The sequence below is a fragment of the Pseudomonas koreensis genome, assembly GCF_025447595.1.
GTDB lineage: Bacteria > Pseudomonadota > Gammaproteobacteria > Pseudomonadales > Pseudomonadaceae > Aquipseudomonas > Aquipseudomonas koreensis_H.
In genome coordinates, this window is sequence record NZ_JAOEJU010000009.1 from 111,047 (window position 1) to 205,633 (window position 94,587).

Below are 94,587 nucleotides of genomic sequence, written 5' to 3' on the forward strand. Positions count from 1 at the left end.
ACGTGACCCGGGCCGCCGAGAAACTGTTTCTCGGCCAGCCGACCATCAGTTCGGCGCTCAACCGTCTGCGCACCATGCTTAACGATCCGTTGTTCATCCGCGTCGGCCATCGCATGGAGCCGACCGCCCGCGCCGAAGACATTTATCGCCATCTCAAACCCGCGCTCGACTCGCTGTCGGTGGCGCTGAGCCTGACCCGGGATTTCGATCCTGCCGTCAGCACCATGACCTTTCGCATCGGTCTGTCGGACGACGTCGAATTCGGCCTGCTGCCGCCATTGTTGCGCGCCTTGCGCCAGGAGGCGCCGAGCGTGGTGTTCGTGGTGCAACACGTCGATTACTGGCGGATTCCCGATCTGTTGGCGGCGGGCGATATCACCGTCGGCATCAGCCAGACCCGCGGCCTGCCGGCCAATGCCAAGCGCAAACTGCTGCGGCACATTCAGCCGAGCATCCTGCGCGCCGACAAGTCCGACACGCCGCTGACCCTTGATGAATATTGCGCCCGCCCGCACGTGCTGGTTTCCCACACCGCCAATGTCAGTGGCTACGCCGATGAGTGGCTGGCGGACATTGGTCGTACCCGCCAGGTGGTGCTGTCGGTGCCGCAGTACAGTTCGTTGCCGGCGCTGCTGGCCGGCACCGATCTGATCGCCAGCCTGCCGGACTACACCGCCGAAGCCATGGCTGCTTCCGGGTTCCTGTTCAAGGAGCCGTTCCCGTTCAAGACCCCGACCCTCGACCTGTCGATGGTCTGGCTCAGCCACGTCGACAGCGATCCGGCCGAGCGCTGGCTGCGTTCGCGGCTGGAGCAGTTCATGAGTGAGCGGCCGGTGATGTCGTCGCTGGCGTGAGTCAGTCGTTGCTGTGTTATATGTACGACCTTTCCGCCGAACCACTGGAGCACCGAGATGCCACACCTGCACCTGGAATACACCGCCAATCTGCCGCAACTGAACGCCGATGTGGCGTTGATCCGGCTCAACAACACGCTGGTGGGTTCCGGTCAGTTCGGGGCGGAGTTCGATATCAAGAGCCGTGCGCTCAAGGTTGAAACCTTCAAGGTTGGCACCGCCATGAACGAGCGCGCCTTTGTGGCGGTGAGGCTGGCGCTGCTCAGCGGCCGTTCCCCGGAGGTCAAGAAGCAACTGTCGCAGAGCCTGTTGGCAGTGTTGCAGGACCTGTGCGAATGGCCGGCCGGGGTCGAGGTGCAGTTGAGTGTGGAACTGCTCGACATCGACCGTGAGTCCTACAACAAGACCGCCATCGGCGTGTAAGACTCAGGCCGCTTCCAGCTCCGCGCAGGTCTTGATGACCTGCTCGCGCAGCCAGAGGTTGGCGCTGTCCTGATCGACGTTGTGGCTCCATTGCATGTCGAGGGTGAACCCCGGCAGGCCGTTCGGCGCCTCGCAGTGATTGAACACGGCGTCGTTGGTCAGCAAGCGCTGAATGCGCCGGGGCAGGGTCAGGATGAAATCGGTGCCGGTGATCATCTTCAACGCCGCGCTGTAACTGTTGGAGCGGGCGACGATCTGGCGCTTCTGCGCCTGCCGCGCCAGCCAGCCATCGACCATGTTGGTGGTCGATGTCCACGGCGTCGGGAACACATGCCGGCGTTCGGTGAAGGCTTGCAGGCTCAGGCGCGGCTCCAGCGGCGTAGCGCGTTTGTCGAAGACGCAGACCAGATCATCTTCCAGCAGCATCCTTGATTTCAGGTCGGCGTGGCTGCGATGGAAGTGCGGTCCGAAACAGATCACCAGATCGAGGCTGCCGTCGCGCAACTCTTCGACCGGCACGTCGGTTTCGAACTTGTGCATGTTGACCATTACCGGCAAGTCATCGAAGTCGAAGCGCTTCAACATTCGCGGCAGAATCAGTTGCTCGAAGTATTCCGGGGCGCAGATGTTGAAGGTCACCGGTTGCGCCATCGGGTCGAAGGTCGGGGCGCCGGCGTGGCAGAGGTTGATGCTTTCGAGGATTTTCTGCACATGGCCATACATGCTGCTGGCCTTGTAGGTCGGACGCATGCCCGTGCGGGTGTTGACGAACAAATCGTCTTCGAAGCTGGTGCGCAGTTTTTTCAGGCAGTAACTGACGGTGGACTGGCTGACGAACAGCGCCTCTGACACATCGGTGACGCTGCTTTGCTCATACACGGCGACAAACACCATGAGATCCTGCATGTCGAGCTTTCTAAGCAAGTTACTGTTCAGCATCCGTTCTGTCTCGCTGTGCTCCTTGCGCCGAATCCGCGCAAACGTGTGCGCATGATCGTAACGGAACGATGGTGCCAGGAGAAAGCCCTGTAGGATTTTTCACGGTCAGTTGTGGGACAGAAAGTTTTAGTAACACGACGTACACAATCAAACCCGGAAAAGGTGGCCAGAAGCCTTTATCCAGACGGGTCGGGCATTGGCGCGAACGTTTTCCCTCTTCAGACCTTGGAACCGGGGCGGTCGATACGGCGACCTCGTCGCCAGCGACTGAACCACAGCTGAATCATTCTCAAATACTCTGCAGATTTCATGGTTATTTCATGGGGCAACTAATCGTTGGCTTCTTTTTCACAAAAAATTGATGGTTGCCTGCTTAAAGTTTGTGTTGTCTGAGTCAATGAAATTTTCACAATTGACGACGGCACTTCTTTCAAGGAAATAGCACCTCGCCATGTTCAAGTTAAAAGCCGTGCGCCCGGAATGGGTGACGTTGTTTGCCAGCGCCTTTCTTTTGACCGGATTCAATTTCGTTCTCTGGCAACATCTGTTCGACATCACCACTGCGGACGGCAAGGGCATTGCCATGCGCATTGCGTTCGGAGTGATGATCTTCGCGGCGTATAACATCGTCTTGACGTTGCTGGCGTTTCGACCTGTTTTGAAACCTGTGTTGACGTTGTTGTTCATGGTCAGTGCCGGCGTGGCTTATTTCATGAGCCAATACGGTGTAATGATCGATGCCGGCATGTTTCGCAACTTTGCCGAAACCAACGCCACCGAAGTTCGCGATCTGCTGTCTTTGAAGTTGCTGGCTTATATCTTGTTTTTGGGTGTCTTGCCGTCCTGGTTGTTGTGGAAAGTTCCAGTCAATTATCGTCGTTGGCATCGCGAGTTATTAAGTAAAGTTGTTGTGAGTGTCGCGTCGGTCGCAGTCATTGGCGGCGTTGCGCTGGCCAATTACCAAGGGTTGTCGTCGCTGTTTCGCAATCACCACGAAATTCGCTTGATGCTGGTGCCGAGCAACTACATCGGCGCCTCGGCCGGGTATCTGCGGGAGCAGGTCGCTTCGGCGCAGCAACCGTTCGTCAAGATTGGCGAGGATGCCCAGCGTAACGCCGCCGTGCAGAACCATCCGCGCAAATCACTGACAGTGCTGGTGGTGGGGGAAAGTGCCCGGGCGGAGAACTTCGGCATCCTCGGCTATGACCGCGACACCACACCAAAACTGAATAAGGAAGCCGGCCTGATCGCCTTCACCGATGTACATTCTTGCGGCACGGAAACGGCCGTGTCGGTGCCTTGCATGTTTTCCAACATGGGTCGCAAGGATTACGACGCCAGCAAGGCGAAGAATGAGGAAGGGCTGCTGGACGTGCTCAAACGTGCCGGGATCGACGTGATCTGGCGCGACAACCAGTCCGGCTGCAAGGGCACCTGCGATCGCGTCACCTTGCAGGATGTCAGCAATCTGAAAGACCCGGCGCTGTGCGCCAACAGCGAATGTCGCGACGAAATTCTGTTGCAAGGTCTCCAGAGCTTCATCGATCACCTGGACAAGGACACCGTGCTGGTACTGCATCAGATGGGCAGCCACGGCCCGGAGTACTTCAAGCGCTATCCGAAGGAGTACGAGCATTTCACTCCGGTGTGTGAGAGCAACGCGCTGAACAATTGCAGTCGCGAGAGCATCGTCAATGGTTACGACAACACCCTTGTCTACACCGATCATGTGTTGTCGAGCCTGATCGATGTGCTGCGCAGCAATCAGGAAAAAGTTGATACCGCCATGTTGTACCTGTCCGACCACGGCGAATCCCTCGGCGAATACAACCTGTTCCTCCACGGCACGCCCTACATGCTGGCGCCGGAACAACAGAAACACGTGGCGATGCTGGCGTGGTTCTCCGACAGCTATCAAAAGTCCTACTCGGTCGACACTCATTGCCTGCAAATGAGCCGCGACAAGCCGCTGAGCCAGGACAATCTGTTCCACTCGATGCTCGGTCTGCTGGAAGTGCAGAGCAAGGTCTACCAGCCGGATCTGGACATGTTTGCCGGTTGCCGGGGTGCGGTGATCGACGGGGTGTTGGCCAAGGACTGAGCCGGCAGACTCACTCTGTAAGACTATTCTTTCCCTCAGGCAGGAGATTTCATCAAGCTCTTGCCCTGTAGAGGCGCGGAAAGCGCCGGTGGCGATATATACTGCGCGCCATTCTTGAAGGGAGAGCCGTGTGGCCATCGATATTCACTGGATTCGCGACAACGATAGCCTCGCGCAGTTTTGCGCCGAGTGGCAGCAGCTGCCGTTCGTTGCCCTCGACACCGAATTCATGCGGGTCGACACCTTCTACCCGATTGCCGGCCTGTTGCAGGTCGGCGACGGCAAACGCGCCTACCTGATCGACCCGCTGACCATCAACGCCTGGCAACCCCTGGCCGCGTTGCTGGAAAACCCGGCGGTGCTCAAAGTCCTGCACGCCTGCAGCGAAGACCTCGAAGTCCTGCTGCGCCTGACCGGCAGCCTGCCGGCGCCGCTGTTCGACACCCAACTGGCCGCGGCCTACCTGAACCTCGGGTTCTCGATGGGCTATTCGCGTCTGGTACAGGAAGTGCTCGGCATCGAACTGCCGAAGGGCGAAACCCGTTCTGACTGGTTGCAGCGTCCGCTGTCCGACACGCAAATCAGCTATGCCGCCGAAGACGCGGTGCATCTGGCGGAGGTTTTTGTCGAGCTGCGACCCAAACTGTCCGACGACAAATTCGCCTGGGTGCTGGAGGACGGCGCCGAGCTAGTCGCCAACCTGCGCCGCGAGACCGATCCGTACGAGGTGTACCGCGAGGCCAAACTGGCGTGGAAACTGTCCCGCGCCCAACTCGCCGTACTGCGCGAACTGTGCGCCTGGCGTGAGCGCGAGGCCCGCGCCCGCGACCTGCCGCGCAACCGTATCGTCCGCGAGCATTCGTTGTGGCCCCTGGCCCGCACGCAACCGGACAACCTCAGCGCGCTGGGCAAGATCGAAGACATGCACCCGCGTACCGTGCGTCAGGACGGCGAGTTTCTGCTTGATCTGATCAAGCGCTCTGGCAGTGTGGGGCCTGATCAATGGCCGCCAGCCGTGCCGGAGCCGCTGCCGATCGAAGCCGCCGCGCTGATCAAACAGCTGCGGGCGCTCGGTCAGGCCGAAGCTGAACGTCTGGGCATCGCGCCGGAACTGATGCTGCGCAAGAAAACCCTCGAAGCGCTGGTCAAAAGCGGCTTCCCCGAGGGCCCTTACCAATTGCCTGATTCGCTGCGTGGCTGGCGCCGCGAGTTGATGGGCCAGAAGCTGCTCGACAGCCTGGCCACCGCCGGAGAACAGCCTTGAAACGTATTTGTTCCATTTATCAAAGTTCGAAGAAAAGCGGCATGTACCTGTACGTGCTCAAGAGCGACGCGCTGGAGCGCGTGCCGGAAGCTCTGATGGCGGCGTTCGGCAAGGCGAAGCATTCCTTCGATCTGGTGCTGACTCCCGAGCGCAAGCTGGCCAGCGAAGATATCGCCGTGGTCCTGGAAAACCTCGACAAGCAGGGCTACCACCTGCAAATGCCGCCGGCCGAGGAAGAGTACATCGAGCACTTGCCCGAAGAGTTGCTGCGACGCAACGACCCGGTCTGATCCGCGAGGCCCTGTCCTGGGCCTCTTGTAACCCCTGGAACGGTTTTTACGGCGACGGCTGCCACGAAGTGGACGGCCGCCTGCACGGTTTGCGAAAGGTTTGAAGATGCGCGTTCTGATTGCTGAACACGACCACGCGATATACGCCCGACTGCTGCGTCAGACGGCCCCGGAGCTTGAAGTGCTGACCAGCGGCGACTCCGCCGAACTGGCCCGCCAGGCCGTCGATTGCCCGGTGTGGCTGGGCCAGCCGGATCTGCTGGCGACCCTGTTGCGTCAGGGCCACCAGCCCCAATGGCTGCAATCGACCTGGGCTGGCATCACGCCGCTGCTGGCCGACGGTCTGCGCCGGGATTACCGCCTGACCCGGGCGGTCGGCATTTTCGGCCAGGTCATGGCTGAATACGTGCTGACCTACATGCTCGGCCACGAGCGTGAAGTGCTGGCACGACTGGTCAGCCAGGTCGAGCGCAAGTGGGACAACCGCACCGGCCAGAGTCTGGTCGGGCGCAAGGTGCTGATCGTCGGCACCGGTGATATCGGCCAGAGCGTGGCGCAGTTCCTGCTGCCGTTCGGCGTCGAGTTGTACGGCATCGCCAGCAGCGCCCGCGAGCAGGCGCCGTTTGCCGAAGTCGGTTCGATGGCGGACTTGCCGCGTCTGGTCGGCGAAGCGGATTACGTGGTCAACCTGCTGCCCAACACCGAGCACACCCACGACATCTACGACGCGGCGCTGTTCAAGCAATTCAAGCCGACTGGTTTGTTCATCAACGCCGGGCGCGGTGTCGCGGTGGTCGATGCGGATCTGGTGGAAGCGTTGAAAGAAGGCCATCTGGCCGGCGCGGTGATCGACGTTTGCCGTCAGGAACCGCTGCCGCAACGGCATCCGTTCTGGACCGCGTGGGGCTTGCTGCTGACCGGGCACAGCTCGGCGCCGACCTCGCCGCCGATGATGGTGCAGTTGTTTCTGGATAACTTGCGGGCGTATCAGGCGGGTGAGGCGCTGCGTGGGGAAGTGGATTTCGCACGCGGTTACTGATTCGCCGCGATAAAAACGGTGGGAGCGAGCTTGCTCGCGAAGAGGTCAGCACATTCAACGAAGATGTTGAATCAACCGACGCCTTCGCGAGCAAGCTCGCTCCCACTTTTCGTTTGCAGTGTGGCTTAGAGGGTGAAATCGCCTTCAGCCGCCAGTTCGCTCAGCGGACGACGCGGGCTCGGCACTTCCCGTGCCTGCAGGTATTCCGCCAGGGTTGCCTTGTCACCCAGCTTGCCCACCGCAACGGCGGCGTGCAGCGCATAACCTTCTGGAATGTTCAGCTCCTTGCGTGTCAGCTCCTGATCGAAGCCGGCCATGCCGTGGGTGTGCCATCCACTCAGGCTCGCTTGCAGCGCCAGATGGCCCCACGCCGAACCAGTGTCGAAGGTGTGCCACAGCGCTGGCGTCTCTTCGCTGGCGCCCGGTGCGGTGAAGGTGGTTTTCGAAATCACGATCACCAGCGCCGACGCGTGTTGCGCCCAGGCACGGTTGAATTCATTGAGCAGGCCCAGGTAACGCTCCCAGTTTGGCGTATCGCGACGGGCGTAGAGAAAACGCCATGGCTGCGAGTTGTATGCCGACGGCGCCCAGCGTGCAGCTTCGAAGAAGCTCAGCAGGGTTTCTTCGGAAATCGCTTCGCCGGTAAAGGCGCGGGGCGACCAGCGATCGGTGAACTGCGGGTGAATGGCGTATTCGGCAACGCGAGGGTTGACACTCATCGAGAGATTCCTTGCTACGTTTGAGGACAGGTTGGAAGCGAAACCCGGCGGGATCAGTTGGGCTGAACGATGGGGTTATGTCGCAAGCCTGCAGTTCACCGGAGGCAACGCGGTCGAGCGTTAATGGCATCCGGCAAAGGCTTGGTGAGACCGGCAAAGCTACTTGGCCGCGCAAAAACTGACAAGCCCCGCACAACCGGCAGTCGCCAGCGCTTGGATCACGGGGCCTTGGGCACTAGACTGGCGGCCTTTTCACCACCTGATGTTGATGCTTGAGCCATGGCCGCCAAAGTCGAACCGTTCTGGATACGCAAAACCCTCGATCAACTGGATCACGAGGAATGGGAATCGCTGTGCGACGGTTGCGGCCTGTGCTGCCTGCAAAAGCTCGAGGATGAAGAAGACAACAGCGTCTATTACACGCGCATCGCCTGCAAACTGCTGGATCTGAAAACCTGCCAGTGCAGCGATTACCCGAACCGCATGAAGTTTGTCCCGGACTGCATCCAGCTCACCCCGGGCCAGGCCAAAGAGTTCAAATGGCTGCCGCCGACCTGCGGTTATCGGCTGGTCAGCGAAGGCAAGGATCTGCCGCTGTGGCATCACCTGGTCTGCGGTGATCGCGACGCGGTGCACCACGAACGGATTTCCCAGTCCGGGCGCATGCTCGCCGAAGGCAGCGTGCCGGAAGATGACTGGGAAGATCACCTGATTTTCCGCGCAGGTTAACGATTGACCAAGGAGCAGGTATGGCGACGGGATTGCGCCGGGCGCTGATCGTCACGTTGCTGGCGCTGAGTGCGCCGGTGTGGGCGGCGAAGAAAGTCGATCTGGATTATCAGGTCCGTCTGCTGCCGCAGAGCGATCAGGCCGAAGTACGCCTGACCCTCGCCAAGGGCGAAGCGGTGCGCAGCCTGGATTTCGATCTCGGCGATGGCAGCCACTACAGCGACTTCAAGGCCGACGGCCAATGGCAGCTGACGCCGGGCAAACCGGCGCGCGGGGTCTGGCGACCGACGGCGGACAAGGCCAGCCTGACCTATCGCGTACGTATCAGCCACGGCCGCAAGAACGGCAGCTTCGACACGCGCATGACCCCGACCTGGGCGCTGATGCGCGGCGATGAACTGGTGCCGTCAGCCAGGCTCGATCAACAGGACGGCATCGAACTGGTCGCGCGCCTGCACTTCGAATTGCCCGATGGCTGGAAAAGCGTCGAAACCGCCTGGCCGCGCATCGGCAAGAACAAATTCCGCATCGATAATCCGTCCCGCCTGTTCGACCGGCCCACTGGCTGGATGCTCGCCGGCCACCTCGGCAGCCGCCGCACCCGGCTGGGGGAAACCGAAGTCACCGTGGCCTCGCCGCAGGGGCAGGGCATGCGCCGGATGGACGTGCTGACGCTGCTGACGTTCGTCTGGCCGCAGGTGCAGGCAGTGTTTCCCCGCCATCCGAGCAAACTGTTGATTGTCGGTGCCAACGACCCGATGTGGCGCGGCAGCCTGGCGGCACGGGAGTCGATCTACCTCAACACGCGGTTGCCGCTGGTCAGCGAAAGCGGCAGCAGTGCACTGGTGCGCGAGCTGGCGCAGGTGTTCGGACGGATCAACGACGAGCAGCGCAGCGACTGGATCAGCGAGGGTTTTGCCGAGTATTACGCCATCGAACTGGTGCGCCGCGCTGGTGGCATGAGCGATGAGCGTTATCAGGCGTTGCAGGCGAAGCTGGCCAAGGACACCCATAAAGTCACGACGCTGCGCGGCGATCAGCTCAGCCCGGCGCAGCTGTCGAAAGCGGTGCTGTTGTTACAGGAGCTGGACGGCGAGATTCGCCTGAAGACCCGCAACAAGCGGTCACTGGATGATGTGCTGCGCGGGGCGATGCATCTGGGGACGGTGGACACCAAAGAGTTCGTGCAACTCGCCGAAAGCATTCTCGGCGAGTCGTCCAAAGTCCTCGATACCGCGTTGCTTCGGTAGCGGTCAGACCCCGGCTTTCGGCGATTTCACCGAATCATTGCCGGTCACCGTGGCGGTTTTGGTGGCTGCTTCGGCATTGGCCTTGAGCTTGCTCAGCTCTTCACCGGCCCGTTCGATCTTCGCCCGCACGTTGTTCATGTCCTGACGGCTTTTCTCCAGCAGGCTTTTCACCGAGCTGTGGCCGGTGATGCCGCGGGCCATGGCCACGCCGCCAATCGCCACCTGAATCAGCCCGAAAACACCGCCACGGCGCAGGCCCTTGCCGACCATGATCACGCCGCCGGCCAGCGAGCCGACGCGCTCCCAGCCTTCGACGTTCTGCTCGGAACGGCTCTGGAACGGGGTGGATTCGATACGCTCGACGCGCTTGAGCTCGGTCATGATCTTTCTCCAGGCAATGAGTAATCGATAAACAAGCTGACTGCGCAGACGGTCAGCTCGTTCCATCGGATGTGCGGCGTTTCAGCGGAATTTCGGCCCGGAGCGGGTGTTCAGGCCTTTGGCCATGCGGTCGTAAAGCACGACGTTGACCGTGGCGGCGAGGTTCATGCAACCGGTGGTCGGGATGTACACGACGTCTTCGCACCAGTCGCGGATCTCTTGATCCAGCGAACCGTCTTCGGGGCCGAAGATGTACAGGGCGCGATCCGGGTGGGTGTACTCCGGCAGCGGGCGGGCGCCGTCGACCAGTTCCACGGCGACCGGGACGCAGTTGAGCGGCAGGATCTTTTTCAGGTCGTCAATGCCGATCAGCGGGATGTCATAGTGCACGCGCTTGGTGTCGGTGACGAAGTCGGCAGCACGCTCATAGCGCTTGCCGGTGTAGAACACGGTCGACACGCCGTAGCAGCCTGCGGCGCGCATCACCGAACCGACGTTTTCCGGTGATTTGGGGTTATACAAACCAATGCAGCTGTACCGTTTGTCTGCCACGAGCGGGGTGCCTTCGGGAAAAAGAGGGCGATTATACGGGGATTGGGGGAGGGGTGTTCAGTTTGAGATTGGCGGTGTCCGAGACACCGCCATCGCTAGCAAGCTAGCTCCCACAGTGATCTCGGTCGCTCACAAATTCTAAGTACACCAGAGAAACCTGTGGGAGCGGGCTTGCCCGCGAAGAGGCCGGTACAGGCGCTGAAGATCTTCAGTCTTCTTTCTTCATCAGTCCGGCCAGCGCAGCAAACGGGTTATGCGTGGCCTTGGCGATTTTCGGCGTGCTCAGCGAGCCTTCGCCGAAATACTGCTGGTCGGTGTAACGCGAGTGTTCGTTGTCGTGGCAGTACAGGCACAGCAGCTCCCAGTTGGAACCGTCCTGCGGGTTGTTGTCGTGGTTGTGGTCGCGGTGGTGCACGGTCAGCTCGCTCAGGCGCTTGCCGGAAAACTCACGGGCGCAGCGGCCGCACACGTGCGGGTACATCTTCAGGGCCTTGTCGCGGTAGCCCATTTCCTTGTCGCGCTGGTTGTCGGCGAGGATGCGATCCAGCTTCGAAGTGTTGGTCGGGGTGGACGAACTCATGGGTTCACCTTTGTAGAAAGACTAATGACGGTTATGAGGCAAGTTTAGCTCAGCCCTTGAGCTTCTCGGCAATCCAGATCGTATGGCGCGTGCCCTTGTTGCCGTGGGCGAAGACCTGGACTTCCTCGGCCTTGAAACCGGCCTTCTTCAATTTGTCGGAAAACTGCCGGTCGGCGCTGGCCGACCACACCGCCAGCACGCCTTTGGGTCGCATCGCCTTGGCGCACGCAGCCAGACCTGCGGCGGAATACAGCCAGCTGTTGGCCTTCTGGGTCAGGCCTTCGGGGCCGTTGTCGACGTCGAGCATGATCGCGTCGAAGCCGTTCGGCTCGCTTTGCAGCACCTTGGCCACGTCTTCCTGACGGATCACCGTGCGCGGATCGAGCAGCGGGCGCCCGGACTTTTCACCGAGCGGGCCGCGGTTCCACTCCACCACACCGGGCACCAGCTCGGCGACCACCACTTCGGCGCTCTTGCCCAGATGCTTGAGCGCGGAGGCGAGAGTGAAGCCCATGCCCAGACCGCCGATCAGCACGCGCGAGTTCGGCCGGCCGGCGACCTTGCGGCACGGGATCTCGGCCAGCGCGTCTTCGGAACCGTGCATTCGGGTGTTCATCAGTTGGCCGCCGTCGCCGCCCTGGATCTTGATGACGAAGTCTTCGCCATACTCGAACAGGCACAGGGCGCCACCGTTGTCAGGGATCGGCGTGGTGTCGAGCAGAACGAAACGTTTCATGGAAATCTCTACAGGGGGGGAAGGCAAGCCGGCGCGTTGGGAGTAGCCTGAAGGCAGACTTCAGGCCAACGGAGCCCTTGATGAAGCGCACCATTCTAACGGTCATTGCCCTGACCGCGCTCTCGATAACTGCCGTGCAGGCGCAACAGACGATTCCCGTCAACCCGATGCCGCCAGCCGGGTCGCCCGGTTCGCCCGGCACCGCGACGCCGACGCCGTATCCGCAGATCAGCCCTGCACCCATTCCCAGGACCGGCCCCGGCAGCGGTGGCCCGCCGTTGGTGCCGATCGAAATGCCCAGTCCGCCGACCAAGGATCAGCCATTGCCGGGCCTGGAACAGAACGACAGCAAACCCAAATCCCCGGGAGGCTAGATCTGCTGGGCGGCGAGTTGGCCGTCAGCCATGCGCAGGCGTTTGGAGAGGGAAACGGCGAGGGCACGGATGATCTTGGCGGCGATCTTCGGCGCGTCGTTAAGCATTTTTTCCAGCGAATCCTTGCCGAGGTTGAGCAACTGACAGTTGCTCGCCGCCACGCAAGTCGCTGAACGGCGTTCGCCGTCGAGCACGGCCATTTCGCCGAACGCCCGGCCGCTGCGCAGGGTAGCCATCGTCACTACCTGGCCGTCAGCGCCGGTTTTCTGCACGGCCACCTGGCCGGTGTGGATGATGCACATGAAACTGCCGGCATCGCCTTCGCGAAAGATCGCTTCGCCTTCAGCCACGGTACTGATGCTGAAGTAGCCCGAAGCGGCGGCAAAATCCGCCAGTTGCAATTGATCGAACAGGCCGCAGTCCATCAGCCAGTCGCGGATTTCGTTGTTCAGTAGAGTGGGTTCTGACATGTCGTCACAGTCTTTTTGTTTTCACAGGTTGCAGGCACTACACGGATCGTTGTGGGAGCGAGCTTGCTCGCAAATGCGGTGGATCAGCCAATATCAGTCTCGACTGACCTGACGCCTTCGTCGGATCGCCGCCCGGAGCGAGCTCGCTCCCACAATGGGATCTGAGGTGTATCGACCGCCGGGGTCTGGAATTAAGACCCAAGTGACCGGCGGAGTTCCTCAGGCGATGCCCAGAACCTTGAAAACAAATGCATATTCGAGCGCTACGTCACGTAATCCCTGATAACGCCCGCTCATCCCGCCGTGGCCAGCGCCCAGTTCGGTCTTGAGCAGCAATGGATTGTCGTCGGTCTTGGTCGCGCGCAATTTCGCCACCCACTTGGCCGCTTCCCAATACTGCACGCGGCTGTCGTTGTAGCCGGCGATCACCAGCGTCGCAGGATACGCCTGCGCAGTGACGTTTTCGTACGGCGCATAGGCCTTGATCCGCTCGTAGACGTCGGGCTCCTCGGGATTGCCCCACTCGTCGTATTCGGTGACGGTCAGCGGCAGATCCGGATCGAGCATAGTGTTGAGCACGTCGACGAACGGCACTTCTGCAATCGCCACGCCGAACAGATCCGGACGCTGGTTGAGCACCGCGCCGATCAGTAAGCCACCGGCGCTGCCACCGCTGATCGCCAGTTGTGGCGCGGTGGTGATGCCGTTGAGGATCAGGAATTCAGCGCAGGCAATGAAGTCGCTGAAGGTGTTGTGCTTGTGTTCCTGCTTGCCGGCGCGGTACCAGGCTTCGCCCAGTTCACCGCCGCCACGCACGTGGGCGATGGCGAACGCCATGCCGCGATCCAGCAGGCTCAGGCGAGCGTGGGAGAACCACGGATCAAGGCTCGAACCGTAGGCACCGTAACCATACAGATACAGCGGCACCGCTTTGCCGACCATTTCCCGTTTCATCACCAGACTGATCGGCACCTGGGTGCCGTCCGGCGCGGTCGCCCACAGGCGCTGGCTGACGTAGGCGTCGGCGTCGAACGGGCCGAGCACCGGGGTTTCCTTGAGGACAGTCTGTTCGCCGGTGGCGAGGATCAGTTGCCGAACCTGGGCTGGACGATTCAGCGCTTCATAGCGCAGGCGAATGCGGTCGCTTTCGAATTCCAGGCTGTTTTGCACGTAGAGGCTGTAGGCCGCGTCCGGCAATTGCACGCGATAAGGCGCCAGACCGTGTGGGCGAACTTCAATGATCGGCAGACCACCTTCGCGCAGGCTCAGGGTCAGGGCTTCGGCGTTGAGGGTCACGCCATCGAGCATCACCGAATCACTGTGCGGAATCAGGTTCTGCCAGTCGGCTTCGCTCGGTGGGATGCCGGTGTCCGGCGCCTGATACAGGGCGAAGTTGATGCCGTCGCGGTTGGTGCGGATGAACCAGGTCCATTCGCCATCGAGCTTGCCGTGGTCGACGTCGTACTCATGATCCTCGACCCGTGGCGCCAGACAAGTGAACGGCTGCTGCGGCTGATTGGCGTCCAGCGCCCAGACTTCGCTGGTGGTCTTGCTGCCCAGCGACAACAGCAATTGCTGCTCGGAGCTGGCGCGGTAGCAATGCAGGAAGAAACGCCCGTCCGGTTCGTGGAACACCTCTTCGGCGGCAGTGCCGTCGAGGCGGTAGCGGAACAGTTTGTGCGGGCGATGAGTGTCGTCGAGCACGCCGAAGAACAGCGTGAGGCTGTCATTGGCCCAGGTCATGCTGCCGTCGCAGTCCTGGAATTCCAGTTCGCTGACACGCTCGCTGGATAATTCCTTCACGAACAGCGTGTAAATCTCGTCGCCCGAGGCATCGACGCTGTAGGCCAGACGCTGGTGATCCGGGCTGATGCTGAACGCGCCGAGGGAGAAAAATCCGCCGTTGGCCAGGGCGTTCGGGTCGAGCAGCAATTGTTCGCGGCTTTCGTCGAGGGTCAGGCTGTCGTCGGCCGGACGCGGGCAGCGGTAGTGACGGGCGTATTCGTCACCGGCTGTGGTGCGGGTGTAATACAGGTACGGGCCCCATGGCGATGGCAGGGACAGGTCGGTTTCGAGGATCCGGCCCTTGATCTCCTCGAACAGGGTTTCGCGCAGTTCGGCCTGATCGGCGGTTTGTGCCTGCTGATAGTCGTTTTCAGCCTTGAGGTAGTCGAGCACCGCGTCGGTGTCGCGTTCCTGCAGCCAGGCGTACGGGTCGTGACCGGCGGCCTTGTGGGCAATCGGGGCGCTGCTGACGTTGGCGGATACGGGCATGGAAAGCTCTCGAAAATATAACGGAATAGGGTTTCGCAACCTGTGGGAGCGAGCTTGCTCGCGAAAGCGCAGGCTCAGTCAATAATAGTGTTGAATCTGACGGCCTCTTCGTCGGATCGCCGCCCGGACCAAACTCGCTCCCACAATGTCCGGGGCTGACCGACTGGCATTGGGACAAGCCTGACGTGCGAAAAGTCGTTACTATAAGCGCCTCTTTGCCTGCCTTGCCATGGACACCATGACCGAGAACGACTATCTGATCGCCTGGGGCCTTTACGCCTTTGCCGCCGTGGGCTGCCTGCTGGTGTGGATGCGCATGACCCGCTGGATGTGGCGCTGGCTGCGCGAGCCGCTGCGTGTATTGATGGCGGTGTTGCTGTTCAGCCCGACCATCATTGACCCGGTGAAGGAAAAATTCGCCCCGGCCATCGCCATCACCGCGCTGGATCTGGCGTTCAAGGTCGGCAACAACGCCTGGCGCGCGATTTCCGAACTGCTCATGTACGCCATGATCGCCTTCGGCCTTTACCTGATTTTCGTGCTGATCCGCTTCCCGATCGAGCGCGCTTCGAACGCTCGCAAGGAGCAGGCGGAAGCTGCTCGCGCAGCCGCCCGTGCCGAAGACGAGCGTGAAAGCGATCAACCGTTCGGCGGCGCCGGCGATGATCGTTATGGTCGTCCACCGCTGCCGAGCAATCCGCAGCGTCGGCGCGTCGAGCCGCGTCTGTAATCACGAGAGTCCGCACATGTGTGAATTACTGGGCATGAGTGCCAACGTGCCGACCGACATCGTGTTCAGCTTCACCGGGCTGATGCAACGCGGCGGTCGCACTGGCCCGCACCGCGACGGCTGGGGCATTGCCTTCTACGAAGGTCGTGGGCTGCGCCTGTTCCAGGACCCGGCGGCCAGCAGCGAGTCGGAAGTGGCCAATCTGGTGCAGCGCTATCCGATCAAGAGCGAAGTGGTCATCGGTCATATCCGCCAGGCCAACGTCGGCAAGGTCTGCCTGTCCAACACCCACCCGTTCGTCCGCGAGCTGTGGGGGCGTAACTGGTGCTTCGCGCACAACGGCCAGCTCGCCGACTTCACCCCGATCAAAAGTTTCTACCGCCCGGTCGGCGATACCGACAGCGAAGCGGCGTTCTGCGATTTGCTCAATCGCGTACGTGCAGCGTTTCCGGAACCGGTCGATATAGAAGTGCTGCTGCCGGATCTGGTCGCGGCCTGCGCCGAATATCGCAGCAAAGGCGTTTTCAACTGCCTGCTCAGCGACGGCGACTGGCTGTTCTGCTATTGCTCGACCAAACTGGCGCAGATCACCCGACGCGCCCCGTTTGGCCCGGCGCGGCTCAAGGACGTCGATGTTATCGTCGACTTCCAGGCCGAAACCACGCCCAACGACGTGGTCACGGTGATTGCCACCGAACCCTTGACCGAAAACGAAACCTGGACCCGCTACGAACCGGGCCAATGGAGCCTGTGGCGACGCGGCGAATGCGTCAGCCAAGGCACGACCGAATAAGGATTGCACCCCCATGTTGCTCAGTTATCTACGGCTGGTGTTGTTTGCGGCGGGCCTGTTGATCGGTGTCCAGGTGCCAGGCTTCATCAACGATTACGCCAAGCGGGTCGAAGCGCACCTGATCGAGGCGCAGACCGGTCTGCGCGGCTTCCAGGGCACCGCCGAGCAGTTCTTCAAGGGTGATATCCAGGCGCTGGTCGCCCACTATCGCGCGAGCGAAGACCCGGTGTTTCGCAGCGATGCCGACAGCCTGAGCACCTTGCTCAACCGTCAGCTGGCGTTGGACAAGCAATTCCAGGCGATGCAGGGCCCGTGGTACATCCGCTTCCTGCAGGTGGTGCTGGCCGCCGACCCGGACATCCGCAAGGAAACCTGGAACGGCTACAGCTACCAGATCCTGCTGACGCCGGAAGCGATGATCTGGGGCATGAGCGGCGCGCTGCTGCTGTCGTTCGGTCTTGAATGCCTGTTCCGTCTGATCGACTGGGTGGTGTTGGGCGGCAAGCGCCTGCGCCAGAGCAGGCCGATCGAAGACCGGGATGTGCGCGGGCTCTGAGCCTTATGAAGATCGCTCCCACGCTCTGCGTGGGAATGCAGCCCGGGACGCTCCGCGTCCCTTCCAAAGCCGAACGCGGAGCGTCCGTTTAGGCATTCCCACGCGGACGGTTCGACGCCTCGACGTGGGAACGATCAAGACAGGACGACGTAGTTCTCGCCCACTTTCTGCGCATACCCCTCCAGCACCTGCTGACACAGCGTCACGATCTCCTCGACCCATTCCACACCGACCCGCCACGACACCACCACCTGCAGATTCGGCGGGCGCTGTTCGATGTCGAGCAGGGTCAGTTCGCCCCGCGCCAGTTCCTCGGCCACCAGTACCGGCGGCAACGCGCCAATGCCGAACCCGTCGCGCAACAGCCGGGTGATCGCCGACACCGAATTCACACAGTTCAACCGTGGTGCCAGCACGCCCTGGGCCTGCATCAGCGCCAGGATGTCCTGATGTGGCCGGGAGTTTTTCGAGTAGGTGATGATCCGCTCCTGCGCAAGGTCGGCGAGGTTTGCGTAGTCGCGGTTGTAGATCGAGTTGCTGGCGACGATCCAGCCGATAGGGTGGCTGGCGAGTTCCAGGCTGCGCACACTTTCCTGGCGCACCAGATCGGTTTGCAGAATCAGATCGAGAAAGCCTTTTTGCAGCTGATCGCAGAGGTTCAGCGAGGTATCCGCCACCAGCTCGATTTCCACCCGAGGGTACAGGTCGGTCATCTGCGCCACCAGCGGGCTGAGCCAGGTGTGGATCACCGTGTCCATCACCCCGATGCGCACCCGGCCAACCTTGCTCGATCGAGTCTCGATCGACTGCTTCAGCGCCTGCATCGTGTCGAGCATCTGCTCGGCATAGTCCAGCACTTTCAAACCTTCGGGCGTCAGGCTGACGCCGCGTGAATCACGCAGGAACAGCTTCACCCCGAGCTCGCCTTCGAGCACCGCGATCCGGCTGGAGATCGAGGCCTGGGTGGTGAACAGCTTGTCGGCGGTCAGGCGAAAACTTTTCAGCCGGGCGACCCAGACGAAGGTTTCGAGAAACTTCAGGTTCATGGCAACAAATTTTTCTTATGTCTTGGGCGGGTTTTTATTCGTTGGACGCGACCGGGTGACGCACCCAAGAATCGACGCATCCGGTTCCCACGATAGGCGTCGTCGGAGCTTCGAACAAGACCAATAAAAGCCTGCGGAGACATGCCATGAGTGCGCCCGACACCCTCGACCTCCCCAAGACTGCGGTCCGTCCCGGCCCGTTCGACTGGTATCGCAACATCAATCAGCAGGAGCGCCGGACCTTCTGGAGCTGCAAGATCGGCTACGGTCTGGACGGCATGGACACCCAGATGCTCAGCTTCGTGGTGCCGACCCTGATCGCGATGTGGGGCATCACCACCGGCGAAGCCGGCCTGATCCACACCAGCACCCTGATCGCTTCGGCCATTGGTGGTTGGGTGGCGGGGATTCTCTCCGACCGCATCGGCCGCGTGCGCACTTTGCAACTGACGGTGCTGTGGTTCGCCTTCTTCACTTTCCTTTGCGGTTTCGCCCAGAACTACGAACAGCTGCTGATCGCCCGCACCCTGATGGGCTTCGGTTTCGGCGGTGAATGGACGGCGGGTGCAGTGCTGATCGGCGAAGTGATCCGCGCCAAGGATCGCGGCAAGGCGGTGGGCATGGTGCAATCGGGCTGGGCCTTGGGTTGGGGCCTGACAGCGATTCTGTACGCGTTGCTGTTCTCGGTGCTGCCACCGGAAGACGCCTGGCGCGCACTGTTCATCCTCGGCATCGTGCCGGCGGTGTTCGTGATTTTCGTCCGTCGTCTGGTGAAAGATCCGGAGATCTACCGCGAAGCCAAAGCCAAGCAAACCCCGGAAAGCCCTTCAAAGTTCTACGAGATCTTCGCCCCCGGCATGCTATTCACCACGATTCGCGCTTCGCTGCTGACCACCGGCGCCCTCGGCGGTTACTACGCGATCACCTCCTGGCTGCCGACTTTTCTGAAGAACGAACGCGGCTTGAGCGTACTCGGCACCGGCGGTTATCTGGCGATGGTGATCATCGGTTCCTACGTCGGTTATGTGATCAGCGCCTATTTGACCGATCTGTTGGGCCGCAAGAAGAACTTCATCCTGTTCGCGGTCGGCTCGTTCACCATCGTTCTGCTCTACACCCAATTGCCGGTCAGCAACGGCGTGATGCTGTGGCTGGGCTTCCCGCTGGGATTCTTCGCTTCGGGGATTTTCAGTGGCATGGGCGCGTTTCTCACCGAGCTGTTTCCAACCCGGATTCGCGGCTCGGGGCAGGGCTTCTGCTACAACATCGGCCGGGCGCTGGCGGCATTGTTCCCGCTGCTGATCGGCCTGCTCAGCCAGAAAGTGCCGCTGAGTGTCGGCATCGGTGCCTTTGCGGCGGTGTCCTACGGCGTGGTAATTCTCGCGGCGCTGAGCCTGCCGGAAACCCGTGGCAAGCAACTGGACGCGCAGTAACTGATAACCTGCGACAACTGTCCTACAGCATAAAAAGATAACAGCTACAGGAGTGTTCACCGTGAGCCGCCTGCTATTGAACTGTGACATCGGCGAGAGCTTCGGCAGCTGGACCATGGGTCTGGACGCGGAAGTCATGCCCTTCATCGATTGCGCCAACATTGCCTGCGGTTTCCATGCCGGCGACCCGAGCATCATGCGCAAGACCGTCAGCCTGGCCCTGAGCCACGGTGTGCAGATCGGCGCGCATCCGGCCTATCAGGATCTGGTGGGCTTCGGCCGGCGTTCCATGGCCTACACCGCCCAGGAACTGCAAGACATCCTGCATTACCAGATCGGCGCCCTCGACGGTATTTGCCGTGCCCAGGGTGGAAAAGTCAGCTACGTCAAACCCCACGGCGCGATGTACAACGACATGATGGCCAACCCGGCGCAACTGCGGGCCGTGATTCAGGCCGTCGCGGCTTACGATCGCAGCTTGCCACTGATGCTGATGGCCACCCGTGACAACACGGCAGCCCAGCAACTCGGTGACGAATACGGCGTGACCCTGTGGTTCGAAGCCTTCGCCGACCGCGCCTACGACAGCGCCGGCCGACTGGTCTCGCGACAACTGCCCGGCGCGGTGCACCACGATTCCGAAACCATCATCGGGCAAGCGCTGACCATCGCACGTGGCGACAATCTCACCGCTTGCGACGGCAGCGCGCTGCACCTGCAAGCCAACACGCTGTGCGTGCACGGTGACAACGCCAGTTCAGTGGCGGCCGTGCAACGCATTCGTCAGGCCCTGAACGAGCAGAGCGCGCCATGAATCCGCGGGTGGAAGTGGTGGCGCTGGATTGCCTGATGCTGCGCCTGTTCGATGAAATCGCCGAAGCCAACATGCCGTGGATGCTTGCTGCCAGTGAGCGGCTGCGCGCGGTGTTCGGCGCACATCTGATCGATCTGGTGCCGTCGTACACCACGTTGATGGTGCATTACGACCTGACCGAATTGAGCCCGAATCAGGCCCGGGAATTGATTGCCGAAGCGCTGATCGACCTGTCACCGAATGCGCGTACCGGCGGCCAGTGTCATGTGCTGCCGGTGTGGTACGACCTTAGCGTCGGACCGGAATTGATCCTGCTGTCGCAACGCAGCGGTTTGGCGGTGGAAGAAGTGATCCGCCGTCACAGCGCTCGGGAATATCAGGTGTTCGCGCTCGGATTCGCACCGGGGTTTGCCTTCATGGGGCTGGTGGAAGAAGTCCTGGCAGCACCGCGTCTGAATACCCCACGCAAGAAAGTCGCCGCCGGCAGCGTCGGCATCGCCGAGCGGCAAACGGCGGCGTATCCGGTGGTGTCTCCCGGCGGCTGGAACCTGATCGGTCGCACGCCGGCAAAACTGTTCGACCGTGAACGCGATGGCTACAGCCTCATGCAGCCCGGCGATACCGTGCGTTTCGAAGCGGTGAGCCATGCCGAATTCATCCGCCTCGGCGGTGACGACGCGCCTCTGGAGGCCCTCGCATGAGCCGACTGATGATTGGAGCGAGCACGCCGCTGTGCCTGTTGCAGGACGCCGGGCGGTTTGGCGTACGGCATCTGGGCGTGACCCAGGGCGGTGCGGCGGACTGGCGGTCGATGGCCTGGGCCAACTGGCTGCTGGGCAATGGCCTGGACTTGTCGGTGATCGAAATCACCCTCGGCGGGTTTACGGTGGTGGCTGAAGAAGATTGCGTGCTGGCATTGGCGGGTGCCGATCTTGGCGCGCAGATCGACGGTGAAGCGCTGGCGCCGTGGCGCAGTTTCAAACTGCGCAAAGGGCAGACCTTGAAGTTCACCCAGCCGTTGCTCGGGGCGCGGGCCTATCTGGCAGCGCCCGGTGGTTTCAGTGCGCCGAAAGTGCTGGGCAGCAGTGCCACGGTGGTACGTGAGGAACTCGGTGGCCTCGATGGTTTTGGCTTGCCATTGGCCAAGGGCGCTTCGCTGAGTTATCAGGGCGAAACCCTGTTGGTGCGTGAGGTCCCGGCGGAGTATCGACCGGACCTGCGCCTCGACGCGCCGCTTGATCTGGTGCTCGGCGCGCAGATCGGTCAGTTCAGCGGGCAGAGCCTGTTCGATGCATTCAACAGTGCCTGGACGCTGGACAGTCGTGCCGATCGCATGGGCATTCGCCTGTTGGGCACGGCGTTGCAGTATCAGGGCAAACCGATGATTTCCGAGGGCATCCCGCTGGGCGCGGTGCAGGTGCCGCCGGACGGGCAGCCGATCGTTTTGCTCAATGATCGGCAGACGATTGGCGGCTATCCGCGATTGGGAGCGTTGACGCCGTTGGCGCTGGCTCGACTGGCACAGTGTCTGCCGGGAGCGAAGGTCAGATTGCGCCCGGTGGTGCAGGACGTCGCGCACCGGGAGCATATCGAATATCTACAGCGGTTTTAGATGTGGCGAGGGAGCTTGCTCCCGCTGGGGCGCGAAGCGGCCCCCTCTAATCTGAAAAAAGTATGGGACTGCTACGCAGTCCAGCGGGAGCAAGCTCCCTCGCCACGCACTCATTGGATTACTTGGACAGAAACCGCATCCCTTCTTCCAGCCCGCGCAACGTCAACGGATACATCTGATCCTCGATCAAATCCCGCACGATATTGGTCGACGAGGTGTAGCCCCAGGTGTCCTTCGGGTACGGATTGATCCAGATGAGCTTCTTGTACTTCTCCATGAAGCGCTGCATCCACACATAACCCGGCTCTTCGTTCCAGTGCTCGACGCTGCCGCCGGCCTGGGTGATTTCATAGGGCGCCATCGCCGCGTCACCGATGAAGATCACTTTGTAGTCGGCGCCATACTTGTGCAGCAGATCCTGGGTCGATGTGCGCTCGGAAGTGCGGCGCATGTTGTTCTTCCACACCGACTCATAAATGAAGTTGTGGAAGTAGAAGTACTCCAGATGCTTGAACTCGGTCTTGCAGGCCGAGAACAGTTCCTCGCAGATCTTCACGTGGGCGTCCATCGAGCCGCCGATGTCGAACAGCAGCAACAGCTTCACCGTGTTGCGCCGTTCCGGGCGCATCTGGATATTCAGCAGACCGGCATCCTTGGCGGTGTGGTCGATGGTGCCGTCGATGTCCAGCTCTTCCGCCGCGCCCTGGCGGGCGAATTTGCGCAGGCGGCGCAGGGCGACCTTGATGTTGCGGGTGCCCAGTTCCACGGAGTCGTCGAGGTTCTTGTACTCGCGCTGATCCCAGACTTTCACCGCTTTGCCCTGGCGCTTGCCGGCATCGCCGACCCGGATGCCTTCCGGGTTGAAGCCGCCGGAGCCGAACGGGCTGGTGCCGCCGGTGCCGATCCACTTGTTGCCGCCGGCGTGGCGTTCCTTCTGTTCTTCCAGACGTTTCTTGAACTCTTCGATCAGCTTGTCCAGACCGCCGAGGGACTGGATCTGCGCGCGTTCCTCGTCGCTCAGCGAGCGCTCGAATTCCTTACGCAGCCAGTCTTCGGGAATCAGCGCCTGCAAGTGATCGTCGAGCTTTTCCAGGCCATTGAAGTAGGCGCCGAACGCACGATCGAACTTGTCGAAATGCCGTTCGTCCTTCACCAGAATCGCCCGAGACAAGTAGTAAAACTCGTCCATGTCGGCGAAGGTCACGCGCTGTTTCAGCGCGTTGATCAGGTCGAGCAGCTCGCGCACCGACACCGGCACCTTGGCTGCGCGCATTTCATTGAACAGGTTGAGCAACATGGCGTCAGCCTCTTAGCGGGTGCCGCGACGGCTCATGAACGCCAGGCGCTCAAGCAGTTGCACGTCCTGTTCGTTCTTCACCAGCGCACCGGCCAGCGGCGGGATGGCTTTGGTCGGATCGCGCTCGCGCAGCACGGCTTCGCCGATGTTGTCGGCCATCAGCAGTTTCAGCCAGTCGACCAGCTCGGAGGTCGAAGGCTTCTTCTTCAGGCCCGGCACCTTGCGCACGTCGAAGAACACGTCCAGCGCTTCGCTGACCAGATCCTTCTTGATGTCCGGGTAGTGGACATCGACAATTTTCTGCAGGGTGGTGCGGTCGGGGAAGGCGATGTAGTGGAAGAAGCAGCGGCGCAGGAAGGCGTCCGGCAGCTCTTTCTCGTTGTTGGAGGTAATGATGATGATCGGACGCTTCTTGGCCTTGATGGTCTCGTCGATCTCGTAAACGTAGAACTCCATCTTGTCGAGTTCTTGCAGCAAGTCGTTGGGGAACTCGATGTCGGCCTTGTCGATTTCGTCGATCAGCAGAATGACGCGCTCTTCGGACTCGAACGCTTCCCAGAGCTTGCCCTTCTTCAGGTAGTTGCGCACGTCGTGGACTTTTTCATTGCCCAGTTGCGAGTCGCGCAGACGGCTGACCGCATCGTACTCGTACAGACCCTGGTGGGCCTTGGTGGTGGACTTGATGTGCCAGGTGATCAGCTTGGCGCCGAACGATTCGGCCAGTTGCTCGGCGAGCATGGTCTTGCCGGTGCCCGGTTCGCCCTTGACCAGCAGCGGCCGCTCCAGGGTGATGGCGGCGTTGACCGCCAGCTTCAGGTCATCGGTGGCGACGTAGGCCTGGGTGCCTTCGAACTTCATCTGCTAATCCTCGAACGGTAACGCCGACCTGAACGGGCAGGGCGGGGGCGAAATAATCGGATGCCCGACTATAACGCGCAGCCCGGTCGACTGTGAACGCAGACGGCTTATTCAGTCTCTGAATGGGGCGTCACATGTTGACTCGGTTTCGGCACGAGGCCAGTATTCAGGTATCGCCGATTTGGCGATAGTCTTCGGGCATGACTACCAAATACCGATTTCGCGAAAAATACCGCATTCAGTTGCGCGAGAAGGATCACCCGCCACCCCATGTTCACCTGACCGGTGGTGGAGTGGATGTGATGCTGAGCCTGGAAACCGTCGAGGTCATGATGGGCAAGGCACCGCCACTGATCGTCAAGGAAGCGTTGGCGTGGGTTTCGGCTCATCAGACGCAATTGCTGGAGGACTGGAAACGATGTTACCCATGAAGCGGCCACGGTTGGCCGCAGTGCAGGCTGTTGGCGATGCTTGCCTGTCGCTGACCTTTATTGATGGCCAACGGCTGAACCTGGATTTGAGCCGCGATCTGCAAACCTATCCGGGGCTGGCTCCGCTACTGGACGCTGAAGTGTTCGCAACCGCTGAATTGGGTGACGACGGCTGGAGCGTGGAATGGCTGGAACCGGATATCCAGATTGGTGCCGATACCTTGTACCGGGACGGGCTCGCGCAAAATGCGCCCGACGAAAACACACGGATTTTCATGGATTGGCGCGCTCGCACCGGTTTACCGTTGAATGAGGCGGCCGAAGCGTTGGGTGTCAGCGCCCGCAGCATCAGTCGCTACAGTAATGGTCGGGAAGCGGTGCCGCGATCATTGGCCCTGGCCTGTCTGGGTTGGGATTCGTTGCAGGAGAAGCCTGCACTGATCGCGGCAGAAGATACCGGGCGCTACATCGTCAACCGTAAAACTTAGCCCGCATCCGGCTTCGGCCGTTCATACCGGGCATTGAAGGCCTGGATGAATCCATTGCGCAAAATCTGCAAAAACGCTTCGAACGCGCTGATATCTTTCTGGTGCACGCTGCCGCTGAGTTCGACCCGGGTGGCGAACTGGTTCTTGCCCTGGTTTTTCAGCATGGTTTCGGTGCCGCCGACGAGTGCTTCCCAGATCGAGCGGAAGATGCCCTTGTTCTTGTTCTCGACATCCTGCTGCCAGTTGAACACGTCGACGTCGCGCAGCAGCGGTTTGATGTAGCCCTTGAGCTGGCCCTTGGTCGCGGCGGCTTCGATGACCACGTCGCCGTGGCCGGCGTTGAAGTCGAACTTGCCATAGGCCGAGGCGAAGTCGTTCATGCGCTTGAGTTCGATGTCCCGAGCCCGCAGGCGAAATTCGAAGTCTTCGAAGTTGCTCAGCGGGTCGAAGGTGGCGCTGGTTTCCAGCGGCGCATGGCCTAGCAGCAGGGCCTTGCCTTCGAAACGGGCGTCGCGTTTGCCCTTGGTGTCGACCACGTTGGTCAGGTTGTAGATGCTGGCGTCGACGTTGGTCGCATTCATGTTCACCGGTGGTTTTGAGTTGAAGTTGCGAAAGCTGATGCGACCATCGTTGATCTGAACCTCATCAAGGGTGATCGGCAGCAGCTTGCCCAGTTGAGTGCGCCAGTCGGTGCCCTGGCCGGTCTGGGAATTCTGCTTGTTGGCTCCCCCATCGACGAAGTTCACCTGCGGTTTGAAGAACTTCACCTGCGCCACCACTGCATGGTCGTACCACAGCGAATGCCAGCTGACGGACAGGTCGATCAGCGGCGCATCGACGAACGGCACCGGCACCTTGCCGTCGACCTTGACGATTTTCAGGCCGTTGATCTTGTAGGCCCCGCGCCAGAGCGCCAGATCCACGTCGGTGATCTGGCCGCGGTAGTCGCCCATGTTGGCCAGTTTGTCATTCAGATAGTCACGCACGAGGTAGGGCAGGGCGATGTGCAGGGCGACCAGCAACACCACAACAGTGGCGAGAATCCACAACGGCCAGCGGTAGCGACGCTTCATGGCAGCAAATTCCGAACGGTGTAAAGCGATTGACTGCCGCCTGCCGCAGACGTTCGACCCGACTGGACTGACAGGGGCAACAGGCTTACCTTGGAGAGCTGAATTCAACGCTGTACAAGGACCCAGCCATGAGCCGCATTTTTGCTGACAACGCCCACTCCATCGGTAACACACCGCTGGTTCAGATCAACCGCATCGCGCCACGCGGCGTAACCATTCTGGCCAAGATCGAAGGTCGCAATCCGGGCTATTCGGTCAAGTGTCGCATCGGCGCGAACATGATCTGGGATGCCGAAAGCAGCGGCAAACTCAAGCCGGGCATGACCATCGTCGAGCCGACCTCCGGCAATACCGGCATCGGTCTGGCATTTGTCGCTGCCGCTCGCGGTTACAAATTGCTGCTGACCATGCCGGCCTCGATGAGCATCGAGCGACGCAAGGTGCTCAAGGCGCTGGGCGCCGAACTGGTGCTGACCGAGCCGGCCAAGGGCATGAAGGGCGCGATCGAAAAGGCCGCGGAGATCGTCGCCAGCGATGCGGGCAAATATTTCATGCCGGCCCAGTTCGATAACCCGGCCAACCCGGCCATCCACGAAAAAACCACCGGCCCGGAAATCTGGAACGATACCGATGGCGCCATCGATGTGCTGGTGGCTGGCGTCGGCACCGGCGGAACCATTACCGGTGTGTCGCGGTATATCAAGAATACGGCGGGCAAACCGATTCTGTCGGTGGCGGTGGAGCCGGTGTCCTCGCCGGTGATTACCCAGGCGCTGGCAGGCGAAGAGATCAAGCCGAGCCCGCACAAGATTCAGGGCATCGGCGCCGGTTTTGTGCCGAAGAACCTGGATCTGTCGATGGTTGACCGGGTCGAGCTGGTGACGGATGACGAGTCCAAGGCCATGGCCCTGCGACTGATGCAGGAAGAAGGGATTCTGTGCGGGATTTCCTGTGGCGCGGCCATGTCGGTGGCGGTGCGCCTGGCGGAAACCCCGGAAATGCAGGGCAAGACCATTGTCGTGGTGCTGCCGGACTCCGGTGAGCGTTACCTGTCGAGCATGCTGTTCAGCGATCTGTTCACCGATCAGGAGAACCAGCAGTAAGTGGCGCGTTGATTCAGGTCAGCCAAGGTTCAGGATTGTTATGTTAAGAAGTGCTTTGTTGCGCAATTCTTAACACTGAATCTTGGGTCGGGCGGGTTTTTCCCGGAGCCGGTAGTGTTTATCATGGCCGGCCGCCATGTCGGGTAAATGACATTGCGCAGTGTTGTCTTTTTTCAAGGAGTTGTTGATGACCTTTCCGTTAGCCGCCAAGGTGTCGGTGTTGCTGCTGTTCGTGGGCAGCATCCTCTACGTGCATTTGCGCGGCAAGGCGCGTTTGCCGGTGCTGCGTCAGTTCGTCAACCATTCGGCGCTGTTCGCGCCCTACAACGCTTTGATGTACCTGTTCTCCGGTGTGCCATCCAAACCCTATCTGGATCGCAGCAAATTCCCGGAGCTGGACGTGCTCCGCGATAACTGGGAAACCATCCGCGACGAAGCCATGCACCTGTTCGACGAGGGCTACATCCGCGCCGCCGAGAAGAACAACGACGCCGGTTTCGGCTCGTTCTTCAAGAAGGGCTGGAAGCGTTTCTACCTCAAGTGGTACGACAAACCGCTGCCATCGGCCGAAGCCCTGTGCCCGAAAACCGTGGCGCTGGTCAGTGCCATCCCCAATGTCAAAGGCGCGATGTTCGCGTTGTTGCCGGGCGGTAGTCATTTGAACCCGCACCGTGATCCGTTCGCCGGTTCCCTGCGTTATCACCTTGGTCTGTCGACGCCGAACTCCGACGATTGCCGGATTTTCGTCGACGGTCAGGTCTACGCCTGGCGCGACGGTGAAGACGTGATGTTCGACGAAACCTACGTGCACTGGGTCAAGAACGAAACCGACAAGACCCGCGTCATCCTGTTCTGCGACATCGAGCGCCCGCTGAGCAATCGTCTGATGACCCGCATCAACCGCTTCATCAGCGCCTGGCTGGGTCGCGCCACTGCACCGCAGAACCTCGACGACGAACGTGTTGGCGGGATCAACCAGGCTTATGCCTGGACCAAGAATTTCAGCGACAAGTTCAGCGGTGTGGTCAAACAGTGGAAACGCCGCAATCCGAAGGCCTACCGTGTGATGCGGCCCGTGCTGGCGGTGGCGGTGTTGACGTTGCTGGGGTATTGGCTGTTTGGTTGAGGCTGGATGCAGAAACAAAAAACCGCTCCTTGTGAGCGGTTTTTTTATGCGGGGAAGGTAAAGGATGCGCCGGCGAGAACACCTCCCGGCTCTTCCGCTGCTGGATTAGCCAATGCCTCTCTGATTCGGAATAACTCCTTTTCAGATAATTCTCCAGCAGAGCGCTTTCCTTTGGCTCTGGTCAATTTGGCGCCTGGCGCTTTGTTCTCAGCGACAGCTTTCATGGCGTCTCCGGCGTTGATCATTTAATGAACAGTGATCCGATACTAGACTTAGTCGATGGGCTTCACAAGACGACCTTCCGAGTCGAACTCAAACCCCAGTTGCCGATAAAGCGGTATTACTGCGGGAACAGGCTCCTGAATTTCGATTTGCTTGCTGCCTACGATTCGCGCGAAGTGCGTCACAGCGGTCAAGGCAAATGTTGCGATTCGGCTCTTGAGTGGGTGATCGTTTCCCGGCCTTCCTTCCAGGCGCACGATTTTTACTCTCAATCGGCTCTGGTTCGGGTTAGCAAAGCAGAGTCCGCATAACTCATGATCAAACCAGATTGCTAAATCGAATCCCAGTGGTTCTCTCGCCTTCCACCTGACAACTTCCTGCCAGGAAAAATGAGGGTCCATCCATTGCTCATAGGCATTCAGTGCCAAAGTGTCGATGGCTTCGAAACGAACTCTGGAGTGGTCGACGTCTACGATTCCTTTTTGCTCCAGGTCTTCCTGCAGTTTTGCGAAAGTGATGCCCGCGTACTTCCTGGCTTGCGATTTATACAACTGATACCGCAGATTATTCCGTTCCCTTGGCATATGAACTCGCGCATTCCATGTCCCCCATCAATGGTCGTTGCAATTGCCAACGAGCCTATGCGCCTGCCACCAGCCTGTCGCTACTGGCCCTTTGTCCAAGTCGTTGCAATCCATGTCGCGGGCTGGTTATAGTCGGCGCTCGTGAGTCGCATGACTCACCTTTCAACCCTTCAAAAAAAGATCAGCCCAGATGCCTGCATCCCCCATCAACGCGGTAGTCGATTCAGCGGTCAACGCTGGCGTTGTGCCGTGCGGGAATCAGCAGCCTGTGCAGATCAGTCATTACCCTCCACCTGTCAGTAGCACGCCGGTGTGCGCAGTCGTATCACCGCCGGGCGTTGGTGTTTCGGGCTGATCAGCGTTTTCTGCTGACCCCTGTGCCCGCCTGAAAAAACCTACTGAATTTCAGCTTCGGCTGAGTTGGCTATTTGCCTGACTACAGGTGGTATTCATGTTTGTCCTTTCGAAAAAGTCCGCGCTCGCGGCGGCGTCCACGAGCCTGTTCGTTCTGCTGTGGAGCAGCGGGGCGATCTTCTCCAAGTGGGGGCTGGCCCACGCTTCGCCCTTTGCCTTTCTGCTGATCCGTTTTGTGATTGCCCTGTGCGGGCTGGTGCTGCTGGTGCCGTTGCTCAAGTTGAGGTTGCCCAAGGGCGGCAGGCCGATGCTGTACGCAATGGTCACCGGCGTGGTGCTGTTGGGGGCTTATCAGATCTTCTATCTGCTGGCGCTGGACTTGAAGGTCACGCCCGGCGTGATGGCGACCATCATGGGTGTGCAGCCGATTCTCACGGTGGTCATCATGGAGCGGCAGCGCTCGGCGAGCCGGATGTTTGGTCTGGCGCTGGGACTGGCCGGTCTGATCATGGTGGTTTACCAGGGCATCGGTCTGGCCGGAATGTCGCTGGCAGGGATGCTGTTCGGTTTGCTGGCGCTGGCGAGCATGACGTTCGGCTCGATCATGCAGAAGCGCATTACCGATAATCCCCTCGGCACGCTGCCGGTGCAGTACTTAGCCGGACTGCTGCTGTGCGGAATTTTCGTGCCGTTCCAGCCGTTTCACTTCGAGCACAGCGCCGGTTTCATTGTGCCGGTGTTGTGGATGGGGCTGGTGGTTTCCGTGCTGGCGACGTTGCTGCTGTATCGACTGATCGCCCGGGGCAATCTGGTGAATGTCACCAGTCTGTTCTATCTGGTGCCGGCTGTGACGGCGGTGATGGACTACCTGATCTTCGGCAATCGCCTCGCGGCGTTAAGCGTGCTGGGGATGCTGCTGATCATCGTCGGTCTGGTGTTCGTGTTCCGTAAATCGGCATAACCGCCGCGCATGAAAAAGGCCCGGGAGGAAACTCCCGGGCCTTTGTGCATCTGTGAATCAGCGAGTGGCGATTTCTGCCGGTTTCACCACAGCGGGTTTCAGCACCAGCCACAGCGCAATCGCGATCAAGACCCCGCCATACACGTGCGCCATCGACAGCGGCTCATCGAGAAACAGCGCCCCCCACAACACGCCGAACGGCGGAATCATGAAGGTCACGGTCATCGACTTCACTGGCCCGATGGAACTCAGCAGGCGGAAGTAAATGATGTAGGCAAACGCGGTGCAGCCCAGGCCCAGGCCCAGCAGCGACAGCCAGACATTCCAGCCACCCCAGCTCACCGGCGGCTGAGTGATGACGCTGTAACCGAACAGCGGCAACAGGAACAGGGTTGCACCGAGCATGCTGCCCAGCGCCGACAGACGACTGTCGAGCCCGCCGGCCTGATCCAGCCAGCGTCGGGCGAGGAACCCGGCGAAGCCATAGCAGGTGGTTGCGAGCAGGCAGGCAACGGCGCCCATCAGCAGGTGCAGATCGAACGCGACCGGGCCGGCGCGGGTCAGCACGCCCACCCCGAGCAGGCCGAGGAACACCCCGGCGAGTTTGGCCAGCGTCAGTTTTTCACTGAAGAACAAACCGCCGATCAACACGCCCATCAACGGCGTGGTGGCATTGAAGATTGCGGAGTACCCGGCCGGCAGCACTTGGGCGGCGACTGAATACAAGGTGGCCGGAACGCCGGAGTTGATCACGCCGAGCATCATCACGGTCTTGAGTTTGCCTTTGAAATCCCAGCTGATGCGCATCAACCCGAGGATCACCAGCAGGCCGACGGCGGCAATCGATACGCGGAAGAATCCGGTCGGAACCGTACCGATCGCGGGGGCGATGATGCGCATGAACAGGAAGCTCGCGCCCCAGATGGCGGCCAGCGACAACATGCGGAAAATATCGACAGGGCTCACAGGCCACTCCTTCCTTGATCGGGACGAGAGTGTTGCCGAGCGCCCTGGCGATGGCAACCGCTAATCGGGCATTTAATTTACCCGTCAGAGCACGAAACGCGTCACGAGGCCGTTGAGGTCGACGGCCAGCCGCGACAGTTCCTGACTGGCGGCAGACGTCTGGGTGGCGCCCGCAGCGGTCTGGGTTGACAGATCGCGGATGGTCACCAGGTTTTCGTCGACTTCCCGTGCCACCAGCGCCTGTTGCTCGGCGGCGCTGGCGATCACCAGGTTGCGCTGGTTGATCTGTGAAATCGACGCGGTAATTTTCTCCAGTGCATGGCCGGCGCTGTTGGCCCGGCGCAGGGTGTGGCTGGCCTGCTCGGCGCTGTTTTGCAATGCGTCGACGGTGGCGCCGGTGCCTTGCTGGATGCTGGTGATCATCAGCTCGATTTCTTCGGTGGAGTTCTGCGTGCGCTGGGCCAGCGAACGGACTTCATCGGCGACGACTGCGAAGCCACGCCCGGCCTCGCCGGCCCGCGCGGCCTCAATCGCGGCGTTCAGGGCCAGGAGGTTGGTCTGCCCGGCGATACCGCGAATCACCTCCAGAACCTTGCTGATGTCCTGGGCCTGGGTCGCAAGGCCTTCGGCCTGTTCGGACGCGCCAAGCACCGCGTTGACCAGTTCCTGAATCGAACTGATGGTCTCGCTGACCTGCACATGCCCGTGCTTGCTGTCCTCGTTCGAGGCTTCGGAGGCTTCGGCACTGGACACCGCATTGGCGGCCACTTCATCAACCGCTGTGCTCATCTCGGTGACCGCCGTGGCAGCCTGTTCGATCTGGTCGTTCTGCTGTTGCAGGCCGCGGGTGCTCTGTTCCATCACCGAGCTCATTTCCTCGGCGGCGGAGGCCAGTTGCTGGGCCGACTCGCTGATGCCGCGAATGGTCGAGCGCAGATTGCCCTGCATCTCGGCCAGCGCCGTGAGCAACTGCGCCGCTTCGTCCCGGCCCTCGCTGTCGATGCGTCCGCTGAGGTCTCCGGAGGCAATCCGTCGTGCCACGTTCAGTGCCTGATTGATTGGCGCAGTGATGCTGCGGGTCAGCAGCCATGCCAGCAGCAAGGTGGCGATCAAGGCGATGACGATAATCACAGAAACGATCCAGAGCGCTCGCTGGTACATCGTGGCAGCAGCTTTGGCAGCGGCGTCTGCGCCTTGCTGATTGAGGGTGATCATCTGCTCCAGCGTCTTGTCGAGCACCGCGCCCTGAGGCGCCAGATCGGTGTTCAGGCGGGTGTAGGCCTGTTCGTTTTGTCCGGCGTCGATATGGCCGATGATCTGATCGAGAATGCTCAGGTATTTGGCAGTGTCCGCGCCCAGACCTTCGAGCATTGCCCGCTCCTGGTCGTTGGCGATCAGGGCTTTGTGATCATCGAGGCGTTTAAGCAATTCCTGGCGCTGAGCCTTGAGGATGCCTTTGCTTTTGTCTCGAACCGCTGCCTGGGTGCTGGTGATCAGACGCAGGGACTCGAGGCGGATGCTCGCGATGTTCGCTGCACTGTCGTGGATGCTTTCGATACTGGGCATCCATGACTCCTCGATCACCGCTGCGCTTTCACGCAGGGTTTTCATCTGACCCAGGCCGAACAGGCCGACCACCATCAGCAGGCTGGCCAGAACGGCAAAACTCAAACTGGCGCGCAAACCTATGCGCAGATTCCGGATAGACATCAATGTGCTCCTTGGGAGTCGAGGGGGAGGTCGTCCTCGTGGCCCGAGGATCTTGTTGTGAGGCGGGTGATGGCGGGCTATATATCAAAGTGCCACTATCTTGGTAAGGCCAATCGCTGCATGGAATGGACAGGCATGAACAAGTCGGGCAGAAGCGCAGGCTAGAGATGTCGCTGCTGAATTGGATCCGAAACCCAGAGAAATCGCGGGCTGGCGTCCAGTGGTGGGGAGAACCTGAGGGAACGTTTATTGACCGAACGGTCGATTTAAAAAACTTTGATAAAAACTGTGTCGTTGTACAACCCGCAAGAGGATTTGGCAGAAATTGCGCTTCTCCTGCGCCCGCTTCCGTGGCTAAGCTCAGGCCTTCGAGCACAGATTCTCCAATTCCCGCAGAGGTCTCATCTATGCCGCAGCAATGGCCAGCCACCGACATCGCCCGCCTGATCCTCGATGGCTTTGACGATTACCGCGAGCATTTCCGGCGGATCACCGACGGCGCCCGTGAACGCTTCGAGCAGGCCCGCTGGCAGGACACGCAAACGGCGTCAGCGGCGCGCATCAACCTCTACGAAGAAAAGGTCGGTGAAACCGTCGCCCGCCTGCGCGAGCACTTCGAGCCGGACACCTTGATGGACGTCACCTGCTGGCCGCTGGTGAAAAGTGCCTACATCAGCATCATCGACCTGCGCTTCGACGATGAACTGTCCGAGACCTGGTACAACTCGATTTTCTGCGGCCTGTTCAGCCACGACCTGATCAGCGACGGCTGCATGTTCATCCACACCACCCGGCCAAGCCTGCGCCGGGCCCGCGCCGCGCAGACCCGTACCTATAAACCGCAAGGGCAGATCTCGGGCATGCTCGCGAGCATCTTTTCCGATTACCGGTTCAACGAGGCCTACGCCGATCTGCCCGGTGACTTGCAACGTCTGGAAGCGCAACTGCGCGAGAATCTTCCGGACTGGGTGTGCAAGGATCCTGAGCTGAGCGTCGAGCTGTTTTCCTCGGTGCTGTACCGCAACAAGGGCGCGTACCTGGTCGGGCGCATCTACACCAACGATGATCAGTGGCCGCTGGTGATTCCGTTGCTGCACCGCGAAGGGCGCGGGATTCAGATCGATGCGCTGATCACCGATGAAGCCGATGTGTCGATCATCTTCTCGTTCACCCGTTCGTATTTCATGGTGGATGTGCCGGTGCCGGCGGAGTTTATCGGCTTCCTCAAGCGCATCCTGCCGGGCAAGCACATCGCCGAGCTGTACACCTCGATCGGTTTCTACAAGCACGGTAAATCCGAGTTCTACCGCGCCCTGATCAATCACCTGGCCAACACCGACGACCAGTTCATCATGGCCCCGGGCGTGCGCGGCATGGTTATGAGTGTGTTCACGCTGCCGGGCTTCAACACCGTGTTCAAGATCATCAAGGATCGATTCTCGCCGTCGAAAAACGTCGACCGCGCCACGGTGATCGAGAAGTATCGACTGGTAAAAAGCGTCGACCGCGTCGGGCGCATGGCCGATACCCAGGAATTCGCCGACTTCCGTTTTCCCCTGAGCAAGTTCGAGCCGGCGTGCCTGGCGGAACTGCTGGAAGTCGCGCCGTCCACGGTGTCGCTGGAAGGCGAAACCGTGCTGATCCGCCACTGCTGGACCGAGCGCCGAATGACGCCGCTCAACCTCTATCTGGACAATGCCAACGAAGCCCAGGTGCGCGAGGCGCTGGAGGATTACGGGCTGGCGATCAAGCAACTGGCGGCGGCCAACATCTTCCCCGGCGACATGCTGCTGAAGAACTTTGGCGTCACCCGTCATGGCCGGGTGGTGTTCTACGACTACGACGAGATCTGCTTTCTCACCGAAGCCAACTTCCGCCACATCCCGGCGCCGCGCACGCCCGAGGACGAAATGGCCTCCGAGCCTTGGTATTCGATCGGGCCGCTGGATGTTTTCCCCGAGGAGTTTCCGCCGTTTCTGTTTGCCGATTCGGCGCAGCGCAAACTGTTCGATCAGTTGCATGGCGAGCTGTACAACGCCGATTACTGGAAGGGTTTGCAGGAGGCGATTCGGGCGGGGAAAGTGATTGACGTCTTTCCGTACCGTCGAAAAGGCCTCGATAACGAGTGACTTTCTGGAATTGATGCGCAATTCATCGCGAGCAGGCTCGCTCCTACATTTGATCGCGCTGTGCAGCGGTTTTATGGCCGCTGGAGATCCAGGGTGGGAGCGAGCCTGCTCGTGATCGGCCGCGCAGCGGTCGTAAAATCTGCGACAATCGCGTCCTTGCGCCACTAGACGACCGAATTGCGTACCCGATGACCGACGAATCGCCCTCCATCGACAAACTGCTGAAAAACCTCGATCACGCCATGCTCGCCGACCGCCACCGGCTGCGGCGGCAGTTGCTTGAGCTGCGCAAGAAACCCGACGAGGCCAAACTGGCCCAGTGGGTGGCGCGGATGCAGGCGTCCTGCGATCAGGTGCTGGCGCGCAAGGCCAGCCTGCCGGTGATCCGTTACGACGACAGCCTGCCGATTGCGGCCAAGCGTGACGAAATCAAGAAGGCCCTGGAAAAGCACCAGGTGCTGATCATCGCCGGCGAAACCGGTTCGGGTAAAACCACCCAGTTGCCGAAAATCTGCTTGGAAATCGGTCGCGGCCAGCATGGCCTGATCGGTCACACCCAGCCACGTCGGATCGCGGCGCGCAGCGTGGCCAGCCGGGTTGCCGAAGAGCTCGGTACGCCGCTGGGCGCGCTGGTCGGTTATCAGGTGCGCTTCGAAGACCAAAGCGATTCGAACACCCTGATCAAACTGATGACCGACGGTATCCTGCTGGCGGAAACCCAGAACGACCGCTACCTCGAACGCTACGACACGATCATCGTCGACGAAGCCCACGAACGCAGTCTCAACATCGACTTCCTGCTCGGTTACCTGAAAACCCTGCTGCCGCGTCGCCCGGATCTGAAAGTCATCATCACCTCGGCGACCATCGATCTGGAGCGTTTCTCCAAGCATTTCGACGATGCGCCGATTGTCGAAGTGTCCGGGCGTACCTTCCCGGTGGAAACCTGGTATCGCCCGCTGACGCTTGAGCAGGATGAAGAGGGCAACCGCGTCGAGGACGACCTGACCGTGGATCAGGCGATCCTCGCTACCCTCGATGAAATCGCCGCGTACGAGCGCAGCGAACGCCGCAGTCCCGGCGACGTGCTGGTGTTCCTGCCCGGCGAGCGCGAGATTCGCGACGCCGCCGACATGCTGCGCAAGGCCCAGCTCAAACACACCGAAATCCTGCCGTTGTACGCGCGCCTGTCGCCGGCCGAACAGCAGCGGATTTTCCAGTCGCATCCGGGGCGTCGCGTGGTGCTGGCGACCAACGTCGCCGAAACCTCTCTGACCGTGCCGGGCATCCGTTACGTGATCGACAGCGGCACCGCACGCATCAGCCGCTACAGCTACCGCGCCAAGGTCCAGCGACTGCCGATCGAAGCCATTTCCCAGGCCAGCGCCAACCAGCGTAAAGGTCGCTGCGGCCGGGTAGAGCCGGGTATCTGCGTGCGGCTGTACAGCGAAGAGGATTTCCTCGGTCGCCCGGAATTTACCGATCCGGAAATCCTGCGCACCAACCTTGCGGCAGTTATTTTGCAGATGCTGCATCTGCGCCTCGGCGAGATCACCGCGTTCCCGTTCATCGAACCGCCGGACGGCAAGGCGATAAGCGACGGTTTCAACCTGCTGCAAGAACTGTCGGCGGTCGATCGCAACAGTCAGCTGACCCCGCTCGGCCGCCAGTTGGCGCGTCTGCCGGTAGACCCGCGCATGGGCCGTATGCTGCTTGAAGCGGCGAAGCTCGGCAGCCTGCAGGAAGTGCTGATTGTTGCCAGCGCCATGTCGATTCAGGACCCGCGCGAGCGTCCTCCGGAGCGTCAGCAAGCCGCCGATCAGGCCCACGCTCAGTGGAAAGATGTCGATTCGGACTTCGCCGGGCTGGTCAATCTGTGGCGCGGTTTTGAAGAGCAGCGCCAGGCGCTCACCGCCAGCCCGCTGCGCAACTGGTGCCGCAAGAATTTCCTGAACTACCTGCGGTTGCGCGAGTGGCGCGATTCCCATCGGCAGTTGAGCCTGATCTGCCGCGACTTGCAGCTGAGCCTCAATAAAGAGCCGGCGGACTATCCGAAGCTGCACAAAGCGGTACTGGTTGGCCTGCTCAGCCAGATCGGCCAGAAAACCGAAGACGGCGATTACCTTGGCGCCCGTCAGCGGCGGTTCTGGATTCACCCGTCATCGGGCATCGGCAAAAAACGCCCGCAGTGGGTGATGACCGCCGAACTGGTGGAAACCACCAAGCTCTACGCGCGGATGGTGGCGAAGATCGACGCCGATTGGATCGAACCGCTGGCCGGGCACCTGATCAAGAAGAACCACTTCGAACCGCACTGGGAGAAGAAGCGCGGCCAGGTCGTCGCGTTCGAACAGATCACCCTGTTCGGTCTGATCGTGGTCGGTCGTCGGCCGGTGCATTACGGGCCGGTGGATCCGGTGGTTTCGCGCGAGCTGTTCATCCGCGAAGGCCTGGTGCGCGGCGAAATTCAGTCCCGGGCCAAATGTCTGACCGCTAACAAGCAATTGCTCGAACAGCTCGACGAACTGGAAGCCAAGGCCCGTCGCCGGGACATTCTGGCCGACGAGGAAACCCTCTACGCGTTTTACGACGCGCGACTGCCGGCGGAGATCCACCAGACCGCGACGTTCGATAGTTGGTATCGGGTCAACAGCCAGAAAGATCCGCGACTGCTGATCATGCGCGAGGAAGATGTGCTGGCCCGTGAGGCTAGCGAAGTCACCGCCCAGCATTACCCGGACACGCTGCACATCGGCGATCTGGAACTGGCTCTGAGTTACCACTTCGAACCGAATCACCCGCGCGACGGCGTGACCCTGCGCGTGCCGGCGCCGTTGTTGCCGATGCTGCCGCCGGAACGTCTGGAATGGCTGGTACCGGGGCTGATCGAAGCCAAGTGCATTGCGCTGGTGCGCAACCTGCCCAAGGCCTTGCGCAAGAACTTCGTGCCGGTGCCGGACTTCATCAAGGCCGCGCTGCAACGTATGACCTTTGCCGAAGGTTCGTTGCCGCAAGCGCTGGGCCGCGAACTGCTGCGCATGACCGGTGCGCGAGTCAGCGACGAGGCCTGGGCCGAAGCGGCGCAGCAAGTCGAAAGCCATCTGCGGATGAACCTGGAAATCGTCGACGGCCAGGGCAAGTTCCTCGGCGAAGGACGGGATCTGGCGGAACTGACCGCACGTTTCGCCGAAGCCAGCCAGGCTGCCTTGGCCGTGCCGCAGAGCGCGAAGAGTCAGCAGCCGGTGGAGGCCAAGGTCTTCGCGCCGGTGGCGGAAAAAACTCAGCAGAAGATCGCCGGGCTGTCGATGACGGTCTACCCGGCGCTGGTGGAAGAGGGTGGCACAGTCAAGGAAGGTCGATTCTCGACCCCGGCCGAAGCCGAGTTCCAGCATCGCCGCGCCTTGCAGCGACTGCTGATGCAGCAACTGGCCGAGCCGGCGAAGTTCCTGCGCGGCAAGTTGCCGGGCCTGACCGAACTGGGGTTGCTGTATCGCGAACTGGGTCGGGTCGATGCGCTGGTCGAAGACATTCTGCTGGCCAGTCTCGACAGCTGCATTCTCGACGGCGAAGACCCGTTGCCCCGCGACGGTGCCGGGCTGGCGGCACTGGCCGAGCGCAAGCGCGGCAGCTGGACCGAGCATGCCGAGCGCGTGGCACGCCTGACTCTGGAGATCCTCAAGCTGTGGCACGGTCTACAAAAGCGCTTCAAAGGCAAGATCGACCTGGCTCAGGCCGTGGCGCTTAACGACATCAAGCAGCAGCTCAGCCATCTGGTGTATCCGGGCTTCGTGCGGGAAACGCCAATGCTCTGGCTCAAGGAGTTACCGCGTTACCTGAAAGCCGTCGAACAACGTTTCGAGAAGCTGGGCGCGCAGGTGCAGAAGGATCGGGTCTGGAGCGGCGAACTCGCCGGCCTCTGGACGCAATACCAGACCCGCGCCGCCAAGCACGCGCAGGAAGGCAAACGCGATCCGCAACTCGAGCTGTATCGCTGGTGGCTGGAGGAGTATCGGGTTTCGCTGTTCGCCCAGCAGTTGGGGACGAAAGTGCCGATCTCCGACAAGCGGCTGAACAAGCAGTGGACGCAGGTCGAGGCCTGATTCCGAGGCTGTACAGATACCCTGTGGGAGCGAGCTTGCTCGCGAATGCGGCGGGTCAGGCAATCAAGATGTTGACTGATGTACCGCCTTCGCGAGCAAGCTCGCTCCCACAAGGAATTTTTCGTTGCTCCCGGGAATGGGGCCAAAACCTTGGGTTTATGGCAAACTTCGCCACCATAAATGCCGTTTTCGCGTCCCAGAGCCTTTGCCGGGCCGCGCAACGGAATAAAGCGATGCCAGGTTTTTGCGTCCCTTATACGGGAATGGACCCTTTGCGTGTTGGCACGTCGGTGCCAGCACTTTCTGCCTGAACAGATTAGAGAAACGACCATGCATAACGTCGTCATCAGCGGCACCGGCCTGTACACCCCGGCCAACAGCATCTCCAACGAAGAGCTGGTGCAGTCTTTCAATACCTACGTCGCCCAGTTCAACGCGGACAACGCCGAAGCCATCGCCAGCGGCGAAGTCCAGGCCCTGACCGAGTCCAGCGCCGCGTTCATCGAAAAAGCTTCCGGCATCAAGAGCCGCTTTGTCATGGACAAGGACGGCATCCTCGACCCTGCACGCATGGCGCCACGCCTGCCGGAGCGCTCCAACGACGAATGGTCGGTGCTTTGCCAGATGGCCATCGGCGCTGCCGAACAAGCCCTGCAGCGTGCCGGCAAGACTGCCGCCGACATCGACGGCGTGATCGTCGCCTGCTCCAACCTGCAACGCGCCTACCCGGCCATCGCCATCGAAGTCCAGGAAGCGCTGGGCATCCAGGGTTTCGGTTTCGACATGAACGTTGCCTGCTCGTCGGCCACCTTCGGCATCCAGCAAGCCGCCAATACCGTGCAACTGGGCCAGGCCCGGGCAATCCTGATGGTTAACCCGGAAGTCTGCACCGGGCACCTGAACTTCCGTGATCGCGACAGCCACTTCATCTTCGGTGATGCCGCTACTGCCGTCGTCATCGAGCGTGCCGATACGGCGACGTCGCAACACCAGTTCGACGTGGTCAGCACCAAACTGCTGACCAAGTTCTCCAACAACATCCGCAACAACTTCGGCTTCCTCAACCGCGCAGCGGAAGAGGGCATCGGCGCCCGTGACAAACTGTTCGTGCAGGAAGGCCGCAAGGTGTTCAAGGATGTCTGCCCGATGGTGGCCGAGCTGATCGGCGAACATCTGGAAGAGAACAAGCTCAACGTCGGTGACGTGAAACGTTTCTGGCTGCACCAGGCTAACCTCAGCATGAACCACCTGATCGTGCGCAAGCTGTTGGGCCGCGAAGCCACCGAAGAAGAGGCCCCGGTGATTCTCGACACCTACGCCAACACCAGCTCCGCCGGTTCCGTGATCGCGTTCCACAAGTATCAGGATGATCTGGCGGCCGGTTCGCTGGCGGTGTTGAGTTCGTTCGGTGCCGGGTACTCGATCGGTAGCGTGATTCTACGTAAACGCTAAGAACGGGTTCATTTCCTCTTAATCGCGCTGATATTTCCTACATCTGAATCGGCGCGAACGCTGTAGTTTTCGAAAGTGGCGGCAGGCGAAGTCCTGCCGCTATCATTTTTGAAGTCAGGAAAAGGGGATTGATGGATGGCGGTTGACGACACACAACTGCTTGAGCGGTTGTTGGCAGGCGAACAGAAAGCCTTCAAGGAACTGGTCAGTACCTATCAAAGCCCCATGCGCGCGGTGGCCTACGCGATTGTCGGCCAGCGCCATGTCGAAGAAGTGGTGCAGGATGCCTGGTTGTCGGTGGTGCGCCACCTCGGCAGCTTCGAGGGACGTTCCAGTCTCAAGACCTGGCTGCTGACCATCACGGCCAACTCGGCCAAGAGCCGATACAAACTCAACCGTCGCGAAGTGTTGCTGGATGATCTGCCGTCACCCCATGGCACCATCGACGACAATCGCTTTTCTCCCGGCGACGGCCACTGGCTGGTCGCACCGTTTGCCTGGCACCAGGACACGCCCGAAGCGTTGCTGACGGAAGGCGAGCTGCGTGAATGCCTTGAGCACACGTTGTTGAGCCTGTCGGAACTGCAAAGCAGCGTACTGTTGCTGCGCGAGCGTCAGGGGCTGGAGCTGGAGGAGATCTGTAATCTTCTGGAGATCTCGCTCTCCAATGTCCGCGTGCTGCTGCATCGGGCACGCTTGAAGGTCTTCGCGACCGTGGAGCATTTTGAGGAGACCGGCGAATGTTGACGTGCAAGGAGCAAGTAGCGCGATCCAGCGATTACCTTGATGGCCAGTTGAGCTTTCGCGAGAAACTGATGGTGCGACATCACCTGATGTTCTGCCGCAATTGTCGGCGGTTCATTCGCCAGATGCGTTTGATGCAGTTGACGTTGCGGGCGATGCCGCAAAAACCGGAAGAGGGTGTGGACGCGTTGGCCGAACAGCTGGCACAGCTGCGACGCAAGGATCGATCCTGAAAACACAGACTGGCGCGGCCGCAGCGAACGGATGATGGGGATCGCTGCGGCCGCGCCAGTCTGTTGAAGCCTCTTCAAACGATGGAACCGGATGTAAAACCCATCGTTTGAAGTCTGTTGCCGGGTTGCTTAGAACTTCGCTTCCGCGTCCAGCTGCAGGGTGTTGGTGTCTGCATCACGCTGGGTACGGCTGGAGAAGTCGGCCTTGGTCAGGAAGTAAGTCGCACCGATGGCGAAGTTCTTGTCGATGTCGTAGCCGACCTTGAACTTGTGGCCACGGGAACCGGTGGTGCCGTTGGCGAAGTCCGAATCGGTGAAGGCGCCGACCACAGCATTGCGCTGCACGTCACGATAGTTGTAATCGAGGTTCAGGCCGAAGACTTTCGACTTGGCACCTACCAGCCACGCGGTGTCCTGATCGGTCACTGCGTCGTTGTTCTTCACGTACTGACCGTAGAACGACAGCGGCATCGGCAGACCGCCGATGTCGACCTGGCTGAAGCCTTCGTACAGACGGAATTCGTTGTCTGCCGAGTTGCCGTTGACGGCCAGGGCGCACGGAGTCGAGGTGCCGGTGCAACGGCTGTCTTCGTCGTTCTGATAGGCGTAGACGCTGCCGCCCAGAGTCAGTTTCAGGTTGTCGGTGATCGCGAAGCGGCTGCCCAGCTGGCCGGCGGTCAGGCGCAGGTCGTGACGGAATTGCACACCGTCGCCGTCGACGTTGTCCTTGAGGTTGTAGTTACCCAGGCTGCCGAACAGTTCGACGCTGCTGCCCAATGGATACTTGTAGGTAACGGCCAGACCTTCCGGGTTGATGTCGCTGTCCCAGATCACGTCGCCCATGCTCACCCACGGTTGCAGCATCTTGCCGCCGATGATGTGCAGGTTCTTGATCTGGTCCGGGTGGTAGTCGATGTAGCCCAGGTCGAGCCAGATCTGCTTCTTGTCGAAGTAGTTGTCCTGGTCCTGGTTGGTCGAACGGGCGTCATCGCCGCCGCCGGTGGCGATACGGATGCCGGTGTCGACTTGCGGGTTGATCTCGGTGTAGGCACCCAGACGGGCACGGATACGCTGGCGATCCTTGTCGCGGCCGCCGTTGTTCGGCTCGCCGTCGATCTTGATGGTTTCCTGACGGATACGTACGTCGCCCTTGAACTGGGTCTTGGCGGCCCAGGCCAGTTTCTGGTCGAAACTGCTGAGCTCGTTGGTTTTCTTCGCGGTCGCCGCGATTTGCTCGTTGGTCTCTTGCTGCGCCTGCTGCGCGATTTGCTGGGCCTTCTGATCCTTGGCCAGTTCAGTTTGCAGTTCAACGTACTGCGCCTGGGAAATCGAACCGTTAGCCTTGAGCATGTCGAGCAGTTTGGCGTCGACTGCGGCACTGGCCGGAACACTCATGGCCAGCAACAGGCCACCGCACAGGGCCGCCGCAGTTTTCGTGGAAGCAAGACGCATAGCAATCTCCGAAGATGAGAGGGATGGCTGAACCATCCTGGGCACAACCGACGGTTTGACGGTCGGAAAACAGTGTCCGGGTAGAACCCGGCGCTCTAAAAACAGGCGCCAGTATCGCGATGGTTTATGACAGAGCAGTGGCACGATGATGGCAGGTTCATGACGATACAAAACTGCCGTGAACTATTGATCTAGAGCGCTGTCGCGCATTCGGGCATGGGCAACGCCCGGCCGATCAGCGATACTCGCCGGGCGTTCACGCCCGAAAGTGGAGAGGAAAATGCCGCTGCAACGTCTGCATAAACTGTCGGAAATTCCAGCGTCCGACTGGGATGTTCTGGTGCCGGTAAACCAGCCGTTTCTGCGCCATGCCTTTCTGGCTTCGCTGGAGGACAGCGGCAGCGTCGGCCCGCATACAGGCTGGCAACCGGAGCATTTGCTGCACGTTGAAGCGGGCCGTGTGATCGCGGCGCTGCCCGGTTATCGCAAGTGGCATTCCTATGGCGAATACGTGTTCGATCACGGCTGGGCCGATGCCTGCGCCCGGGCCGGCATCGATTACTACCCCAAGTTTTTGAGCGCGGTGCCGTTCAGCCCGGTCAGCGGCCCACGGTTGCTGGCGGCGAACGTCGAAGACGGATTCGAACTGCTCAAGAGCCTGCCGGGGTATCTGGAAATCGAAGAACTCTCCAGCGCCCACATCAATTTCACCGACGCGTTTACCGATGCCGCCATGGCCGAGCAGCCGGGCTGGCTGCAACGCATCGGCTGTCAGTACCACTGGCAGAATCGCGGCTATCGCGACTTTCAGGATTTCCTCGACGTGCTGGCCTCGCGCAAGCGCAAACAGATGCGCAAGGAGCGCGAGCAAGTGGCGGGGCAGGGCTTCGAGTTCGAATGGCTGGAAGGCCGCGAACTGGACGAGGCGCAGTGGGATTTCGTCTATGCCTGTTACGCCAATACCTACGCGGTGCGCCGGCAGGCGCCGTACCTGACCCGGGAGTTCTTCAGCCTGCTGGCCGAGCGTATGCCGGAATCGATTCGCGTGGTCCTGGCCCGGCAGGGCTCACGGCCGGTGGCGATGGCGTTCAGTCTGGTGGGCGGCGACAGCTTTTACGGGCGCTACTGGGGATGCCTGGCCGAGTTTGACCGGCTGCATTTCGAGACCTGTTTCTATCAGGGCATGGACTATGCGATTGCCCATGGCTTTCAGCGTTTCGATGCCGGTGCCCAGGGCGAGCACAAACTGATTCGTGGCTTTGAACCGGTGATCACCCATTCCTGGCATTACCTGCGTCACCCTGGCCTGAAGGCTGCTGTCAAAGATTTCCTGCACCAGGAGCGCGCCGGTGTTCTGGCCTATGTCGAAGAGGCAAGAGCAGCCTTACCCTACCGCCAGACCTAGATTCCAATGTGGGAGCGAGCTTGCTCGCGAAAGGTTGGTGTCAGTCAATATTTGCCTCATTGACACACCGCTGTTCGCGAGCAAGCTCGCTCCCACAGGAAATCAGTTGTCTTCCTTGCCCAGCCAGCGATAGATCACGCCGCCAACCACCGCACCGAGCAGCGGCGCGACCCAGAACATCCACAACTGTGCGATGGCCCAGCCACCGACCATCAACGCCGGGCCGGTGCTGCGGGCCGGGTTGACCGAGGTGTTGGTGACCGGGATCGAGATCAGGTGGATCAACGTCAGGGCGAGGCCGATGGCAATCGGTGCGAGTCCTGCCGGGGCGCGTTTGTCAGTGGCACCGAGGATGATCACCACGAACATGGCGGTCATCACCAGCTCTGTGACGAAGCCTGCGGCCATTGAATATTTGCCCGGAGAGTGCTCGCCGTAACCGTTGGAGGCCAGGCCGTTGGCGACGTCGAAGCCTTCCTTGCCACTGCCGATGTAGGCGATCAGCGCGGCGGCGAGGATTGCCCCGAGCACCTGAGCGATGATGTAAGCGGGCAATTCTTTGGCCGGGAATCGACCGCCAACGGACAGACCGACCGATACGGCCGGATTGAGGTGACATCCGCTGATATGGCCGATGGCAAACGCCATGGTCAGCACCGTCAGACCAAATGCCAGGGCGACCCCCAGCACGCCGATTCCCAACGGTGAGGACGCGGCGATCACCGCACTGCCGCAACCGCCCAACACTAACCAGAACGTACCCAACAACTCAGTGACTGAACGTTTGAACAGAGACATGAGAGTGTCCTTGATAGACGTGCTATCGAGACTGGATCGAGTGGTGCTTCCTTGCAGATTTACGACAGGTTCCGTTCCGGAGCCTTCGCTGATTACAGCAAAGTTTGTGCAGATTTCCAGCAGGCGATAAAAAACCGCCAGAGCCCGTGGGTAAAGGGCTGTGGCGGTTTTTTGTGCTTTGACGCAGGATCAATCGATGCCGACAAACCCTCCTGTCTGGTGCGCCCACAGCCGCGCATATAGGCCGCGATGGGCCAGCAGTTCGGCATGGGTGCCGCTTTCGGCGATCTTGCCGTTTTCCAGCACCACCAGCCGGTCCATCCGGGCAATGGTCGAGAGCCGGTGGGCGATGGCGATCACGGTCTTGCCCTGCATCAGGGTTTCCAGACTTTCCTGGATCGCCGCTTCGACTTCCGAGTCCAGCGCCGAGGTCGCTTCGTCCATGATCAGGATCGGCGCGTCCTTGAGCAGCACCCGCGCAATGGCGATCCGCTGACGCTGACCACCGGACAGTTTCACCCCACGCTCGCCGACATGCGCATCGAATCCGGTGCGTCCTTCGGCGTCCGACAGCAGCGGGATGAACTCGTCGGCGCGGGCCTTGTGTACGGCATCCCAGAGTTCTGCGTCGGTGGCGTCGGGCTTGCCGTACAGCAAGTTGTCGCGGATCGAACGGTGCAGCAGCGAAGTGTCCTGGGTGATCATGCCGATCCGCGCGCGCAGGCTTTCCTGTCCGACTTCGGCGATGTTCTGGCCGTCGATAATGATCCGTCCGCCCTCGACGTCGTACAGGCGCAGCAGCAGGTTCACCAAGGTCGACTTGCCGGCGCCGGACGGGCCGATCAGACCGATTTTCTCACCGGGTTTGATGGTCAGGTTGAGGTCGCCGATGATGCCTTTCTTCTTGCCGTAGTGAAAATCCACGTGCTCGAAACGTACTTCGCCACGGGCCACGGCCAGCGGTTTGGCCTGCTCTTTGTCGGTGACACTGACGGGTTGCGCGATGGTCTGCAGACCGTCCTGGACCATGCCGATGTTTTCGAAGATGCCGGTGACCACCCACATGATCCAGCCGGACATGTTGACGATACGGATCACCAGGCCGGTGGCCAGAGCGATCGCGCCGACGCTGATCAGCGATTGCGTCCACAGCCACAGCGCCAGCGCCGTGGTACCGACGATCAGCAGACCGTTCATGGTGGTAATGGCCACGTCCATGCTGGTGACCACGCGGCCGGCCATTTGGGCTTTTTCGGTCTGTTCCTGGATCGCTTCGCGGGCGTAGTGCTGTTCGAAATTGGTGTGGGCGAACAGCTTCAGGGTGGCGATGTTGGTGTAGCCATCGACGATTCGGCCCATCAGTTTCGAGCGCGCGTCGGAGGCTTCCACCGAGCGGTTCTTGACCCGTGGCACGAAGTAATAAAGCGCGCCGATGTAGGCCGCGATCCACGTCAGCAGCGGGATCATCAGGCGCCAGTCGGCTTCGGCGAACAGCACCAGCGAACTGATCGCGTAGATCAGCACATGCCACAACGCATCCACCGCCTGCACGGCGGAATCGCGCAGCGAGTTGCCGGTCTGCATGATGCGTTGGGCAATGCGCCCGGCGAAGTCGTTCTGGAAAAAATTCAGGCTCTGCTTGAGCACGTAGCTGTGGTTCTGCCAGCGAATCATGCTGGTCATGCTCGGGCTCAGGGTCTGGTGCACCAGCATGTCGTGCAGTGCCAGGAACAGAGGACGCAGCAGCAATGCCACCACGGCCATCCACGCCAGCTCGGCACCATGCACCTTGAAGAAGTCGACGTTCGGAGTGCCCTGGGCAAGGTCGATGATGCGGCTCAGGTAACTGAACAGCGCCACTTCGATCAAGGCACCGAACAGGCCGACGATCAGCAAGGCGGCGAAACTCGGCCAGACCTGCTTCAGGTAATAGGTATAGAAGGGCAGAACACGATCCGGCGGGGATGCCGTAGGAGCGTCACGGAATATGTCGATCAGTTGTTCGAAACGGCGATAGAGCATCAGATAACCGCCCGGAGTACGGGCTCTCCTTTTATCAGTGTGAGCGGTGCAGGGGTAATCCGCACCGCTCGATATGCCCTGTAAAGCTTAGTCGATGCGCTTGGCCGACTTGATGATCACAGGGTCGACAGGCACGTTTTGCATGCCCTGTTTGGTAGTGGTTTGCGAGTTGACGATGATGTCGACCACGTCCATGCCCTTGACCACTTTGGCGAACACCGCGTAACCGGCGTCGCGGCCCGGATCAAGGAATGCGTTGTCGGCCACATTGATGAAGAACTGGCTGGTGGCCGAATCCGGGTTGGAAGTACGGGCCATCGACAGGGTGCCACGAACGTTATGCAGGCCGTTGCTGGCCTCGTTCTTGATTGGGGCCTTGGTGTCCTTTTGTTGCATCTGCTGGGTGAAGCCGCCGCCCTGAGCCATGAAGCCCGGGATCACGCGGTGGAAAATCGTGTTGGTGTAGAAACCGCTGTCGACGTACTCGAGGAAGTTCTTGGTACTGATCGGCGCCTTGACCGGGTCCAGTTCGATTTCGATGGTGCCGTTGGTGGTCACCAGTTCGACGTGTGGCGCCTTGGCCGGCGTGGCAGCCATCAGGTTGGCAGCAAACAGCACGGTGCCGGCGGCGAGGGCGAGTTTTTTCAGCATGGGTCAGTGATCCTGAGGGTGATTATCGGCTGTGGCGAGAAACTCCAGCAGCGTTTGATTGAAGCGTTCGGGCTGATCGAGCGGGGTGGCGTGGCGCGAATCGGCGATCACCACCAGCCGCGCATCGGGCAGCAGTCTGACATAGGTTTCTTTCAGCGAAACGGGGGTGTAGTCCCGGTCGGCGCTGACGACGAGGGTTGGACAGGTGACCCGGGAAAGTCGTTCCTGAACCCCCCAGCCAACAATCGCATCGAAGCTGGCGAGATAAGCACGTTTGTCATTTTTTGCCCAGCGCTCCGCCATTTTCTGACGCAAATCAGCTTGCTCCGGTTTGGGGAACAGCTTGGCACCCAGTGCCTTGCCGATGGTGGCGAGGCTGAGCAGGCGCATCAGGCTCCAGCGCTTGAACCACTGCCAGTAATCGTCGCGACTGCGTACCTTGACCTCGGGCGCGCTGTTGACGATGGTCAGGCTCTTGAGCATTCGCGGCTCATCGACGGCCAACTGAAAACCGATCATGCCGCCCATGGACAGCCCGGCGTAGTGCACCGGGCCGAGTTTCAAATGTTCGATCAGGGCAACGATGTCGGCGCTGAATCCGGCAATACTGTAGCGCTCGCGGGGTTTGTCGGAGCGGCCGTGACCTCGCACGTCCGGCACGATTACCCGGTAATGCGCGGCCAGCGCCGGAATCTGCATTTCCCAGTCCAGGGTGCTGGAGCCGAGCCCGTGAACCAGCAGCAACGGATCGCCGTGGCCATATTCCTCGTAGTGCAGGTTGCAACCTTCATGCTCGAAATACGCCATCGGTGAACTCCGTGTCAGGCTTGTTCGGGGGCGGCAAACGGTGCGTCCAGCGGCAGGGTGTCGAATGTGCGCAGCAGTTCGACGAGGATCTGCGAAGCCGGGCCCAAGGGTTTGTCCTTGTTCGAATACAGATAAAAGCTGGAATTGCGGTTACCGCCACGGTCCAACGGTAGCAGTTTGAGCGAACCTTCCTTCAGTTCCCGCTCGATCATGTGCCGAGGCAACCAGGCGAAGCCCAGGCCATTGCTGACAAATGTTGCAGCAGTGGCCAGACTGCCGACGGTCCAGCGCTGTTCGGCGCCGAGCCAGCCGACATCCCGTGGCTGCTGGCGACCGGAGTCGCGGATTACCACCTGCATGTGGGTTTCCAGATCCTGGAAGCTCAATTCGCGGCCCAGGCGATGCAGGGGGTGGTCGGGGTTGGCAACGGCGACAAACTCCACGTCACTCAGCTCGGCACCCAGATACCCGGGAATGCTCAGCCCGGTGATCGCCAGGTCGGCCACACCTTCGAGCAGCACTTCCTCGACGCCCGACAGCACCTCTTCACGCAGACGTACACGGCAGCCTCGACTCTGAGGCATGAAGGCGGTCAAGGCCCGGACGATGCGAGCGCTCGGGTAGGCGGCGTCCACGACCAATCGCACTTCGGCTTCCCAACCTTGCTCCATGTGATGGGCGAGGTCTTCCAGCTGGCTGGCCTGTTTCACCAGTTGTCGCGAGCGGCGCAGCAGCACTCCGCCGGCTTCGGTCAGCACAGCCTTGCGACCGTCGATGCGCAACAGCGGCACGCCGAGCTGATCCTGCATACGGGCGACGGTGTAGCTCACCGACGATTGCGAGCGGTGCAGGGCCTCGGCGGCCTGGGCGAATCCGCCGTGGTCGACCACGGCCTGCAACGTTCGCCATTGATCAAGGGTCACGCGGGGCGCTTTCATCAATAGCTCCTCTTGTCCTAAGCTGGCGGTCCCTCATGGAGACTGCCGAATGAAAAAATTCTGTTGTGTGTTGCTGGCGCTGCTTCCGCTGACTGCGTTCGCGTACCCGATCGATGTGGAGAAAGACCTCAACGGCCTGAAGATCGACTACAACGCGTTCGACACCGATAACGACATCGGCTCCATTCAGGTCAACAACTACGGCGACGTCGACGCAACCTGCAAGGTGGTGTTCACCAACGGCCCAGAGGCTCCACGCACTCGCAATATCGACGTCGCGGCAGGCAAGCATAAAAACGCTACCGCCAAGTTCACCCGGACCATCATCAAGCTGCGCATCAAGCTGAGCTGCACGCCGAAGTAACGACATGTCCCTGTGGGGGCGGGCTCCCACAGGGTATGGCTCGCATATAAACGAATTTTTCGATGCTTTGCAGCAATTATTTGCGCTTTTTCATCGATACGACTCTGTTTAACCTTCACTCCATCGACTTACAACATTCTCGGATGGAGGCTACACAACATGTCCCGCGTTCTGATCATCGAAAGCAGTGCCCGCCAGCAAGACTCGGTTTCCCGTCAACTGACCCAGACCTTCATCAGTCAGTGGAAAGCGGCGCATCCGGAAGATCAGATCACCGTTCGTGACCTCGCCGTGAACCCGGTGCCTCACCTGGACATCAACCTGCTGGGTGGCTGGATGAAGCCCGCTGACCAGCGCAACGCCAATGAACAATCCTCGCTGGATCGTTCCAACGAACTGACAGATGAATTGCTGGCCGCCGACGTGCTGGTAATGGCAGCACCGATGTACAACTTCGCCATCCCGAGCACCCTGAAAGCATGGCTCGACCATGTGCTGCGTGCCGGCGTGACTTTCAAGTACACCGAAACCGGCCCGCAAGGCCTGCTCAGCGGCAAGCGTGCCTACGTGCTGACCGCTCGCGGCGGCATCTACGCCGGTGGCCCTGCAGATCACCAGGAACCGTACCTGCGTCAGGTGATGGGTTTCATCGGTATCCACGACGTGACCTTCATCCACGCTGAAGGCATGAACCTGGGCGGCGACTTCCAGGAGAAGGGCCTCAACCAGGCCAACGCCAAACTGTCCCAGGTCGCTTGATATGTTAATCGCCAGATAATCGCCGATTGTTGTAGTGACCTGGCGCAACCCCTTCAAGGCTCTACGCGCATCGAACCTCCCTTTGCACTTGTTGCTCCTGAGTGCTGTAGCCCGATTGAACGCTTTAGCGAGATCGGGCTTTTTTTTGCCCGGGATTTAGCGATGGCCGGCAAAAACCGCTATCGTCGCCGCCATTCGAAATCGAGGCGAGCATGGGCTATCTACTTTTTGTCACGCTGATCCAGGCGTTTTCCTTCAGTCTGATCGGCGAATACCTGGCCGGTCATGTCGACAGCTACTTCGCGGTGCTGGTGCGTGTAGTGCTGGCCGGGCTGGTGTTCATCCCGCTGACCCGCTGGCGTTCGGTGGAACCGGCGTTCATGCGCGGCATGCTGCTGATCGGCGCGTTGCAGTTCGGCGTGACCTATGTCTGCCTGTATTTGAGCTTCCGCGTACTGACGGTGCCGGAAGTGCTGCTGTTCACCATCCTTACGCCTCTGCATGTGACGCTGATCGAAGATGCGCTCAACCGACGCTTCAACCCGTGGGCGTTGATCGCCGCACTGGTGGCGGTCGTCGGCGCGGCGGTGATTCGCTACGATCGGATCAACCCGGACTTCTTCATGGGCTTTTTGCTGCTGCAACTGGCCAACTTCACCTACGCCGCCGGGCAGGTGCTGTACAAGCATCTGGTGGCGAAACACCCGAGCGATCTGCCGCACTACCGGCGCTTCGGCTTCTTCTATCTCGGCGCACTGGCGGTGGCGTTGCCGGCGTTCCTGCTGTTCGGCAAATCCAACTTCCTGCCCGAAGCTCCGCTGCAATGGGGCGTGCTGGTGTTCCTTGGCCTGGTCTCGACCGCGCTCGGTTTGTATTGGTGGAACAAGGGCGCCTGCCTGGTCAACGGCGGCACCCTGGCGGTGATGAACAACCTGCACGTGCCGGTGGGGTTGCTGCTGAATCTGCTGATCTGGAATCAGCATGAAGAACTCGGGCGGTTGTTCCTTGGTGGCAGCGTGATCCTGGCGGCGGTTTGGATCAGCCGGTTGGGGATTCGCAAGCCGGGGTCAGTTGCTCCACCAGAAACTCGATAAACGCCCGGGTCTTCTGCGGCACCCGCCGCGCTGACGAATACACCGCGTTTATGGTAATTGCCGGGGCTTGCCATTCGCACAGCACCGGCACCAGTCGTCCGGCTGCCAATGCTTCTTCGACGATGAAGTCCGGCAGCAGCGCAATGCCCATGCCGGACTCGGCCGCTTGCGCCAGCAGGTCACCATTGTTGGCGTGCAACGGCCCGGTCACGTTGACCCGTTGCGTCTCCTTGCCGTTGCACAGTTGCAGGCTGACGCCGCTTTGCAGATAGCCGTAGTTCAAGCATTGATGTGAGCGCAGATCCTGCGGGGTCAGCGGCGTGCCCGCGCGTTCGAGGTAAGCGGGCGAGGCGACCATGATTCGCGGCGCCGGCGCCAGTTGCCGGGCGATCATGGTTGAGTCAGGCAGGCTGGCGATACGGATGGTCACGTCGAACCCGCCGCGCACCGGATCGACCTGCTGGTCGCTGAGCACCAGTTGCAACTCGATGTTCGGGTGCTGCTCGTGGAACAGCGGAATCAGTTTGCCCAAGCGCCGCAGGCCGAACGACATCGGTGCGTTGACCCGCAACACCCCACGCAATTCGCCCACCCCGTCCCGCGCCCGCTGTTCGGCCTCATCCAGCGCCGCAATCACTTCCCGCGCCGCTTCGAAATACTCGGCTCCAGCCTCGGTCAGGTGCAGGCTGCGGGTGGTGCGTTGCAGCAGTTGCACGCCGATGGCTTCTTCCAGTGCCTGAATCTGTTTGCTGACTTTCGAGCGGGGCACGTCCATGGCTCGGGCGGCGGCTGCGAAGCCGTTTTCGCCGACCGTTACCACGAAGGCGCGCATGCATTCGATGCGATCCATGATTGTCCCTTTTTTAGAATCAATGATTCTCGATTTTATGGAATTGTCCCTTTATCGGCTAGCCCCTAAAGTGACATCCAAGCCGAGACAACAACGCCGAAGACGGCAAGCCACTCGACTCACCCATTACCCAATCGAAACTCTGAAACGACATCAAAAGGAACGCGCCATGTCTATCCGTGAACTGCTGAACCCAACCAACTCCGCCCTGATCCTGATCGACCACCAGCCACAAATGGCGTTCGGCGTGCAGTCGATCGACCGTCAGACCCTGAAGAACAACACCGTCGGCCTGGCCAAGGCAGCGAAGATCTTCAATGTGCCGACCATCTACACCTCGGTCGAAACCGAAAGCTTCAGCGGCTACATCTGGCCGGAACTGCTGGCAGTTCACCCGGAGCAGAAGCCGATCGAGCGCACCTCGATGAACTCCTGGGAAGACAAGGCGCTGGTTGACGCCGTGAAGGCCACCGGCCGCAAGAAACTGATCATCGCTGCGTTGTGGACCGAGGTCTGCCTGACCTTCCCGGCACTGGAAGCCCTGGCCGAAGGCTACGAGGTGTACATCGTCACCGACGCGTCCGGCGGCACCACCAAAGAAGCTCACGACATGTCGGTACAGCGGATGATTCAGGCCGGTGCGGTACCGGTGACCTGGCAGCAAGTGTTGCTCGAGTACCAGCGTGACTGGGCGCACAAAGACACTTATCAGGCGGTGATGGACCTGGTGCTGGAACACAGCGGCGCGTACGGCATGGGCGTCGATTACGCCTACACCATGGTGCACAAGGCACCGCAGCGGCAGGCCAAATAAGGCGATATTTCGAAATAGATGCAGTACCTGTGGGAGCGAGCTTGCTCGCGAAGGCGTCATGTCAGTCGACATTTATGTTGAATGACCTGCTGCATTCGCGAGCAAGCTCGCTCCCACATTTGATCGGTGGTTTTACATCAGATGCTTTCCAGCCTCGGGTATATGCGCCGAGCCCAACACCGCCGGCAACAAACCGGAGCGCAAATCCCCGCCACTCGGCTGCTGATACAGGCTCAACCCGAACTCCGGCAGCACCGCCAGCAGGTAATCGAAAATATCCCCCTGAATCCGCTCGTAATCGGCCCACACCGTGGTGGTGGTGAAGCAATAGATTTCCAGCGGAATGCCCTGGGCCGTGGTCTGCATCTGGCGGACCATGCAGGTCATGTTCGGCTGGATCTCCGGGTGGCTTTTCAGATAGGCCAGCGCATACGCCCGGAAGGTGCCGATGTTGGTCATGCGCCGGCGGTTGGCCGACATCGCAGCGACATTGCCCTGCGCCTCGTTCCAGGCTTTGAGCTCGGCTTTCTTGCGGCCCATGTAGGCGGTCAGCAGGTGCACCTGGGAGAGTTTTTCCTCTTCATCGTCGCGGATGAAACGCACACCGCTGGCGTCGATGAACAGACTGCGCTTGATCCGCCGCCCGCCTGACTGCTGCATGCCGCGCCAGTTTCTGAACGACTCGGACATCAGGCGCCAGGTCGGGATCGAGACGATGGTCTTGTCGAAATTCTGCACCTTGACTGTGTGCAGGGTGATATCCACCACATCGCCATCGGCGCCGACCTGCGGCATTTCGATCCAGTCGCCTACCCGCAGCATGTCGTTGCTGGTCAGTTGCACGCTGGCGACGAACGACAGCAGGGTGTCCTTGTAGACCAACAGGATCACCGCCGACATCGCACCCAGACCGGACAGCAGCAACAGCGGCGAACGGTCGATCAGGGTGGCGACGATGATGATCGCGCCGAACACGTACAGGACCATTTTTGCCAGTTGCACATAACCCTTGATCGAGCGGGTGCGGGCGTGTTCGGTGCGGGCGTAGATGTCCAGCAGCGCATTGAGCAGGGCGCTGACCGACAGCAGCAGGAACAGAATGGTGAACGCCAGCGCCACGTTGCCGAGGAACACCGTGGCGGTCTTGCTCAGCTCCGGCACCAGGTGCAGGCCGAACTGGATCACCAGCGACGGCGTCATCTGCGCCAGACGCTGAAACACCTTGTTATGCCGAAAGTCGTTGATCCAGTGCAGTGCGGGCTGGCGACCGAGCATGCGGCTGGCATGCAGGATCAGGTAACGCGCCACTCGTCCGAGGACCAGTGCGATTACCAGCAACAGGATCAGAGCCAGGCCGGCGTGCAGGAACGGGTGCTGATCGAGGGCACCCCAGAGGTCTTGGGCGTTGAGCCAGAGCTGTTTGAAATCCATGAGAGAGACGATTCTTCTGTAAGACGCGACGGGCGATTAGAGCATTTAAGACGCTGTGTATTACCGTTGGAGACAAATCGAGCAACAAAAAAGCCACTGATTACGGCGGATTTCACAAAGAAACTCGGCCTGAGCGCTCGAAACCGGTAACCTATGCAGCTGATTTTTTGCATATCTTCGAGGTAGCACCCGTGTTTTCCCAATTCGCCCTGCACGAACGCCTGCTCAAAGCCGTGGCCGAGCTGAAATTTGTCGAGCCAACGCCTGTGCAAGCCGCGGCCATTCCGCTGGCGCTTCAGGGGCGTGACCTGCGGGTGACGGCGCAAACCGGTAGCGGCAAGACCGCCGCTTTTGTCCTGCCGATCCTCAATCGCCTGATCGGCCCGGCCAAGGTCCGCGTCAGCATCAAGACCCTGATCCTGTTGCCGACCCGCGAACTGGCCCAGCAGACCCTGAAGGAAGTCGAGCGCTTTTCGCAGTTCACTTTCATCAAGACCGGCCTGATCACCGGCGGTGAAGACTTCAAGGTCCAGGCTGCCATGCTGCGCAAGGTACCGGACATCCTGATCGGCACCCCGGGCCGGATGATCGAGCAGCTGAACGCCGGCAACCTCGATTTGAAAGAAGTCGAAGTGCTGGTGCTCGACGAAGCCGACCGCATGCTCGACATGGGTTTCGCCGAAGACGTGCAGCGTCTGGTCGACGAATGTCCGAACCGTCAGCAGACCATGCTGTTCTCCGCCACCACCGGCGGGTCCGGCCTGCGCGAGATGATCGCCAAGGTGCTGAACAACCCTGAGCACTTGCAGCTCAACGCGGTCAGCCAGCTGAACGACACCACCCGTCAGCAGATCATCACCGCCGACCACAACCAGCACAAAGAACAGATCGTCAACTGGCTGCTGGCCAACGAGACCTATCAGAAGGCCATTGTCTTCACCAACACCCGGGCCATGGCCGACCGCATCTACGGTCGCCTCGTCGCCCAGGAATACAAGGCGTTCGTGCTGCACGGCGAGAAAGACCAGAAGGACCGCAAACTGGCGATCGACCGTCTGAAGCAGGGCGGCGTGAAGATCCTGGTGGCCACCGATGTGGCGGCCCGTGGTCTGGACGTTGATGGCCTGGATCTGGTGATCAACTTCGACATGCCACGCAGCGGCGACGAATACGTACACCGGATCGGTCGTACCGGCCGTGCCGGCAATGACGGTCTGGCGATCTCGCTGATCTGCCACGGCGACTGGAACCTGATGTCGAGCATCGAGCGCTACCTAAAGCAGCGGTTCGAGCGTCGCACCATCAAGGAAGTCAAAGGCACCTACGGCGGGCCGAAAAAGGTCAAGGCTTCGGGCAAGGCCGTCGGCGTGAAAAAGAAAAAGACCGACGCCAAGGGCGACAAGAAGAAAACCGCCGCCAAGACCCCGACCAAGCGCAAGAGCGCTAACCGTCCGAAGCCGGACGCACTGGTGAGCAGCGACGGCATGGCCCCGCTGAAACGCCGCAAACCGGCAGCGCCAGCGGCTGAATAAGTCGTTTCAGGCAGGCAAAGAAAAACCCGGACATGGTCCGGGTTTTTCTTTGCCTCCGTTTATCAACTGCCCAGCAAGCCAGTGGTGTCGGCGTCAAAACGCCGCTTGGCTTGATCGGCTGCCGTTTTGAGCAGGGCGAGCAGGGCGGCCTCGCTGTACAGCCCGGACAGTGCCAGCTCTTTTGGCGTTGGCTCGATCGGGATCAGTACATCTTCACCCGCCGAATGCAGCCAGATCGCTACAAGGTGCAGCGCCGACACAAACAGCATTCGCAGTTCAACGGTTTTGCCCTTCAGTTGTGGCGATTGCTCCGCCAGTTTCAGCGCATCGACCGTGGCGCTCGCCAGGTTGCCGTGGTTCAACGAGGCGAACTCGACGTGACCGCGTACTTCGGCCAATTGCGCATCGGCAATCGAAACACCGCCGGAGAACACCAGGTAATGCCAGTCGCCCACGCGGGCGTTTTTCAGGCCTTTGCCCTGGCTCAGGTCGTCCAGACTGAGCGAGTAGCCGCGATAGGCCTCGCTGAGGCTGATCCCGGCGGGCGCAGCACTGGCGAATTGGCGATTGACGCCGAAGCCCTGTGTCTGCAAAGCCGCCTGTAAGGCCGGACGCAAAGTCTGCACGCCGTTGGAAGGCGCCTTTGGATAAGTCAGTTGCATGATGTCGCCCTCCTAATTTTTTGCCGTGAAGTAAGTGTGGGTCCAGTTGCCGCCGCCGTTGTAGGAACCGGGGAAGGAGCTCAGTGCGCGAGTCGAATAGCCGTAGATCGAATCCGCGACCAGCACGTAATTGCCGTTGGTGCCGTAGATCGCCAGAAAGTGCGCACCGCCGCCGTACCAGGCACAGCGCAGGCCGACCGGGCGGCCCATGTTGATCTGGTTCTGGATGGCCGACATCTGCAGCGAGCCCGAATTCATGCCGTTGAAGCTGCGGGTGATCTTCAGCGCAACGTCCAGATAGCCGTACACGTTGCACGGCCCCGGTTGATTGCAGCAGTTGCGGTCCAGCGCGGCGCTGGCAACGGCGCATTGGGTCCAGGACCCGGTGCCGTAATAATTGCCGATCGAGGCGGAAGCCGCGGCCCAGCACCAGTTGGTCTGAGTCTGTTGCTGCATCGTGAAGTTCAGGCTGGCGGCCGCCAGGGCGCGTTGTTGTACAGCCGCCTCGACTTCGACCAGTTGCGGGTCGAGCAGATGGCCAATCAGACATTCGGGCAGGGTGTTGCCGGTGAATGCCGTTGTTTCAGTGGTTAACATTTTTCAATCCTCCATGAATGAAAACAAACGTTCCGCGTTTGCGGGATAACGGTATTGCCGAGCGATCGGTCTTCAAGGGTTGCCATCTCCAATGGCCGGTTCCGATCAGGCTCGGGGTAACCCTAGGTCTGAATATGCATTTGTGCAAATAACAAAATGCACTAATGCAAATTTCCGGACAAAAGAAAGCAGACTTTGGTATCGATCCAGCCTGATCGGTGCCAAAGCCTGCCGTTGTCTGAGCGGGTGTTATCCCTCGGTTTTCTTCTCGGCCGAACCCAGCTCTTTCAAACGCTGATCGATCAACTGGCATTTGTCCGGTAGATCGGCGGAGGCGGTGCCCAGATCCATTCTCTGCAACTCGGCGTTGATCTCCTTGGCCTTGGTCGGGTTTTGCTCGGTGAGCTTCGCGACTTCCTTGGCCAGTTGCTCGCGTTTGGCGGTGGCTTCCTCCGGCGTACAGGCCCACACGGGCAGGGCGCAGGCGAGCGTAGCGGCGAGGGTGAACTTGAGCAGGGTTTTCATGTAGGCAGGCCTCGGTTCCGGTTAAGGCGGGTTAATCGGTTGAGGGTTTTGGTCTGGGGAAAGTTCAGTTCCGTTGCTGCGCGTGCGCGGCGCATTGACCGCTTGTGGGTGCTCCAATAGGATGCCGCCACTATATTGATATCATTTGCTGCTGAAGGATCGAACATGCTGTCCAGAGTTGTCACGATAGGCTTTTTGCTGGCGCTGGCCGGTTGCACCAACGTCAGGGTCGAGCCAGTGGCTCCTCAATACAAGATCTCAAGACTGTGCATTGAGGAAAATCCGAAGGTGGTCGTGGGAGACTTCGTTGCCGGAGTTCAAACCTTGCTGCGTCGCCATGGCATCGACAGTCAGGTGTATGCCGCTCCGGTGCCCGCCAACTGTGAATACCGCATGACCTACACGGCCGTTCGCTCCTGGGATCTCTCCATGTACTTGTCCGATGCCACTGTTCAACTTTACAAGGGCGAGGAGCCAATCGGTTCTGCCCACTACAACCTGACCAACGAAGGCGGTTTGGATTTATCCAAACTGGCTTCGGTCGAGGAAAAAATGGCGCCGGTGTTCAATCAGATGTTGGGGCAAAAACAATGAGCCCGTTTATCAAGCGTCTCTCGGCTCTATTGTTCCTGCTGATGCTCAGCGGGTGTAGCCACCATCAACCTGCTCAGCCTTACTTCGAGCCACCTCAGCCACCGCAAGGCAAGGCGCTGGTCTACATGATGCGCACTCAGGTGATTCAGGGCAGCTTCTACGACAGCATTTTCAGCATCAATAACAGTGCTGTCGTCGCGCTCGGCAACAAAAACTATTCGTGGGTGTATGCCAGCCCTGGTTTGCACAAGATTTCCGCAGGGCAACGCCCGAGCCCCGGTAACGTAGTCCTGAACCTGCCTGTCGAGGCGGGCAAAGAGTATTTCGTCGAATACACGCAAGAAAACATGATTGAACTGATTCGGCTGCGCAAACCGCAAGAAGGAAAGTCTATGGTTCGCGGTTACGAATACCTGCCGGTCGAGTGACGTTTTATCGATATGGTCGATTGACTGACTGAAAGCATGTTGCCTGGCGGCGTTCCAGGTCGAGACAGATTCGCCATTGCGGTCAATCTGTCTCGATGCATCATTACGAAACGGCAATCAGGTTGAGTGGCAGCAACTGGATTTCTTCTCTCCCTCATACCGATCGTGGTGCCGTACCCACTCCATGATCTCGTCCTCGTTCCGGCCCTTGGGTGTGAGGTCGAGGTAGTTGTAGGCGCCGACCAGCAGGTCGAGGCCGCGGGCATAGGTTGAGTAGGTGTGGAAAATGTCGCCGTTATCGGCGCGATAAAACACACTGAGCCCGGGCATTTCTTCCTCGGCGCTGTCGGTCTTTTCGTAGTTGTAGGTCGCGTTGCCAGCTTCGACATCTTCAGCACGGGCGCACACGCCAAAGTCGTAGTTGAAATCGCAGCCGTCCGACGATACCCAGTCGAATGTCCAGCCCATCCGCCGCTTGAAGGCCTGGAACTCGGCGAACGGTGCGTGGGACACCGCCACCAGCGCAATGTCGTGGTGGGCCAGATGTTGATTCGCGCCATCGATGTGATCGCTGAGGAACGAGCAGCCTGGACAGCCTTCCTCCCAGCCTTTGGCGAACATGAAGTGGTAAACGACGAGTTGGCTGTGGCTGCCGAACAGGTCGGCAAGTTTCAATTCGCCGTTCGGGCCCATGAAGCGGTAATCCTTGTCGACCTTTACCCAGGGCAGGGCGCGGCGTTTGGCGCTGAGGCGGTCGCGTTCCTTGGTAAAGGCCTTTTCATCGGCCAGATGCTGCCTGCGGGCGGCGAGCCATTCTTCGCGCGACACCACCGGATGATTCTCAACGTTCATGATGATTTCTCCTGCGGGGGTTGAAACCGTCTGTCTCAGACTAGTCGTTCAACCACCCGGGAAATCGACAGACCGCCGGTCGGTCGGGGCGCCGAATAATCCTGAACGGTGGCGCAGCGCTCCGGTCACAACCAGTGAACGCGCCAAAAAATCACGCGCACCGGAGGTTGAATCAGGATGACGACTTATAACTGGGATTTGATTGAACGCCTGCTGCATGAAGTGCAGAACGGCGCGGGCCAAAGCTTTGCGCCACGGTCGGTTGCTGAAGTTTATGCGGCGGAAAAAGCGGCGGCGGGCGAGCCGATTGAAAATCTGGATCACCTGAAAACGCTTGCCTGCGACTATGAACAATTGCTGCTGTTGCGCGGTTATATCCAGCCCCGTGGCGAAGACGAAGGCAGCACCGGCAACAATTTCAGCCTGACCCCTCGCGGGTCGAGCCTGTTGAGCCTGATCGACAGCAGCATTCCCGGCAATGATCATCCGCGTGAAGTGCTGGATGATCAGGAAGACGCGTTGGATGAGGCGACATTCGACGAAGTGGCCTCAAAAGCCCAAATCGCTTGAGGCTTTGCACAAAAAATGTGGGAGCGAGCCTGCTCGCGATAGCGGCCTGGCAGCCAAAAACAGGTTGGCTGACAAAACGCTATCGCGAGCAGGCTCGCTCCCACATTGGTTTTTTCATTGATCTCAGCTTTTTTGTGCGGCCTTCAGGCACTTCAAATCAGTGAAGTCATTGCGCACCCCTTCGATCTTTTTCAACAGGCGCTGGCGCTGCTGCGGCGTGCTGTCAGCCATCAGGTCGACGAACAGCGAACGGGCCTGCGCCTCGGTATTGGCGTAGGCCTTCTGGTAATCCGCTGTCCATAAACGCTCGCGATCGACCAGAAGTGTCTCGATCCGTTGTGGGAATTCAGGACTTTTGCGTTGCGCCACCGCCGCGCTGAATTGCTTCTGCCAGTGGGCGCGGTTGGCGATCCACTGGGTGTTCTGATCGCCCAAGGCCGTCGACCAGGCCATCACCTGTTGTTCCTGAGCAGCGCTCAATGGGCCGAGCCAATCATTGAGGCGCTTGTCCATGCGCGCGCCACGTTCGGCAATCTGTTGTGACAGCGGTGGCTTGAGGTACTCCTGCTGGCGTTTACGCAGATCTTTGGCAAACGCCCCATTCATTTCGGCGACCTGCTGGTCATCCAGCCCTTGCAGCAATTCAATCGCAGACGGGGTGATTTCCCGGGCGGTTTCGGCGATCGCCTGCTTGGCTTCGGTGGTGCGAGCCTGAAGTGCTGCGTCGGTCACTTGATTGGTTTCGACCATGCTTTGCAGGCGATCGAGCCAGTCGAGATAACCCGGTAACTGTGTGGTGCAATGCCAACTCAAATGTTCCTGCAGGCGCTCGTTGAACCAGCCCTTCTGTTCACCGTTCATGTCAAGGTAGTCGCTGAGCGTCCACGGAATGATCACGTCAAGATTGCGATACGCCAGGCCAACGCGGCTGCAGGCACCAAGGGCAAAGAGGATGAGCAGAAGGGTGGTGATCTGTGTGAACCAGCGAGACATGGGCGAATCCTTGCGTGAGCCTGGCTTCGAGGGTCTGATTCCTATGTGAACGCAGGATGGCCCCGGCAGTTCAGCCGATCAATAGAACGCGCGTTCGGCCTTGAGCGTGACCAGCCCGTCGCACTGGCTGTTGTGCCCGGAATAGGCCGAGCAATCGCTGCCGCTCAGACTTGAGTTGCTGTAGATCAGGTCGAGGTCGATGCCCATCACCGGCCGCGAAAACTTCACCGACCAATCGGTAAAACTGCTGACGTAACCCCCGTCTACCGAGACCGGCGTGTTGAGCTGGTGGGTGGTGTATTTCATGCTGATTCCGATGCCGAACGGCTGATTGCCGCCGAGGTCGGCAAACAGGGTGTTGTTCTGTTTATCCGGATCGTTGCTCAGTGCGATGCCGAAACGGCTGCCGAGCAGAGTCAGGCCACCGAACAGTTCCTGACTGTCGAGGGTGTCGACCTTGGGATAGCTGTAGTGGATCATTCCAACTTCGTAACCGAGGGTTTGATCGAAAGGTTGTTTAAAACCGACGTAGGAATCGATTTCGAGATTCTTGCCTGGCGTGATGCCCATGCTCGGAGCGTACTGGCCGACATAGAGGCCGCTGTCGTGACTCAGATCCAGGCCGCCATGGAACGAGCCGGCAGCAGACGGTTTGACCAGTCCCTGGGCCATGCAGCGGCTCGGCGTGGTGCCGAGCTTGAGGTCGAAGTCGCCGAGTTCACGCTGAAAAATCTGTGCGTGCGCCGCCTGGCAGGCTAATAAGCCTACAAGCAATAAACAGGTGGGTTTGAGCATGCGTCACTCCTTGAACCGCGAGCGCAGGTGGACAGAACCTGCTGAAACGCTTGATCCAGACGCGTGCAAGGATACCGGCGAATGATCGGCTCCGAGGGCCGTTCGTCGATTTCTGTTGTTTTCAATGTTTGTTTAAACGCGAGAGAGGTCTTGCGAGGGATCCGGTCCAGACGCTTCGAAGCTCAAAGCGCCTTTGGACAGGTGTACTGCGGGGTTACTTCTTGCCCAGGCTGATCTGCTTGGACGGGCCGAACGTCTGGCCGCTGACGCCCTTGGCAATTTGCTGAATCTCGCCGCCGGACTTGAGGAACGCTGCGATCTGATCGTTGATCGATTCGCTGGTTTCAACGGCTGGAGCTGGCTTTGCTTTGCTGGTGGATGCTTTTACACGCATGGCGGCCATTAACCTGTAGAAAAGTAACTCGGCCAGGCATCGTACAGGAATAACTTGACAATTGCTTGGTAAATATCCCCCGGAATAACCCAGCGTGCAGGTGGATCATTCTTGATTAATTATTCGAAATATCCCGCTAACCTGCTGTTTTAAATAACAACATTTATTCGATTTCAGAATGACAGGCCACGTTGGGATCACACGAAATCCGTCCCACTGGTCTGACGAGTGGCGCGCGCCAGACGCGAAAATCAACAAAATCAAGGCCTCGCGCACATTTTCAGCCGCCCCGTCGATCCGACGGGCAACGAACCCGGCAAACGGGTAGAATGCCGCCCACGCAATGAGGGTACTGGAAATGGCTTTAGTCGGGCGTTACAACAGTTTGCAAGTGGTTAAACACACTAACTTCGGTTTATATCTGGACGGCGGTGCCGACGGCGAAATTCTTTTGCCCAACCGTTATATCCCTAAAGATATTCCCAGCGAAGATGAAGACTGGCTTAATGTTTTCATTTATCTGGACAGTGACGACAAACTTATTGCCACCACTGAAAAACCGAAAGTTCAGGTCGGTGAATTTGCCAGTTTGAAAGTTGTTGAAGTCAACAGCATCGGTGTGTTCCTGGACTGGGGCCTGCCGAAGGATCTGCTGCTGCCTTACTCCGAAGAAAAACGCCAGATGACCGCCGGCGAATACTGCGTGGTGCATGTTTACCTCGACAAACACACCCGTCGCATCACCGCCACCGCACGCCTGGATCGCTACCTGGACAAAACCTCGGCCAGCTACAGCGCCGGGCAGGAAGTCGATCTGCTGGTGGCCGAAGCTACCGACATGGGCTTCAAGGCGATCATCAACAACAAGCACTGGGGCTTGATTCACAAGAATGAAATCTTCAAGTTCATGCGTGCCGGCATGCGCGAGAAGGGCTTCATCAAGGAAGTGCGCGCCGACGGTAAAATCAGCCTGAGCCTGCAACCGGTGGGGCAAGAAGCGGCCAGCAGCCTGAACTCGAAGATCCTCGCCAAGTTGCGCGAAAGCAACGGCACCCTGGCCGTCAGCGACAAGAGTGATCCGGCGCTGATCAGCAGCCTGTTCGGTGTCAGCAAGGGCAACTTCAAGAAGGCCATCGGTGCGTTGTACAAGAACGGCCAGATTGTCATTCACGCCGATCGCATTGAACTAACCTGAGCCTTGCGTGGCCCATCTTGCATGGGCTCATTTGAGGTCGGGCGAATGAAAAAAGCACTGATTGCCTACGTTGCCACACTGGTGACGTTTCTTCTGCTCGACGGGCTCTGGCTCGGCGTCCTGATGGCGCAGACCTATCGCGACCGGCTCGGTGCGCTGATGCTTGAAAAACCGTTGCTGGTGCCGGCAACGGTTTTTTATTGCCTGTATGTGGTCGGTTGTGTGGCCTTTGTCGTATTGCCTGCGATGAGCTGGCAGCGGGCTGCGCTATTGGGCGGGCTGCTCGGGCTGGTGGCATACGGCACTTATGACCTGACCAATTGGGCGACGCTGCGAGGCTGGCCGGCTCAGTTGTCTCTGATTGACTGGGCGTGGGGTACGTTTGCGACGGCGATCGCCTGTACGGTGGGATGGATGGTGGCCACAAGATTCGGTCAATCCGCCGGATAATGTTTGTTGCCTGAACTGACGTCATCGCGAGCAGGCTCGGTCTCACATGGAATCGCGTTTCCCTGTGGGAGCGAGCCTGCTCGCGATTGACGGCGCAGCCGTCAGCCAACCACCACTGACGCTTCAGGAGAATCTAGTGTCTTTTCCAGACGGCTTTTTCTGGCCAACTGGTTAATAATCCCCGAGACCATTTTTCGCCCCGGACAAAGAGCCGGGGCTGTGTTTTGACCTTTGGAAAACTGCCATGTCGTGTGTGTTCGAGGTATTACGGTGAGCGCCGATCGGCGCAGCGCCGACGGTTTTGCCCTGCAAGTGATGATCGGCCTGTGCCTTATCTGGGGCGTGCAGCAGGTGATGATCAAGTGGGCGGCGACCGACATCGCGCCGGTCATGCAGGCGGCGGGGCGGTCGGGGATTTCCGCGCTGCTTGTCGGATTGCTCATCTGCTGGAAGGGCGGTTGGGATCAGGTCGGCGCTACCTGGCGCGGTGGTTTGCTGGCCGGCGCCTTGTTCGGGCTCGAGTTCCTGTTCATCTCCGAAGGCTTGCAGTTGACCACCGCGGCGCACATGTCGGTGTTCCTCTACACCGCGCCGATCTTCACCGCACTGGGTGTGCATTTTCTGTTGCCCAGCGAGCGTCTGCGGCCGGTGCAATGGCTGGGGATTTTCCTCGCATTCGTCGGCATTGCCATCGCGTTTGCCGGCGGCGTGTCATGGGACAACCTCGACCGCCGCATGTTGATGGGCGATGCCCTCGGCGTGCTGGCCGGTGCCAGTTGGGGCGCGACCACCGTCGTGGTGCGCGCCTCGCGCCTGTCGGAAGCGCCGGTGACCCTGACTCTTTTTTACCAACTGATCGTCGGTTTCATCGGCCTGCTGTTGATTGCGCTGCTGAGCGGCCAGATCACCCATGTCAGCCTGACCGTCGTGGCGGTGGGCAGCGTGCTGTTCCAGGGGCTGGTGGTGTCGTTCTTCAGCTACCTGACCTGGTTCTGGCTGCTGCGCCGTTATCTGGCGGCCAACCTCGCGGTGTTTTCCTTCATGACGCCGTTGTTCGGCGTCACGTTCGGCGTGGTGTTGCTCGGCGAAGAACTGAGCCTGAACTTCATCATCGGCGCCGTGCTGGTGTTGCTCGGCATCACCTTCGTCAGCGCGGAACAGTGGGTGCGTCGGCGTTTGCGCAAGGCGCTCGGCCAGCCGTAACGGATTTGTACGCCAGACCGCCGGCGATCAGCAGGCCGCTGCCGGCGATTACCAGCGCCGGTTGCAGGCCGCCGCTGAAGTGGCTGCTGACCGCCGCCAGCAACGGCCCGCTGAGTTGACCGACGGCGAAGCACGCGGTGAGCAGGCCGGCGTTGCGCTGGGTGGCGTGGGGCGCCAGTTCCCGGGAGCGTTGCATCACCAGTTGCATGCAGGCCAGGAACGGCGTGCCGCACAGGATCACGCCGAGTGCCAGGCCGAGGCCGCTGCCCAACAGGCAAGCAAAGACACCGGCAGCCTGCAGCCACAACGTCGCCATCAACCAGTGCCGGGTGGTCTGCGGATCGTGCCGACGCAAACTCACCAGCAATACGCCAATCGCAGCGCCGAGGCCGAAGCACGGCCAGAACAGATCGGCCTGCCATTGGCCGTGAAACTGCGCGTTGGCCATCTGCGACAGGAACGTGGCCGGGATGATGTAGCCCACGCCGTACAGCGCATACACCACCGCCAGCCGCCCAATGCCGTGATTCGACGAATTCACGACAGTTGGTGCGGCCGGTACACCGACGCCCGGTTGCGGCAGGATTCTTACGATGCCCAATAACATCACCAGCGCCACGCCGGCATAGATCAGCCACAGGGTGGCGGAAGTCTGCTGCGCCAGATGTGAGAACAGCGCCAGCAAACCTGTCAGAAAAATCCCCAGTCCAGGCCCGGCAAACACCAGCGCGCCTAACCGTGGACGACCCGCCGCCGCAGCCAGTGGCTGGCTCAGCGCAGTAATCATCACCAGCACCCAGGCGCTCGCCACACCGGTGCCGAAGCGCAGCAACAAATGCGACCAGAAACCATTGGCCCAGAACGACGCCAGCGTCAGCAGCACACACAGCCACAAACCACCATGCAGGCGCCGTTGCACCTGATCGGGCCGACGGGAAAACATCGCGTCCACGGCGCCGAGCAGATAGCCGAGGTAGTTGGCGGCCGCAATCAGACCGGCGGCGGTCAGGTCGATCTGCCCTTCGCTGATCAGGTGGGGAAGTTGCGGTGTAAGGGCGAAACGCCCGATGCCCATGGCCATCATCAGGGCAATGAAACAGGCGGATAAGCGAATCAGCGGTGACATGGTCTGAATTCCGTTGGAGGTTCAATGACCGTCAGGCTAGGACTGATTGACTTTCTTTAAAATTGAATAATAGTGAGTAACTTGTTCTGTTAAGGAGAAAGGTTGTGGAGTTCAGCCAATTGCGGATCTTCCAGGCCGTGGCGGAGGAGGGCTCGATCACCCGCGCCGCCGAACGGTTGCACCGCGTGCCGTCGAACCTGTCGACCCGGCTTAAACAGCTGGAGGAGCAACTGGGTGTCGAACTGTTCGTCCGTGAGCGCCAGCGTTTGCTGTTGTCGCCTGCGGGAAAAGTCCTGTTGGACTACACCGGTAAACTGTTCGCCCTGCGCGATCAGGCCAGTGCAGCGGTGATGGGCGGGCAACCGGCGGGGGATTTTGTGCTCGGCACGCTGTACAGCACGGCGGCGATTCATTTGCCGGCGTTGCTGGCGCGGTATCACAAGCAGTATCCGGCGGTGAATCTTCAAGTGCAGTCCGGGCCCAGTGGTGAATTGCTGGAAGGGTTGCTCACCGGGCGTCTCGACGCCGCGCTGGTGGACGGCCCGCCGCAACTGGCCGGGATCGACGGGGTGCCGTTGTGCAATGAACGGCTGGTGCTGATCAGCGAGGCCGATCACCCGCCGATACGCAGCGCCAGGGATGTCGAAGGTCGGGCGGTGTTCACCTTCCGTCATGGCTGCGCCTATCGCGCGCGGCTGGAAGCGTGGTTCGCCCACTATCAGGCGGCGATGGGCCGGGCGATGGAGATCGAGTCCTATCAGGGCATGCTCGCCTGTGTGATTGCCGGCAGCGGCGTCGCGCTGATGTCGGAGTCGATGCTCGCCAGCCTGCCGGGACGTGAAAGTGTCGCGGTGCACCCGTTGGCCGAACCTTTTGCCAGTGCGACAACATGGCTCATGTGGCGCCGGGGCATGATCGGCGCCAACCTCAATGCGTGGATTGAACAGCAGCAGGCGCTCTATCCCGTGGCTGGCGAAGACGTGCGAGAAACAGCTTGAACGATCGGTCAGGGATTCTGATCAATCCAGTAACAGATCATTGCGGATTTGGCCGAGCATTGCGTAGGACTTCGGACTATTATCAGTGCGAAGCGGCCTCAGAATTCCGGCCGCTCAGCACCACCCTGAAGGGGGCATGACGATGAAAGAGAAAATTCAAAACTGGCTGCACGATTTGGGTGTTGCCCTCGGCTTGATCGAACCGCCTCTGCAACCGGTCCCGATTCGCACCGATGACGAACAGCGTCGGCGTCAGCCACGTCGGCGGTAATGCCCCGGATCTGAAGGATCAAAGGATTCAACCAGCAAAAGACCGCAACCTGTCGCCGCTTGATCGAGCGGCGCCAGGTTGCGGTCTTTTGTCTTTCAAGCGTGCCGGTGTAACCATTGGTCAATTATCAACCGCAAATGCTCTCCGGAGAAACTGCCGAAGTGTCCGCCATGCACCGTGCGGATCTTCAGCCCCTGCAAGCGGCGCAGGCTGGCAGCATAGTCGTTGAGGTTGGAATGGTAGGCGTCCTCGATCAACGGCCCGTCGTAGATGATGTCGCCACTGAACAGGGTTTCGGTGTCCGCTTCGTAGAGACTGATCCCGCCCGGTGAATGCCCCGGCGTGTGCAGCACCTGCAACGTGCGATTGCCGAGGTCCAGCACATCGCCGTCTTCGACAAACCCGGTGGCCGGCGCAGCTTTGACCCGATATTCGGCGTAGCACAACGGGCAATCCGGGTGCGCTTCGAACATGTCGTCGCCGACGAAGGCTCGGCTCAAATCGTTCTCGCCATCCGGCGCCGCCAGAATGTCCGCTTCGGCGGGATGCACCAGCCGTTCGGCAAATTCGTGATGCCCGGCGATGTGGTCGAAGTGGCAATGACTGGCCACCGCCACCAGCGGCCGCTCGGTCAGCCACGGCAGTTGCTCGCGCAGGCTCACCAGGCCGGAACCGCTGTCGAGCAGCAGATCCTTGTCCCGCCCCTGAACGTGCCACAGGTTGCAGCGGTAGAAGGGGCGGATGAACGGCTCGTGAATCAGCCGAATGCCGTCGCTCAGGTGCTGCACTTCGAACCACTGGTCGCGAGAAACAATCTTCATCAAATCTTTTCTCCAGACGAAAAAAACGGGTGTGGCAACCGACGCCACACCCGCCGAAGAAAGCATCAAGTTGTCGTGTTCAGCTTAGATCGCGCTGGCCACCACGTTTGGGCGACGGGACATCAGGCTGACCACCACAAAACTCACCAGACCCACAGCCAGGCTGTAGTAGATCGGGGTGTTGGCGTCCAGGCCGTCCTTGACCATGAACAGCAGGGCGGTGGCAAAGCCCATACCCATACTGGCGATGGCGCCGGCGGTGGTCGCGCGTTTCCAGAAGATCGCACCGATCAGCGGGATCAGCATGCCACCCACCAACAGGTTGTAAGCGAGGGTCAGGGCGCTGATTACGTCGTTGACCACCAGCGCGATGCCCAGCACCACGATGCCGGTCAGCAGGGTGAAGAGACGGTTCACACCCAGGCTCGACTGTTTGCCGCCACGCAGTTTCGGCAGCAGGTCTTCGGTCAGGGTGGTGGCAGCGGCGAGCAGGCCGGCGCTGGCGGTGGACATCATCGCGGCCAAAGCAGCGGCGATCACCAGACCACGGATACCGTCCGGCAGCGACAGTTTTACGATGGCGGCGAAGGCGTTGTTGACGTTGTCCAGATCCGGGATCAGAACGTGCGCAGCCATGCCGATCAGAGCGCAGGCCAGACCGTAGAGGATGCAGTAGATACCCGCAAAGCTACCGGCGTACTGAGCCACTTTCTCGTTCTTGACGGTGAACACCCGTTGCCAGATGTCCTGACCGATCAGGATGCCGAAGAAGTAGATCATGAAGTAGGTGATGATCGTGTCCCAGCCGATGGTGGTGAAGCTGAAGGCGGTGGCCGGCAGTTTCAGCACCAGCTCGTCCCAGCCGCCGACGCGGTACAGGCAGATTGGCAACAGGATGAACATCAGGCCGACGGTCTTGATGATGAACTGGACGATGTCGGTCAGGGTCAGCGACCACATGCCGCCGATGGCCGAGTACACCACCACCACGCCACCGCCGAGCAGTACCGAGATCCAGAACGGCAGGCCGAACAGAACCTGAAGAACGGTGCCGATGGCGAGGATCGAGGTCACGCCGATCATCAGCGCATAGGCCAGCATGATCGCCGCGCTCGCCGAGCGGGCCATCGGGTTGTAGCGTTTTTCAAGCACCTGGGTAACGGTGTAGATCTTCAGTTTCAGCAGCGGCTTGGCCAGGAACAGGTTCAGCGCAACGATGCCGCAACCCAGTGCCGCGCACAGCCAGAAACCGGAGATGCCGTGCACGTAGCCCAGGCGGACGGTGCCGACGGTGGACGCGCCACCGAGGACGGTCGCGGCCATGGTGCCCATGTACAGGCTCGGACCAAGGTTACGCCCGGCGACCAGGAAGTCCTCGTTGGTCTTGGCCTTGCGCATGCCGAAGTAGCCGAGCAAGAGCATGCCGGCGGCGTAGATGAGGACGACGAATAAATCCAAAGCCATGATGGCGTGTCTCCGATTGTCTTTTTTATGGTGAAACAAGTTTGGTTTCTTGTGGGAGCGAGCTTGCTCGCGAAGGCGTCGGCACATTCAAAAGTGATGTGACTGACAGATCGCTTTCGCGAGCAAGCTCGCTCCCACAGGGGTATGTGCTTTTGCTCAGGCGGCTTGGCGCATTTCCGCTTCAGCCGGCGCATGCGCGCCTTTGCTCCGGGGATCCTTCGGGCCATAGACCAGCGCCGGTTCCGGGAACAGGCTCAGCAACATCAGGTACATCACCGAGGCCAGACCAAGGGTCACCAGCAGGCTGATGTCGATGCCACCGGCCAGTTCACCCAGCGGACCGACGAACTGCCCCGGCAGGTTGACGAAGCACAGGCCGACCGCCGCGCTCGGGATCCATGCACCCAGGCCGCGCCAGTTCCAGCCGTGGCTGAACCAGTAGCGTCCGCCTTGCTCGCCGCGAGTGAACACTTGCAGGTCGTCCGGGCAGTAGAAGCCGCGACGCACCACCAGGCCGATGATCATGATCACCATCCATGGGGTGGTGCAGGTGATGATCAGCACGGCGAAGGTCGACACGCTCTGCACCAGGTTCGCCGCGAAGCGCCCGATGAAAATGAAGGCAATCGACAGCACGCCGATCAGCAACGTCGCCTTCACTCGCGACAGCAGGCGAGGGAACACGCTGGACATGTCCAGCCCGGTGCCATAAAGCGAGGTGGTGCCGGTGGACATGCCGCCGATCACCGCAATCAGGCACACCGGCAGGAAGAACCAGCTCGGCGACACCGCCAGCAGACCGCCGACGTAGTTGTTGGCCGCGATGTAGTCCGGTGCCTGGATCGCCACGATGGTCGCGGTGGTCAGGCCGAACAGGAACGGGATGAAGGTGGCGATCTGCGAGAGCACCACCGCCGCCATGATCCGCTGACGCGAGGTTTCACGCGGGATATAGCGGGCCCAGTCGCCGAGGAACGCGCCGAAGGAAATCGGGTTGCTCATCGCTACGAGCGCAGCGCCGATGAACGCGGCCCAGAAGCCTGGCTGACCGAGGCTGACGGTGCCGGCGTAGTGCGAATCGAAAGGACCGGCGAAAGCGAAGATGCCCAGCAGGAACAGCAGGCTCGCACTCCACACCGCGACCTTGTTCACCCACAACAGGAAGCGGAAGCCGTAGATGCACACGGTCAGCACCAGAATCGCGAACAGACCGTAGGCCAGGCCCAGGGTCAGGTCGGTTTCCGGCAGGCCGATCAGGCGTTTCGCACCACCGATCAGCGCATCTCCCGAACTCCACACCGAGAGCGAGAAGAAGGCGATGGCGGTCAGCAGCGACAGGAACGAACCGACGATCCGCCCGTGCACGCCGAAGTGCGCACCGGACGACACGGCATTGTTGGTGCCGTTGAGCGGGCCGAACAGGCCCATCGGTGCGAGGATCAGCGAGCCGAGCAGCACGCCCGAGACAATCGCCCAGACGCCCGCCTGAAAGGACAGGCCGAACAGCACCGGGAAACTGCCGAGCACGGCGGTGGCAAAGGTATTCGCGCCGCCAAAGATCATGCGGAACAAGTCCACGGGACCGGCGGTGCGTTCGTTGTCCGGGATCTGTTCGACCCCGTGGGTTTCAATCTGCGTAAGGCTTTGGTCTTTGTTGTTGTTATTCATGATCTGCTCCGATCATAAAGGCGCGCTCATCGTGCGTGAGCGTCACCTGTCTTGGCTAAGGGGATGGCAGCCCTTCCGGCATTGCGGACAAATGTTCGTGGCAGGCCAGCCAATGGCCTTGTTGTTCTAGGCTCGACGCTTGTTTTCTGAAAACAATCGTCTCGCGCTCCTGGCTGAAGTGTTGCTCCCCTTGCATGCGCAGCTCGGTGGCCACGTCATGGATGAAAATCGCCACGTCACCCTGCAGGCTGACGAAGGCGTTGCTCGAGGTGCAGGACAGCACCTCGAAGCCATCCTCGGCGCGCCAGCTGTCCCACAAGGCCTGGTAGGCATCGCGCGACAGCAGGGGCTGTTCGAGGGTGTAGAACACGAAGCTCGCATCGGCGCTGAACGCGCCGAAGTAGGCTTCGCGATCGTTGCGGGCGAAGGCGGACACCAGATCGGCGGCCGCTTTCAGAACCTGATCACGTTCGTTCATGACCCGACCCTCAGCGGTGGACCACGCCCGGCAGTACGCAGAGCATTTCGTACAGCAGGTTGGCGGCCAGCAGCGAGGTGTTGCCGGTGGTGTCATAAGCGGGCGAGACTTCTACCAGATCGCAGCCGATCAGGTCGAGGCCCTGGCAGCCGCGAACGATTTCAATCGCCTGAATGGTCGTCAGACCACCGATTTCCGGGGTGCCGGTGCCAGGCGCCCAGGCCGGGTCGATGCCGTCGATGTCGAAGCTCAGGTAGACCGGGCCGCCACCGACTTTCTCGCGCACTTCGGCCATCAGTGGTTCCAGCGACTTGTGCCAGCACTCTTCGGCCTGCACCACGCGGAAGCCCTGATCGCGGCTCCAGTTGAAGTCGTCAGCGGTGTAACCCTGCGCGCGCAGACCAATCTGCACCACACGGTCGCAGTCCAGAAGACCTTCTTCGACGGCGCGACGGAAGGTCGTGCCGTGGGCGATCTTCTCGCCGAACATGTGATCGTTGACGTCAGCGTGAGCGTCGATGTGTACCAGACCGACCTTGCCGTGCTTTTTGTGGATCGCACGCAGGATCGGCAGGGTGATGGTGTGGTCGCCACCCAGGGTCATCGGGATCACGTTGTGCTCGAGGATGTTGTCGTAGGCTTCTTCGATGATGCGCACGGCGTCGAGCAGGTTGAAGGTGTTGATCGCCACGTCACCGATGTCGGCAACCGACAGCGAGTCGAACGGCGCGGCGCCGGTGGCCATGTTGTACGGGCGGATCATCACCGATTCGGTGCGGATGTCGCGCGGCCCGAATCGGGTGCCGGGGCGCAGCGAAGTACCGATGTCCAGCGGCACGCCAACGAAGGCAGCGTCCAGGCCGGCAGCGGAATCAAGGTGGGGGAGTCGGAGCATGGTGGCGATGCCGCCGAAGCGCGGCATTTCGTTGCCGCCCAGTGGTTGGTGAAGAATCTTGTCCACGGGTAGGGCCTCATCGTCTTTGTTTTATTTATGTCGGCGCGCCGCATTCGCAAGGTCACGGGCACCGCTGTGGGCCGATTCTGCGAAATGTAGTGCGGCGGAAGAATCGCTACGGGCAAATACTTAGTTCAGAATTTTCTAAACTAATGGGAGGGTGCGGGATAGACTTGTCAGCCCGACCCGATGGTTTGACTGATGCAGTTTCTGTGGGAGCGAGCCTGCTCGCGATGACGGCGGGTCAGTCAACATTGGAGTTGATTGTGCTGCCGCTATCGCGAGCAGGCTCGCTCCCACAATGATCTTCATTGTCTTCAATCGTGTGGGTTACCCAAGATCGGAGTCTTCGATGGCCAACGCTTTACCCGACCTGAAACTTTTGCGCATCTTCGTCAGTGTCGTGCGCCATCAGGGATTTGCCAACGCGCAGCAGGAACTCAACCTGTCGACCTCGGCGATCAGCACTTACATGAGCCAGCTCGAAGCCGCGCTCGGTCTGGTGCTGTGCCATCGCGGGCGCGGCGGTTTCAGCCTCACCAGCAAGGGCGAGCTGTTCCATCAGGAAACCCTGCGCCTGCTGGCCGAGCTCGAAGGTTTCGAGCAATACGCGGCAGCACTCAAGGGCGAATTGCGCGGCACGCTCAACCTTGGGGTGATCGACTCCACGGTCAGCGACAAGGCGCTGCCGTTCGCCGAAGCCATCGGCGCCTACAGCCAGGAACACCCGGCGGTGCATTTGCATCTGTCGGTGATGAGTCCTTACGAACTGCAACTCGGTGTGCAGGACAACCGCCTCGATCTGGCCATCGGCGCATTCTCCACGCGCATGAGCGGTCTGGTGTACATGCCGCTGTACCGCGAGCAGCACTGGTTGTATTGCAGCAACCGTCACCCGTTGTTCAACGAGCGGCGGATTCCCGAGCAGGTCATCACCCAGCAGCGCATGGTCGGGCGCGGTTACTGGAGCCAGGCTGAACTGGCGCGCCACGGTTTCAAACACAGCGCCGCGACGGTGGAAAGTATGGAAGCGCAGCTGATTCTGGTGCTGTCCGGCGCCTACATCGGCTACCTGCCGGAGCACTACGCCCAGGCCTGGGCCGACAAGGGCGATTTGCGGGTGCTGCTGCCGGCGACCTTCGGTTATCAGGCGCCGTTTTCCATGATCATGCGCCGTGGCCGCAGCCGCGAGCCGCTGATCCAGACTTTCCGCGACCTGCTCAAAGCGCAGCTCAATCAGGCATAAGAACATGTCCAGACCTCAATGCCCGCGCTGCCTGCGCCCACAAACCCACTGCCTTTGCCCGCTGATCCCCAGCCTCGACAGCCGCACCCGGGTGTTGCTGTTGCAGCACCCGAGCGAAGTCAATCACGCGCTCAACACGGCACGACTGGCGGCGCTCGGTTTGAACAATGCCGAGCTGATTGTCGGCGAAGTGTTCGAGGATCTGCCCGCGCTGTTGAACCGGCCAGGCTATCGGGCGCGATTGCTGTTCCCGGCGGAGGATGCGCAGCCGATGCAGGCTTACGCCGCGTCGGATGAACCGCTGTTGCTGGTGGTCCCGGACGGCACGTGGCGCAAGGCGCGCAAAATGTTGCACCTCAATCCGCTGCTGGCCGCGTTGCCACGGGTGACGTTGGCGCAGGGCGGGGTTTCCCGGTATCGGCTGCGCAAGGCGCCGGGGCCGGGGGCGTTGTCGACGATTGAGGCGATTGTTCAGGCGTTGCAGACGCTGGAAGCGCCAGCGTCGTTCGAGCCGTTGCTTAAACCGTTCGAGACGCTGATCGAGGGGCAGATTGCGGCGATGGGGGAGGAGACTTTCCAGCGTAATCACTCAAAATGATCGCTGCCTGTCCCGACGCCTTCGCGAGCAAGCTCGCTCCCACAATGTCCCTGTCGAACACAAAACCTGAGTACGACGCCATACCTGTGGGAGCGAGCTTGCTCGCGATGGGGCCAGATCATTCACCGCGAAGTCCGGATCACCACTAGCGTTCGCGCATCGCCTCGGTCCGCGCTTTCAGCACCGGTTTGAGCAGGTAATCCAGCACGCTTTTCTCCCCGGTGATGATGTCCACCGTCGCCACCATCCCCGGAATGATCAGCAGCGGTTTCACATCCCCGCCCAGGTGGTTTTTGTCGGTGCGCACCTGGATCAGGTAGAAGCTGTTGCCCTTGTCATCCGTGATGGTGTCGGCACCGATCAGCTCAAGCTTGGCGCTCAGCCCGCCGTAGATCGTGTAGTCGTAGGCGCTGAACTTGACCATGGCTTTCTGGCCCGGATGCAGGAACGCCACGTCCTGCGGCCGGACCTTGGCCTCGATCAGCAGGTTGTCTTCCAGCGGCACGATTTCCACCATGTCGCTGCCCGGTTGCACCACGCCGCCGATGGTGTTGACCTTCATTTGCTTGATCACCCCATGCACCGGCGAAGTCACCGTGGTGCGGCTCACACGGTCGTCGATGGCGATGCTCGATGCGGTGATTTTCGACAGGTCGGTGCGTTTCTCGTTGAGCTCCTTGGCCGCTTCGGAGCGGAAGGTCTGTTCCGATTCATCGATCTTGCTGCGGATCTCGGCGATGGCCGATTCGGCGCGCGGGATTGCCAGAGTCGTGGCATTCAACGAACCGCGGATCTCCACCGCGCTGCGCTTGAGGCGCAGGATCTCCACCGGCGAAACGGCACCGGTCTTGACCAGCGGTTCTGACATGTTCATTTCCTGATTGACCAACGCCAGACTTGAGCTGAACTGACCCTGCTTCGAACGAAACTCCGCCAATTCTTGAGTCTTTTGTCGCAGTTGTTCGCTCAGCGTGCGCTGTTCGCTGGCCAGGCGCCGCTGCCTCTGGTCGTAAAGCGAGCGTTCATCCTCGGCCACTTGCGGGGCTTTGCTCGTGACTTCGTCCGAGACCTTGAACGGTCGGCCCTCGGCTTCGGCCGACAGGCGTTCGACCTGAGCCATCAACGCATAGCGATCCGCTTCGCTTTCACCCTTGTTCGACAGAAACCGCGTGTCATCGAGACGCAGCAGCTTGTCACCCTTGTCGACCATCTGCCCTTCACGCACGAAGATCTCGGTGACGATCCCGCCCTCGAGGTTCTGGATCACCTGAACCTTACTCGACGGAATCGCCTTGCCTTCGCCCATGGTCACTTCCTGAAGCACGGCGAACTTGGCCCAGACCAGCGCGCTGATCAGCAGCGCCGCCGCCAGCCACACGGTGATGCGCGACCAGCGCGGTGAATCCTGCAACGAGGCGCCGGCGGTTTCCGGCATGAATTCGGCTTCGGCGCTTTTGCCGAAACTGTCGAAGTAGCCACGGGACTTACTGTCGGAGGAAGCAGACATGGGGCAACTCCTAGACCGCCGCCGAGCCGACCCGGCCCTTGCGCAGTGCATCGATGACCGCTTCTTTCGGACCGTCGGCGACGATCCGGCCGTTGTCCAGCACCAGCAGCCGGTCCACCAGGCTCAGCATCGAGGTGCGGTGGGTGACCAGCAGCAACGTCTTGCCCTGCACCCAACCATGGAGTTTCTGGCGCAGGACGTCTTCGCTGCTGTTGTCCATGGCGCTGGTAGGTTCGTCGAGCAGCATGATCGGCGGGTCGAGCAACAGCGCCCGCGCCAGCAACACCGCCTGACGCTGGCCACCGGAAAGCAATTGCCCACGCTCGCCCACCGGCCGGTCGAAGCCTTGCGGATGCTGACGGGCGAGTTCGGTGACACCGGTCAGCTCGGCCACTTCAAGCATCCGCGAATCGCTGATGTAGCGGGCGCCGAGGGTCAGGTTGTCGCGCAGGCTGCCGGCCAGCAGAGGCAAGTCATGGGCGACGTAACCGATCTGCTGGCGCAGGTCGGCGACATCCAGTTGCCGCAGGTCGAGGCCGTCGAGCAGCAACTGGCCTTCTTCCGGTTCGTAGAAACCCATCATCAGCCGCGCCAGCGTGCTTTTGCCCGAACCGCTGCGGCCGATGATGCCGATCCGCTCGCCGGGTTTGACGCTGAAGCTGACGTTGCTCAGGGCCGGCGCGTTCTGGCCGTTGTAGTGGAAGGTCACCGCGTTGGCGTCCAGCGCGCCTTGCAATTGCGTACGCTCCAGCGGCCGCTGTTTGCCGTCGCGCTCTTGGGGCAGGGACATCAGGGCGTCGGTGCTTTTCATGGTCAGTTGCGCTTGCTGGTAACGAGTAATCAGCCCGGCGATCTGGCCCAGCGGCGCGAGCACGCGGCTGCCAAGCATGTAACTGGCCACCAGCGCGCCCACGCTGAGGTTGCCGGCGATGATGCTGTAGACCCCGGCCACAATCGTCGCCATCCCCGAAAACTGCTGGATGAACAGCGTGCCGTTGGTGGCCAGCGCCGAGAGATTACGGGCGTGGCTGTCGAGGCGGGTGAGGGCGCCGTGGGTGCTTTCCCATTTGTGCTGGCGCTCGCTTTCGGCGCTGCACGCCTTGAGGGTTTCCAGGCCGCCGAGGGTTTCGATCAGCAACGCCTGCCGCTCGGCGCCGAGGCTCAGGCTTTTCTGCACGGTGTCGCGCAGTCGGGCCTGAATGATCATCGCGAAGATAATCGTGATCGGAAACGCCAGCAGCGGAATCACCACCAGCCAGCCACCGAGCAGGCCGATCACCACCAGCATCAACACCACGAAGGGCAGGTCGATCAGGCTGGTCAGGGTCACGGCGGTGAGAAATTCGCGTAGCCCCTGAAAGTCGTGAATGCTCTGGGCGAATCCGCCGATGGTCGCCGGTCGGGCCTTCATCGCCATGCCGGTGATGCGTTCGAATAAAGTGGCGGAAAGAATAACGTCGGTTTTCTTGCCGGCGGTGTCCAGCAGGTGCGCGCGCACCACCCGCAGCACCAGTTCGAAACCGGTGCCGATCAGCAACCCGATGGCCAACACCCACAAGGTCGACGTGGCCTGGTTCGGCACCACGCGGTCGTAGGTCTGCATGACGAACAGCGGCACCATCAGGCCCAGCAGGTTGATCAGGAAGCTGGCGAGGATCGCGTCGCTGTACAGCCATTTCGACAGCTTCAGAGTGTCGCGAAACCATGCTTGCACCCGTGGCACCAATGGCGAGCGCAGGTCTTCCAGTTCATGCCGTGGCCGGGCGAACAAAGCCTGGCCGCTGTAGTGTTCGACGAGTTCTTCACGGCTGACCCATTGCTCGCCGCCGTCGGCTTCACTGGGCAGGATCAGCGCCTTGCCGTCTTCGGCAAAACGCCGCAGCACCGCCGTGCGTCCGTTACCCAGCAGCAACAGCACCGGCAGGTTCAGCGGTGAAATGTCTTTGAGTTCCCGGCGCAGCAAGCGCGCCTGCAACCCGGCCCGGGCTGCGGCGCGAGGCAGCAGGTCCAGGCTCAGACGTTGTTTGTCCAGGGGCAGCCCGGCGCTGAGGCTGGCGCGACTGACCGTCGCGCCGTGGAGTTTGCAGAGGATCAACAGACCGTCGAGCAACGGATCATCGAAGCTCAGCCGCGGATCGATCCCGGTGTTACCGGGTTGCATGCTGGTCATATTGATCGCTCCCCTGGCACTACATCATCGGGACTACTTCAGCTCGGGCAGGCGCGCTTCGTTCTTCACCTCGGTCGCGGCAATCGCATCGGCTGGCAGCACGATCCGCTGCTTGGTCAGCAACTGGCCCATGTTCGCCAGCACGCGGTACATCGAGAACTCTTCGGTGTAGCGGATCTCGGTGTAGCGGCGGTTGGCGTTGTACAGCTCGTTCTCACTGTCGAGCAGGTCGAGCAGGGTACGTTGGCCGAGACCGAACTGATCCTGATACGCGGCACGTACACGCTTGGTGGTTTCAGCGTATTCGCGGGCGGTCGGGGTCTGTTTCTTGGCGTTGACCATGGCGTTCCAGGCCAGGTGAATGTTCTCGTTGAGCTGACGCAGGGCGTTGTTGCGGATGTCCATCGCCTGGTTGATCTGGTGCGCGTCGGAGGCCAGTCGCGCCTTGTCGCTGCCGCCACGGAACAGGTTGTAGTTCATCACCACGCCGACCCGCCATTCGTTGTCGTGGCCCTCGTCGCCTTGCACGTTGTTGTTGGCGCCGACCGCGGCTTCCGCATCGAAGCGCGGGTAGAACGGCGACTTGGCGACTTCGTACTGGCTCTCGGCCGATTGCACGTCAGCCTGGGCGGATTTCAGGTACGGGTTGTTCTCGACCATGCTCTGCTGGGCTTCGGGCAAGGTGGCGGGCAACTCGCCACGGGTCGAAGCGGGCGCCTCCAGCTCATCGGGCATGCGCCCGACCACGCTGTAGAAGTTCGATTCGGCGTCCGCCAGATCGACTTCGGCGGTGTCGAGGTTGTTCTGCGCCAGCGCCTTACGGGCTACCGATTGATCGGAGTCGGCGGTGCTGCCCACGCCGCGCTCGGTGCGCAGGCCGATCTGGTCGTTGACGCGCAAGTGCGCCTGCAGGTTGTTCTTGGCAAGGGTCACCAGTTCACGACGCTTGAGCACTTCGAGGTAGACCTCGATGGTGCGCAGGGCCAGGTCCTGGGCGGTGCCTTGCGCGTAATACGCGCGCGAATTGGAAACGCCCTTGGTGCGCTCGACTTCGTTGGCAGTGTTGAAACCGTCGAACAGCATCTGCCGCAGCCGCAGCTCGGACTGGGTGTAATTGAGGATCTCGGTGTGGTGGTTACCGAAGGCCCGGGTATTGGTGTTGTCGCTGTAGCCGCGCCCGTAGGCAGCATTCAGATCCACCGACGGATAGAAGCCGCCCTTGGCGACCTTCACCTGTTCATCAGCTGACAGGCGCGCGTCCACGCGCGAGGCCAGTTCCGGGTGGGTGGCGATGGTGCTCTGGATCGCTTCGGTGAGGTTCATGGCCTGGGCTTGGGATGTGCAAGCCATGGCCAGCAAAACCGCACTGCAGAGGGGGGTTAAAACGCGCATGGTTGCATCTCCCTGAATCCTGATGGTGTTCCGTTGTCGCCAATTTATTGACGATATTTTTAGTAGAAAGCGTTTCATGCCTGTAACAACAGAGCTAAGAACATCCTGAAGCGTAGCTAAGAAAAAATTTTCATATGGGTTATGCCAAAAAAAACTTATGCGGTTCGCCAAATCCAGCACATTGTTCCACTCGAAAGCCTTTGTTTTATGCGCTTCAGGGAGTGCAGAAAGGCTTGAGGAAAGTTCCACTCACTTTGCGACATACGGCGAAGTACTGCTAAAGGGGAGGGACGCGTAGCGGCTGATGAGCGACAGTTTTTTGTCACTCGGGTGATTCACCACCGTTACGTAGCGCTAGTGGGCCTGCTGCATTGAACAGAGATTCCAACTGCTTGATGGCATTGGAGTTTCTGGATTTGTGCAACCTGCGAAACGAACTGTCGAGGTGCGAGCGTCGCCCCGACAACCCGCTTGAGCCATGGGCTGCTTCGTGAACCAGCGCCGACGGTGGTCGGCAGCGGAGGAATGCACATGGCAACGCTCATCGGGATCGTCACTAAAGTCATTGGTCAGGTTTTCGCCCAGTCAGCTGACGGCAGTCGGCGAGCATTGGTCGAAGGTGATCGGCTGTTTGCAGGGGATCAATTGATCACCGGGGCAGAGGGGGCGGTTGCCGTCCATCTGCAAAATGGCCAGGAACTGACCCTCGGTCGGGACAGCAGCCTGACCATGACCGGCCAGTTGCTCGCCGATCAGGCCGCCCACGTCAATGCCCCGGAAGCGGTGACCCCGAGCGAGTCGCAACTGACCGACGTCGAACAGATCCAGAAAGCCATTGCCGCTGGCGATGACCCGACCCAATCCGCCGAAGCCACGGCGGCCGGCCCCGGAGCCACCGGTGGCGCGCCGGGAGCTTTGGGTGGTGGTCACAGTTTTGTGTTGCTGACCGAAGTGGCGGGCCGGGTCGATCCGACTATCGGTTTCCCCACTGCCGGGTTCAACGGCATTCCCGAGTTTCCCGAAGAGCGGCATAACGCCGTGATCGACAACGGTGACGGCCAGGCCGCACCGATTGTTCCGCCACCACCACCGGTCAACAACCCGGTGACCCTCGGCGGCCTGTCCGTGCCCGGCGGCGAACTGACCCTCAACGAAGCCAATCTGCCCGACGGCTCCGCTGCCAACCCTGGCGCGCTGACCCAGACCGGCAGTTTCACCGTGAATGCGCCCGACGGCCTGAGCAGCCTGAGCATCGGCGGCATCAACGTGATTGTCGGCGGCGTGCCGATCGGTTTCCCGCAATCGATCACCACGCAACTGGGCAACACCCTGACCATCACCGGCTACAACCCGGCCACCGGCACGGTCAGTTACAGCTACACCCTCAACGGCAACGAAACCCACGCGGCGGGCGACGGTGCCAATAATCTCAGCGAACAATTCACCGTGATCGCCGGCGACAGCAATGGCGACACCGCCACCGGCACGCTGGACGTCAACATCACCGACGACGTGCCCAAGGCTTTCGATGACACCAACCCGAACACCGCTTCGGAAACCCTGCTGACCCTGACCGGCAACGTACTGCCGAACGACACCCAGGGCGCCGACCGGACTCCCGTCGGCCCCAACAGTGGCCCGGTGGTCGGCGGCACCTTCACCGGGACTTACGGCACCTTGGTGCTGAACGCTAACGGCACGTACACCTACACGCTCAACACCAACGATGCGGATTTCAAAAATCTGCACGGCGGCGGCAGCGGTACTGAAACCTTCACCTACACCTTGCGCGATGCCGATGGTGACACCAGCACCGCGAACCTCGTCCTGCAGATCCATAACAACGACGATCCGGTGGTCATAAACGGGTTGAATGTTGAAGGTGGCGAGCTGACGGTTTACGAAAAAAACCTCAGCGACGGCAGCGCACCAGACTCGGGAGCCCTGACCCAGAGTGGCACCTTCACCATCACCGCGCTGGACGGTGTCACCACCCTGACCATCGGCGGCATCGCCGTGGTCACCAACGGTGTGGCGGCAGGCTTCCCGCAATCGGTGACTACGCCACTGGGCAGCACGCTGACCATCACCGGTTTCAACGCCGCGACGGGCGTCGTCAGCTACAGCTACACCCTGGTCGACAACGAAGCCCACCCAACCGCCAACGGCGCCAACGTACTCAACGAGCAATTCGCCGTGACCGTGGTCGACGACAACGGCACCACCGCCAACGCGACACTGGACGTGAACATCGTCGACGACCTGCCAAAAGGCGTGGACGACAGCAACGCCGGCACTGCTTCGGAAACCAACCTCACCTTGAGCGGCAACGTCCTGACCAACGACGTGCAGGGCGCTGACCGCGTGCCTGTCGGCGAAAACGCTGGCCCGATCACCGCAGGCACCTTCACCGGGACTTACGGCACCCTGGTGTTGAACGCCAACGGCACGTACACCTACACCCTGAACACCAGCGATGCCGACTTCAAAGCCTTGCACGGCGGCGGCAACGGCACCGAGACCTTCACCTACACCATCACCGATGCCGACGGCGACACCAGCACCGCGAACCTCGTCTTGCAGATCCACAACAACGACGATCCGGTGATCATCAGCGGCCTCGACGTCAACGGCGGAGAACTCACCGTTTACGAGAAAAACCTCGGCGACGGCAGCAGCCCCGATGCTCCAGCCCTGACTCAAAGCGGCACCTTCACCATCACCGCGCTGGACGGCGTCACCACCCTGACCATCGGCGGCATCGCCGTGGTCACCAATGGGGTGGCGGCAGGCTTCCCACAATCGGTGACTACGCCACTGGGCAGCACGCTGACCATCACCGGCTTCAACGCCGCGACGGGCGTCGTCAGCTACAGCTACACCCTGGTCGATAACGAAGCGCATCCGAACGCCAACGGCGCCAACGTGCTGAACGAGCAATTCGCCGTGACCGTGGTCGACGACAACGGCACCACCGCCAACGCCACGCTGGACGTCAACATCGTCGACGACCTGCCAAAAGGCGTGGACGACAGCAACGCCGGCACCGCTTCGGAATCCAACCTCACCTTGAGCGGCAACGTCCTGACCAACGACGTGCAGGGCGCCGACCGCGTGCCAACCGGCCCGAATGCCGGCCCGATCACGGCGGGTACGTTCACCGGGACTTACGGCACCTTGGTGCTGAACGCCAACGGCACATACACCTACACGCTGAACACCAATGATGCGGACTTCAAAAACCTGCACGGCGGCGGCAACGGCACCGAGACCTTCACCTACACCATCACCGATGCCGACGGCGACACCAGCACCGCGAACCTCGTCTTGCAGATCCACAACAACGACGATCCGGTGATCATCAACGGCCTCGACGTGAATGGCGGCGAACTCACCGTCTACGAAAAAAACCTCGGCGACGGCAGCAGCCCTGACGCTCCAGCCCTGACTCAAAGCGGCACCTTCACCATCACCGCACTGGACGGCGTCACCACCCTGACCATCGGCGGCATTGCCGTAGTCACCAATGGTGTGGCGGCAGGCTTCCCGCAATCAACCGTCACTCCGTTGGGCAGCACACTGACCATCACCGGTTTCAACGCTGCAACCGGCGTCGTCAGCTACAGCTACACCCTGGTCGACAACGAAGCGCATCCAACCGCCAACGGCGCCAATGTGCTCAACGAGCAATTCGCCGTCACCGTGGTCGATGACAACGGCACCACCGCCAATGCCACGCTGGACGTGAACATCGTCGACGACCTGCCAAAAGGCGTGGACGACAGCAACGCCGGCACCGCTTCGGAATCCAATCTCACCTTGAGCGGCAACGTCCTGACCAACGACGTGCAGGGCGCCGACCGCGTGCCAACCGGTCCGAATGCTGGCCCGATCACCGCAGGCACTTTCACCGGGACTTACGGCACCCTGGTGCTGAACGCCAACGGCACGTACACCTACACCCTCAACACCAACGATGCAGACTTCAAAAACCTGCACGGCGGTGGCAACGGCACTGAAACCTTCACCTACACCATCACCGATGCCGACGGCGATACCAGCACCGCGAACCTGGTGCTGAACATCCACAACAACGACGATCAGGTGTATCTCAACGGCCTCGACGTCAACGGCGGCGAACTCACCGTCTACGAGAAAAACCTCAGCGACGGCACCAGCCCCAACACCCCGGCACTGACCCAGAGCGGCACCTTCACCGTCACCGCGCTCGACGGTCTGCAAACCCTGGCCGTGGGCGGCATTGCCGTGATCACCAACGGCGTCGCGGCAGGCTTCCCGCAATCTGCGGTCACGCCGCTGGGCAGCACGCTGACCATCACCGGTTACGATCCGGCCACTGGCGTGGTCAGCTACAGCTACACCCTGGTCGACAACGAAACCCATCCGACCGCCAACGGCGCCAACAGCATCACCGAGAACTTCAACGTGGTGGCGACGGACACCGATGGCAGCACCGCCACCGGGCAGATCAACGTCAACATCATCGACGACCTGCCAACCGCCAAACCCGACGCGACGTCGGTGCAAGAGGGCGGCACCGTCAGCGGCAACGTGCTGGACAACGATATCGGCGGCGCCGACGGCCCGGCAGCCAGTGGCGCGGTAGTGGGCGTGCGCGCCGGCTCCGACACCTCGACCTCGGCCATCGGCGGGCTCAACAGCAACATCAACGGCACTTACGGCTACCTGACCCTCGACGCCAACGGCAACGCGGTCTATCACAGCAACCCGAATGCCGTGAGCGGCCCCGGTGCGGTGGACGAGTTCGTGTACACCGTGCGCGATTCCGACGGTGATGAAAGCACCACCACCATCACCATCGACGTCTACAACAGCAAACTGTGCGCGGTCAGCGACACCGATGTCACCGTGTACGAAAAAGCCCTCGACCTGACCAAGGACGGGCAAGACCTGGCCCCTGGCACGGTCATCGGCAGCGATCCGACCAGCACCGGGGAAACCGCGTCCGGCACGCTGGTCGGCTCGGTCACCGGCGCGGTCGGTGCGATCAGCTATGCGCTGGTCGGCAGCGCCACCGGCAACTACGGGCAGATCGTGCTCAACGCCAACGGCACGTACACCTACACCCTGACTTCACCGGCCAGCACCACCCCGCATGCCGATGATGGCGCCAACACCCTGACCGAAACGTTCACCTATCAGGCCACCGATTCGCTGGGCAACGTCGTCACCAGCACCATCGTGGTCAACATCGTCGATGATGTGCCGAAGGCGATCAACGACAGCAACGCCAGCACCGCGTCGGAAACCCAGTTGACCCTCAACGGCAACGTACTGACCAACGACGTGCAAGGCGCCGACGTGGTGGCGACCGGTCCGAATGCCGGCCCGATCACCCCCGGCACCTTCACCGGCACTTACGGCACCTTGGTGCTGAACGCCAACGGCACGTACACCTACACGCTGAACACCAACGATGCAGACTTCAAGAATCTGCACGGCGGTGGCAACGGCACCGAGACCTTCACCTACACCCTGACCGATGCCGACGGCGATACCAGCACTGCGAATCTGGTGCTGAACATCCACAACAACGACGATCCGGTGGTCCTCAACGGCCTCGATGTGAATGGCGGCGAACTCACCGTTTACGAGAAAAACCTCAGCGACGGCACCAGCCCCAACATCCCGGCGCTGACCCAGAGTGGCACCTTCACCGTAACAGCCCTCGACGGTCTGCAAACCCTGACCGTGGGCGGCATCGCCGTGATGACCAACGGCGTGGCAGCCGGCTTCCCGCAATCGACCGTCACTCCGCTGGGCAGCACGCTGACCATCACCGGTTACAACCCGACCACCGGCGTGGTGAGTTACAGCTACACCCTGGTCGATAACGAAACCCATCCGAACGCCAACGGCGCCAACAGCATCACCGAGAACTTCAACGTGGTGGCGACGGACACCGACGGCAGCACTGCCACCGGGCAGATCAACGTCAACATCATCGACGACCTGCCGACCGCCAAGGCCGACACCGGCTCGGTGGCGGAGGGCGGCACGGTCAACATCAGCGTGCTGGGCAATGACATCAGCGGTGCGGATGGCGCGGCCATCGTGGTCGGCGTGCGCGCCGGCGGCAATACCGCGACCTCGGCCATCGACGGCCTCAACAGCAACATCAATGGCAACTACGGTTACCTGACCCTCGATGCGGCCGGCAACGCGGTCTATCACAGCAACCCGAACTCGGTGAGCCCGCCGGGCGCCACCGATACCTTCACCTACACCATCCGCGACAGTGACGGCGACGAAAGCACCACCACCATCACCGTCAACGTCGCCGACAGCAAACTCGTGGCCTCGACCGATCAGGACGTGACCGTCTACGAGAAAGCCCTCGACCTGACCAAGGACGGGCAAGACCTGGCCCCCGGCACGGTCACCGGCAGCGATCCGACCAACACCGGCGAAACCGCGACCGGCACGCTGGTCGGTTCGGTCAGCGGCGGCAGCGGCGCGATCACCTACACCCTGGTCGGCAGCGCCACCGGCACTTACGGGCAGATCCAGCTCAACGCCGACGGCACGTACACCTACACCCTGACCTCGGCACCGAAAACCACGCCGAACGCCAACGACGGGCCGAACACCCTGAGCGAAAGCTTCACCTACAAAGCCACCGATGCGCTGGGCAACAGCACCACCAGTACCATCGTGGTCAACATCGTCGACGACGTGCCAAAAGCGGTTGCGTCGGATCGTTCGGTGGCGGCGGTGGAGATCGACTCCAACATCCTCATCGTCCTCGACATCTCCGGCAGCATGGCCGACGCCTCTGGCGTACCGGGTCTGTCGCGGCTGGACCTGGCCAAGCAGGCGATCAGCGCCTTGCTCGACAAGTACGACGATCTGGGCGATGTGAAAGTGCAGCTCGTCACCTTCAGCAGCAACGCCACTGACCGCACTTCGGTGTGGGTCGATGTCGCGACGGCCAAGACCCTTCTGGCCAGCCTCAGCGCGGGCGGCGGCACCAACTACGATGCGGCTGTGGCGACCATGCAGACCGCGTTCAACACCTCGGGCAAACTCACCGGAGCGCAGAACGTCGGCTACTTCTTCTCCGATGGCAAACCCAACGAGGGCGACATCAACGCGGCCGACGAAGCGGCGCTGAAAAACTTCCTCGATGCCAACAACATCAAGAATTACGCGATCGGCCTGGGCAGCGGCGTGAGCAACGCCAACCTCGATCCGCTGGCGTACGACGGCATCACTCACACCAACACCAACGCAGTGGTGGTCACCGACCTCAACCAGCTCAACTCGGTGCTCTCCGGCACTGTTGAGGGCGCGCCGGTCACCGGTTCGCTGCTGGGTGAGGGCGGCACGTTCGGCGCCGATGGCGGGTTCATCAAATCCATCGTGGTCGACGGCACCACCTACACCTATGACCCGAAAGCCAACGGCGGTCAGGGTTCACTGGTTGCCAGCGGCGGCGCCAACCACGGCACGTTCAACACGGTGAACAACACCCTGAGCATCGCCACCAACAACAGCGGCACCTTGGTGGTCAACCTCGACACCGGCGACTACAGTTACACCTCGCAGAAAACCACCACCGTGGTGATCACCGAGAACATCGGCTTCACCCTCAGCGACAACGATGGCGACCTCGCCAGCTCGACGCTGACCGTGAAGGTGATTCCCAACGCGCCTCCGGTGGCGGTGGACGACCACATCATCACCAACGTGCTGTCGGGCAACATCGTGGTGCCGGGCGAACTGTTGCTGGCCAACGACACCGACCCGAACGGCGACACCCTCAACGCCACGCCAACCTCGTTCAACACCGGCTGGATCTCCAAATCGGCGGACTTCACCGGCACCGGCGCGATCAGCTTCACCGGCACCAACGCCAACACCGCCGCCAACCAGAACCTGGCCAACGTGCGCAATTCGTTCAGCGCCAACGCCGCCACCATGACCGCCGTGCTGGTGGTCAGCGGTTACCTCGGCGCCGTGACCAACACCAACGCCAACGATGAAGACCGCATCACCGTCAACCTGCGCCAGGGCGAAACCCTCAACCTGGACCACAACCTGGCGGCCGGTCACATCACCATGGAGTACTCGATCAACGGCGGCGCCTACATCGCCCTCGCGGACGGCCAGACCCTGACCGCGACGTCCGACGGCGTCTACCAGATCCACATCACCAACATCACCAACACCTCGGGCAGCAACGCCAACGCGGCGGAAAACTACCAGCTGACCATGACCCTCAACTATGCCGGGGCCCACGACATCACCCCGGACTACCACGGCACCTACACCGCCAACGACAACCACGGCGGCAGCGACACGGCGAACGTGACCATCAGCTATCAGGACGGCCACACCCTCACCGGCACCTCGGGCGATGACGTGCTGGTGGCCGGCACCGGCGACAACATCATCAACGCCGGCGACGGCAACGATGTGCTCACCGCAGGTTCCGGCAACAACGAACTGCACGGTGGCGCCGGCAACGACTTGCTCTACAGCGGCCCGGGCAACGACCTGCTCGACGGTGGCACGGGCATCGACACCGCGAGCTACGCTCACGCGACTGCCGGAGTGACGGTCAACCTCGGCCTGCTCGGTGCGCAAAACACCATTGGCGCGGGCACCGATACCCTGACCGGTATCGAAAACCTCGTCGGCTCGAACTTCAACGACACCCTCACCGGCGACAACAATAACAACGTGATCAACGGCGGCCTGGGCAACGACATCCTCAACGGCGGCGGGGGCGATGACCTGCTGATCGGCGGGATGGGCAACAACACCCTGACCGGCGGGCCGGGCGCCGACACCTTCCAGTGGCTCAAAGGCAACAGCGGTCATGACCTCGTCACCGACTTCACCCCCGGCACCGACAAGCTCGACCTGTCGCAACTGCTGCAGGGTGAAAACGGCACGTCGGCGTCACTGGATGACTACCTGCACTTCACCGTCACCGGCAGCGGCGCTTCGGTCATGACCAGCATCGACGTCAGCGCCATGGCCGGCGCCACGCCGAACCAGACCATTGACCTGGCGGGCGTCAACCTGGCCAGCCACTACGGTGTGACGCCGGGGGCGGGGGGCTTGATCGCCAGCGGGCACGACACGGCGACGATCATCAACGGCATGTTGAATGATCATTCGTTGAAGGTGGACACGGTCTGATCTGAACGCTGAAACGACAAAACCCGCCGTCCCGATCAAACGGGACGGCGGGTTTTTCTTTGCTCAGGCTACAGCGGACGCCTCAGCCTTCAACTCCAGATTATCCAGCACCCGATTCACCGCCAGTTCCTCCAGCATGATCAGCTGCGCAATCCCCAACAGCACATGCCGCTGCGACCCATCCACCAGCCCGGCAAAGTCATTGGCCATGGTCTTGGCCGAGGTCAGGGGTTCACAGGCGTCGGCCAGCAGCTCTTCGCTGTCGATACCGGGGGCGATGAGGTAGCGGGTGTCGGGTTTGAGCAGCGGTTTTCGGGGGAGGAGGGGGTTGAGGTAGTGATCGAGGGCGCGTTCGGCGGCTTCGTGGAATTTCTTGGAATCGAGGGTTTCGTAGGGCGAAGTCGAATCGGCTTCCGGCGGGTTGGGCGTTGGTTTGATCATGGCGAATCTCCGTGATTGGATTTAGCCGCCACGACTCATCGCTAAACAAGTAAAGGTGGCGGCTGTACGCAGGTTAGCGATCCGGGTCACAGAAACCCCGGGTAGACCCGAAGGTCTCCCACGCACAGCCACCATGACGCCAAGTGCAGAGAAGAGACTGCAATCGGGATTGGGCGTTGTTGCGTCTGTTGGGAGCCGGATCGCTAAACCCGATCACTGTTTTTCAGCGACCCGGAAACGATAGAGCCCACCCTCAAGGCGCACAAGCCGGCGGATTCTGGCGGATGCGTAGGCAAAGGCGCAAGGTTGCGCGGCTCTATGGACATAACCTTCAACACAATTCAACGTGGATTTTCTCAGGCGTCGAAACGACAAAACCCGCCCTCCCGGTTAAAGGGGAGGGCGTTTTTATAGTTTGAATTGGTAAGTTGATGCGTCCAATTGTTATGTTGTTTTTATTGATTTTGAGTTGTTATTTGTCCCATTGAATGGATCGAATAAAGATTCCGCCATCTTTTTCGGTTTCTTCTATTCCAATTTCGATTTCTACTGTCTTAATGAGTCCGTTTTGTGCGTGAGCACTAAAAATTTTCAGCTCTGATGGGTCGGTCGGTATCATTGCCTTCGCAAGAAGAATGGAGTCGTTAAAATCCCTGAGTTTTACTATTGCTATATCTTTAGTACTTAGATGTCCATATTCAAAAACGATACTTCGCGCAGCACCTTCAAAATTAAGCTCAACCAAATTATCACATGCAATGATAAGAACCGTGCCTTCGTCAGGTCGGGTGTACACGGACGTTATTACATTTTTGTACGGTTCATTGCGCACTGCGTTTACCGTCAGACCACTAGAAAATTTTACGGGAACATTTTTCTGAAAAACCTGTTCGGGAATATTCACCCACGAGTGCTTACCATCTACGATATTTATGACGGTCAACTCCAACGGATTCGAAAAACTGGTTTTGCCCGTGGCATCCCGAACGATGTGATAGCGGACACTCAACTGTCCACCGCGATGGGCCTCAAAGTACTGCTGTACAAACGCCGCATTGAGCGGAAATTTCACGGGTTTGCCGGCACTCAGTGAGTTGAGGGGTTTGCTGTCCGTAAACAGCAGCACACCCTGGGCATCATACAATTGCCAGTGCACCACATCCTTGGGCAGGGTCGGGTTGTTGACCGGGTTGGGGCAGGTGACTTCGCTGTTACCGTTGGGCAGGCTGTTGGGTTCAAACGTACCGTCCTCTTCTCCGAGCAGAATGGCCGGAACCAGCTCAAGCCTCGGCTCGCCGATATTCAATGGCGAGGCTGGTGGGGAAGGCCTGCGAACGATCTCGCCGTTCTCGCCTTCGCTGAGCACGTCGTACGACACCACCAGGGTGCCGCCTTCACCGGGTTTCAGGTACTCGGGGCCTGAAATGACGACGATGAAACCATCGGGGTCATCGGCCTCCTGCTGGGTCGGAAAGATCCAGTCCAGCTCGGGCTCGAAAACGGTGCCGTCCGGAAGGGTAATGCTCCAGTGGATTTCGATGGCGTTGTCCGGGGTGATCAGCGGATCGTAAGGGATGCGGATGATCACGCTCGGCAGGTCCGGATCAAGCGCACCGCTCACGGCGCTTTCGACGATGGGGGCTGCCAGCCGTTTGGGTTCGCCGATGATATTGATGAAGCGGCCTCTTGAGCGCTGAATGATGCTGCCGCCACGTTCCAGGTCGAAGAAAAACATCCCCTGTGTTTTTGCCAGTGCCCGGGCACCGTCGTTGTCCATCAGCACCTCGACCACCAGCGGTGGTTTTTTGTTGATGGTCTGGCGGGCATCGACCTGAATGCTTTCGCCGTCGAGGGTGGTGCCTTGCATGTGCATGATGATGGTGTCGCCCTGGTTGTAGTCAACGGACGATGCTGCAAAGACCTGGAGCAATAATTGCTCTTTATCCAACTGATCGACGTCGAGTTCGTTCCCGTCAGCCTGCTCAAGAATCGGCGCATCCAGCCGCGAGTTGCCGGTGTCGACGACGATGCGCGTTTCCTTGCACCAGTCTTCGGAGTCGTTGTCTGCAAAGTCTCTGACGAAGAACGACACCGCCAGCCCTTCGCTCCCGGAATCGCCGACTGCAAGGATGACGTCCTTGCTGATATGGATGACGATAGGGTTGTTCAGCGGGTCGTCGATCTGCGCCTGAGTAACCGGATCCGACGGCACCATGTTGCCGCCCCAGCTCACCCAGATCACATCGCCGACGGCGATGTCAGGGTACGGAAGGTTGGAGCCGCTGCCGGGTTTGGCCACGACCAGAACGTCAACACCGTTTTCGGCGGTGACCTTGTCGACACCGTCCTGGACAATTTCCGGCGGGCTGAACTCCATGTGCAGGTCGGAGTGCCCCTGCCCGGGATCGGTGTCCTGGCCGGCGGGGATTTCCAGTTTGACCAAGAGCTTGAACGGTGGCGCAAAAGGCTCTGGCGCCTGGTTGAAGCGCGTCACCCGATAGAACAGATCCCACGTGCCGCTCTGAAAACGGCCCGGTGCAACGAACAAGGTAGCGCGCTGGGTCTTTTCGGCATCCTGGGTGACGGCTTGCTGATCGACCACCTGGTTATTGAGCAGAAGCTCGACTTTGTCGGCCAGGCTCTTGTTTGACCAGACCGGGATCTGCACCTTGAGACCCTGAGTGGGGAAGTTGAGTAGTGCGGCGGCACGGTTGATTGCCCATTCACCGGTCGGCAGAAGCTTGGCGCTGGGGATGTCTGGGTCGAGCAAGGCGAGTGTGCCAATGGCTTTTTTGGGTTGGACGAGCATGAGGGGAACTCCTGCCGAAGGGGGGCGGTGGAGTTATTGGGCGATTAAAGGGGGGGATTTGGCTACTGTCAGATCTGACAGGTATAGGAGAGGTTCAGACGAGTGGTAAAAGGAAATCGATATACCTTGGAAGACCGCCCCTCCCTCCGCAAGTTGGCGTAGTTTGCAAGGGCGGTCTCCAGAGTTGAATTAACTACAACGTTTCATTCTCGATAGGTACTCAGCCTCTTATTTGATGCCGACCACGTTGGAGTAGTCATTCCACGGGGCAGTCTTGGCCGAACCTTCCCCTCCCCAATTAAGATATAAAGTTTTTCTGGCCGGCGCGGGCCACCAGTAGTTGCTGGTATCGGTTGACCAGTAATGATGGTTTCCCATGGGCCATCGATTCCCGTAGGCGGCATGTATTTCGTATAGCTCTGCCATGCTCGGAATTCGGGCACCTGCCGACGCGACGCTTGAGTTGGCTTGCGTCCAGGTTGCATTCCCAAAGCCGAAACACTGGATCACGTTCGTCACTGTCACGTTGTAGCTCTTGGATTGGTTGGCTGTATCTCTGGCAGTGATGGTGGCTGTTCCCCGGCCACGCACGGTGACAAGCCCTGTTGTATCTACCACCGCTACACCCTGATTACTGGAAGTATAGGTGTAACCTGGGCGGCCACCGGAGGCTTGATGTCGTACCGAGTTACCCGAATTGAACGCTGGAAGAACTTCGGGGTTGCCCGGAATGATGTAGGTCTTGCCACCCAACGTGACCGGGTTGGTATTGAAGTTCAACGGCGCTAACGGACTCTCCCGGGTAAAGCTGCGCGACACGGTCTGTTGATTGTTGGCAACCGACCTCGCGTAAACCGTGTTCGAGCCCAGATGAATGCCGAGGGTAAGTGTCCAGACACCGCTCCCGTTGACAGGCACGGTTTGCCCTCCCACGTTATTGAGAAAAATCTGCACGCTGTACAACGGCGTTGCCGCCCCGGTCACAGTTACCGAAGTGTCTGTGGTTTTGCCGCCATTACCCAGTTCCCCGCCTGAATGCCGGACGGAGGTGAGTGTGGTGGTGAGGTGGGCCCTGACTGTAAATGAGTGGACAGGTGACTCAAGCTGATTTCCATAAAGTGCTTTGGCTTTTAGGTCGTAAGTGCTCTGACTGAGGCTGGAAAGTCGAGTGCTGGCGCTGCCGTTACTGCCTAGTGTTATCGGCGAACCGATGGGCGCTGCACCGTTGTAAAGCTGCACACGCTGATTGCTGTCTGCACTGACTGTTACGGTGACCTCGTTTTCGTACGTGGTGCCATTGTTGCCAACGGAACCTTTGATGTCGGTGACAGAAACGATGCGGGGAGTATTAGAAACAGCCACAGTAAAATTTCGAACCGCAGATTCCGGTTGCGTACCGTACAAAGCCCTGGCCTTGATGCTATGGGCGGTGGCACTCAGGCCGGTCAGTGTTTTGGTCCATTCCCCTTTACTGTCGACAGGGGTG

Annotated in this window: 86 protein-coding genes (1 of these 86 running past the window's edge); 43 read left to right on the plus strand and 43 right to left on the minus strand. The window is 60.5% G+C overall.

All coding sequences use genetic code 11. The annotated features are described in order from the left end of the window. Together N8H71_RS13730 and N8H71_RS13735 are read left to right on the plus strand one after the other, a co-directional pair. On the plus strand, window positions 1-854 hold the 3' portion of the coding sequence (locus tag N8H71_RS13730) for a LysR substrate-binding domain-containing protein (RefSeq protein ID WP_085683118.1). 73 nt of this gene lie to the left of the window's left edge; the window shows 854 of its 927 coding nt (coding positions 74-927); its start codon lies off the left edge, out of view; its stop codon occupies window positions 852-854. A gap of 57 nt (window positions 855-911) precedes the next feature. Next, window positions 912-1,277, plus strand: a complete 366-nt coding sequence (locus N8H71_RS13735) for a 5-carboxymethyl-2-hydroxymuconate Delta-isomerase (protein WP_262194398.1) — start codon at window positions 912-914, stop codon at window positions 1,275-1,277. Between the two features lie 3 nt (window positions 1,278-1,280). Here the strand turns inward: N8H71_RS13735 and N8H71_RS13740 are convergent, their stop codons facing one another. Beyond that, a complete protein-coding gene (locus tag N8H71_RS13740) occupies window positions 1,281-2,216 on the minus strand; it encodes a LysR family transcriptional regulator (RefSeq protein ID WP_085605584.1) in 936 nt (311 codons plus the stop codon). A gap of 451 nt (window positions 2,217-2,667) precedes the next feature. Between N8H71_RS13740 and N8H71_RS13745 the strand changes: the two genes are divergently transcribed. The 4 genes from N8H71_RS13745 (at window position 2,668) to N8H71_RS13760 (ending at window position 6,910) form a co-directional block, all read left to right on the plus strand. Continuing rightward, window positions 2,668-4,317 (plus strand): phosphoethanolamine transferase, encoded by a 1,650-nt coding sequence (locus tag N8H71_RS13745; protein ID WP_262194399.1) that lies wholly within the window; start codon window positions 2,668-2,670, stop codon window positions 4,315-4,317. A gap of 130 nt (window positions 4,318-4,447) precedes the next feature. Beyond that, complete coding sequence (gene rnd, locus N8H71_RS13750; RefSeq protein ID WP_085683113.1) at window positions 4,448-5,581, plus strand: ribonuclease D; 1,134 nt, start codon at window positions 4,448-4,450, stop codon at window positions 5,579-5,581. Next, a complete protein-coding gene (locus N8H71_RS13755) occupies window positions 5,578-5,871 on the plus strand; it encodes a YcgL domain-containing protein (protein WP_085683112.1) in 294 nt (97 codons plus the stop codon). Before rnd ends, N8H71_RS13755 begins: the two co-directional genes overlap by 4 nt. A gap of 106 nt (window positions 5,872-5,977) precedes the next feature. Then, window positions 5,978-6,910 carry a D-2-hydroxyacid dehydrogenase gene (locus N8H71_RS13760; protein WP_262194401.1) on the plus strand — a complete coding sequence of 311 codons (933 nt, stop codon included), beginning with the start codon at window positions 5,978-5,980 and terminating at the stop codon, window positions 6,908-6,910. A 125-nt stretch (window positions 6,911-7,035) separates the two neighbouring features. On the opposite strand, the gene N8H71_RS13765 is transcribed toward N8H71_RS13760, so the two are convergent. After that, complete coding sequence (locus N8H71_RS13765) at window positions 7,036-7,629, minus strand: nitroreductase family protein (protein WP_262194402.1); 594 nt, start codon at window positions 7,627-7,629, stop codon at window positions 7,036-7,038. Between the two features lie 279 nt (window positions 7,630-7,908). On the opposite strand from N8H71_RS13765, the gene N8H71_RS13770 reads away from it, so the two are divergent. Both N8H71_RS13770 and N8H71_RS13775 read left to right on the plus strand, forming a co-directional pair. Next, on the plus strand, window positions 7,909-8,358 hold the full coding sequence (locus tag N8H71_RS13770) for a YcgN family cysteine cluster protein (RefSeq protein ID WP_262194403.1): 450 nt from the start codon (window positions 7,909-7,911) through the stop codon (window positions 8,356-8,358). A 20-nt stretch (window positions 8,359-8,378) separates the two neighbouring features. Then, a complete protein-coding gene (locus N8H71_RS13775) occupies window positions 8,379-9,608 on the plus strand; it encodes a hypothetical protein (protein ID WP_262194404.1) in 1,230 nt (409 codons plus the stop codon). A gap of 3 nt (window positions 9,609-9,611) precedes the next feature. Here N8H71_RS13775 and N8H71_RS13780 read toward each other — a convergent pair whose 3' ends face one another. The 4 genes from N8H71_RS13780 to N8H71_RS13795 all read right to left on the minus strand — a co-directional run bounded on the left by N8H71_RS13780 (window position 9,612) and on the right by N8H71_RS13795 (window position 11,857). Continuing rightward, on the minus strand, window positions 9,612-9,989 hold the full coding sequence (locus N8H71_RS13780) for a YgaP family membrane protein (RefSeq protein WP_262194405.1): 378 nt from the start codon (window positions 9,987-9,989) through the stop codon (window positions 9,612-9,614). An 81-nt stretch (window positions 9,990-10,070) separates the two neighbouring features. After that, complete coding sequence (locus tag N8H71_RS13785) at window positions 10,071-10,541, minus strand: RNA methyltransferase (protein WP_007958066.1); 471 nt, start codon at window positions 10,539-10,541, stop codon at window positions 10,071-10,073. Between the two features lie 208 nt (window positions 10,542-10,749). Beyond that, window positions 10,750-11,121 carry a YajD family HNH nuclease gene (locus N8H71_RS13790; protein WP_007944009.1) on the minus strand — a complete coding sequence of 124 codons (372 nt, stop codon included), beginning with the start codon at window positions 11,119-11,121 and terminating at the stop codon, window positions 10,750-10,752. 49 nt (window positions 11,122-11,170) lie between these two features. After that, window positions 11,171-11,857: a hypothetical protein gene (locus N8H71_RS13795; protein WP_011332930.1), complete on the minus strand. Its 687-nt coding sequence runs from the start codon at window positions 11,855-11,857 to the stop codon at window positions 11,171-11,173. Window positions 11,858-11,937: 80 nt separating this feature from the next. Here N8H71_RS13795 and N8H71_RS13800 point away from each other — a divergent pair, with 80 nt between their 5' ends. Next, a complete protein-coding gene (locus tag N8H71_RS13800) occupies window positions 11,938-12,231 on the plus strand; it encodes a hypothetical protein (RefSeq protein ID WP_262194406.1) in 294 nt (97 codons plus the stop codon). Here the strand turns inward: N8H71_RS13800 and N8H71_RS13805 are convergent. Beyond that, the gene (locus N8H71_RS13805) at window positions 12,228-12,701 is read right to left on the minus strand and encodes a cyclic nucleotide-binding domain-containing protein (RefSeq protein WP_262194407.1); all 474 of its coding nucleotides are present in this window, start codon (window positions 12,699-12,701) and stop codon (window positions 12,228-12,230) included. The two genes, N8H71_RS13800 and N8H71_RS13805, sit on opposite strands and share 4 nt — an antisense overlap. Window positions 12,702-12,920: 219 nt before the next feature. After that, window positions 12,921-14,975, minus strand: coding sequence for a S9 family peptidase (locus N8H71_RS13810; protein WP_262194408.1), 2,055 nt, complete (start codon window positions 14,973-14,975; stop codon window positions 12,921-12,923). A 229-nt stretch (window positions 14,976-15,204) separates the two neighbouring features. Between N8H71_RS13810 and N8H71_RS13815 the strand changes: the two genes are divergently transcribed. From N8H71_RS13815 to N8H71_RS13825, 3 genes are read left to right on the plus strand one after another with little or no spacing between them, the layout of a single operon-like run. Continuing rightward, window positions 15,205-15,705 carry an MFS transporter gene (locus tag N8H71_RS13815; protein WP_262194409.1) on the plus strand — a complete coding sequence of 167 codons (501 nt, stop codon included), beginning with the start codon at window positions 15,205-15,207 and terminating at the stop codon, window positions 15,703-15,705. 16 nt (window positions 15,706-15,721) lie between these two features. Beyond that, a complete protein-coding gene (locus N8H71_RS13820; RefSeq protein ID WP_025110635.1) occupies window positions 15,722-16,498 on the plus strand; it encodes a class II glutamine amidotransferase in 777 nt (258 codons plus the stop codon). A gap of 13 nt (window positions 16,499-16,511) precedes the next feature. Further along, window positions 16,512-17,054, plus strand: coding sequence for a DUF2937 family protein (locus N8H71_RS13825; RefSeq protein WP_007956487.1), 543 nt, complete (start codon window positions 16,512-16,514; stop codon window positions 17,052-17,054). Window positions 17,055-17,188: 134 nt separating this feature from the next. Here the strand turns inward: N8H71_RS13825 and N8H71_RS13830 are convergent, their stop codons facing one another. Next, a complete protein-coding gene (locus N8H71_RS13830) occupies window positions 17,189-18,100 on the minus strand; it encodes a LysR family transcriptional regulator (RefSeq protein ID WP_262194410.1) in 912 nt (303 codons plus the stop codon). Window positions 18,101-18,246: 146 nt separating this feature from the next. On the opposite strand from N8H71_RS13830, the gene N8H71_RS13835 reads away from it, so the two are divergent. From N8H71_RS13835 to N8H71_RS13850, 4 genes are all read left to right on the plus strand, one after another. Continuing rightward, a complete protein-coding gene (locus N8H71_RS13835) occupies window positions 18,247-19,533 on the plus strand; it encodes an MFS transporter (RefSeq protein ID WP_262194411.1) in 1,287 nt (428 codons plus the stop codon). A gap of 61 nt (window positions 19,534-19,594) precedes the next feature. Next, the gene (locus N8H71_RS13840; RefSeq protein WP_262194412.1) at window positions 19,595-20,347 is read left to right on the plus strand and encodes a 5-oxoprolinase subunit PxpA; all 753 of its coding nucleotides are present in this window, start codon (window positions 19,595-19,597) and stop codon (window positions 20,345-20,347) included. Next, the gene (locus tag N8H71_RS13845) at window positions 20,344-21,048 is read left to right on the plus strand and encodes a 5-oxoprolinase subunit B family protein (RefSeq protein WP_262194413.1); all 705 of its coding nucleotides are present in this window, start codon (window positions 20,344-20,346) and stop codon (window positions 21,046-21,048) included. The genes N8H71_RS13840 and N8H71_RS13845 overlap by 4 nt, the downstream gene beginning before the upstream one ends. After that, window positions 21,045-21,959 carry a biotin-dependent carboxyltransferase family protein gene (locus N8H71_RS13850; RefSeq protein ID WP_262194414.1) on the plus strand — a complete coding sequence of 305 codons (915 nt, stop codon included), beginning with the start codon at window positions 21,045-21,047 and terminating at the stop codon, window positions 21,957-21,959. The genes N8H71_RS13845 and N8H71_RS13850 overlap by 4 nt, the downstream gene beginning before the upstream one ends. 118 nt (window positions 21,960-22,077) lie before the next feature. Here N8H71_RS13850 and N8H71_RS13855 read toward each other — a convergent pair whose 3' ends face one another. Both N8H71_RS13855 and N8H71_RS13860 read right to left on the minus strand, forming a co-directional pair. Further along, window positions 22,078-23,256 (minus strand): vWA domain-containing protein, encoded by a 1,179-nt coding sequence (locus N8H71_RS13855; RefSeq protein ID WP_016771218.1) that lies wholly within the window; start codon window positions 23,254-23,256, stop codon window positions 22,078-22,080. A gap of 12 nt (window positions 23,257-23,268) precedes the next feature. Further along, a complete protein-coding gene (locus N8H71_RS13860) occupies window positions 23,269-24,114 on the minus strand; it encodes an AAA family ATPase (RefSeq protein WP_007911294.1) in 846 nt (281 codons plus the stop codon). 200 nt (window positions 24,115-24,314) lie between these two features. Here N8H71_RS13860 and N8H71_RS13865 point away from each other — a divergent pair, with 200 nt between their 5' ends. Together N8H71_RS13865 and N8H71_RS13870 are read left to right on the plus strand one after the other, a co-directional pair. Next, the gene (locus tag N8H71_RS13865; protein WP_064594177.1) at window positions 24,315-24,545 is read left to right on the plus strand and encodes a DUF4160 domain-containing protein; all 231 of its coding nucleotides are present in this window, start codon (window positions 24,315-24,317) and stop codon (window positions 24,543-24,545) included. Continuing rightward, on the plus strand, window positions 24,533-25,033 hold the full coding sequence (locus tag N8H71_RS13870) for a helix-turn-helix domain-containing protein (RefSeq protein WP_262194415.1): 501 nt from the start codon (window positions 24,533-24,535) through the stop codon (window positions 25,031-25,033). Before N8H71_RS13865 ends, N8H71_RS13870 begins: the two co-directional genes overlap by 13 nt. Here N8H71_RS13870 and N8H71_RS13875 read toward each other — a convergent pair. Then, complete coding sequence (locus N8H71_RS13875; protein WP_262194416.1) at window positions 25,030-26,106, minus strand: DUF748 domain-containing protein; 1,077 nt, start codon at window positions 26,104-26,106, stop codon at window positions 25,030-25,032. The genes N8H71_RS13870 and N8H71_RS13875 overlap by 4 nt on opposite strands. Before the next feature lie 128 nt (window positions 26,107-26,234). On the opposite strand from N8H71_RS13875, the gene cysK reads away from it, so the two are divergent. Next, window positions 26,235-27,209: a cysteine synthase A gene (gene cysK / locus N8H71_RS13880; protein WP_007956517.1), complete on the plus strand. Its 975-nt coding sequence runs from the start codon at window positions 26,235-26,237 to the stop codon at window positions 27,207-27,209. A 187-nt stretch (window positions 27,210-27,396) separates the two neighbouring features. Beyond that, window positions 27,397-28,335 carry an aspartyl/asparaginyl beta-hydroxylase domain-containing protein gene (locus N8H71_RS13885; protein WP_262194417.1) on the plus strand — a complete coding sequence of 313 codons (939 nt, stop codon included), beginning with the start codon at window positions 27,397-27,399 and terminating at the stop codon, window positions 28,333-28,335. Between the two features lie 44 nt (window positions 28,336-28,379). On the opposite strand, the gene N8H71_RS13890 is transcribed toward N8H71_RS13885, so the two are convergent. Then, window positions 28,380-28,559, minus strand: a complete 180-nt coding sequence (locus tag N8H71_RS13890; protein ID WP_262194418.1) for a hypothetical protein — start codon at window positions 28,557-28,559, stop codon at window positions 28,380-28,382. Window positions 28,560-28,607: 48 nt separating this feature from the next. Further along, window positions 28,608-29,141: a hypothetical protein gene (locus N8H71_RS13895; protein ID WP_262194420.1), complete on the minus strand. Its 534-nt coding sequence runs from the start codon at window positions 29,139-29,141 to the stop codon at window positions 28,608-28,610. Window positions 29,142-29,592: 451 nt separating this feature from the next. Here N8H71_RS13895 and N8H71_RS13900 point away from each other — a divergent pair, with 451 nt between their 5' ends. Beyond that, on the plus strand, window positions 29,593-30,456 hold the full coding sequence (locus tag N8H71_RS13900) for a DMT family transporter (RefSeq protein WP_262194421.1): 864 nt from the start codon (window positions 29,593-29,595) through the stop codon (window positions 30,454-30,456). 57 nt (window positions 30,457-30,513) lie between these two features. On the opposite strand, the gene N8H71_RS13905 is transcribed toward N8H71_RS13900, so the two are convergent. Both N8H71_RS13905 and N8H71_RS13910 read right to left on the minus strand, forming a co-directional pair. Continuing rightward, complete coding sequence (locus tag N8H71_RS13905) at window positions 30,514-31,422, minus strand: DMT family transporter (RefSeq protein WP_007956522.1); 909 nt, start codon at window positions 31,420-31,422, stop codon at window positions 30,514-30,516. Window positions 31,423-31,506: 84 nt separating this feature from the next. Then, window positions 31,507-33,132: a methyl-accepting chemotaxis protein gene (locus N8H71_RS13910; RefSeq protein WP_262194422.1), complete on the minus strand. Its 1,626-nt coding sequence runs from the start codon at window positions 33,130-33,132 to the stop codon at window positions 31,507-31,509. 407 nt (window positions 33,133-33,539) lie between these two features. Between N8H71_RS13910 and aceK the strand changes: the two genes are divergently transcribed. From aceK to N8H71_RS13935, 5 genes are all read left to right on the plus strand, one after another. After that, the gene (gene aceK, locus N8H71_RS13915; protein ID WP_262194423.1) at window positions 33,540-35,261 is read left to right on the plus strand and encodes a bifunctional isocitrate dehydrogenase kinase/phosphatase; all 1,722 of its coding nucleotides are present in this window, start codon (window positions 33,540-33,542) and stop codon (window positions 35,259-35,261) included. Between the two features lie 188 nt (window positions 35,262-35,449). Next, window positions 35,450-39,361 (plus strand): ATP-dependent RNA helicase HrpA, encoded by a 3,912-nt coding sequence (gene hrpA, locus N8H71_RS13920; protein ID WP_262194424.1) that lies wholly within the window; start codon window positions 35,450-35,452, stop codon window positions 39,359-39,361. A gap of 330 nt (window positions 39,362-39,691) precedes the next feature. Beyond that, on the plus strand, window positions 39,692-40,813 hold the full coding sequence (locus tag N8H71_RS13925) for a beta-ketoacyl-ACP synthase III (protein WP_262194426.1): 1,122 nt from the start codon (window positions 39,692-39,694) through the stop codon (window positions 40,811-40,813). A gap of 135 nt (window positions 40,814-40,948) precedes the next feature. Beyond that, window positions 40,949-41,560, plus strand: a complete 612-nt coding sequence (locus N8H71_RS13930; RefSeq protein ID WP_262194427.1) for an RNA polymerase sigma factor — start codon at window positions 40,949-40,951, stop codon at window positions 41,558-41,560. Further along, the gene (locus tag N8H71_RS13935) at window positions 41,554-41,790 is read left to right on the plus strand and encodes a zf-HC2 domain-containing protein (protein ID WP_262194428.1); all 237 of its coding nucleotides are present in this window, start codon (window positions 41,554-41,556) and stop codon (window positions 41,788-41,790) included. The genes N8H71_RS13930 and N8H71_RS13935 overlap by 7 nt, the downstream gene beginning before the upstream one ends. 129 nt (window positions 41,791-41,919) lie before the next feature. Here the strand turns inward: N8H71_RS13935 and N8H71_RS13940 are convergent, their stop codons facing one another. Then, on the minus strand, window positions 41,920-43,242 hold the full coding sequence (locus tag N8H71_RS13940) for a putative porin (protein WP_039772596.1): 1,323 nt from the start codon (window positions 43,240-43,242) through the stop codon (window positions 41,920-41,922). A 280-nt stretch (window positions 43,243-43,522) separates the two neighbouring features. Between N8H71_RS13940 and N8H71_RS13945 the strand changes: the two genes are divergently transcribed. Then, entirely contained in the window at window positions 43,523-44,647 is a 1,125-nt protein-coding gene (locus N8H71_RS13945) for a GNAT family N-acetyltransferase (RefSeq protein WP_262194429.1), read from the plus strand. Between the two features lie 102 nt (window positions 44,648-44,749). Here the strand turns inward: N8H71_RS13945 and aqpZ are convergent, their stop codons facing one another. The 5 genes from aqpZ to N8H71_RS13970 form a co-directional block, all read right to left on the minus strand. Continuing rightward, window positions 44,750-45,445: an aquaporin Z gene (gene aqpZ, locus N8H71_RS13950; RefSeq protein ID WP_262194430.1), complete on the minus strand. Its 696-nt coding sequence runs from the start codon at window positions 45,443-45,445 to the stop codon at window positions 44,750-44,752. A gap of 189 nt (window positions 45,446-45,634) precedes the next feature. Then, on the minus strand, window positions 45,635-47,467 hold the full coding sequence (locus tag N8H71_RS13955; protein WP_262194431.1) for an ABC transporter ATP-binding protein: 1,833 nt from the start codon (window positions 47,465-47,467) through the stop codon (window positions 45,635-45,637). Window positions 47,468-47,554: 87 nt separating this feature from the next. Then, window positions 47,555-48,118, minus strand: a complete 564-nt coding sequence (locus N8H71_RS13960; RefSeq protein WP_262194432.1) for a peptidylprolyl isomerase — start codon at window positions 48,116-48,118, stop codon at window positions 47,555-47,557. Window positions 48,119-48,121: 3 nt separating this feature from the next. Next, the gene (locus N8H71_RS13965; RefSeq protein WP_262194433.1) at window positions 48,122-48,925 is read right to left on the minus strand and encodes an alpha/beta fold hydrolase; all 804 of its coding nucleotides are present in this window, start codon (window positions 48,923-48,925) and stop codon (window positions 48,122-48,124) included. 14 nt (window positions 48,926-48,939) lie between these two features. Next, the gene (locus tag N8H71_RS13970; protein ID WP_262194434.1) at window positions 48,940-49,863 is read right to left on the minus strand and encodes a LysR family transcriptional regulator; all 924 of its coding nucleotides are present in this window, start codon (window positions 49,861-49,863) and stop codon (window positions 48,940-48,942) included. A gap of 49 nt (window positions 49,864-49,912) precedes the next feature. On the opposite strand from N8H71_RS13970, the gene N8H71_RS13975 reads away from it, so the two are divergent. The 3 genes from N8H71_RS13975 to N8H71_RS13985 all read left to right on the plus strand — a co-directional run bounded on the left by N8H71_RS13975 (window position 49,913) and on the right by N8H71_RS13985 (window position 52,080). Continuing rightward, on the plus strand, window positions 49,913-50,227 hold the full coding sequence (locus N8H71_RS13975) for a 3-phosphoglycerate kinase (RefSeq protein WP_217831354.1): 315 nt from the start codon (window positions 49,913-49,915) through the stop codon (window positions 50,225-50,227). 159 nt (window positions 50,228-50,386) lie between these two features. After that, window positions 50,387-50,986, plus strand: coding sequence for an FMN-dependent NADH-azoreductase (locus N8H71_RS13980; protein WP_262194435.1), 600 nt, complete (start codon window positions 50,387-50,389; stop codon window positions 50,984-50,986). Between the two features lie 212 nt (window positions 50,987-51,198). Further along, window positions 51,199-52,080, plus strand: a complete 882-nt coding sequence (locus tag N8H71_RS13985; RefSeq protein WP_262194436.1) for a carboxylate/amino acid/amine transporter — start codon at window positions 51,199-51,201, stop codon at window positions 52,078-52,080. Here N8H71_RS13985 and N8H71_RS13990 read toward each other — a convergent pair. Continuing rightward, window positions 52,025-52,930, minus strand: a complete 906-nt coding sequence (locus tag N8H71_RS13990; RefSeq protein ID WP_262194437.1) for a LysR family transcriptional regulator — start codon at window positions 52,928-52,930, stop codon at window positions 52,025-52,027. The genes N8H71_RS13985 and N8H71_RS13990 overlap by 56 nt on opposite strands. Window positions 52,931-53,099: 169 nt before the next feature. Here N8H71_RS13990 and N8H71_RS13995 point away from each other — a divergent pair, with 169 nt between their 5' ends. After that, window positions 53,100-53,744 carry a hydrolase gene (locus tag N8H71_RS13995; RefSeq protein ID WP_085648570.1) on the plus strand — a complete coding sequence of 215 codons (645 nt, stop codon included), beginning with the start codon at window positions 53,100-53,102 and terminating at the stop codon, window positions 53,742-53,744. Between the two features lie 132 nt (window positions 53,745-53,876). Here N8H71_RS13995 and N8H71_RS14005 read toward each other — a convergent pair whose 3' ends face one another. Continuing rightward, on the minus strand, window positions 53,877-55,175 hold the full coding sequence (locus N8H71_RS14005; RefSeq protein ID WP_262194438.1) for a mechanosensitive ion channel family protein: 1,299 nt from the start codon (window positions 55,173-55,175) through the stop codon (window positions 53,877-53,879). Window positions 55,176-55,366: 191 nt separating this feature from the next. Between N8H71_RS14005 and N8H71_RS14010 the strand changes: the two genes are divergently transcribed. Further along, window positions 55,367-56,707 carry a DEAD/DEAH box helicase gene (locus tag N8H71_RS14010; protein ID WP_262194439.1) on the plus strand — a complete coding sequence of 447 codons (1,341 nt, stop codon included), beginning with the start codon at window positions 55,367-55,369 and terminating at the stop codon, window positions 56,705-56,707. A 62-nt stretch (window positions 56,708-56,769) separates the two neighbouring features. Here the strand turns inward: N8H71_RS14010 and N8H71_RS14015 are convergent, their stop codons facing one another. The 3 genes from N8H71_RS14015 to N8H71_RS14025 all read right to left on the minus strand — a co-directional run bounded on the left by N8H71_RS14015 (window position 56,770) and on the right by N8H71_RS14025 (window position 58,491). After that, window positions 56,770-57,369, minus strand: a complete 600-nt coding sequence (locus N8H71_RS14015; RefSeq protein WP_262194440.1) for a hypothetical protein — start codon at window positions 57,367-57,369, stop codon at window positions 56,770-56,772. A 12-nt stretch (window positions 57,370-57,381) separates the two neighbouring features. After that, complete coding sequence (locus N8H71_RS14020; RefSeq protein WP_262194441.1) at window positions 57,382-57,966, minus strand: papain-like cysteine protease family protein; 585 nt, start codon at window positions 57,964-57,966, stop codon at window positions 57,382-57,384. A 249-nt stretch (window positions 57,967-58,215) separates the two neighbouring features. After that, complete coding sequence (locus N8H71_RS14025) at window positions 58,216-58,491, minus strand: hypothetical protein (RefSeq protein WP_262194442.1); 276 nt, start codon at window positions 58,489-58,491, stop codon at window positions 58,216-58,218. 165 nt (window positions 58,492-58,656) lie between these two features. Here N8H71_RS14025 and N8H71_RS14030 point away from each other — a divergent pair, with 165 nt between their 5' ends. Next, window positions 58,657-59,085 (plus strand): Sbal_3080 family lipoprotein, encoded by a 429-nt coding sequence (locus tag N8H71_RS14030; RefSeq protein ID WP_262194443.1) that lies wholly within the window; start codon window positions 58,657-58,659, stop codon window positions 59,083-59,085. Continuing rightward, window positions 59,082-59,513: a DUF2846 domain-containing protein gene (locus N8H71_RS14035; protein WP_262194444.1), complete on the plus strand. Its 432-nt coding sequence runs from the start codon at window positions 59,082-59,084 to the stop codon at window positions 59,511-59,513. The genes N8H71_RS14030 and N8H71_RS14035 overlap by 4 nt, the downstream gene beginning before the upstream one ends. A 117-nt stretch (window positions 59,514-59,630) precedes the next feature. Here the strand turns inward: N8H71_RS14035 and N8H71_RS14040 are convergent, their stop codons facing one another. After that, window positions 59,631-60,365 carry a DUF899 domain-containing protein gene (locus tag N8H71_RS14040; protein WP_262194445.1) on the minus strand — a complete coding sequence of 245 codons (735 nt, stop codon included), beginning with the start codon at window positions 60,363-60,365 and terminating at the stop codon, window positions 59,631-59,633. A gap of 177 nt (window positions 60,366-60,542) precedes the next feature. On the opposite strand from N8H71_RS14040, the gene N8H71_RS14045 reads away from it, so the two are divergent. Continuing rightward, window positions 60,543-60,935, plus strand: coding sequence for a transcriptional regulator (locus N8H71_RS14045; protein ID WP_262194446.1), 393 nt, complete (start codon window positions 60,543-60,545; stop codon window positions 60,933-60,935). 123 nt (window positions 60,936-61,058) lie between these two features. On the opposite strand, the gene N8H71_RS14050 is transcribed toward N8H71_RS14045, so the two are convergent. The 3 genes from N8H71_RS14050 to N8H71_RS14060 all read right to left on the minus strand — a co-directional run bounded on the left by N8H71_RS14050 (window position 61,059) and on the right by N8H71_RS14060 (window position 63,126). Further along, entirely contained in the window at window positions 61,059-61,928 is an 870-nt protein-coding gene (locus N8H71_RS14050; RefSeq protein ID WP_262194447.1) for a DUF6279 family lipoprotein, read from the minus strand. A gap of 78 nt (window positions 61,929-62,006) precedes the next feature. Next, on the minus strand, window positions 62,007-62,723 hold the full coding sequence (locus N8H71_RS14055; protein ID WP_262194448.1) for a TorF family putative porin: 717 nt from the start codon (window positions 62,721-62,723) through the stop codon (window positions 62,007-62,009). A gap of 214 nt (window positions 62,724-62,937) precedes the next feature. Further along, complete coding sequence (locus N8H71_RS14060; protein WP_016985943.1) at window positions 62,938-63,126, minus strand: hypothetical protein; 189 nt, start codon at window positions 63,124-63,126, stop codon at window positions 62,938-62,940. A 349-nt stretch (window positions 63,127-63,475) separates the two neighbouring features. Here N8H71_RS14060 and N8H71_RS14065 point away from each other — a divergent pair, with 349 nt between their 5' ends. The 3 genes from N8H71_RS14065 (at window position 63,476) to N8H71_RS14075 (ending at window position 65,965) form a co-directional block, all read left to right on the plus strand. Further along, entirely contained in the window at window positions 63,476-64,312 is an 837-nt protein-coding gene (locus N8H71_RS14065; RefSeq protein ID WP_262194449.1) for a CvfB family protein, read from the plus strand. Between the two features lie 45 nt (window positions 64,313-64,357). Then, window positions 64,358-64,762 carry a DUF2177 family protein gene (locus N8H71_RS14070; RefSeq protein WP_262194450.1) on the plus strand — a complete coding sequence of 135 codons (405 nt, stop codon included), beginning with the start codon at window positions 64,358-64,360 and terminating at the stop codon, window positions 64,760-64,762. A 270-nt stretch (window positions 64,763-65,032) separates the two neighbouring features. Beyond that, window positions 65,033-65,965, plus strand: a complete 933-nt coding sequence (locus N8H71_RS14075) for a DMT family transporter (protein ID WP_262194452.1) — start codon at window positions 65,033-65,035, stop codon at window positions 65,963-65,965. Here N8H71_RS14075 and N8H71_RS14080 read toward each other — a convergent pair. Next, window positions 65,910-67,091 carry an MFS transporter gene (locus N8H71_RS14080; protein WP_262194453.1) on the minus strand — a complete coding sequence of 394 codons (1,182 nt, stop codon included), beginning with the start codon at window positions 67,089-67,091 and terminating at the stop codon, window positions 65,910-65,912. The two genes, N8H71_RS14075 and N8H71_RS14080, sit on opposite strands and share 56 nt — an antisense overlap. Window positions 67,092-67,195: 104 nt before the next feature. Between N8H71_RS14080 and ptrR the strand changes: the two genes are divergently transcribed. Further along, entirely contained in the window at window positions 67,196-68,089 is an 894-nt protein-coding gene (gene ptrR, locus N8H71_RS14085) for a putrescine utilization regulator PtrR (protein WP_262194454.1), read from the plus strand. Between the two features lie 142 nt (window positions 68,090-68,231). Next, window positions 68,232-68,360: a PA1414 family protein gene (locus N8H71_RS14090; RefSeq protein WP_003184145.1), complete on the plus strand. Its 129-nt coding sequence runs from the start codon at window positions 68,232-68,234 to the stop codon at window positions 68,358-68,360. Between the two features lie 95 nt (window positions 68,361-68,455). Here N8H71_RS14090 and N8H71_RS14095 read toward each other — a convergent pair whose 3' ends face one another. The 5 genes from N8H71_RS14095 to speB all read right to left on the minus strand — a co-directional run bounded on the left by N8H71_RS14095 (window position 68,456) and on the right by speB (window position 73,752). After that, window positions 68,456-69,181, minus strand: a complete 726-nt coding sequence (locus N8H71_RS14095) for an MBL fold metallo-hydrolase (protein ID WP_262194456.1) — start codon at window positions 69,179-69,181, stop codon at window positions 68,456-68,458. A gap of 84 nt (window positions 69,182-69,265) precedes the next feature. Further along, on the minus strand, window positions 69,266-70,645 hold the full coding sequence (locus tag N8H71_RS14100) for a sodium:solute symporter (RefSeq protein WP_262194457.1): 1,380 nt from the start codon (window positions 70,643-70,645) through the stop codon (window positions 69,266-69,268). Window positions 70,646-70,801: 156 nt separating this feature from the next. Next, window positions 70,802-72,313: a purine-cytosine permease family protein gene (locus N8H71_RS14105; protein ID WP_262194458.1), complete on the minus strand. Its 1,512-nt coding sequence runs from the start codon at window positions 72,311-72,313 to the stop codon at window positions 70,802-70,804. A gap of 55 nt (window positions 72,314-72,368) precedes the next feature. Further along, on the minus strand, window positions 72,369-72,791 hold the full coding sequence (locus N8H71_RS14110) for a YybH family protein (RefSeq protein WP_007956584.1): 423 nt from the start codon (window positions 72,789-72,791) through the stop codon (window positions 72,369-72,371). 10 nt (window positions 72,792-72,801) lie between these two features. Beyond that, window positions 72,802-73,752, minus strand: coding sequence for an agmatinase (speB, locus tag N8H71_RS14115; RefSeq protein ID WP_085683061.1), 951 nt, complete (start codon window positions 73,750-73,752; stop codon window positions 72,802-72,804). A 346-nt stretch (window positions 73,753-74,098) separates the two neighbouring features. Here speB and N8H71_RS14120 point away from each other — a divergent pair, with 346 nt between their 5' ends. Next, window positions 74,099-74,992, plus strand: a complete 894-nt coding sequence (locus N8H71_RS14120; RefSeq protein ID WP_039772530.1) for a LysR family transcriptional regulator — start codon at window positions 74,099-74,101, stop codon at window positions 74,990-74,992. A gap of 4 nt (window positions 74,993-74,996) precedes the next feature. After that, the gene (locus N8H71_RS14125; protein ID WP_262194459.1) at window positions 74,997-75,590 is read left to right on the plus strand and encodes a tRNA-uridine aminocarboxypropyltransferase; all 594 of its coding nucleotides are present in this window, start codon (window positions 74,997-74,999) and stop codon (window positions 75,588-75,590) included. Between the two features lie 145 nt (window positions 75,591-75,735). On the opposite strand, the gene N8H71_RS14130 is transcribed toward N8H71_RS14125, so the two are convergent. The 3 genes from N8H71_RS14130 to N8H71_RS14140 are packed head-to-tail and all read right to left on the minus strand — an operon-like array spanning window position 75,736 to window position 80,659. Continuing rightward, window positions 75,736-77,097 carry an HlyD family type I secretion periplasmic adaptor subunit gene (locus tag N8H71_RS14130; protein WP_262194460.1) on the minus strand — a complete coding sequence of 454 codons (1,362 nt, stop codon included), beginning with the start codon at window positions 77,095-77,097 and terminating at the stop codon, window positions 75,736-75,738. A 10-nt stretch (window positions 77,098-77,107) separates the two neighbouring features. Further along, complete coding sequence (locus tag N8H71_RS14135; RefSeq protein ID WP_262194461.1) at window positions 77,108-79,267, minus strand: type I secretion system permease/ATPase; 2,160 nt, start codon at window positions 79,265-79,267, stop codon at window positions 77,108-77,110. A gap of 33 nt (window positions 79,268-79,300) precedes the next feature. Next, window positions 79,301-80,659: a TolC family outer membrane protein gene (locus N8H71_RS14140; RefSeq protein ID WP_262194462.1), complete on the minus strand. Its 1,359-nt coding sequence runs from the start codon at window positions 80,657-80,659 to the stop codon at window positions 79,301-79,303. Window positions 80,660-81,190: 531 nt separating this feature from the next. Here N8H71_RS14140 and N8H71_RS14145 point away from each other — a divergent pair. Continuing rightward, window positions 81,191-89,851: a retention module-containing protein gene (locus N8H71_RS14145; RefSeq protein ID WP_262194463.1), complete on the plus strand. Its 8,661-nt coding sequence runs from the start codon at window positions 81,191-81,193 to the stop codon at window positions 89,849-89,851. A 63-nt stretch (window positions 89,852-89,914) separates the two neighbouring features. Here N8H71_RS14145 and N8H71_RS14150 read toward each other — a convergent pair whose 3' ends face one another. The 3 genes from N8H71_RS14150 to N8H71_RS14160 form a co-directional block, all read right to left on the minus strand. Beyond that, a complete protein-coding gene (locus tag N8H71_RS14150; protein WP_262194464.1) occupies window positions 89,915-90,292 on the minus strand; it encodes a DUF6124 family protein in 378 nt (125 codons plus the stop codon). Window positions 90,293-90,764: 472 nt separating this feature from the next. Further along, complete coding sequence (locus tag N8H71_RS14155; protein WP_262194465.1) at window positions 90,765-93,101, minus strand: hypothetical protein; 2,337 nt, start codon at window positions 93,099-93,101, stop codon at window positions 90,765-90,767. Window positions 93,102-93,329: 228 nt separating this feature from the next. Then, window positions 93,330-94,587: Ig-like domain-containing protein (locus N8H71_RS14160; protein WP_262194466.1), on the minus strand; the 1,258-nt coding region annotated here is incomplete at its 5' end.

What these genes read in the sequence shown, in the direction of transcription:
- N8H71_RS13820 (WP_025110635.1), top strand. Translation starts at nt 15,722, where the DNA reads ATGTGTGAATTACTGGGCATGAGTGCCAACGTGCCGACCGACATCGTG.
- N8H71_RS14095 (WP_262194456.1), bottom strand. Translation starts at nt 69,181, where the DNA reads ATGAAGATTGTTTCTCGCGACCAGTGGTTCGAAGTGCAGCACCTGAGC.
- N8H71_RS14140 (WP_262194462.1), bottom strand. Translation starts at nt 80,659, where the DNA reads ATGCGCGTTTTAACCCCCCTCTGCAGTGCGGTTTTGCTGGCCATGGCT.
- N8H71_RS13825 (WP_007956487.1), top strand. Translation starts at nt 16,512, where the DNA reads ATGTTGCTCAGTTATCTACGGCTGGTGTTGTTTGCGGCGGGCCTGTTG.
- N8H71_RS13810 (WP_262194408.1), bottom strand. Translation starts at nt 14,975, where the DNA reads ATGCCCGTATCCGCCAACGTCAGCAGCGCCCCGATTGCCCACAAGGCC.
- N8H71_RS14090 (WP_003184145.1), top strand. Translation starts at nt 68,232, where the DNA reads ATGAAAGAGAAAATTCAAAACTGGCTGCACGATTTGGGTGTTGCCCTC.
- N8H71_RS14050 (WP_262194447.1), bottom strand. Translation starts at nt 61,928, where the DNA reads ATGTCTCGCTGGTTCACACAGATCACCACCCTTCTGCTCATCCTCTTT.
- N8H71_RS13945 (WP_262194429.1), top strand. Translation starts at nt 43,523, where the DNA reads ATGCCGCTGCAACGTCTGCATAAACTGTCGGAAATTCCAGCGTCCGAC.
- N8H71_RS13875 (WP_262194416.1), bottom strand. Translation starts at nt 26,106, where the DNA reads ATGAAGCGTCGCTACCGCTGGCCGTTGTGGATTCTCGCCACTGTTGTG.
- N8H71_RS13910 (WP_262194422.1), bottom strand. Translation starts at nt 33,132, where the DNA reads ATGTCTATCCGGAATCTGCGCATAGGTTTGCGCGCCAGTTTGAGTTTT.
- N8H71_RS13745 (WP_262194399.1), top strand. Translation starts at nt 2,668, where the DNA reads ATGTTCAAGTTAAAAGCCGTGCGCCCGGAATGGGTGACGTTGTTTGCC.
- N8H71_RS13885 (WP_262194417.1), top strand. Translation starts at nt 27,397, where the DNA reads ATGACCTTTCCGTTAGCCGCCAAGGTGTCGGTGTTGCTGCTGTTCGTG.
- N8H71_RS14145 (WP_262194463.1), top strand. Translation starts at nt 81,191, where the DNA reads ATGGCAACGCTCATCGGGATCGTCACTAAAGTCATTGGTCAGGTTTTC.
- N8H71_RS13855 (WP_016771218.1), bottom strand. Translation starts at nt 23,256, where the DNA reads ATGTTGCTCAACCTGTTCAATGAAATGCGCGCAGCCAAGGTGCCGGTG.
- N8H71_RS14125 (WP_262194459.1), top strand. Translation starts at nt 74,997, where the DNA reads ATGTCCAGACCTCAATGCCCGCGCTGCCTGCGCCCACAAACCCACTGC.
- N8H71_RS13865 (WP_064594177.1), top strand. Translation starts at nt 24,315, where the DNA reads ATGACTACCAAATACCGATTTCGCGAAAAATACCGCATTCAGTTGCGC.
- N8H71_RS13830 (WP_262194410.1), bottom strand. Translation starts at nt 18,100, where the DNA reads ATGAACCTGAAGTTTCTCGAAACCTTCGTCTGGGTCGCCCGGCTGAAA.
- N8H71_RS14135 (WP_262194461.1), bottom strand. Translation starts at nt 79,267, where the DNA reads ATGACCAGCATGCAACCCGGTAACACCGGGATCGATCCGCGGCTGAGC.
- N8H71_RS13930 (WP_262194427.1), top strand. Translation starts at nt 40,949, where the DNA reads ATGGCGGTTGACGACACACAACTGCTTGAGCGGTTGTTGGCAGGCGAA.
- N8H71_RS14120 (WP_039772530.1), top strand. Translation starts at nt 74,099, where the DNA reads ATGGCCAACGCTTTACCCGACCTGAAACTTTTGCGCATCTTCGTCAGT.
- N8H71_RS13860 (WP_007911294.1), bottom strand. Translation starts at nt 24,114, where the DNA reads ATGAAGTTCGAAGGCACCCAGGCCTACGTCGCCACCGATGACCTGAAG.
- hrpA (WP_262194424.1), top strand. Translation starts at nt 35,450, where the DNA reads ATGACCGACGAATCGCCCTCCATCGACAAACTGCTGAAAAACCTCGAT.
- N8H71_RS13935 (WP_262194428.1), top strand. Translation starts at nt 41,554, where the DNA reads ATGTTGACGTGCAAGGAGCAAGTAGCGCGATCCAGCGATTACCTTGAT.
- N8H71_RS14070 (WP_262194450.1), top strand. Translation starts at nt 64,358, where the DNA reads ATGAAAAAAGCACTGATTGCCTACGTTGCCACACTGGTGACGTTTCTT.
- N8H71_RS13775 (WP_262194404.1), top strand. Translation starts at nt 8,379, where the DNA reads ATGGCGACGGGATTGCGCCGGGCGCTGATCGTCACGTTGCTGGCGCTG.
- N8H71_RS13845 (WP_262194413.1), top strand. Translation starts at nt 20,344, where the DNA reads ATGAATCCGCGGGTGGAAGTGGTGGCGCTGGATTGCCTGATGCTGCGC.
- N8H71_RS13955 (WP_262194431.1), bottom strand. Translation starts at nt 47,467, where the DNA reads ATGCTCTATCGCCGTTTCGAACAACTGATCGACATATTCCGTGACGCT.
- N8H71_RS13770 (WP_262194403.1), top strand. Translation starts at nt 7,909, where the DNA reads ATGGCCGCCAAAGTCGAACCGTTCTGGATACGCAAAACCCTCGATCAA.
- N8H71_RS14105 (WP_262194458.1), bottom strand. Translation starts at nt 72,313, where the DNA reads ATGAATAACAACAACAAAGACCAAAGCCTTACGCAGATTGAAACCCAC.
- N8H71_RS13795 (WP_011332930.1), bottom strand. Translation starts at nt 11,857, where the DNA reads ATGAAACGTTTCGTTCTGCTCGACACCACGCCGATCCCTGACAACGGT.
- N8H71_RS13740 (WP_085605584.1), bottom strand. Translation starts at nt 2,216, where the DNA reads ATGCTGAACAGTAACTTGCTTAGAAAGCTCGACATGCAGGATCTCATG.
- N8H71_RS13760 (WP_262194401.1), top strand. Translation starts at nt 5,978, where the DNA reads ATGCGCGTTCTGATTGCTGAACACGACCACGCGATATACGCCCGACTG.
- aceK (WP_262194423.1), top strand. Translation starts at nt 33,540, where the DNA reads ATGCCGCAGCAATGGCCAGCCACCGACATCGCCCGCCTGATCCTCGAT.
- N8H71_RS14110 (WP_007956584.1), bottom strand. Translation starts at nt 72,791, where the DNA reads ATGAACGAACGTGATCAGGTTCTGAAAGCGGCCGCCGATCTGGTGTCC.
- N8H71_RS13800 (WP_262194406.1), top strand. Translation starts at nt 11,938, where the DNA reads ATGAAGCGCACCATTCTAACGGTCATTGCCCTGACCGCGCTCTCGATA.
- N8H71_RS14155 (WP_262194465.1), bottom strand. Translation starts at nt 93,101, where the DNA reads ATGCTCGTCCAACCCAAAAAAGCCATTGGCACACTCGCCTTGCTCGAC.
- cysK (WP_007956517.1), top strand. Translation starts at nt 26,235, where the DNA reads ATGAGCCGCATTTTTGCTGACAACGCCCACTCCATCGGTAACACACCG.
- N8H71_RS13925 (WP_262194426.1), top strand. Translation starts at nt 39,692, where the DNA reads ATGCATAACGTCGTCATCAGCGGCACCGGCCTGTACACCCCGGCCAAC.
- N8H71_RS14080 (WP_262194453.1), bottom strand. Translation starts at nt 67,091, where the DNA reads ATGTCACCGCTGATTCGCTTATCCGCCTGTTTCATTGCCCTGATGATG.
- N8H71_RS13970 (WP_262194434.1), bottom strand. Translation starts at nt 49,863, where the DNA reads ATGAAAGCGCCCCGCGTGACCCTTGATCAATGGCGAACGTTGCAGGCC.
- N8H71_RS14015 (WP_262194440.1), bottom strand. Translation starts at nt 57,369, where the DNA reads ATGCAACTGACTTATCCAAAGGCGCCTTCCAACGGCGTGCAGACTTTG.
- N8H71_RS13890 (WP_262194418.1), bottom strand. Translation starts at nt 28,559, where the DNA reads ATGAAAGCTGTCGCTGAGAACAAAGCGCCAGGCGCCAAATTGACCAGA.
- N8H71_RS14020 (WP_262194441.1), bottom strand. Translation starts at nt 57,966, where the DNA reads ATGTTAACCACTGAAACAACGGCATTCACCGGCAACACCCTGCCCGAA.
- N8H71_RS13850 (WP_262194414.1), top strand. Translation starts at nt 21,045, where the DNA reads ATGAGCCGACTGATGATTGGAGCGAGCACGCCGCTGTGCCTGTTGCAG.
- N8H71_RS14045 (WP_262194446.1), top strand. Translation starts at nt 60,543, where the DNA reads ATGACGACTTATAACTGGGATTTGATTGAACGCCTGCTGCATGAAGTG.
- N8H71_RS13995 (WP_085648570.1), top strand. Translation starts at nt 53,100, where the DNA reads ATGTCTATCCGTGAACTGCTGAACCCAACCAACTCCGCCCTGATCCTG.
- N8H71_RS13805 (WP_262194407.1), bottom strand. Translation starts at nt 12,701, where the DNA reads ATGTCAGAACCCACTCTACTGAACAACGAAATCCGCGACTGGCTGATG.
- N8H71_RS14055 (WP_262194448.1), bottom strand. Translation starts at nt 62,723, where the DNA reads ATGCTCAAACCCACCTGTTTATTGCTTGTAGGCTTATTAGCCTGCCAG.
- N8H71_RS13735 (WP_262194398.1), top strand. Translation starts at nt 912, where the DNA reads ATGCCACACCTGCACCTGGAATACACCGCCAATCTGCCGCAACTGAAC.
- N8H71_RS14030 (WP_262194443.1), top strand. Translation starts at nt 58,657, where the DNA reads ATGCTGTCCAGAGTTGTCACGATAGGCTTTTTGCTGGCGCTGGCCGGT.
- N8H71_RS13790 (WP_007944009.1), bottom strand. Translation starts at nt 11,121, where the DNA reads ATGAGTTCGTCCACCCCGACCAACACTTCGAAGCTGGATCGCATCCTC.
- N8H71_RS13980 (WP_262194435.1), top strand. Translation starts at nt 50,387, where the DNA reads ATGTCCCGCGTTCTGATCATCGAAAGCAGTGCCCGCCAGCAAGACTCG.
- N8H71_RS14065 (WP_262194449.1), top strand. Translation starts at nt 63,476, where the DNA reads ATGGCTTTAGTCGGGCGTTACAACAGTTTGCAAGTGGTTAAACACACT.
- N8H71_RS13835 (WP_262194411.1), top strand. Translation starts at nt 18,247, where the DNA reads ATGAGTGCGCCCGACACCCTCGACCTCCCCAAGACTGCGGTCCGTCCC.
- N8H71_RS13990 (WP_262194437.1), bottom strand. Translation starts at nt 52,930, where the DNA reads ATGGATCGCATCGAATGCATGCGCGCCTTCGTGGTAACGGTCGGCGAA.
- N8H71_RS13895 (WP_262194420.1), bottom strand. Translation starts at nt 29,141, where the DNA reads ATGCCAAGGGAACGGAATAATCTGCGGTATCAGTTGTATAAATCGCAA.
- N8H71_RS13940 (WP_039772596.1), bottom strand. Translation starts at nt 43,242, where the DNA reads ATGCGTCTTGCTTCCACGAAAACTGCGGCGGCCCTGTGCGGTGGCCTG.
- N8H71_RS13780 (WP_262194405.1), bottom strand. Translation starts at nt 9,989, where the DNA reads ATGACCGAGCTCAAGCGCGTCGAGCGTATCGAATCCACCCCGTTCCAG.
- N8H71_RS13985 (WP_262194436.1), top strand. Translation starts at nt 51,199, where the DNA reads ATGGGCTATCTACTTTTTGTCACGCTGATCCAGGCGTTTTCCTTCAGT.
- N8H71_RS13870 (WP_262194415.1), top strand. Translation starts at nt 24,533, where the DNA reads ATGTTACCCATGAAGCGGCCACGGTTGGCCGCAGTGCAGGCTGTTGGC.
- aqpZ (WP_262194430.1), bottom strand. Translation starts at nt 45,445, where the DNA reads ATGTCTCTGTTCAAACGTTCAGTCACTGAGTTGTTGGGTACGTTCTGG.
- N8H71_RS14035 (WP_262194444.1), top strand. Translation starts at nt 59,082, where the DNA reads ATGAGCCCGTTTATCAAGCGTCTCTCGGCTCTATTGTTCCTGCTGATG.
- N8H71_RS13965 (WP_262194433.1), bottom strand. Translation starts at nt 48,925, where the DNA reads ATGGCGTATTTCGAGCATGAAGGTTGCAACCTGCACTACGAGGAATAT.
- N8H71_RS14130 (WP_262194460.1), bottom strand. Translation starts at nt 77,097, where the DNA reads ATGTCTGCTTCCTCCGACAGTAAGTCCCGTGGCTACTTCGACAGTTTC.
- N8H71_RS13960 (WP_262194432.1), bottom strand. Translation starts at nt 48,118, where the DNA reads ATGCTGAAAAAACTCGCCCTCGCCGCCGGCACCGTGCTGTTTGCTGCC.
- N8H71_RS14060 (WP_016985943.1), bottom strand. Translation starts at nt 63,126, where the DNA reads ATGGCCGCCATGCGTGTAAAAGCATCCACCAGCAAAGCAAAGCCAGCT.
- N8H71_RS13815 (WP_262194409.1), top strand. Translation starts at nt 15,205, where the DNA reads ATGGACACCATGACCGAGAACGACTATCTGATCGCCTGGGGCCTTTAC.
- N8H71_RS13765 (WP_262194402.1), bottom strand. Translation starts at nt 7,629, where the DNA reads ATGAGTGTCAACCCTCGCGTTGCCGAATACGCCATTCACCCGCAGTTC.
- N8H71_RS13900 (WP_262194421.1), top strand. Translation starts at nt 29,593, where the DNA reads ATGTTTGTCCTTTCGAAAAAGTCCGCGCTCGCGGCGGCGTCCACGAGC.
- N8H71_RS14150 (WP_262194464.1), bottom strand. Translation starts at nt 90,292, where the DNA reads ATGATCAAACCAACGCCCAACCCGCCGGAAGCCGATTCGACTTCGCCC.
- N8H71_RS14100 (WP_262194457.1), bottom strand. Translation starts at nt 70,645, where the DNA reads ATGGCTTTGGATTTATTCGTCGTCCTCATCTACGCCGCCGGCATGCTC.
- N8H71_RS14005 (WP_262194438.1), bottom strand. Translation starts at nt 55,175, where the DNA reads ATGGATTTCAAACAGCTCTGGCTCAACGCCCAAGACCTCTGGGGTGCC.
- N8H71_RS14040 (WP_262194445.1), bottom strand. Translation starts at nt 60,365, where the DNA reads ATGAACGTTGAGAATCATCCGGTGGTGTCGCGCGAAGAATGGCTCGCC.
- N8H71_RS14025 (WP_262194442.1), bottom strand. Translation starts at nt 58,491, where the DNA reads ATGAAAACCCTGCTCAAGTTCACCCTCGCCGCTACGCTCGCCTGCGCC.
- N8H71_RS13975 (WP_217831354.1), top strand. Translation starts at nt 49,913, where the DNA reads ATGAAAAAATTCTGTTGTGTGTTGCTGGCGCTGCTTCCGCTGACTGCG.